Here is a 110646-nt window from a genome sequence, read left to right on the forward strand (position 1 = left end):
AGATCACGGTGCGGGGGGCCAGGCCATCGGCGAGGCCGTTCTTGATGCGCAGGTACTGGGCGATCACCTGCAGGGCATTGAGGTGCTGGCGCTTGTACTCGTGGATGCGCTTCACCTGCACGTCGAACATGGAGGCCGGATCCACCAGCACGCCCGTGTGGCGGTGGATGTAGTTGGTGAGGTGGCGCTTCACCGACAATTTGGTGGCCCCCCAGTTCTCCAGGAAGCCGCTGTCGTCGACATAGCGCTCCAACTGGCACAGCTCATCGAGGTTGCGCACCCAGCCATTACCGATCGAAGCGTCGAGCAGGGCCGAGAGCTGGGGATTGGCCAGAGCCACCCAGCGTCTGGGGGTGACGCCGTTGGTGACGTTGGTGAACTTCTCGGGCCAGAGGGCGGCGAATTCGGGGAACAGGTCCTGCTTGACCAGGGCGCTGTGCAGGGCGGCGACGCCGTTGACGTGGTGGGAGGCGACGGTGGCGAGGTGGGCCATGCGCACGGCCTTGTCGCCGCCTTCATCGATGATCGAGAGGCGCCGCAGCACGGCGTCATTGCCGGGGTACTTGAGGCGCACCTGCTGGAGGAAGCGGCGGTTGATCTCGAAGATCAGCTCCAGGTGGCGAGGCAGCAGCGACCCGAAGAGATCAAGGCCCCACTTCTCGAGGGCCTCGGGAAGCAGGGTGTGGTTGGTGTACGAGAGGCAGGCGGTGGTGATGGCCCAGGCGGCGTCCCACTCGAGGTGCTTGTCGTCGAGCAGCAGCCGCATCATCTCGGCGACGGCGATCGAGGGGTGGGTGTCGTTGAGCTGGATGGCCCAGTGGGCCGGGAAGTCCTCAATGGCAATGCCACGGGCATCAAGGCTGCGGATCATGTCCTGCAGCGAGCAGCTGACGAAGAAGTGCTGCTGCTTGAGGCGCAACTGGCGGCCTTTGGCGGTGCCATCGTTGGGATAGAGCACCTTGCAGAGGGTCTCGGAGCCCACCTTCTCTTCCACGGCGCCGTAGTAGTCGCCGCTGTTGAAGGCGTAGAAGTCGAAGGATTCGGTGGCGTCGGCTCGCCAGAGCCGCAACCGGTCGCAGGTGTTGACCCGGTAGCCCAGCACCGGCACGTCGTGGGGGACGCCGATGGCGTGTTCCGACGGGATCCAACGCACCCGATAGGCGCCGTTGCGGTCGCGGTAGCTCTCGGTGTGGCCGCCGAAGCCCACGAAACAGGCCTGGTCAGGGTGGGGGATCTCCCAGGGCCAGCCGGCCTTGAGCCACTTGTCGGTGATCTCCACCTGCCAGCCGTCGCGGATGAGCTGGTCGAAGATGCCGAACTCGTAGCGGATGCCATAGCCAGTGGCGGGGATCTCGAGGGAGGCGAGGGATTCGAGGAAGCAGGCAGCCAGGCGGCCCAGGCCGCCATTCCCCAGACCCGGCTCCTCTTCCACGTCGAGGATCTCCTCGATGTCGTTGATGCCGAACTGCTTGAGGGCCTCGGCGGCCTCCTGCTGGATGCCGAGCATCAGCAGGTTGTTGCCCAGCTGGGGCCCGATCAGGAATTCGGCCGACAGGTAGGCCACGATCCGCTTGGGGTTGGCGGCAATCGCTTCGATGCCCGCCAGGTAGCGGGTCATCAGCCGGTCGCGCACGGCGTAGCTGAGCGCCATGTAGAGGTCGTGGCGGCTGGCACTGGGGGCGAGCTTGCCGAGCGTATAGAAGAGGTGTTCGGTCATGCCGTCGAACACATCGGTCGCTGTCAGTCCGCTGCGATCGGGGTCCGCGAAGCAGCCAGGCGTGGGCAGGCTCAGGTTGCGGGGTTGTTGGTCGGTCATGGCGGTCGGCGCGCGGTGATCCCTCAGGCACAGGTCTTGCCGTGCATCTCCAGACCGTAGCGGTGGTTGCCATTCCCCTCGCCCGGCCTGTTGGGAGATCAGCAACGGCACACCTGAGCAACGTCAACGCCCCTAGCGTCCGACCGGCACTGATTGCGTTCATGTTCGCGCCCAGCCTTCTGCTTGAAGTCGGCAGCACCCAGATCGAGACGGTGGAAACACTGTTGGAAGTGGGCCGCTACCTGGTCATCTTCCTGGCGGCCCGTGCGCTGGCGGAGCTGATGGTCCGCCTCAAGCTGCCCACGATCCTCGGCGAACTGGTGGCGGGCGTGCTGATCGGCGTCACCGGGCTGCACCTGATCCTTCCGCCGGCCGTTCACGCCGAGCTCAACCAGGGGATGCTCGCCCTGATCGGCACCTGCGCCGGGGTCAGCCCTGAGACGGTGGCCGAGATCTACACCGAGAGCTTTCCGTCCCTGGAGGCCACCTCCAAGCTCGGCCTCTATGCCCTGTTGTTTCTCACCGGTCTGGAAAGCGAACTCGACGAGCTGATGGCCGTGGGCCAGCAGGCCACAACCGTGGCGATCACCGGCGTGCTGCTGCCCTTTTCCCTGGGCACGGCTGGTTTGTATTACCTCTTCCATGTGCCGCTGTTTCCCGCCGTGTTCGCCGGCGCTTCGATGACCGCCACCAGCATCGGCATCACGGCCAGCGTGTTCGGCGAGCTGAAGTTTCTCAAGACCCGGGAAGGCCAGACCGTGATCGGCGCCGCCGTCCTCGACGACATCTTCGGCATCGTGATCCTGGCGGTGGTGGTGGCCCTGGCTGCTGACGGGGAGCTCACCGCCGGTCCGATCCTGCAGCTGGTGCTGGCGGCGACGGTGTTTGTGGCGCTGGCCCTGTTCCTGAGCCGCACCGCAGCGCCGGCCTTCGACTGGCTGCTTGATCGCCTCAAAGCGCCCGGGGAAGTGGTGGTGGCGGGGTTTGTGGTGCTTGGCCTGTGCTGCTTCGCCGCGGAAGCGATCGGCCTGGAGGCGGCCCTGGGGGCCTTCGCGGCCGGGCTGATCCTCAGCGCCTCCAAGCACACCAAGGCGATCCAGCAGTCGGTGAAGCCCCTGGTGGCCCTGTTCGCCACCGTGTTCTTTGTGCTCATCGGCAGCTCCCTTGATCTGTCGGTGATGAACCCCTTCAACCCCGACAACCGCGAAGGGCTGATCGTGGCCCTGTTCCTGTTGGCCGTCGCCATTGCCGGCAAGGTGGCCGCCGGCTGGAGCTACCTCAGCGTGGAGAAGACCAACCGTCTGGTGGTGGGCCTGGGGATGATGCCCCGCGGCGAAGTGGGCCTGATCTTCCTGGGTCTGGGCAGCCAGGCCGGCATCCTCTCGGCGCCCCTGGAGGCGGCCATCCTGCTGATGGTGATCGGCACCACCTTCCTGGCGCCGCTGTTGCTGCGGCTGGCGCTGAGCGGTGTCGAGGTCCCCCCGGAGGTCCCCACCGACGGGTCCGCCGAGCAGGCCGCCTGATCGACTGCGTCGGTTTGGTCCGGTTCAGCGCTCTCGGTCGTCGTCCCTGCCGGCGGCCAGGCTGAGCGAGAGGCCCCCCAGCACGGCGATCAAACCCAGGCTTCCGGCCCATCCCGGGCCGAGGGCCCAGCTGAGCAGCAGTTCCACCACCAGGCCCACCGCCAGGGCCAGCAGCAGGCTGCCGCCCACCAGCACCAGTTGCTGCAACCCTTGATCCAGGGAGCCCTCGGCCAGGGCCTGCTCCAGCCGGCCCAGCGGGACGCTCAGGGGCAGGTAGAGGGCCAGGGCCCACAACGCCACCCCTGGCAGCAGCGGGCTCAGGTCGGCGAGGGTGAAGGCGTCGGGCATGACCGCAGGCGCAGGGGGCAGGGCCGCACGCTGGCCGGGCTTCCTAGCATCGTCCTCCACCGCATCGCCGCTGCGTCCATGGCTTCGTCACCCGAAACCCCCTGGCAGTTCCTGGGCCATCGGGTGCATGCCGTGCGCTCGGCTCCGGAGCAGCCCACCGGACCGGCGGTCCTGCTGGTGCATGGCTTCGGGGCCTCCACCGACCACTGGCGCTTCAACATTCCGGTGCTGGCCCAGACCCATGAGGTCCACGCCATCGATCTGCTCGGCTTCGGCCGCAGCGACAAACCCGCCGGCCTCACCTATGGCGGCGCGCTCTGGCGTGACCAGCTCTGCGCCTACGTGGACGAGCGGATCGGCCGGCCCACGGTGCTGGTGGGCAACTCCCTCGGCGGCTTCGCCGCCCTGGCCGCCGGTGCCGCCCTGGGGGAGCGGGCCGCGGGCGTGGCGCTGCTGAACGCCGCTGGCCCTTTCAGCGACGAGCAGCAGCCACCCCAGGGGTGGGGGGCCATCGCCCGCCAGACCATCGGTTCGGCCCTGCTGCGCAGCCCTGTGCTGCAGCGCCTCCTGTTCGAGAACATGCGCCGCCCCGCCACGGTCCGTCGCACCCTCAATCAGGTTTATATCGACCGCACCAACGTCGACGACGAGCTGGTCGAGGCGATCCTGCGCCCCTCGCGCGATCCGGGGGCCTTCGGGGTGTTCCGCACCGTCTTCGACATCCCCCGCGGTCAGCCCCTCGACGAACTCTTCGAAGGGCTCACGGCGCCGTTGCTGCTGCTCTGGGGCATCCGCGACCCCTGGATCAATGCCGCCGGCCGACGGGCCAGTTTCCAGCGGCACGCGCCGGCCCGTACCACCGAAGTGGTGCTCGAGGCCGGTCATTGCCCCCACGACGAGGTGCCCGATCAGGTGAACCGGGCCCTGTTGGACTGGCTCGCGGGTCTGGTGGAAAGCCCGGTTGCCGCGCTGACCGCCCGCTGAACCCAGAGGCGGCTGCCGGTCGGTACATTTCCCTGCACACAAGGGGATGGGTTGATCGCAGCTGTCACGGGCACTGAAGCCGCGCCAGTGGCTATCCGGCAGGCGGACGGAGTGACCGGGAAGGCGGCCGGCTTTGCCTACCGTCCGGACATCGATGCGCTGCGTGGTGCGGCGATGCTGGCGGTGCTGGTGTTCCACCTGAACAAGGGGTGGTTGCCGGGCGGGTTCACGGGCGTCGACGTTTTCTTTGTGATTTCCGGCTATGTGGTGATGGGCTCGTTGCTGAGCCAGGCCAGCAAGCCGCTGTGGCCGCGGTTGGGGACGTTCTATTTGCGGCGCGTGCGGCGCTTGCTGCCGAACCTGCTGGCGTGCCTGTTGGTGGCAAGCCTGGCGGTGGCGATGCTGATCCCGCCCTTTGAGGCCGGCCCCTATTTCAACGCGGCCTTGAAGGCGCTGTTCGGGTGGTCGAACAACTTCCTGATGGGGCAGATCGATTACTTCGCCCGCGATGCGGATCTGAATCCGTTTCTGCACACCTGGTCGCTGGGTGTGGAGCAGCAGTTCTATTTGGTGTTTCCGCTGCTGATGCTGGGCATCGGCTATGGGGTGCGCCGCAGCGTGCCGCTGCTGACAGCACTGGTCGTGCTGTCGCTGGGGGCGAGCTGGTGGTGGACGCAGAACGCGCCGATGGCGGCATTTTTCCTGATGCCGAGCCGGTTGTGGGAACTGACGATCGGCTCGCTGCTGCTGGTGGCGCAACGGCGTGGGCTGCTGGGGGCGGGCTGGCTGAAGGGCCGTTGGCTGCGTCTGGCGGGCGGAGCGCTGCTGTTGTGGGCTGTTGTGGCGACATCGGAGCGTGAGGGCTTTCCGTTGCCTGGGGTGCTGCCGGCGGTGCTGGGAACGCTGCTGGTGCTGCAGGCGGGACCAGGAGAGGGGGGGAGATTTCTGCCGGGTCGATGGCTGGAGCGGGCGCTGCTGACGGCCGGATTGCTGTCGTACTCGCTGTACCTGTGGCACTGGCCAGTGATCGTGCTGATGCGCTGGACGTGGGGGATGGAGACGTGGTGGCAGTACGGGTTGGCGGTGGTGGGGAGTGTGGTTCTGGCGGTGGCGGCCTACGGGCTGGTGGAGCAGCCGGTACGCCGGTATCCACTGCAATGGTGGTGGGAACTGGGACTGGCGCTGCTGGCGGTGGTGGGCCTGTGGCTGGGGATCGATGCGCTGCACCACCAGTTTCGGGGCAAGTTGTTCGTCGGCAGTGACCCCACGCCGGTCCCCCGTCACGAACGTGTGCAGGATTGGGATCCCACCATTCCGGGAACCCTGATCGATAAGGCATGCACACTCGATTACTGGACGCCCTATGGCCCGGAATCACGGCCCAATTACGATCGCTGCCAGAAGCCAGGTAGGCCAGGTGCTGGAGAGATCTTTCTGCTGGGTGATTCCCATGCCCAACATCTGCTGCCGATGCTCGATCTGGTGACCCGTCGCACCGGTCAGAGAATCACTTTCTCGAACAAGCCTTCCTGCTTCCTTGATCCGGCGCTTACCCTACAGCTCAACCAAAAGCCCTATCAGCCCTGTACTGATTTTGCCGTCGGTGAAATGGAGAGAGCCATTCAACGGCTCCAGCCAGGGGATATCGTCATGATTTCAAGCAACCTTCACAACTATCTCGGCAGCGTCCATGGCAGCGGCTCCGAGATTGAGACGCCAGCACAGCTGGACGGCAAGCCACTCAATATTTCTGAGTTGCGTCGTACTCACCTGGCTTCGATGCAAGCTTATGCGCTAATTCTCAGCAAGCGAGGGATTCAGCTGGTGCTGGTGGTCGATACGCCACCTCTGTCTCAGGACATAGTCTTCTGCCCGAAGGGTTCCCAGCGCAGTTGTGCTTTTGATGCCGAAATCACTTCGGCCAGGCAGGAATTGATTGCCTCCATCCTCAATGAGGTGGCTGTAGGCTTCAAGAACGTTCATGTTTTTGATCCCACCAAGGCTCTTCTTGATTCTTCTGCAAAAGTACGCTATCGCGATGAAAAGGGAAATGTGATCTACTCTGATTCCCACCATCTCAGTGTGACGGGTAGTCGCTCCCTGGCGGAGCCGTTTGAGCGCTTCCTGGTGGAGTCCGGTCTGATCCCGGCGCCGGCCCGCTGATGGTGGCCGCGATCGCCAGCAGCAACCCCGTCGCCTCCCCAGGCAAGGGCTCGGCCTCAGGGCGCTTTGCCTACCGACCGGACATCGATGCGCTGCGAGGGGCGGCGATGCTGGCGGTGCTGGTGTTCCACCTGAACAAGAGGTGGTTGCCGGGCGGGTTCACGGGCGTCGACGTTTTCTTTGTGATCTCGGGCTATGTGGTGATGGGCTCGTTGCTGAGCCAGGCCAGCAAGCCGCTGTGGCCGCGTCTGGGGACGTTCTACCTGCGGCGTGTGCGGCGCTTGCTGCCGAACCTGCTGGCGTGCCTGCTGGTGACGAGCCTGGCGGTGGCGATGCTGATCCCGCCTTTTGAGGCCGGCCCTTACTTCAATGTGGCCCTGAAGGCGCTGTTCGGATGGTCGAACAACTACCTGATGGGTCAGATCGATTATTTCAACCCGGATGCGGATCTGAACCCGTTTCTGCACACCTGGTCGCTGGGTGTGGAGCAGCAGTTCTACCTGGTGTTTCCGGTGCTGATGCTGGGGATCGGCTATGGGGTGCGCCGCAGCGTGCCGCTGCTGACGGCGCTGATCGTGCTGTCGTTTGGGGCGAGCTGGTGGTGGACGCAGAACGCGCCGATGGCGGCATTTTTCCTGATGCCGAGCCGGTTGTGGGAACTGACAATCGGCTCGCTGCTGCTGGTGGGGCAACGGCGTGGGCTGCTGGGGGCGGGCTGGCTGAAGGGCCGCTGGCTGCGTCTGGCGGGTGGAGCACTGCTGCTGTGGGCGGTGGTGATGACCTCAGAGCGGGAGGGCTTTCCGTTGCCTGGGGTGCTGCCGGCGGTGCTGGGGACGCTGCTGGTGCTGCAGGCGGGCCCCGGAGAGGGGGGGAGATTTCTGCCGGGTCGTTGGCTGGAGCGTGGTCTGCTGACGGCGGGATTGCTGTCGTATTCGCTGTACCTGTGGCACTGGCCGGTGATCGTGCTGATGCGCTGGACGTGGGGGATGGAGACGTGGTGGCAGTACGGGTTGGCGGTGGTGGGGAGTGTGGTTCTGGCGGTGGCGGCCTACGGGCTGGTGGAGCAGCCGGTGCGGCGTTATCCGCTGCAATGGTGGTGGGAGAGCGGCCTGGCGCTGCTGGCGGTGCTGGGCCTGTGGCTGGGGATCGATGCGCTGCACCACCCGTTCCGGGGCAAGTTGTTTGTTGGCGCTGATCCAGATCCTGTGCCTCTCCATGAGCGGATCAACAACTTCAACCCCATGATTCCCGGCACCGGAATCACTCCTTTGTGCACCGTGCCGGTTGGCAAGCCCTACGACGTGACGACGCGACCGAATTATGACCTGTGCCAGAAACCAGGCAGACCTGGTGCTGGAGAGATCTTTCTGCTGGGTGATTCCCATGCCCAGCATCTGCTGCCGATGCTCGATCTGGTGACAAGCCGCAGCGGCCAAAGACTCACCTTTGCCGCCATGGGTGGCTGCTTTCCTGATCCGCTGGTGCAGATCAATTGGGGGATGCAGGAGTATGGTCCCTGCCAGGAGTTTGTCAGCGGCGAGATGGAGCGATCCGCGCAACGCCTCAAGCCTGGGGATATCGTGATGTTGTCCAGTTGGCTGAACTATTACATCGCCGACATTGATCCCAGGGGGCAACCCAACGGGGCGCTGATGGAGTCGGGTGGTCGTCGTCTTTCCCCAGTCCAGGTGCGTGAGATGCATGTGGCCAGTCTTCGCCGCTTCGCCAAACAGCTGGCCACGCGGAATATCCAACTACTGCTTTTCGTTGACACGCCCGTTCTGGCCAGGGAAATGATGTTCTGCCCCCGAGACTTCAGCAGGACCTGCTCCCCAGATGCTGAGAAAACCTTCCGCATGCAGCAGACCATTCGCGAAACTTTGAATGCTGCAGCTTCTGGATTGCCCAATGTGCACGTCTTCGACCCCACTCCCACCTTCCTTGATTCGATGGGTCGGGTCATCTATCGAAAAGCGGACGGAACGCCCCTGTTCGCTGACTCCAACCACCTCAGTGTGACGGGTAGTCGCTCCCTGGCGGAGCCGTTTGAGCGCTTCCTGGTGGAGTCCGGTCTGATCCCGGCGTCAGCCCGCTGATGGTGGCCGCGATCGCCAGCAGCAACCCCGTCGCCTCCCCAGACAAAGGCTCAGCCTCAGGGCGCTTTGCCTACCGGCCGGACATTGATGCGCTGCGAGGGGCGGCGATGCTGGCGGTGCTGGTGTTCCACCTGAACAAGAGGTGGTTGCCGGGCGGGTTCACGGGAGTGGACGTTTTTTTTGTGATTTCCGGCTATGTGGTGATGGGCTCGTTGCTGAGCCAGGCCAGCAAGCCGCTGTGGCCGCGGTTGGGGACGTTCTATTTGCGGCGCGTGCGGCGCTTGCTGCCGAACCTGCTGGCGTGCCTGTTGGTGACAAGCCTGGCGGTGGCGATGCTGATCCCGCCGCTGGAGAGCGGTCCCTATTTCAACGCGGCCTTGAAGGCACTGTTCGGGTGGTCGAACAACTACCTGATGGGTCAGATCGATTATTTCAACCCGGATGCGGATCTGAACCCGTTTCTGCACACCTGGTCGCTGGGCGTGGAGCAGCAGTTCTACCTGGTGTTTCCGCTGCTGATGCTGGGCATCGGCTATGGGGTGCGCCGCAGCGTGCCGCTGCTGACGGCGCTGATCGTGCTGTCGCTGGGGGCGAGCTGGTGGTGGACGCAGAACGCGCCGATGGCGGCATTTTTCCTGATGCCGAGCCGGTTGTGGGAACTGACGATCGGCTCGCTGCTGCTGGTGGCGCAACGGCGTGGGCTGCTGGGGGCGGGCTGGCTGAAGGGCCGCTGGCTGCGTCTGGCGGGCGGAGCGCTGCTGTTGTGGGCTGTTGTGGCGACATCGGAGCGTGAGGGCTTTCCGGTGCCTGGTGTGCTGCCGGCGGTGCTGGGAACGCTGCTGGTGCTGCAGGCGGGACCAGGAGAGGGGGGGAGATTTCTGCCGGGTCGATGGCTGGAGCGGGCGCTGCTGACGGCCGGATTGCTGTCGTACTCGCTGTACCTGTGGCACTGGCCAGTGATCGTGCTGATGCGCTGGACGTGGGGGATGGAGACGTGGTGGCAGTACGGGTTGGCGGTGGTGGGGAGTGTGGTTCTGGCGGTGGCGGCCTACGGGCTGGTGGAGCAGCCGGTACGCCGGTATCCACTGCAATGGTGGTGGGAACTGGGACTGGCGCTGCTGGCGGTGGTGGGCCTGTGGCTGGGGATCGATGCGTTGCACCATCCGATGAAGGGCAAGTTGTTCGTCGGTCCCGATCCAGATCCGGTGCCATTTCGAGAACGCATTCATACCTACAATCCCTACATCTTGAACAGCGGTATCAGTGAGAAGAATTGCACCGTTCCCGTCGGTAAGCCCTATGGCCTGACGACGCGACCGAACTATGACCTGTGCCAGAAGCCTGGCAAGCCTGGGGCGCGAGAGATCTTTCTGCTGGGCGACTCCCATGCGTTGCACTTGGTGCCGATGCTCGACGCGGTAACGAACAGCACGGGGAAAAGGATGACATTTGCTTTCCAGATGGCCTGTTTCCTGGATACCTCCATGGTGGCGACTCTCGGCGGTGTCGAGTTTCCCGTCTGTCAGGATCTCGCGCGAGGCGAGATGGATCGAGCTCTTGAGCGTTTGAAGCCCGGGGATATTGTAATGATCTCAAGTTGGCTTAATTCCTATCTTTCGGGATTGTCCTCCAGTGGCAAGCCTTCGCCCATGGTGGTGGAGAAGGATGGCAGGCGGATCGGCCCCCCAGAGGCCAGGGCGATCCACGTCGCCAACCTTCGCAGCTTTGCCAAGCAGTTGGCGGCCAGGAATCTTCATTTGGTGCTCACGGTTGATACACCCATGCTGTTGGTCAAGCCCATGGAATGCAGGCCCAAGCCTGGCCAATGGGAGCAATGTGCACCAGAGGCGCAGATCACCGCTCGCATGCAGCAGACCATCAGGGAGACTCTCACGGAGGCAGCGGCTGGATTATCGAATGTGCATCTGTTTGATCCCAGTCCTTTCTTCCTGGACGCCGAGGGTCGCGTTACCCCCATGCGGCCAGACGGAACACTGCTCTTTTCCGATGACCACCACCTGAGCGTGTCGGGGAGCCTCTCGCTGGCAACCCCGTTCGAGCGTTTCCTGCAACAGCAGGGACTCACCAGCCCCCGGCCCACCGCCTCCCCCTCCCCATGACCCTGACTCCTCCCGCCGGGGCCTCCCCCCACTGGCGTTTCACCGATCCGGCCAGCGGCGATTCCCTCACGGTCGTCCCCGAGCGCGGCGGATTGGTCACCGGCTGGCGGTGCGGCGGAGATGAGATCCTCTACTTCGATGTGGAGCGTTTCGCCGACCCCGCCAAGTCGGTGCGGGGGGGGATCCCCGTGCTCTTCCCGATCTGCGGCAACCTGCCTGGCGATGAGCTCGTGTTGCCCCAGGGGAGCTTCCCGCTGGCGCAGCATGGCTTTGCCCGCGATCTGCCCTGGTCCATGGCCCCACTGGCGGACGGGGATGGGGTGGTCCTGCGCCTCGAGGACGGACCCGAGAGCCGCCCCCATTTCCCCTTCGCCTTCGCCCTGGAACTGGAGCTGCGGCTGCAGCCCTCGGCCCTGGCGATCACGGCACGGATCAGTCACCTGGGCGCGGCCGGCACGGCCCCCCTTCCCTTCAGCCTGGGTCTGCACCCCTACGTCGCCGTCGCCGATCTTGCCCACGTGCGGCTCGAAGGCTTGCCGGAGAGCTGTTTCGACCATCTCACCATGGCTCCAGCCGCCACAGCGGAGCAGCTGTCCCGGCTGGAGCGGGGCGTGGACTTCCTCTGCACCGGCCAAGGTCCGGTGCGCTTGGTGGATCGAGCGGGGGGCCGGGTGGTGACCCTGCACCCTTCGGCGCCGATGGATCTGGTGGTGGTGTGGAGCGACCCTCCCCGGCCGATGCTCTGCCTGGAGCCCTGGAGCGGTCCGCGGGGAGCCCTGAGCACGGGGGAGCGGCGTCTGCTGGTTCCTGCTGGGAAGTCCCTTGAGCTGGGTTGCCGCTACAGCGTCGAAACGCTCTGAGCAACGCCGGGCAGCCGGCCGGGCGCCAGCTGCCCGGCCGGATCGAAGCGGCGCTTGATGGCCTCGATCAGCGGCCGGGAGGGGGCATCCAGCCAGGCCGGCAGGGAGGCCCCCGGGGGCTGGCGCAGCACGGTGAGATGGCCCCCCAGCTCAGCGCAGAGACTGCGCAACGTGCTCACCTGGCCTGATGTCAGAGCCGCCTGGGGCCCCGCCGGGGCCGACCAGGCCAGGCCGAGGCCGCTGCCGGCCGCCATGTCCACGGCCAGTCCGCCCAGGGCAGGAGCCTGCATCAGGGTCTCGAGTCGGTCGGGACTGGCGCCGAGGCGCAGCAGCCAGGCAGGAGCCTTGGCGGTGGCGGTGGCGGTTCCCCCCCGGGCCCGGGCCAGCCAGGCCTGGGTGGTGGTGGCATCCAGCACGCGTGCCGGCAAGGTGCTGCGCTCCTGCAGGCAGCGCACCTGCTCCTCGAGGGTGGCGGCATCGACGCTGGCCAGGCCGATCAGCAGCAGGGGCTGCGGCGCCAGGCCAGCGCTGCCGGCGAGCTGGTCGTTCCACCAGTCGATCCGCTCCGGGCTGAGGCTGGAGTTCAGCAGCCAGCGGCTCAGCAGCGCCAGATCCCCGTTCTCGCCCTGGAAGCAGACACTGCGGCGCAAGGGCGGCTGGGGCAAGGTGCGCAGGGTCAGTTCGGTGATCAGGCCCAGGGAGCCCCAGCTGCCGCTGAACAACCGCATCAGGTCGTAGCCGGCCACGTTCTTCACCACCTTGCCGCCGGCCCTGGCTGTCACCCCATCGGCCCGCATCACCTCAAGGCCGATCAGCTGGTCCCGCACCCCCAGATAGCGCTGGCGGTAGCCGCCCGCCAGGCCCCGGGCCACCAGGCCGCCAATGCTGCCGGCGGCGGCGCCATCGCCGTCCCCCCAGGGGGCATCCACGGACAACCACTGGCCATGGTGTTCAAGGGCCTCCTGCACCTCCACCAGTGGTGTGCCGGCGGCCACCGTGATGGTGAAATCGCCGGGGTTGAAGTCCCGCACGCCCTTCAGTGCGGCACAGCTGAGCACCGTGCAGGGCCCCACGAGGGGAGGACCCCAGTCGAGGCGGCTGCCCAGGCCGGCCGGCAGCCAGGCCGAACCCTGCCGGTGCAGGTCCCGCACCAGCTCCTGCAGCTCGCTGGGCTCAGGTCGCATCACGGCACGATGGTGCCATGGCGCAGGCGACCATCGACACCGGGCCCGATCTCAAGATCGTCGTCATCGATGACGACCCCACCGGCTCCCAGACCGTGCACGGCTGCCCCCTGCTGTTGCGCTGGGACGCCGAGACCCTGGCCGCCGGCCTGGCCCATCCGTCGCCGCTGCTGTTCGTGCTGGCCAATACCCGGGCTCTGGCGCCGGCGGCGGCGGCCAAGCGGGTGCGTGAGATCTGCCGCGCCATGCGGCCCGCCCTCGGCCAGGCGATGGTCGCCGGCCGCATCGGCGGCTGGCTGGTGGTGAGTCGGGGCGATTCCACCCTGCGGGGCCACTTTCCGCTGGAGGTGGAGGTGATCAACGAGGAGCTCGGCCCCTTCGACGCCACCTTGCTGGTGCCGGCCTTCCTGGAAGGGGGGCGCACCACCGTGGACGGGGTGCACCGGCTCCACGGCCGTCCGGTGCACGAGAGCCCCTTCGCGCGGGACGGCCTGTTCGCCTACGCCACCAGCCATCTGCCGGACTGGGTGGAGGAGAAGAGCGCAGGCCGCCTCCCCGCCACTGCGGTGGACGGCATCGGCTGGCGGGAGCTGGAGCAGGGCGGATCGCCCCTGCTGCGCCACCTGGCGCGCCTGCAGGGCAACGTCTGCGTGGCGGTGGATGGAGCTTCCGTCCAGCAGCTGGCGGCCCTGGCCGCTGCGGTGCGCACGCTGATGGTCACCGGTGGGACGCCGCTGGAGGCAAGGCCCCGCCGCTTCCTGTTCCAGAGCGCCGCCAGCTTGATCCAGGCCCTGGCGGGGTTGCCCCCCCAACCACTCACGCCGGAGGGCCTGGCGGGTCTTCGCCGCCGCCGCGGCGACGATCCTTTGCCAGGACTGGTGCTGGTGGGCTCCCATGTGCCCCTGGCCGACCGCCAGCTGGAGCGGTTGCTGGCCGAACCCACCTGCGTCGGAGTGGAACTGGACGTGGCCAAGGTCCAGCGACTGCTGGAGGGCCCGGAACCCGCTTTGTTGCTGGCCTCCCTGGAGCAGGCCTGGCGGCGGCGTCTGGCGGACGTGCTGGCCGGAGGCCACACGCCGGTGCTGTTCACCAGCCGCGGTGAGGCGCGCTGCCGGCATGCCGAGGAGCGCCGGGCGCTGGGTCTGGCCCTGGCGGAGCTGATGGCGCGCCTGGCGGCGGCCCTTGCCCCTGGGCTGGGTTACCTGATCAGTAAGGGGGGCATCACCACCCACGCCCTGCTGGCCGATGGGCTCGAGCTGGATCTGGTGGAACTGCAGGGTCAGCTGCTGCCAGGCCTCTCACTGGTGCTGGCCGCCCCAGAGACCCATGAGGGGCCCCTGCCGGTGCTCACCTTCCCGGGCAACCTGGGCGATGACGGCACCTTGCGAGAGGCCTGGCGATGGATGGATACTCAGGTTGGGCCGCCATAGCTGCGATCCAGCAGTTCGATCGGATGGAGCACCGGCAGCGGCCGCCCCTGCCCCTCCATGGCCTGGCGGATCTGGAGCGTGCAGCCGATGTTGGCGCTCACCGCCAGCTCGGCGCCGGTGCCGCTGAGATCGGCGGCCTTGAGGCGCCCCAGCTCGGCGGCTTCCTCCGGCTGGACGAGGTTGTAGATGCCGGCGCTGCCGCAGCAGACGCCGGCTTCGGTGGCTTCGCGGATCCGCACATGGGGGATCCGGCCCAGCAGGCGACGGGGCTGGGCCGCCAGGCCCTGGCCGTGCAGCTGGTGGCAGGCATCGTGGTAGGCCAGCTCCAGGGGGCGCTCCGCACTGGCGGGGGCGCCGTCGTCGTGGGGGAGTGGTTGCAACGCGGCCTGGAAGCTGTCGCTGAGCCCGACCGCGTCGAGGAACTCCTGGATGTCGGCCACCGTTCCCAGGAGCGGATGGAGCGTGCCGAGGATCTCCCCATAGGACTTCAGGGTGTGGCCGCAGCCCGAGGCGGCCACCAGCAGGGCATCAAGGGGTTCGGGGCCCGCCGCCCTCCCTGGGCCGATCACCGCCTCGAAGCTGGACACCAGGGCGGTCGCCAGCTCCCGGGTCTGGGCCAGTTCCCCCTGGTGGTGGGTCATGGCGCCGCAGCAGCCCTGGGCGGGGGGGATCACCACCTCGATGCCGTTAGCGGCCAGCACCCGGATGGCGGCGGCGTTCACTCCCGGCTCAAACACCCGCTGGACGCAGCCGAGCACCAGCCCGACCCGTCGCCGTCGGGGCCCATGGGCCGGTACCAGAACGGGCCAGTCGTCGCGGAAGGCCTGCTCCGGCAGCGGCGGCAGGAGCTTCTCCATCGCCGCGACCTGGGGCCCGAACAAGCGGGTGAGGCCGCTGCGGCGCGCCAGCGCTTGCAAGGGCGTGCCGGCGTAGGCCCGCAGGGGCGCCAGCAGGGCACGCAGCCGCTGGGGGTAGGGGAGCAGGGCGAAGACCAGCCGCCGGAAAGCTCGCTGCGCGGGGCTGCGCAGCTCTGGCGCGTTCAGCCGCGGCCGCATGGTCTCGATCAGCTGGTCGTAGCGCACGCCGGCCGGGCAGGCGGTGACGCAGGCGAAGCAGCCCAGGCAGCTGTCGAAGTGCTTCGCCACCGTGGCATCCAGCGCCAGCTCCCCGGCGTCGATCGCCTTGAGGGCATGGATCCGTCCCCGGGGGGAGTCCATTTCGGTCGCCAGTACCCGGTAGCTGGCGCAGGTGGGCAGGCAGAAGCCGCAGTGGACGCAGGGGTCGGCGGCGATGAACGGAAGGCTCATGCGATCCATTGTGGGCGCTCGTCCCGGCCCCATGGCCCCGTCTTCACCCCCCGAAGTGCCGCACCACCGCTTCGGCAAATCCTGAGCAGCTCACGGCCTCGGCGCGGGGTTCCATCAGCCGGGCCAGATCGTAGGTGACCTCCTTGTTGGCGATCGCAGCGCTGATCCCCTGGGTGATCAGGTCAGCCGCTTCCTGCCAGCCCATGTACTCCAGCATCATCACGCCGGAGAGGATCACCGATCCCGGGTTGATTCGGTCGAGGCCGGCGTGCTTGGGGGCGGTGCCGTGGGTGGCCTCGAAGATCGCCGCGTTGTCGCCGATGTTGGCCCCCGGCGCCATGCCCAGGCCGCCCACCACCGCCGCCGCCGCATCGGAGATGTAATCGCCGTTGAGGTTGAGAGTGCAGAGCACGGAATACTCCTGGGGCCGGGTCTGAATCTGCTGGAAGATGCTGTCGGCGATGCGGTCATCGACCATCACCATCTGCTTCCATTGGCCACTGCCATGGCTGGTGCCGATGGCGTCGAGAACCGATGCCACCTCCGCGTCCACCGCCGCCTTCTTCTCGGGGGTGAGGCTGTCGTAGCCGGGCTCGATCAGGCGGGCGTTGTCCTCGATGCTCAGCCCCGGCTTCTCCTCCAGGTTCCCCAGGATCCAGCTCTCCCGCTCGGTGATGCACTGGTCACGGAATTCGGTGGTGGCCAGCTCGTAGCCCCAGTCGCGGAAGGCCCCTTCGGTGAACTTCATGATGTTGCCCTTGTGCACCAGGGTCACGTGGCGCTTGGCGCCCTCCAGGCCGAGGGCGTGGCGGATGGCCTTGCGCACGTGGCGCTGGGTGCCGGCTTTGCTCACCGGCTTGATGCCGATGCCGGCACCTTCGGGGATGCGGCGGTTTCCCAGCTTGCCGTTGGCGGGAATCACCGTGTCGTTGAGGTGGGCGATCAGTTCGATGCAGACAGGATCGCTGGCCTCCCATTCGATCCCCATGTAAATGTCCTCGGTGTTCTCCCGGTAGACCACCACGTCCAGGTCCTGGGGCCGCTTGTGGGGGCTGGGGGTGCCGGCGTAATAGCGGCAGGGCCGCACACAGCAGTACAGATCGAAGATCTGGCGCAGGGCCACGTTGAGGGAGCGGATGCCGCCGCCGATCGGGGTGGTGAGCGGGCCCTTGATGGCCACGCCGAACTCCTCGATCGCCGTCAGGGTGTCCTGGGGGAGGTACTGGTAGGTGCCGTAGAGCTCGCAGGCCTCATCGCCGGCGTACACCTTGAACCACTCGATGCGGCGCTCGCCGCCGTAGGCCTTGGCCACGGCCGCATCCAGCACCCGCTGGGTGGCGGGCCAGATGTCGACGCCGGTGCCATCGCCGCGGATGAAGGGAATGATCGGGTCGTTGGGAACGATCGGCTGGCCGCCCTCGAACCGGATCGCCGTGCCGCTGGCTGGGACGGTGAGCTTCTCGTATGTGGCCATGGAGTCGGCACGGAACGCGCCGATGAGCCTAGGTTTCGGACACATTGGCTTTCTGCTCAGGGGAAACGGCATGAATGCGGCCGACCAGGCCCGATCGGTGGAACTGGCTGCCGCCATCGCCGCGGTGGTGGGTCACTTCCGGCTGCATTTCCCCGCCGCCCGCGCCAACCTCACCCCCTGGCGGGACGATCCCCTCACCCGTGCCTTCGATGAGCGGGAAACCCTGGATCTCTCCTTCCACTTCCCCGGCTGGAGTCCCCGCCTGCAGTCCCGCTCGCTGCTGGTGCAGTTGCGGCTGGAGCGGGCCCCGGCCGGATCCTGTGAACGCCCCCGGCTGCTGGGGGTGCTGATCCGGGGTCTCACCTACGAATCGGAACGCTGGCGTCTGGCCACGGTGGGGGACTGGCAGCCTTCGGGCTCCCATCTCCCTTCGGAGGAGGTTGTGTCCTCGCTCCAGCAGGTCTGCCGTGAGTTGTTTGATCTCTTCGGCGATGTGGCGGCCCGTGGGACGCGGGCCGCGTAATCCTTCGCAACCTTGCCGCCTCCTCCTGAAGGCCCCACCTACGTTGGATCCTCTGCCCGCGCAGCCGTTCGATCCCATGCCCGTCCCCCTTGCTTCCCAACTCCGTGAGGGAACGAAGAAAGCCCACACGATGGCCGAGAACACCGGTTTCGTGAGCTGTTTCCTCAAGGGAGTCGTCGACAAGGCCAGCTACCGCACCCTGGTGGCCGACCTGTGGTTCGTCTACAGCGCCATGGAAGAGGAGATCGGCAAGCTGACGGACCACCCCGTCGTCGGTCCGGTCGCCTCACCGGCCCTGAATCGCCGCGAGTCCCTTGAGCAGGATCTGGTCTTCTACTTCGGTGGTGACTGGCGGCAGCAGATCCGCGCCACCCCCGGTGCCCAGGAGTATGTGGCCCGCCTGCACCAGGTCGCACGGGAGTGCCCGGAGTTGCTCGTCGGTCACCACTACACCCGCTACATCGGCGACCTGTCCGGTGGCCAGATCCTCAAGAACATCGCCCAGAAAGCGATGAACCTGGGTGAGCACGATGGCCTGCGCTTCTACGAATTCGACGCCATCGACGACGAGAAGGCCTTCAAGGCCACCTACCGGCTCACCCTCGACAGCCTGCCCATCGATCAGGCCATGGCCGACCGGATCGTGGCCGAGGCCAACGAAGCCTTCCACTGCAACATGAAGATGTTCCAGGAACTGGAAGGCAACCTGGTGGCCGCGATCGGCAAGGTGCTGTTCGGCTTCCTCACCCGCCGCACCCGCAGCGGCAGCACCGAGGCCGTGCCCGCCTAGGTTTCCCAGGCCTTCGGCGGCCGCCGCCACCCCGATCCGCGTGCGTCCGATCCGTTTCCTGCTCCCCGGCACCACCGGCCGCTTCCGTTGCGGTGGGTTGCTGGTGGAGCTGCAGACGGCCCGGCTGATCGCCCAGCTGGCGCCCGCTGAGGTGGTCACCTACCGGAAGCGCGAGGCCGACCACCCATTCCTCGATGACCTGCTGGCCAGGGAGCCGGCACCGGGGAAGGCCCTCTGGATCGTGAGCTGGGGCTTCGATGTGCCCGGCCAGTTGCGCCGCTTGCGGGGGCGCCCGGTGGCGTATCACGCCCATAGCAGCGGCTATGGGTTTGGTTTGCCCCCCGGGGTGCCGGTGCTGGCCGTCAGCCGCAACACCCTCGGCTACTGGGGCGACCGGGCTCCCCGCAACCCCCTGTTCCTGGTGCCCAATGCGTTGCAGCCCAAGTGGCTGGAACGGGGCAACCGGGCGGCACCCCTCGGCTGCGGCCGGCCCATCGACGTGCTGGTCCAGCAGCGCAAGAGCAGTCGCTATGTCCTGCAGCATCTGGTGCCGGCCCTGCGCCGTCGAGGGCTGCGGGTCGAGGTGCAAAGCGGCTGGGTGGACGATCTGACCGATCTGTTCAACAGCGCGGCCGTGGTGTTGTACGACTCCGCCGACTACTGGCGCGGCCGAGGGGTGAGCGAGGGGTTTGGCTTGCCGCCGCTGGAGGCCCTGGCCTGCGGCTGCGTGGTGTTCAGCAGCCTCAACCATGCCTTGGCCGACAGCCTTGACCCGGGGGTGGTGGGCCACCAGATCGGCTGCGGCAGCCTGGAGAACGATCTGGAGCGGATTCAGGCGGCGGTGGCTGATCCGGCGGCGTGGCTGCCGCCGCCGGCGCGGCTCTCCAGCCTCTTGGAGGCCTGCAGCGAGCCGGTGCTGCAGGAGCGCTGGCACACAGCCCTGGAGGCCATGGATGCCCACTGGACCCACCTGCTGCTGGAGGGGGCGTCGCCGCTGCGTTCGCCCCCCTTGCTGGCCCTGCGCTTCGACCAGTGGCGGCGACGTTTTGAGACCATGTGGCGATCACTGAATTGACTGGCTGCCGCCGGGACGGCCCTTCTGAGTGCACGGGTACGATTCCCGCAAAAGTCTGACCAGATGTTTCGTAAAAGCCAAACCTTCAGGAGTTTGGCGCGACTTCTGGCTCAATTGCCGCGGCGCCGCAAGCGCGCGTTGATTCGGCTGATCCCCCTGGCGATTCTTGCCGGTATCGCCGATCTGGTGGTGGTGGCCCTGGTGGCCCGGCTGTTCACGGTGGTCGTTGGCGGTGAGAATCGCCCCTCCATCCCCTGGGAAGGTCTGGTCCCTGAAGATCCACGCGTCAAGGTGGTGGTGCTGGTGGTCGCGTTTGTAGCGGCGGCCTGGTTTTCTTCACTTTCGAAACTTCTGCTGCGCGCCTTTCAGCTGCGGCTCAAGGCTTCGATCTGGCGTGATCTTTCTGACATGGCGCAGCGCAAGTTGATTGCCCAGCCTTATGTCTATTTTCTGGGTGAGTCGAAATCAGATATCTCCGCCAAGGTGCTGATCAATGTGTCGCGTGTTGCGGACATTGTCGTGCTGCCACTGCTGCAGCTGGCCAGTGGCGTGTTCGTGATTGCCCTGCTTTCTGCCGGCATGCTTTTCGTCGGCAAGTTGCTGGCCGTGGGGTTGATCCTTGGGCTTCTCGCCGGTTATTTACTGATCTCCACCGCCATCACCCCCTTCCTGCGCTTTGCGGCACGGCAGAGGATCCTGCTTGAGATGCGAACCAATTCGATTCTTTCGGAATCGATGCGAACGATCTTGGATGTTCAGCTCACCGGCTCGGAGCCCTACTTTGAGCGCCATTATCAGCAGGCAGGTCGGGAGACCATTCCCTTCATCTGGAAGGCTGATGTCTTGCCGGAGACTCCACGGGCGTTGATCGAACCCCTCGGGATCACGATGATCTTCGCGGCAGGGATGTTACCACTCCTGGCCAATCCGGATCCGGGCGCGCTGCTGAAGATCATTCCATTCCTGGCCACGGTGGCGGTGACCTCCTTGAAGCTCACACCCCCCCTGCAGGACAGTTTCCGGGCCATCACCTCCCTGCGGGCAGGACTGCCTGATCTGGAGGAAACGCTGAAGCTGATCGAACTGCCCGAAGGTCGTCTCACCATCCGCTCCGAAGGGGTGCCCTCTCCCGATGGGGTGATGCCGAAGCGAGCGATCCGCCTCAGCAACGTCAGTTATCGGTATCCCGGTTCCGATGTGAATGTCCTCCATGACATCTCGATGTCCATTCCGGTCGGCTCCCGTGTGGCCTTCGTTGGCGCCACCGGCAGTGGCAAGACAACCACGGCCAACCAACTGCTCTGCCTGCTGCGGCCCTCCTCTGGCACCCTCAAGCTGGATGGCATCGAGGTGGTGGATGCCGACGTGCCGGCCTGGCAGGCGAACTGCGCCTACGTGCCCCAGGCGATCAATCTGTTGAACGGCAACATCATCGAGAACATCGCCTTTGCCGAAGAGGTGGATGAGGTCGATCAGATGCGGGTCTGGGAGGCCCTCCAGGCCGCCCAACTGGCCGATATCGTCGCCGATCTTCCCCTGGGCCTGTTCACGCCGATCGGCGACAATGGCATCCGGCTTTCAGGAGGCCAAAGGCAGCGGCTGGCCCTGGCGCGCGCTTTCTACAGAAACTCCAAGTTCCTGGTGCTGGATGAGGCCACCAGCGCACTCGACAACCGCACCGAATCCGAGGTGATGGATGCCATCGAAGTGATCGGACGCCGCTGCACGTTGGTGGTGATCGCCCATCGCCTCTCCACCGTGATGCGCTCCGATTGCATCTTTGAGTTCGAGGCCGGTCGCATCAAGGCCTTCGGCACCTTCGAGCAACTGCGTCAGCGCTCTGATACATTCAACGACTTGGCTTCCTTCGAGCGGCGACTTTCCAGTCCTCTTGGTTGATTGAGTGGTTTGGTTGATTGATCGGATCGTTCTTTGTTGAGGCTTTCTCCGTCATCTGACGGAGTTAATTGGTCTCACTTTGTCTATGCAATGGTCGAGGATCTGATCCGACCAACACGTTCAATGGAACAGGGCTGCTAACGTCAAAAATGAAACTTCTCCGCCGGAGCCTGTGAGTTTTCTGGCCGGTCTGAACGAAGCCCAGCGACGGGCGGTCGATCACCACACCGGTCCGCTGCTGGTGGTGGCTGGGGCCGGCAGCGGCAAGACCCGGGCCCTCACCCACCGCATCGCCCACCTGATCGGCCACCACGGGGTGGATCCGGCCCAGGTACTGGCCGTCACCTTCACCAACAAGGCCGCCCGGGAGATGAAGGAGCGTCTGGAGCTGCTGCTGGCCCAGCGCCTGGCCCAGAGCCAGTTCGGTCAGCCCTGGAGCACCCTGCCGGCCCGGGAGCAGAAGCAATTGCGCAGCCGCATCTACCGGGAGGTGATCAAGGATCTCTGGATCGGCACCTTCCACGCCCTGTTCGCTCGTCTGCTGCGCTTCGACATCGACAAGTTCCGCGATCCCGAGGGGCTCACCTGGACGCGCCAGTTCTCCATCTACGACGAGAGCGATGCCCAGAGCCTGGTCAAGGAGATCGTCACCCAGGAGATGCAGCTCGATCCGAAGCGCTTCGAGCCCAAAAAAGTGCGCTGGGCGATCAGCAGCGCCAAGAACCAGGGCTGGCTGCCGGAGCGTCTTGAGGAGGAGCATGCCGGCCCCCGCGGCAAGCACGAGGCCGAGGCCTACCGCCGCTACCGCCGTGCTCTGGCGGCCAACAACGCCCTCGACTTCGACGACCTGCTGTTGATGCCGGTGCAGTTGCTGCAGCAGAACGAGCAGATCCGCCACTACTGGCACCGCCGCTTCCGCCATGTGCTGGTGGATGAATACCAGGACACCAACCGAACCCAGTACGACCTGATCAAGCTGCTGGTCGCCAACGGCCAGGCCCCCGAGAGCTTCGACGACTGGGAGGGGCGCTCGGTGTTCGTGGTGGGCGACGCCGACCAGAGCATTTACAGCTTCCGGGCCGCCGATTTCACGATCCTGATGGGTTTTCAGAAGGAGTTCGGCGACGGCTCCATCGATGCAGACACCGGCACGATGGTGAAGCTGGAGGAGAACTACCGCTCCACGGCCACGATCCTGGAGGCGGCCAACGCCCTGATCGCCCACAACAGCGAGCGCATCGACAAGGTGCTGCGCCCCACCCGCGGCGAAGGCGAGCCCATCAGCCTCACCCGCTGCGACGACGAGATCGCCGAGGCCGAGGCCGTGGTGCACCGCATGCGGATGCTGGAGGCGGCCCACCCCGACCTGCGCTGGGGGGACATGGCCGTGCTGTATCGGACCAACGCCCAGTCCCGCGCCATGGAGGAGTCATTGGTGCGCTGGGGCCTTCCCTACATCGTCGTAGGGGGCCTGCGCTTCTATGACCGCCGCGAGATCAAGGATGTGCTCGCCTATCTGCGCCTGCTGGTCAATCCGGCCGACACCGTCAGCCTGCTGCGGGTGCTGAACGTGCCGCGGCGGGGCATCGGCAAGACCACCATCGAGCGGCTCACCGATGCGGCCAACCAGCTGGGATTGCCCCTGTGGGAGGTGGTGAGCGATCCAGAGGCGGTGCGCTCCCTTGCCGGACGTTCCGCCCGGGGGGTGCTGCAGTTCCAGGAGTTGATCGCCGACCTGAGCCGCCGTCTGCAGGACGCTCCCCCCTCCGAGCTGGTGCAGCGGGTGATGGAGCAGAGCGGCTATCTGGCCGAGCTGCTGGCCGAAGCCACCGATGAATCGGAGGAACGGCGGCGCAACCTGCAGGAACTGGTCAATGCGGCCCTCCAGTACCAGGAGGAGAACGAGGAGGGCTCCCTGGAGGGGTTCCTGGCCTCGGCCGCCCTGGCCAGTGATGCCGACAGCAAGGACACCGAGGCCGATCGGGTCACGCTGATGACCCTGCATGCCAGCAAGGGGCTGGAGTTTCCGGTGGTCTTCCTGGTGGGGCTGGAGCAGGGCCTCTTCCCCAGCTACCGCTCCCTTGAAGACCCTGCCGCCCTCGAGGAGGAGCGCCGCCTCTGTTACGTGGGCATCACCCGGGCCAAGGAACGGCTGTTCCTCTCCCATGCCAGCGAACGGCGGCTCTGGGGCGGCATGCGGGAGCCGGCAGTGCCCTCGGTGTTCCTTTCCGAGCTGCCCGAGGCGCTGCTGCAGGGCGACATTCCCCGCAGTGGCGGTGCGGCCCTGCGGCGGGAGCAGCGGCTGGAGCGGCTCACCCGGGTGGATCGCGACGACAGTCAACGGGTGGCGGCCGGGGGGGCGGCCGGCGATCCAGCCAATGCCGTGCGGCGCCGCAGCGCGGCTCGAACCTGGGCCGTGGGGGATCGGGTGCGGCACAGCAGCTTCGGCGAGGGGCATGTCACCCATCTGTTCGGCAGCGGTGAGAAAATCTCGATCGCGGTCAAGTTCGAGGGCATGGGGCCGAAGATCCTTGATCCACGCCTGGCCCCGATCGAACCGGCATGAGCTTGCCGTTGGTCACCGCCGTGGTGCCCACCCGTAACCGCCGCGAACTCAGCCTGCGCTTCCTGGCGCGCATGGCCGCCCAGACCTACTCGGCCCTGAGGATCGTGGTGGTCGATGCCAACTCCAGTGACGGCACCGTGGCGGCGATCCGCCAGCAGCATCCGCACGTGACCGTGCTGAAGGCCGGGGATCGGGATTTCTGGGCTGGTGCCACCAACCGGGGCGTACGGCAGGCCCTGGCGGCCGGAACCGACTATGTGCTCACCATCAACGACGACGCTGTCGTTCCGGCTGATTACGTGGCCCGGATGGTGGCCCTGGCTCAGCTGCACAGCTGCGCCATCCTGGGCAGCCGCATCGACCTGCTGGCCGAACCTGGGCGGATCTGGGCGCTGGGTACCAGCACCGACTGGGGCACGGAACGCTTCCTGCGCCTGGCCCACCACGACGACCTGGCCAGCCAGCTGGAGCCGGCGGTAGCGCAGGCCGAGGTGATGGAGGCCGAGGCAATGCCGGGCAACGGGGTGTTGATCGGCCAGGACGTCTTTCGCCGCGTCGGGCTCTATGACGCCGTCTGGTTGCCCCACTATCACGCCGATTCCGAGTGGGTGATGCGGGCGGTCCGCCGGGGCTTCGCGGCCAAAGTGACCCCGGCCATCGTGGTTCTCAACGACTTTGGCGAGGTGCAGAAACGCCTGCCCCTGGGCAGCCTGCGGGGCCTTCTGTTTACCTTCTTCCACCCGAAGTCCCATCTCTATCTTCCAGCGGTGGCGGCGATTCTCTGGCGCTACTGCCCCCCTGCCCAGCGCTGGCCCACCCTGATGGCCCTCGGCGGCCGCTTTCTCAGGATGAAATCGTGAAGGAGGTGCGGGGATGGAGGAGGCCGGGGCGGCGCAGCAGTTGTCGCCAGTTCCAGCGCAGGTAATCCCCCAGTCCCCACCAGCGGCCCCGGGCCCGGGCCGGATCGGAGAGGCAGAAACTCAGGGGCCTGAGCGCGTAGTACAGAAGGTTGAGCAGCAGGGCCAGGGGTGTGGCGTGGCGATGCAGGAAGTACAGCTTGCTGAACGTGGCGTGCTGGTACTTGGCCCGTGGGGCGCGCTGGGTGATCGCCGAGACCTGATGCTCCACGAGCACGGCCTGGGTGACCCTCAGGCGATAGCCCAGCCGGTGGTGGCGTTCGGAAATGTCGGCATCCTCGTAATCGAGAAAGTACTGGGGGTCGAATTCGGGGCAGTCCCGGAAGACTCGGAGCTGGAAGAGCATGCTGCAGCCGGAGACCCAGCGGGTGGGCGAGGTGCGGACGGGGGTGGGGCTGCAGTCATCGTTGGGAAAGCGATGACCCAGCTGGCCGGTCCAGCGGTTGAAGCTGCCGTGGCTGAACCAGACCTCTCCGCGGGGATCCCGGATGCGGGTGCCGAGCATGGCGATCTGGGGGTCGTCACGCAGGCACTGCCTGACGTAGGCGATGGCGCCGGCATCCAGGCGGGCATCTGGATTAATCAGCCAGGCCAGAGCCTGTCTGTCGGTCTGCCACACATGGCGGAGCCCCAGATTGCAGCCGCTGCCGAAGCCGAGGTTGGCGCCTGCCTCAAGCAGCTGCACCGGCAGTGGGAGGGAGGCGGCCTCAATCCATTGGCGCAGGCTTTGGTCGGAGGGGGAGTTGTTAATGATGATGAACCTGAAGGAGTCGCAGTCCTCCCCGCTGGCCAAGGTAGTCTCAATCAAGCCGCGAATGAAATCCCCACAGTGATAATTCACTGTTATGAAGTAGATGACGGTGGCCCTATCCAGTGAGCTCGCCATCAGCCGATCTTCATGGCCCCACAATCTAAACAGAATTCATTCATAGGTGGAGGGATAAACGAAGGTGCCTGTGATCCCCTTGATAGCGGCTTCCCACGGGCGGTTGTCATAGCTGAGAGGTATGCCACGGCTGTACATGAGATCCTTGAACTCGTCAACCAGGCTCTCGATCTGTGCACTCTCCCCGGCTCCCAAGGATTGACGAGACGCCTCTCGGAACAGGCTGATGGCCTGAGCCATGGTGTAGCTCCCAGCGGTGCAGAGATCATGTTTTATGAATGGACAGAGAAGGTAGAACGGGTAGAGAAAGGCGGCAATGTGGCTGGGGTTCCCATTCTCGATCAGGTCAGCAACGCTGTAAAGCTGAGCTCCTGTAAGTTTTTCGTGGTGCTCGCTCTGCTGCATCAGCTGCTGCAGGGAATAGCCGATCTTGCGCCGCTGGGAGGTGCGAGCTGGAGATGGCATGAGCCTGAGGACTTCCTCGGCGGGGACTCCACCTTCTGCGCTGAAATGGTTCTCTAGTGCTTCCTGGAGTTTGTCGCTCGTATAAAGCGTATCGACGGCTGGAAAGCGCCTGTAAACCATTTGAGAGAGAGCAATTTCTCCGTTGTAAATGCAATGGCCACGGTGGGAGAGCGGCCGGTAATCTTTCCAGAACTGCAGAAATGGTTTTGAGCGGAATATCTCTGGTTTGAGAACCTGAAAATAGGATTGGTAGTGTGTCTGGATTTGATGGCTGATATGGCTGAATAGCGCCTGTTTCTGGGAGTCTGCGAAGGCTTTCAGGCTAGAAATGAGCGCCTTTGCATTGCGGCCAGGGATGAACTGCATCGAATCATTGGCGATGCAGAGCAGTTGGCAGCGATCGAGATGTCCTTCCCCGTGGAGCAGCAGCACCCCATCCCGAAAGCCACCGAAATCCCGGCCGATGTTGTGGCGATCGAAGACACGCCAACACAGCTCGGCAAGGGCAGCGGCAGCCTCTGGAGTGGTGCGCTCGTTGTTGATATAAACAACAGCAAAGTCTGCTTTTTTGAGGGTCTCAATGTACGCCCTGTTCGAGTGGGTCAGACTTTTGGCATAGGCAATGAACAGGGCGATCCTTTCCGGTGTGCCGGCGGTCGCCATGGAGTTGCTGGTGGGACTGGCTCGCTCACTGTCGGCTTGTGGAGCGATCGGCTGGAGGCGTTTTTCCGGCGTGCCGCGAAGGCCATACGGGCCGAACAGGTAGTCGATCTGAGCCTGAAAATAGTTGCTGAGGATGAAGATTTTGATCTTGATCTTCTTCCACAGGCCGAAGGGGGCCTTGAGGATCTTCTTGAAGCTGTCAGTCATTCCATGCGACCCTTGCGGCTTGGGCCTGATTCGGCCGGCTCCGGATCAGGAGGTGGGCATCAATCATTGAGCATCAAGACCGAAACGTCACCATGATTCCCCTATCGCCACCAGACACGATGTCGATCGGCCGAGTGTACCGTGCGCCTTCTGGACGCCGCTCCATGGGCCTGCCGCGATGACGGTCTCCGTGATCGACCCCCGGGATCTCTGCTTGCCTCCCCGGCTGCTGGCCGCGTTCCAGCAGTCGAGCGACTGTGCGGTGCTGGCTGTCGTGGGCGGCGCGGTGCGGGACCTGCTGCTGCATCGGGTGCACCTCGATCCCCTCCGGGGCCTGCCCGACCTCGATCTGGTGGTGGAGCTCGACCCGCAGGCCGATCCGGCCGATCCCAGGCCGGCGGCCCATCGCCTGGCCGAGACGCTGCTGCGAGAGGCTCCGGCCGCGGCGGTGGGCTTCTGCCAGTTCCATCGCAGCTTCGGCACAGTGGAGCTGGAAGTCGATGGGATCCTGCTGGATCTCGCCTCAGCCCGCAGCGAGACCTACCCGGCCCCCGGGGAGAACCCCATCGTTTCCTACGGCTCCCTGGAGGACGATCTCGCCCGCAGGGACTTCAGTATCAACGCGATGGCCCTGGTGTTTGACCTCCCCGGGTCAGGCCTGCGCCTGCTGGATCCCCACGGTGGAGGCGTCGATCTGGCCCACCGCCAGTTGCGCCTGCTGCATGACAGGAGTCTGGAAGACGACCCCACCCGGATCGTGCGGGCCGCCCGCTACGCCGCCCGTCTTGGGTTCAGCCTGGCTCCCGCCAGCCTGGAGCAACTGCACACCACCCTGGCCCGCTGGCCCTGGGGGGAGCGCAGCGGCATCGGCGGCGCAGGCCGGGTGCCCCCCGCCCTCGGTACACGGCTGCGGATGGAACTGGAGCTGTTGCTCGAGCGGGAACCATGGCCGGAGGCCATGGCCTCCCTGCAGGCCTGGGGCGCCTTGGTGCTGGTGGATCCAGCCCTGCAGGCTGATGTCAGCTGGCGTCTGCGCCTGCGCTGGGCCCGGCGCAGCGGCTTGCCGTCCCTGGCGGCTCTGCTGGCTGTCAGCGAGGTGGCCACAACGGTGGCGACGCGGCTGCAGCTGCCCCACGGGCAGCTGCGGCTGCTGGCCCAGCTGGCCCTGCTGCGCCAGGCCTGGCGAACCTGTGGGGCGGTGCCCCGCACGGCCCTGGCCTGGAGCACCTTTCTGGAGCAGCCGGGTTGGTCCCCCGAGGCGGTGGCCCTGGCGCTGGTGAGCGGGGCGCTGCCCCGACGGCCCCTGCTGCGCTGGTGGTGCCGCTGGCGTCACCTGAGTTCCCCGGTTCCGGCGGCCGACCTGATCGCTTCGGGACTGCGGCCAGGACCGGCCCTGGGAGAGCGGCTGCGTCAGCTCCGGGGCGAGCGGCTCCAGCTGGAGCGGACCTGAACCGTTGCGGCGGGTGGGCCAAGGTCCCTAATCCCTTAGGGTCTCGAGCCAGCGGCTTGCCTTGCGCCGGATGCCTGCGCTGACCGACCCCTTGGCCCCGTTGCTGCTGGCCATCGCGGCGCCGCTGCTGTGGGGCTGGCGTTGGCGGCGACCCACCTGGCAGGTGCTGGTGCTTGGCGTTGGCTCCTGGGCCGCTGTCAGCTGGCTGACCCTGCTACCGGCGGGGCCAAGCCTGCGTCAGTCCTACGGGCTGCTGGTGGTTCTGGATTTGCTTGTGGTGGCGGCAGCCCTGGTCGTCCGGCCGCGCCGCTGGCGCCAGCGGCTGGCGGACCGTGCCCTGGGTCGGCCGTTGCTGGCGGTTGTAGCTCCCGCGCTTCTGTGCGCGGTCGCCCTGGGGTGGCGCGGAGTGATTATGGAATTTCCCTCCGATGGGTTCGTCTATTACGCGACTTATTTCGGCAGCGATCTACTGGAGACGGTGCGCCTCGATCCCTTGCGCTACAGCGCACCGGCTAACTGGTTTTTTACCGCGGCCAGCTACCTGTTCGGATTCCCGGAAGCACTTGAGCCGGAGCGGGCCAGCCTGCTGGCGGCACTGAACACTTTCCTGGTGATGCTGGCCAGCTGCCAGCTCAGCCTGCGCCTCACCAGCAAGGTGGCCCTCTGCTGGCTCACGGCCCTGCTGTTCCTGCTGGGAATGGGGCACCAGAACTTTTCCTTCTTCCATCAGATTGCCCTCAACGGCACCCTCCCCGGGCTCGCTCTGGTGCTGGCCGCGGCTACGCCGGTTCTGGGGCTGCTGCAGCGACCCGGGTGGCCCGGGGGTCACCAGTTGGGCCAGGCGACAGCCGTGCTGGTGGTGGGCGGGTACTTCGCCTATCACGCCCATGGGGTCACGGCCTTTCTCACCGGCAATCTGCTGATCGCGGCCGCCGCCGCCAGCCTGGTGCTCTGGCCCTCACGGCAGCGTCTGTTGGTCAGCGCCGCTGGGGCCGGCCTGATCCTGCTGGCCCTCAACCGGTTGCCCTGGCACCCAAGGCTCGAGTCGTTCTATGCCTGGCCGGAGACCATGCGCTTCGTTCACGACTACAGGGTTCTGGGCCACCGCTTCTTCTACTTCTGGCCCAGCCTGCCGGTGGCCACCTGGGAGCCGGTCTTTCTGGTCGCGCTGGCGTTCTCGGGGGTGTGTCTCTGGCTCTGGCGGAGCTGGCGGCAACCCCCCGGCGCGGTGCTGGCCCTGGCCCTGCTGGCGCCGCTGGTGCTGCTGGAGTGGTGGGCGCCCTTCGCCAATGATCTGGTCTTCAAGCTGATTGAGCCTGACAGTGCGTACCGGCTGGTCTGGACCAGTCTGTTCTGGATCAGCATCCCTGCGATGGCCTGGGCGCTGGACCAGAGGTGGCGGCTGAACAGCCAGGGGCGGCCGTCCCGCGCGCGCGGGGTGTTGATGGCCACCATGGCCGGCCTGATCGCTGTGCTGGCGTTCCCACTGGAGATTCGGGGCCGGCCCAATGCGTTCGTCTCCAAGGTGCCCCATCTGCTGACCCCCCTGGAGGAGGTGCGCCAGGCGGACGGGGTCACGATCGAACCGATCCTGGGGCCTTTGCGCGAGTTGTGTGAACGTGAACCGCTGCTGAAGGGCCGAACGCTGCTGAGTGATCCCTACGTCGGCGCCGTCGTGGGCACGCGCCAGTGCCTGGCTCCTGTGGCGGCCAGGGACATCACCAAACTGGCCGCGTCCAGTGTGGAGTCGGGGCAGTACCCCGGCCTGCGGCGCGCCCTGGGGTCGCCTGCCGCGCTGCGAACCTGGCTGGATGGGAATCGGGTTGATCTGGTGGTGCTGCGCGAGGCCTACACGCCATACGTGAGCCGGATCGCCCAGGCCAGCAACCATTGGCAGCCGGACCTGGTCGCCAGCTACGCTGACCTCTCGCTCAACAGCCTCACAACGGCCCAGCTAGAGCGCGTCGGTTTCCGGCTTGTGCGGCGCGAGCAAGGGATGAGGATCTACCTCAAGACGCGTGCTGGGCCCCGATGAGCTTTCCGCTGGGCGGCCACTCCATGCTTCGGTAGCCCTGGGGATTGGCGCTCTGCCAGGCCCAGCCATCGCGGCAGATGTCCGTCAGGGAGCGCTGGGTCCGCCAGCCCATGCGCCGCTCCGCTTCGCGGGGATCGGCAACACTGACGGCGGAATCTCCTGGCCGGCGTTCCACCACGGCGTAGGGCAATGTCAGTTTGTTAGCGGCCTCGAAGGTCCTCACCAGGTCGAGCACGGAATGGCCCTGGCCGCTGCCCAGGTTGAGGGTGAGCAGCTGGGGAGGCTCTGCCTGGAGCACATCGAGGGCCCGACCATGGCCTTCGGCCAGATCCATGACGTGCAGGTAGTCGCGGACACCGGTGCCGTCGGGCGTAGGCCAGTTGCCACCAAAAATTTCAAGGCGCTGGCGGCGGCCGCCAGCCACCTGACACAGGAAGGGAAAGAGATTGTTGGGGAGGCCGTTGGGGTCCTCACCGATCTGTCCACTGGGGTGGGCTCCGACTGGATTGAAGTAGCGCAGCAGGGCGATGCGCCAACCCGGGGCGCTGGTGGCCACGTCGGTGAGCATCCTCTCGACGGCGGCCTTGGTGTAGCCGTAGGGATTGATGGGTTGGAGGGGGGCCGTCTCGGGGATCGGTACTTGGTCGGTGGTGCCATAGAGGGTGGCGCTGCTGCTGAAGACGAGCGTCTGGCAGCCGTGGCGGCCCATGGCTTCCAGCAGCCGGACCGTGCCGGTGACGTTCACGTCCCAGTAACGCAGTGGCTCGGCCATCGATTCGCCCACAGCCTTGAGACCGGCGAAGTGGAGCACGGCGCTGATGCCGCCGGCCCCGTCCTGGAAGGCACGATCGAGATCCTGCGGGGAGCGCACATCCCCCCGGATCAGGGTGAGACCGCCAGCCCCGGGCGCCGCTGTCGCCCAGTGATCCGCAGCGACCTGCCTCCAGGTCTCCAGACCCGCCAGCTCGGCCACACGGCGCAGGGCCTCGGCACTGCCGTTGCTGAAATCGTCGACCACGACCACCTGATGGCCGGTTTCCAACAGGGCCAGGCAGGTGTGGCTGCCGATGAATCCGGCTCCTCCCGTGAGCAGGACCTTGGTCAAGAAACGGCCCCCCGTCAGGCGGTCGATCTCAACTTACTTGTCCTTAACCTCCCCCACCGCCAAGCTTCTCCCCGTGCTCCACACCCGCTGCCGGCCAAAGCCAGCCGATGGCGGTAATGTCCCCGAAGCACTGCCATCCCCCATGGATCCGGCCCCCTCGCCGATTCGCTCCATCTGTTGCATCGGTGCGGGTTATGTGGGGGGGCCGACGATGGCGGTGATCGCGGACCGTTGCCCCGGGATTCAGGTCACGGTGGTGGACCTCAACGCTGAGAGGATCGCCGCCTGGAACGATCCGGATCTGGCGCGTCTGCCGGTCTACGAACCGGGACTGGATGCGGTGGTGGGCAGGGCCAGGGGGCGCAACCTCCACTTCAGCACCGAGGTGGATGCGGCCATTGCCGCCGCCGACATGGTGTTCCTCTCGGTGAACACCCCCACCAAGACCAAGGGCGTGGGGGCCGGCCAGGCCAGTGACCTGCGCTGGATCGAGGTATCGGCCCGCCAGGTGGCCGCCTCCGCCCGGGGCCACACGATCGTGGTGGAAAAGAGCACCCTGCCGGTGCGCACCGCCGAGACGGTGAAGGCGATCCTGGGGGCCGCCCAGCAGAACCGCCCGGAGGGCGATCGCAGGCAAGCCAAGACCTTCGCCGTGCTCTCCAATCCCGAGTTCCTGGCCGAGGGCACGGCGATCGCCGACCTCGAGGCCCCCGACCGCGTGCTGATCGGCGGCGAGGACCCTGCGGCGATCGAATCCCTGGCCGGGATCTACGCCACCTGGGTGCCCCAGGAGCGGATCCTGCGCACCAACCTCTGGAGCAGCGAGCTCTCCAAGCTGACGGCCAATGCCTTTCTGGCCCAGAGGATTTCCTCGATCAACAGCATCGCCGCCCTGTGCGAAGCCACCGGTGCCGATGTGCGGGAGGTGGGCCGGGCGATCGGGACCGATTCCAGGATCGGTGCGAAGTTCCTGCAGGCCGGACCGGGATTCGGCGGCAGCTGCTTCCAGAAGGACATCCTCAATCTGGTCTATCTCTGCCGCCATTACGGCCTCGAGGAGGTGGCGGCCTACTGGGAGCAGGTGGTGACGCTGAACACCTGGCAGCAGGACCGCATCGCCCGGATGGTGGTCCAGCGGCTGTTCGGCACCGTCACCGGCAAGCGGATGGCGGTGCTGGGCTTCGCCTTCAAGGCCGACACCAATGACACCCGGGAAGCCCCCGCCATCCGCATCTGTCAGAACCTGATCGAGGAGGGGGCCCGCCTGGTGATCGTGGACCCCAAGGTGTCGCCCGCCCAGATCGGCGCCGACCTGGGCCAGCCCGCTTCGGCGGCCGACGGCGGTTGGCAGACTGCGGCTTCCCCCGAGGAGGCAGCCAGCGGCGCCGACGCCGTGCTGATCCTCACCGAATGGCGTGATTACGCCCAGCTCAACTGGAAAGCGATTGCGGCGGTGATGCGCCGCCCGGCCTGGCTGTTCGACGCCCGCGCCATCGCTGATGCCGCCGCCGCTCGCGCAGCGGGTCTTAACGTCTGGCGGGTGGGTGAGGGCTGAGTGACACTGCGCAATCTGATCACCGGTGGGGCCGGTTTCCTTGGCTCCCATCTCGTCGACCGGCTGATGCAGGCTGGTGAGGAGGTGATCTGCCTCGACAACTTCTACACCGGCCGCAAGGACAACATCCGCCACTGGCTGGGCCACCCCGACTTCGAACTCATCCGCCACGACGTCACCGAGCCGATTCGGCTCGAGGTGGATCGGATCTGGCATCTCGCCTGCCCGGCCTCGCCGGTCCACTACCAGTCGAATCCGATCAAGACGGCCAAGACCAGCTTCCTCGGCACCTACAACATGCTGGGCCTGGCGCGTCGCGTCGGGGCCCGGCTGCTGCTGGCCAGCACCAGCGAGGTGTATGGCGATCCTGAGGTGCATCCCCAGCCCGAGAGTTACAGGGGCTGCGTCAACACCATCGGCATCCGTTCCTGCTACGACGAAGGCAAGCGGATCGCCGAGACGCTCTGTTTCGACTACCAGCGCATGCACGGCACCGAAATCCGGGTCATGCGCATCTTCAATACCTACGGCCCCCGCATGCTCCCCGATGACGGCCGGGTGGTCAGCAACTTCATCGTCCAGGCCCTGCAGGGCCAGTCGCTCACCCTCTACGGCGACGGCAGCCAGACCCGCTCCTTCTGCTACGTGGATGACCTGATCGAGGGCATGATCCGCCTGATGAATGGCGAGCACCCCGGCCCGATCAACATCGGCAATCCCGGTGAGTTCACCATCCGCCAGCTGGCCGAACGGGTGCGGGACCGCATTCAGCCCGGCCTGGAGCTCACCACCCAGCCCCTGCCCCAGGACGATCCGCTGCAGCGCCAGCCCGTCATCGACCTGGCTCGGGAGCTGCTCGGCTGGGAGCCGACGGTGAGCCTGGACGAGGGGCTGGAGCCCACGATCGCCTACTTCCGGGAACGGGTGCGGGAAGGACGTTGACGCCGCAGGCACCGATCCTCGTCACCGGGGTTGCCGGCTTCATCGGAGCGGCCGTGGCCGAGAGGCTGCTGGCGCGGGGAGATCAGGTGATCGGCCTCGATAATCTCAATGCCTACTACGACCCTGCTCTGAAGCGGGCCCGGCTGGAGCGGTTGGAGGCCATGGCCCAGCCAGGGGCTTTCCGCTTCCATCCGCTCGATCTGGTCGACGCCGAAGCGATGACGGCACTGTTTGCCGCCGAGCGGCCCGTCCGGGTGCTGCATCTGGCCGCCCAGGCGGGGGTGCGCCACTCGATCGACAATCCCTCGCTCTACATCCAGAGCAACCTGGTGGGCTTCGCCACGATCCTCGAGGCCTGCCGCCATGGCGCCGTGGAGCATCTGGTGTACGCGTCGAGCAGCTCGATCTACGGCGGCAACCGCCACATGCCTTTCTGTGAGCAGGATCCAGTGAATCATCCGGTGAGCCTCTACGCGGCCACCAAGAAGGCCAATGAACTGATGGCCCACACCTACAGCCATCTCTATGGCCTGCCGGCCACCGGCCTACGCTTCTTCACTGTCTACGGCCCCTGGGGGCGACCCGACATGGCCCCGATGCTGTTTGCCAAGGCCATCCTGGCGGGTGAGCCGATCCGGGTGTTCAACCACGGCCGCATGGAGCGGGATTTCACCTACATCGATGACATCGTTGAAGGGGTGATCCGCTGCCTCGACAAGCCCGCGACGGCGGATCCTGGCTTCGATCCGCTCCGTCCCGATCCGGCCACGGCGGCCGCCCCCCACCGGATCTTCAACATCGGCAATGCGCAGCCGGTACCGCTGCTGCAGTTCATCGCGCTGCTGGAGCAGGCCCTCGGACGCCCCGCGGTCATGGATCTGCAGCCGATGCAGCCCGGCGATGTGCCGGCCACCGCCGCCGACACCATGGCCCTGGCGGCCTGGGTGGGGTTCCGCCCCTCCACCCCGATTGCGGCGGGGATCGAGCGCTTTGCGGCTTGGTACAAGGAGTTCCTCGGTGGCTGAGCCGACCCCTTCGGGCACAATGAATCTCCGCTGATCTGCACCGTCTTGAAACCGCTCCAGAGCCTGCGGGGCATGGTCGACCTGCTGCCCGGTCAGACCCCCTTCTGGCAGCGGATCGAAGCCACCGCCCGGGACCATTTCCGTCGGGCCGCCGTCGAGGAGATCCGCACGCCCCTGCTGGAGGTGACTGAGCTGTTCGCCCGGGGCATCGGCGAGGCCACCGACGTGGTGGGCAAGGAGATGTACAGCTTCGAGGATCGGGGCGAGCGTCATTGCACCCTGCGGCCGGAGGGCACCGCCTCGGTGGTACGGGCCGCCATCCAGCATGGGCTGGTGGCCCAGGGGCCCCAGCGGCTCTGGTACGGCGGCCCGATGTTCCGCTACGAGCGGCCCCAGGCCGGCCGGCAACGGCAGTTCCACCAGATCGGCCTGGAGTTCCTCGGCCACGCTGATCCCCGCAGCGACGTGGAGGCCATCGCCATCGCCTGGGATCTGCTGATGGATCTTGGGCTGGGCGGCCTGTCCCTTGAGCTCAACTCCCTGGGTAGTACCGACGACCGCCTGCGCTACCGCAGCGATCTGGTGGCCTGGCTGGAGGCCCATCGTGACGACCTGGATTCCGACTCCCAGCAGCGCATCGCCACCAACCCCCTGCGGGTGCTTGATTCCAAGAATTCCCAGACCCAGGTCCTGCTGGCCGGGGCCCCCACCCTGGCCGACGCCCTCAGTGGCGAGAGCCGCGAGCGCTTTCTGCGGGTGCGGCAGGGCCTTGAGGCCCTCGCCATTCCCTTCAGGCTCAATCCCCGTCTGGTGCGCGGCCTCGATTACTACGGCCACACCGCCTTCGAGATCACCAGCAGCCAGCTTGGGGCCCAGGCCACCGTCTGTGGCGGTGGGCGTTACGACGGCCTGGTGGAGCAGCTGGGCGGTCCGCCCACGCCGGCGGTCGGCTGGGCCCTGGGCATGGAGCGGCTGGTGTTGCTCCTCAGCCAGTCGCAGCAGGGCGAGGGCGCAGAGCAACGGCCAGCCGCGGCGCCCGACCTCTACGTGGTGAGCCGGGGGGTGGCGGGCGAGGCCTACGCCATGCGGCTGGCCCGTCAGTGCCGCCATCGGCCCGCTGAACCCCTGGCCGTTCAGCTGGATCTGACGGGATCAGGCTTCGACAAGCAACTGAAGCGAGCTCGCAGAAGCGGTGCCCGCTGGGCACTGCTGCTGGGGGATGAGGAGGCCGCCAATGGCAGCGTGCGGCTGATGTCCCTTTCGGCGGGCGGTGGGGGGCAGCCAGCCGAGGGGGGTGCGGGGCAGGGCGATCGCCTCCTGAGCGAGACGGAGTTCCTGGCGCTCAGCCTCGATCAGCTCAATGCCTGAGGGGAGCCCGGCGCGAAAAAAGGGGCCCCATAAAAATGGACGCTCCCGTTAATTGGAGCGTCCAACAATCTGATGATTCTCGACTCTGGGCTGAATCAGGCGGAACCGACGCCCACGTAGGCGCCGTAGAAGAACAGGCCGACCACGAAGATGACGGCCATGCCGCCGGCGGTGGCGACCATCCAGAGGGGCAGAACCCCCTCGGTCCAGCGGCTTTTCCAGGCCACGGCCGGACGGCCATCGGGGAGACGGTCGGGAATACGACCGTCAGGAAGTGAGGATTTCTTGCCGCTCATGGATGGGGTGCCTCCCGATCAGTTGAAGAAGTAGCTGGAGAAGAGAATGCCGATGACGAAGACGAACAGCAGGCCCAAGTAAAGGCTGGTGCGGTTCAGTTCGACCGGCAGGTTGTTGGGGTTGGAATTGCGCTGCATGGATGTCTCAGCGACGGACGAACTGCATGGCGGCCAGGGCACCCAGGAAAAAGACCGTGGGAATGCCGAGGGCGTGGACGGAGAGCCAGCGCACCGTGAAGATCGGGTAATTGCGTGGCGTGGTGGGGGCGGTGGACTGGGTCATGGTTCCTGGAGACGCAGATCAAGGCTGCTCTTGCCCTCGTAACGCTGACTCACAACGGGAGCCTTGGTTTCCTGGGCCTGGAAGTAGGCATCCGGACGGGGCGTGCCGAAGGCGTCGTAGGCCAGGCCGGTGGACACGAACATGAAGCCCGCCAGGAAGATGGCTGGCAGGGTCACCGCATGGATGACCCAGTAGCGGATGCTTGTGATGATCTCGAAGAACGGGCGTTCCCCTGTGGAGCCGGCAGCCATAGCAACAAGCGTTCAGCCATAAGATCCTAGGGGTCGACAGGTAACCACCGCCGGCGCGGCGGGGGGTTGGTTACAGAGGGACGCAGTTCAGCCCACCCAGCGAAGCAGCACGCCCCGCTCACCCAGGACGAAGCCCTTGTCGCCGGGGGCAAAGACGATCCGGGAGAAGTTGGTGGGCTGCTCACTGCCCACCGGATCCCGTTGCCAGCTGGCGCCGGCATCGTTGCTCACCAGCAGGGTGCCGTTGCCGCCGCCGGTCCAGATAGCGCCGCGGGGATCCCAGGCCATGTCGAGGTAGCCGTAGCCGTTGGTGATCGGGATCACGGGCTTGCTCCAGTCGCCGCTCTCGGTGGTCTCGGCGGTGCTCGGGTCACCGTCAAAGCGCAGCTGGGCCCCTCGGGCCACCATCCAGAGATGGCCATCGGGCTGGAAGCCCATCGACTGCAGCCGCTGGCTGCTGACCCGCTGGTGCACCTGCCAGGCGGGCAGGCCCGGTTCCCAGGTGGCGAAGAAGTTGCCCAGGCTGCTGACGCTCACGTAGTCGCCCTCGGGACTGCGGCGCAGGTCGCGGATGGCACCGGCCGCGTCACCCACCAGGGCCTGCCAGCTGGAGCCGGCGTTGTCGGTGCGGTACACGGCGCCCACGTTGGTGGCCAGCTCGGCACTCTTCGGCCCCTGGGCCGTGACCAGGTACGGCTCACCCGGGAGCTTGGTGTCAAGCAGCAGTCGGCTCCAGCTCTTGCCGGCATCGTCGCTGTGCAGCAGCAGGCCCGGCTGGCCCACGATCCAGCCCTCATTGCCTCTGAAATCGATGCTGATCAGACGGAAGTTCTCTTCCTCGGGCAGATCAAGCGCCCGCTCCTGCCAGCTGGCGCCGCCGTCGTCGGTTTCCATGATCAGCCGGTTGCTGCCCACCAGGAACCCGTGGTCGGCGCTGGTGAAGGCCACGTCGAGGGGGTTGGAGCGGGTGTCCAGGGGAACCGACTGCCAGGGGCTGGCGGCCGCCATGGGCAGTCCGGTGGTGACGCAGCCCGTGAGACCGAAGGCGAGCACCAGCGACAGCGTCAGGCTGAGCAGGGGGCGCAGCGGGCGCAGGACGGCCGGCAGAGCAGGAAGGGGCGCAGACATCAACGCAGGGAGTAGAGGGAGAGGAAGAAGGCGAACGCCAGGGCGAAGCCGCCGAAGATCAGCACGTTCTTCTGGCCGGGGGTGAGGCGGTTCACCCCCAGGCCGAAGTTGAGGTTCTCCTCGAAGCCGCTGGGCTTGTTGCGGGGGCCGATGTCCTTGAAGGCGCCCACCCGGCTGCGGCAGACGGGGCAGCGGAACCCCACCGGGTCGAGGTCAAGGAAGGAAGTGCCGGCGGGAATCGCCAGCTTCCTGACGCCCTCGGCCGGGTCGTAGACGAAGCCGCAGCTGCGGCACTCGAAGCGGTGGCTGGCGGGGTCGTCAACGACGGCTTCGGGCGCTTCGCTGGGCGCCTGGATGGGCGTCTCTGCGGGCGTCTCTGCGGGCGGTTCCGTGCTCATCCCGTGCCTGGCCATACCTGACGACTCTATCGACGGCTACCCCCGCTCCTGGAGGCAGGTGGCAGAATGCGCGCCAGGTTGGGTCTGCCGATGTTTGTGCTTTCCGGCTACGACGCCTTTCTGGGCTTCCTGCTGATTTCGGCGGCGGTTCCGGTGCTGGCGCTGGTGGCCAACAAGCTGCTGGCTCCCAAGAGTCGCCAGGGGGAGCGCCAGCTCACCTATGAGTCGGGGATGGAGCCGATCGGCGGTGCCTGGATCCAGTTCAACATCCGCTACTACATGTTTGCCCTGGTCTTCGTCATCTTCGATGTCGAGACCGTTTTCCTCTACCCCTGGGCGGTGGCCTTTCACCGGCTCGGGCTGCTGGCCTTCATCGAGGCCCTGATCTTCATCTCCATCCTTGTGCTGGCCCTGGCCTACGCCTGGCGCAAGGGTGCCCTCGAGTGGAGCTGATCACCCCCCCCACCATGACCCTCACCCCCCCTGCCGGCTCCCTGTCCGTCGATGCGCTCCGCGATCTGCGCGAAGCCACCTGCGGCCCCGTGGGAGCCCCCGGTGTCACCGCCGACCTGTCCGAGAACATCATTCTCACCAGCCTCGACGACCTGCACAACTGGGCCCGGCTCAGCAGCCTCTGGCCGCTGCTGTATGGAACGGCCTGCTGCTTCATCGAGTTCGCGGCCCTGATCGGCTCCCGCTTCGACTTCGACCGTTTCGGCCTGGTGCCCCGCTCCAGCCCGCGCCAGGCCGACCTGCTGATCGTGGCCGGCACGGTCACGATGAAGATGGGTCCTGCACTGGTGCGGCTCTACGAGCAGATGCCGGAGCCCAAGTACGTCATCGCCATGGGCGCCTGCACGATCACCGGCGGCATGTTCTCCGCCGACTCCACAACGGCGGTGCGCGGTGTCGACAAGCTGATTCCTGTCGATCTCTACCTGCCGGGCTGTCCGCCAAGGCCTGAAGCGATCTTTGATGCGGTGATCAAGCTGCGCAAGAAGGTGGGCAACGAAACCTTCGCCGAGCGCGGCAACCTGCGCCCCACCCACCGCTACTGCACGATCCCCCACCAGATGAGGCGGATCGATCCGATCGTCACCGGTGCCTACCTGCGGGCCGAAACCCAGCAGGCGGCCCTTGCCGCCGCTGCGGGCCTGCCGATGGCCGCCACTGTCTCCGCCACCACCAACGCCCCCACCACCGATGCCTGAGGAGTCCTCGCTCACGCCCCCTGCTCCCGGACCGGTGGGCGCCTGGCTGGGCGGCCAGGGTTTTGATGCCGCGGCGTTGGGTCCCGACCACGACGGGGTGGAGATGCTGGGGGTCGAGCCCGCGGCTCTGCCACTGGTGGCGACGGCCCTGAAAGCCGCCGGTTTCGATTATCTGCAGTGCCAGGGCGGCTACGACGAGGGGCCGGGCGGCCGCCTGGTGAGCTTCTATCACCTGGTGAAGATGACCGTGCTGCTGGATCAGCTGACGGCCCTGGCCGGCGGTAGCGGCCCTCTGCCGGCCGATGTGCGTCCGGAGGAAGTGCGCCTGAAGGTGTTCCTGGCCCGCGACGGCGCCCTGACGATCCCCAGCCTCTACGGCCTGTTCCGCGGCGCCGATTGGCAGGAGCGCGAAACCTTCGACATGTTCGGCATCAGCTACGAGGGCCATCCCCACCCCAAGCGGCTCCTGATGCCTGAGGACTGGAAGGGGTATCCGCTGAGAAAGGATTACGTGCAGCCTGATTTTTATGAGATGCAGGATGCGTATTGAGTTCTGCCTCCCAGGTCTATTCTGTATGATTGAGATACGTTAACCTTCTTTTTCGACAAGCAGGTACAACAGTAGATCCAGCATTAATTTCCCTATTCCTAGTTTGGCTCAGACGGTGGTGCCGATGGATTGCCCCAGCGAAGCATGGGAAGCAGAATGAGGGCTCGATCCGCTACTTAGGGTCTCCTGAGAATGACAAGCGGCTCCTCAGCTGATAACACAGGTGAATCCCCTCCAGCTTGCCGATGGATCCTCAGGCGGTAGCAGGCTGATCATTCAACACCGCCACATGGGAATTGCAAGCTGCTCTATGGGCCAGAAGCAGCTTTAGCCAGCAGGCCAAAAGGACAAAAAGAAGCCCTAGGAGCTTGTCGAAGTTCATGACGAGAACAGTCAACGCCATTGCGGAACGCTGGGTCGTGGCAAGCTTCACGCGGATCAGACCCAATCCATACCGTCGCTTCCCCTGGCCGATCTTGCCCCAACTGCATTGCGTTGTCGCTGGTCATCAAGAAACTGCTTCTTCTTCTCCTCCGCCAGCAACTATTGATCGCTCTTGGGGCGACCGAGGCGCGGACCCCCTCACGCGAATGCCATGACGCTGGAAAATGGCTCGGTTGGCTTGCGTTCGATAAATCTGATCAGCACAGATCACCTTTGGATCGTGGCCATATCGGCGTCGATAGGCTCTTGCCTGTCCCTTCAGGTCTTCTCCTTCGTTGTAAGGGTTATAACTTAGGCGATCAAGGAAGGTGAACCCCCTTCACCTGATGCGCTGAATCGCAGCTTTTACCATCGACCTTGCCCGTTTGACGCGATCACGAATGCGGAGCCGTACCTTGAGTCGGTGACCGAATGGCAACTTCGGCTGATAAAGAGACTGATACCTATTGATGAGAGGTGTTAATCGCTTGAAGAATTGATACTTGTTATCTTCGTGCTCATGCTGCACCCAAAGAACAGGGATTTTTTCTCTGAGCAGGCGTCGGGTGTCTTGAATGGCTTTTCTTGAGGTCGAGATCTGTCTTGATGGTTGCGTTCTCTTTTTTGGCTTCCAACCTCTTCTCCATACCTCAACGTATAGCCGGTACGGCAAGTCCTCAATCCTATGCCGTATGTTCGCAGCCTGTGAGTTGTGAGCCATTTCCACGGATGCCGAGTCAAGTGCTAGCTCGCCCCTGGCAAGGCCTCCTACGATCAGCTCATGAATGACCTGATTTCTTGCTATGAAGATATTTGTTCCATTGCTATCTGAAGTGTATTCCGGAAGCCATGCGTCACCGATCGATACATCGGCGACCTCTGCAGATATGTCGTCACAGAAGTCACAGGCCTTGTACTTGAAAATGCCCATTCCCCAGTCTCGCCCAATGACCTCGGCCATGGGCTTGGTGATAGTTCTTATTCCGTCGGAAACTGTATATCCATAGTCTCCCGCATCTCTTCCTTGAATCTTCGTCCGAAAATCGATGCTGGTCATGGCCTTCCTAGTGAAACCTGCTTGATAGGCAAGTAGTTCTGCGAATCGAGTCGACTTCAAGTGTCCGCAGAAGAGGCCAATCAAGAATGCTATTCGTTCTTTGAAGACAGGCTCTACTTCCATCAATGAGCGAAGCGACTTCGCGAAACATGGCAGGGCCACCACTGCATAACGCCCTGGGGTATGGCGTATGTGAGCCAGGACTTCTGACATCTCTACTGGAAAGTAGTGTGACTTGGCACCCAAGCTTATTTCAGTTGAAGATCGCGATACTTGATAGCTGAACAAGAGGTCTCTGCTGGCTCCCTGGGAGACAGGCCTTACGTGTACGACCGCATCAACTAAGTCGTAGGAAAGCAGTGTGTTTAGCAGCCAGGACGTAATGCCACCAGAGCTGCCTTGGGCTCGGTAGGGAGGAGATTTGACATGACCTGTCCATAGGCTGAGAAAATATCCAATCTTTGGGTCGTATCTGAGCTCATCTTCTCGTCCCTGAAGAGAGACTAGATCATCTTCGTTGAGGGAATTATTGCTAAATGGGCAGATCCTGTCTTGCTTGCTTTGGTCATCTTCTTGGGACAGGCCTGAAGTTGCCTTGTATCTCCCAAATCTATCAAGTCCGATGTTTTGATAGATTCCTAGGCTGCAGGAGCCGCAGCCGATGCAGAGGCCGTTGTCAACTACATTATCGATTTCACGTGTCATCAGAAGTGTGAGGTGGGTGCCTTTTGCTGGACAGTTCGGTCCCCTGTCATCGTTAACCCTGGACGGGAGGAACAGGGTTCAATTTCACTGTAGACCTCATTGGGTGTTTTGCCTCTCAGGGAGCTGTGCGGCCTTACATGGCAGTACCCCCTGCGTCAGGAAAGAAGTCCGCTCGGTCTGACCAGGCGTGAGATCGGCAAGACGTGGATCCTTGACAGTGGAGAGAACCTGTTGGCGCTCTTCCTCACTGAAACGATGCATGACATGCCTGGACGCCCCCTTGCGTTGATCGCGGCTGAATCCCTGGGCCCGAATCATCAAGCCCCATCGCCTTAGCGTGCGTGTCGCAAGCCCGATAATATCTGCAATGGCCTTGGACGAAACGCCACGACTGATGCCTTCCTCCAGCAGCTCGACGATCGCTCCACGATCCTCAGAGGGGATCAATGCTCCTCGTCCGGCTGAAAGATCTGGTTGAACTTCTTTGAGAGCAACCGCTTCGCGGAAGCGTTCCGCTACAACAACGTTGCTGCTTTTGTGAGTGCCTTATCCTTCTTGTCCAGTTCACGCTGCAGGCGGCGGATCTCACGCGCTTGCTCCTGATTTTTCCGCTGCAGTTCCCGCTGATCAGCCATGCTCGGAGCGCTGGGGCCATTGGCATCCTCAGAGGTCTGGCGCCAACGGGCAACCTGCTTGGGGTACAGCCCCCGCTCCCTGCTGAACGTACCGAGCTCGGTTCCGCTCAGTCCTGCGGCCTGGATCACGGCCGCCAGCTTGTCGGCAGCGCTCCACTGCTCTGGGGGCTTGGTCGAGGCAGGCACCAGCTGGCCCTGCTTCTGCCACTGGCTACGCCAGTTGTAGATGGTCTGCGCCGTGATCCCCGTGTCCCGGGCGATCTCAGCCATGCTCTCGCGGTTCGGTGGGCTCATCCGGATCCGGATGGCTTCCCGCAGAGCGGCGTCGAAGGGCGGTTGCATGGTCGTCGGTTGGGCCCCCTGGTTGACGGGTCAGACCGAGCGGACTTCTTTGCTGATAGTGGGGGACTCAGCTCCATGTGTCAGGCGACAGCGAAAAATGGTCCGGGAACAAAAGCGGATGTCGCTTGACACCATGAGGACAGCCACCGCTATCGGGGCAGTGGCGCCTGCGCGATGGCAACGCTGCGAACCGCAGCGATGAACCTGCTGAGGCTGGCCTGATGTCGGCCGATTCGGGCCGGGATGCAGGCGGTGATGCACGACATCACAGCCTTGCTGGCGATGGCCCCGCGCCAACCATCCCCGAGCCCATGGTGATACCTTTCAACCCTGGGCGGTACCCCACCTCACAGGTTAACGATGGGCCCTGTCCAGAAAACCCAGACCACCTCAATCTGCTCAGAACCACTGCAGTTCACGCGATCTTGCCTTCTTAAGGACGCCCAATGTACGAGCGTACCCTAAATAAAAGGAAATACTTCATTCTAAGCAAGTAACTTGCTAAGCTCTTTGGGGCAGCCTCGGGAGGGGTACGAAGTAATCTGATTTGTCGCCAAGCCAGCTCTTCAACCTTTGGCCTAGAGGCCTTCAACTTGCTTCGAATTTGGGAATAATCTGAGACGGCAGCCTCGAAATGGGGTAAGATCTTCCCACTTTCATGTGCAGAAACCACATAATCCGAGAGATCCCAGTGTTCAAAAGTTCCTATCGCCTTGATGCCATTGTAGGCAATGGCTATGCATGGAACACCAGCAGATAGGGATAGAATTGCCAAATGCATTCTTCCGGTTATCACAAAGAACAATCTTGAAAGGACTGACTTTTCGTATCCCGAATCCAGCTCTTTTGTTATGAAGATATCTCCGTCTGTGCCTTCTGCGAGGCTGGCCAGCAACCTGTAGTCATCTTTTCGCGAATCGTGCGGGATGAATAGAAACCGGTAGGCATTTGAATGCTGCCTTATGAAAGTGCTCATGGCTTCGTAGACCGCCTTATTGCCGTCCTTGAAGTCTCCGTGAAGATTTACCCCCACCACTTTTTTGTCTGATGAATCTAACCACTCTTCCATCCTTGGACTTGATCCTAGGGGAGTGGCTTTGCGCAGATGCGCTAGGTCAGACACAAGGATTGGCTGATTTGTAAAGGAAAAGTTTCGGTTTAGAATTCTTTGAGAGTACGCATCTCTGGCGAAAATAAACAGCTTTCGATACTTTGAGACTTTAGACACGAAATCATTATTTATGGCATCTTCGCCATAGCTTGTATTAATTAAATATATAGGCTTGTCAGCCGATATGAATCTGAGAATAGAGTTCTTGCTTATGTCGTAATATGCAATGCAGTCATTTCCAAAATATACCAAAGCATCGTAGCCCTCTATCTGAGCTTTCTGAAAGTCTTCTTGTTCAGGTATCTCGTAGGAGATTCCGGCTTCCATCAGATGCGTTTCGAGTGTGGTTAGCAATGCCTCATCGCCGACATTGCCTGGAGACCAGGATGGCCTTCGTACTAGAAAATGCATTGCTTGACCTTTGTGAAGAAAGCTCTACTAGGAAGTGCGCCCATCAATTTCAGTGTAAAGAGGTTAGGCTAACGGCCCTCAATCCCTCCGGTGCTTCCGGTAGTACCGAATCACTTCCTTGGCCACACTGCGCGGCTCGTGCCTCAGGGTGGCACTGGGCCGGGCTCCCTGCAGCGGCGCCAGGATCACTTCATAGCCCAGCGCCTTGAGGATTGAGGCTTCGCAGGTGACAGGTTCGGCGCCGTGCAGCTTGTAGAGGTCGACCAAGCTGGAATCGGCCAGGTGCTCCTGGGCCAGCACGGCGCTGAACAGGCGTTGCTCCACCCCCAGGCTGGCGAGTTGGGCCTCGATCGCCCGCAGGTGGCCGCCCACGTCCAGGCCGTCGGTCTCGCCGGGCTGGGTCATGAGGTTGCAGATGTACAGCCGCGGCGCCTTGCTGGCGCTGATGGCGCTGACCAGCTCTGGCACCAGCAAATTCGGCAGTAGGGAGGTGTAAAGGCTGCCAGGCCCCAGCACGATCAGGTCGGCATGGGCGATGGCCTCCAGGGCCCGCGGCAGGGCCGGCGGCCGCTCCGGGGTGCAGCCGAGGCGCACGATCGGGCAGGGGGCATGGCCGATCTGGGATTCCCCCTCAATGCGCTCCCCGTTCTCCAGCTCCGCCCAGAGGCGCACGTCGGCATTGGTGGCCGGCACCACCTGGCCCTGCACCGCCAGCACGCGGCTGCTGGCGATGATCGCCGATTCCAGGCTGCCGGTGATGGCGGTCAGGGCGCTGAGGAACAGGTTGCCGAAGCTGTGGCCCTCCAGGCCGCTGCCCGCCTTGAACCGGTACTGGAACAGCCTGGTGAGCAGGGGCTCCTCCCGGGCCAGGGCCGCCAGGCAATTGCGGATGTCCCCGGGGGGCTGCACGCCCAACTCTCGCCGCAGCACGCCGCTGCTGCCCCCGTCATCGGCCACAGTGACGATGGCGGTGAGGTTGCTGGAATACCGCTTCAGGCCGCTCAGAAGGGTGGCCAGACCCGTGCCGCCGCCGATCGCCACGATGTTGGGGCCCCGGTTCAGCCGTCGCTGGGCCAGCAGGGCGTCCACCAGCAGGGTGTCCTTCTCCGGCGCCAAGGCCTGCTGGATGGCGCCGAAGCTGCGGCTCTGGCCCAGCCAGACCATGGCAGCGCCGATCAGCAGCACCAGCGGGCCGGTGATCCCCCGGGGCATCACCTGGGTCAGGCGATTCAGGCCCCAGCGGATCGTCTCGAGGGTCCAGTAGATCGGCTGCAGGTCGGCCCACACCGCCGCCCCCAGCAAGGCGATCACCAGCCCGAAGCCGGAGGTGATCATCCAGCGCTTCACCACCAGACCTGGCTGCAGCCAGCGCGCCGCCCGCCGCGAGCGACTCATCAGATCCTGCTGGCGCATGTCGCCGCGGCCCACCCAGCGGGGGCGTCCGGGGCGGGAGCCGCCTCGGCGCCGCCTGGCGTTCGCAGCGGGGCCTCGAAGCGTCAAGGGCAGGGCGTGGCAACGCGGCACAGACCAACGGAACTGTACGGATGAAAAGCCCCTCCGGAACCGGCAGGATGGGAGCCGGGCCTCCGGGGTCCCCTTGCCGTGGTTCCTTGGCCCTCAGTCAACTGGCGTTGAAAGTTCCGCCGTCCTCTCCACCGGCGGCCCAGATGGAGAACCTCAGCATGCGCTGGGGCCAGACCATGGTCCTGGATCGGGTTGACCTCAGCCTCACGCCGGGTGAACGCCTTGTGGTGGTGGGGCCCTCGGGCGCGGGCAAGTCGACCCTGCTGCGGCTGCTGGCGGGGCTGCAGCTGCCCACCGACGGGCGGATGCTCATCCATGGTGAACCTCAGACCTACCTGCGTCTGGATCAGCGCCATCCCCCGGACGTGCGCCTGGTGTTCCAGAACCCTGCCCTGCTGGCCTCGCTCTCCGTGCGGGAGAACGTCGGCTTTTTGCTTTATCGCTTCAGCCGCCTGGGTGAGCAGGAGATCGCCGAGCGGGTCGACCAGGCCCTGCAGGCCGTGGGGCTGGCGGGCACTGCTGACCGCATGCCCGGTGAGCTCAGCGGCGGCATGCAGAAGCGGGTGAGCTTTGCCCGCGCCCTGATCGACGACCCCACCCTGGCGTCGGCCCGCACCCCCCTGCTGCTCTTCGACGAGCCCACGGCCGGCCTCGACCCGGTGGCCTGCACCCGCATTGAAGACCTGATCGTGCGCACCTCCCGCATCGTCCACGCCTCCACGCTCGTGGTGAGCCACGTGATGAGCACGATCGACCGCTGCGCCGAACGGGTGGCCCTCCTCTATGACGGCCGCTTCCGCTGGATCGGTGCGGTCGAGGACTTCCGCGTCAGCACCAATCCCTATGTGGTCCAGTTTCGGAGCGGTAGTCTGCATGGACCGATGCAGCCGGCCGAGAACTGAGCCCATGCGCCGGAGTGTTCGTGAAGCCCTGGTTGGATTTTCACTGCTGGCGGCGGTGGCCAGTGGCCTGGGACTGTGGTTCTGGCTGCGTGGTGTCTCCCTGAGCGGGAACACCTGGACAATTCGGGCCAGCTTTGCCGATGCCGCCGGCCTGGCCGTGCGTTCGCCGGTCACCTACCGGGGGGTGCTGGTGGGGAACGTGCGCAAGGTCACGGTCACCGATGAGGCCGTGTTGGCCGATCTGGAGATCACAAACCCGCGCCTGCGGCTGGCCCGGCCTTTGATCGCCCGTGTCGCCTCCGCCTCCCTGCTCGGGGGGGATGCCCAGGTGTCCCTGCTGGCCGGCGGCAGCCCCTTGCCGGCCAGCCTGCCGGGGCCGCGGGACCGGGGCTGCAACAACACCCGGATGGTGTGCAACGGCGGCAAGGTGAGCGGCATCGCCGCGGCCAGCCTGGACACCGTCACCGAAACGGTGCAGGGTCTGCTTGAGCAGGCCGAGAAGGAGCAGCTTGTGAACCAGATGGTCGCGGCCACCGCCGCTTTCTCCAAGACCGCCAAGGAGACTGAGCTGCTCACCAAGAGCGGCCAGGTGTTCCTGCGGGATGCCCAGGTCCTGGTCACCCAGCTGAACCGCTCGGCGGGCAAGGTGGATCCCATCCTGAGCAACCTCAACCTCGCCAGTGCCGATGCCGCCAGGGCTACCAAGCACGTCGGCAACCTGGCGGCGGCGCTCGACAACCCCAAGACCGTGGCCGACCTCCAGGCCACCCTCACCAACGCCAAGCAGCTCACCGACCGCTGGTCGGCCGTCGGTGGCGACATGAGCAAGCTCACCGGCGATCCGAAGTTCCTCGACGGCATCCGCAGCGTCTCAATCGGCCTGGGCAGGTTCTTCGAGGAGCTCTACCCCGCCGAGGTGGACGCGGCCCGCGACCGTAAGGACCGCCAGGACGCCCGCGAGCAAGCGGCCAAAGCAGCGCGGCAGGCCGCCCAGGACCGGCTCGCCCCCACCGTCAGAAACCGTTGATCGCCTCCATGGCGATGGCGGCGATGGCCTGGTCGCTCGCCTTGGGCAGCTGCACGTAGCGGCCGCCGGCCGCCTCGGCCAGCTCCTTGCCCATGCCGCTGCCGATGAACTTGCGCTCGGTGTCGATCACCAGCAGCCGCAGACCCAGGCTGCGGTAGCGGCCGGCCAACTGCCGCAGCTCCTCCTTGAGATCCACCGGCTCCTCCCCCTCCAGCGCCGGTTGGCCCAGGGAGCGACTCAGGGGCACGTTGCCCCGCCCGTCGGTGATGGCCACCACCACCACCTGGCCCAGGTCGCCGGTGGCCAGGGCGTTCGCCCCCACCCGGGCCGCCCTGGCCAGGCCATGGGCCAGGGGGGATCCGCCGCCGCAGGGCATCGACTCCAGCCGCCGGCGGGCGGCGGTGATCGAGCGGGTGGGCGGCAGCAGCACATCGGCCTGCTCGCCACGGAAGGTGATCAGGGCCACCTCGTCGCGGTTCTCGTAGGCCTCGGTGAGCAGGCGGATCACGGCCCCCTTGGCGCTCTGCATGCGGTTGAGGGCCATCGAACCGCTGGCATCCACCAGGAAGATCACCAGGGCGCCGGCCTTGCGCTGCAGTTGCTTGGCCCGCAGGTCCCCCTCCTCCACGATCACCTTGCGGTGGGGTTCCCGGGCGCGGCGGGCCTTCTGGTACGGCGCGGCGGCCCGCAGGGTGGCGTCGATGGCGATGCGACGCACGGGGCCCCGGGGCAACATCGGCTTGACGTAGCGGCCGCGGCTGTCGCTGAACACCACGGCCCGGCTGCCGCTGCCGCCGCTCTTGGCCTTCGCCGAGGCGAACACCAGCAGGTCGGGGTCGATGGCGGTGGCCTCAGGATCCAGCAGAAACTCCTCGGGGATCTGGGGCGGGGCCTGGTCCTCCGGGTTGTCGTCCTGATCGTCGTCGTCCTGATCCTCAGGCTCGTCGTTCTCGGGCTCTTCCTGGGGCGGCTCCGGCTCCTCGGGGGGCTGCTCCCCCTGGGGCGGCGGTGGCGGCGGCGGGGGCTCCATGGGCTGGTCGGGATCCGGGGGCGGCAGCTGCAGGGCCCGCGGGGCGATCACCAGCCGCACGGCCACCTGCAGATCGTCCGCCTCCACCCGGTCGCGGCCGGAGAGGGCCGCATGGGCCCGGGCCACCCGCACCGCGTAGAGCTCGGCCCGGTGCCCCTCGACGCCGCCGCGGATGGCTTCGGTGACCAGGTAGCGGATCTGCTCGCGGTCGATGGCCACATCCGGCAGCCACTGGCGGGCCAGCAGCAGCTGGGTGGCCAGGGCCTCGGTCTCCTCCTGCCAGCGGGCGCCGAAGGCGCTGCTGGAGGCGCCGTGGTCGAGGGCCGAGCGGGTGATCGCCACCCGCTGGTCGGTGTCGAGCAGCTGGTTGGCCGACAGGGCGATGGCAAAGCGATCCAGCAGGTGGTCGCGCACCGCCCCCTCCTCCGGGTTGTAGGTGGCGATCAGCAGGCAGCGGCAGGGGTGCGACAGGCTCAGCCCTTCCCGTTCGATACGGTTCTCGCCGGAGCCCACCGCCGCCAGCAGCAAATTGGTGATGCCGTCGTCGAGCAGGTTGAGTTCGTCGACATAAAGAACGCCTCGGTGGGCTTCGGCCAGCAGGCCGGGCTGGAACACCGGCGCCCCCGCGTTCAGGGAGGCGGCCACGTCCACCGAGCCGATCAGCCGATCTTCGGTGACGCCCAGGGGCACCTGGATGAAGGGCGCCGGCATCACCCGGGTGGGCTGCAAAGCAGCCGGGTCAGCGCCGCTGGCATCCCCGCCCAGTTCGGTGATGCGGCGCCGGGTGGCCCCGTCCCATTCGTCGGGTCGGGTGGGATCGGCCTGCAGCAGCCCCGGACCATCCGCCAGGTCGATCACGTCGATCGGCGGCAGCAGGGCATGCAGGCCCCTGGCCAGCACCGACTTGCCGGTGCCGCGTCCGCCGGCGATCACCACGCCGCCCAGGCCAGGATCCACCGCCGCCAGCAGCAGGGCCAGCTTCAGGGTGCCGTGGCCGGTGATGGCGGCCAGAGGGAAGCTGCCGGTGGGGGCGGCACCGGCGGGGGCGGCAGGGGACCCGCTGACGACCATGGGGCGGTGGTTGGGTAGGGGTGAGGGCAGTCTGGCGGAAGGGCGGCAGCGATACCCTGCCCGCCAGGCCCTGGCCGGACCCGATGACCCGCCGCCCCATCTCCAGCCTGGCCATCGCCCTGGGGGCCAATCTGGGTGATCCGGCCGCCAGCTTCGCGGCCGTGCGGCCCCTGCTGGCGACGGCGCTGGAGGCCTGGGCCGGTGCACCACTGCAGCTGCGCTGGTCGCCGCGCTTCCGCACGGCGCCGGTGGGGGGACCGCCGGGGCAGCCGCCTTACCTCAATGCCGTCCTGGTGGTGAGGTCAGGAGCCAGTGTGGCGCTGGAAGCCTCCTGGCCCGATCCGGCGGGGCTGCTGGGGCGTCTGCAGCAACTCGAAGCCCAGTTCGGCCGTGAACGCCGCGAGCACTGGGGGCCCCGCCGCCTGGATCTCGACCTGCTCTGGTGCGGCACCATCATCTGCCGTAGGCCGGAGCTGGTGTTGCCCCATCCGCGGCTGCGGGAACGGGCCTTCGTGCTGGCCCCGCTGGCGTCAATTGATCCGGATCTGCCCCTGCCGCCGGCAGCCACCGGCCTCACGGTTTCAGCCGCCGATGGACTGGCGGCCCTGCCGCTGCGGCCTGGGGAGCCACCGCCCCTGGCCCTGGCCGGTGGGCCGGGCTGGCCCGAGGGCCCCTGATCCGCGCCATCAACCGCGCTCTGTCCCGCGACCCTTGGCCCCTGCCCGTCACACTGGGGGCCCCAACGGCCTGCCCCATGGCTCCCCTGCCGCCCCCCGAGCCCTGCACGCACCTGGAAACCACCGCCGCCCTGCAGGCCCGCAAGGTGCGTTTCGAGCTCAACCGGGTGGTGCTGCCGATCGGCATCGAGGGCACCTACGGCGTGATCCGCCATCCGGGCGCCTCCCTGGCGGTGCCGGTGCTCGAGGACGGCCGGGTGGTGATCCTGCGCCAGTACCGCTTCGCCGTGGCCGGCCGCTTGCTGGAGTTTCCGGCCGGAACCCTGGAGGAGGGGGAGGAGCCCCTGGGGTCGATGCGACGGGAGCTGGAGGAGGAGACCGGCTACAGCGCCAGCCGCTGGGATGCCCTGGGGGCCATGCACCCCTGCCCTGGCTACTCCGACGAGGTGATCCACCTCTTCCTGGCCCGCGACCTCACCCTGCTGCAGGACCGCCCCCCCGGCGACGACGACGAGGACATGGAGGTGCTGCTGCTGGAGCCGGCCCAGCTGGATGCGCTCCTGGCCGGCGGTGATGAGGCTCTGGACGGCAAAACCGTGACCGCCTGGTACCGCGCCCGTCAGCTGCTGGGACTCTGATGGCCCCGGAGCGCTGGCTGTTCTGGCATCGCCGCGACCTGCGCCTGGCCGACAACCTGGGTCTGGCGGCGGCTGCGGCGGCCACACCGGCGGTCACGGGCGTGTTCGTGCTCGATCCGGCGGGTCTTGCCGGCCCGCTGATGGCGCCGGCCCGGGTCTGGTTTCTGTGCGAGAGCCTGCGGGAACTGGCGGATCGCTGGCAGGCGGCCGGCAGCCGCCTGTTGATCCTGAAGGGCAGGCCGGCCGACCTGATCCCTTTGGCCGCCAGGGCCGTGGACGCCAGCGTGGTGACCTGGAACCGCGAGGTGGAGCCCTACGGCCGGGAGCGCGACCGGCAGGTGGCGGCCGCCTTGCAGGGCCAGGGCACCCGGGTGCTGGTGGACTGGGACCAGTTGCTGGTGGCCCCGGAGGCGATCAGCACCGGAGCCGGCGAGCCCTACCGGGTCTATGGGCCGTTCCTGCGCAACTGGCGTGGCCAGGTGCAGGGGCGAGCCGAAAGCCTGGAGCCGGTGGCCGCTCCTGCCGGCTTACTGGATCTCGATCCCGCGGCCTTGCCGGCGGAACGGGCCGCTCTTTGGGCCGCCCTGCCCAGGCTGGAGGCGCCGCCCACGGCCGAAGCGCTGGGGTACAGCTTCGCTGGCGTCGATCTCTGCCCCTGCCGCCCTGGCGAAGCGGCCGCCCTGGCCCAGCTTCAGGCCTTTGCCGATGGCGGGGTGAACGGCGGCCCCATGGCCGCCTACGAGCCGGGTCGCAACAGGCCGGGTGAGGCCGGCACCTCCGGGTTGTCCGCCGCCCTCAGTTTCGGCAGCCTCAGCCCCCGCCAGGCCTGGGCCGCCGCCCAGGGGGCCCGGGCCCTCGCCCGCAGCGAAGAGGCCCTGACGTCCATCGGCGTCTGGGAACAGGAGCTGGCCTGGCGCGAGTTCTACCAGCAGGCCCTGTTCCATTTCCCTGAGCTGGCCGACGGCCCCTACAGGCCGCAGTGGCGCCACTTCCCCTGGGAGAACGATCCGGCGCGCTTCCAGGCCTGGTGCCAAGGGCTGACCGGGCTGCCGATCATTGATGCCGCCATGCGCCAGTTGAACGAGAGCGGCTGGATGCACAACCGCTGCCGCATGGTGGTGGCGTCCTTCCTGGTCAAGGATCTGATCGTGGATTGGCGCTGGGGCGAGCGCGCCTTCATGGAACGGCTGGTGGATGGCGACCTGGCGGCCAACAACGGCGGCTGGCAGTGGAGCGCCAGCAGCGGCATGGATCCCAAGCCCCTGCGCATCTTCAACCCCTTCACGCAGGCGAGCAAGTTCGATCCCGAGGCCACCTACATCCGCCGCTGGCTGCCTGAATTGGCCCATGTCGCCACCGCCGACCTGCTCAGCGGCGAGATCGCGCCGTTGGAACGGCGTGGGTATCCCGCGCCGATTGTCAGCCATAAGGTGCAGCAGGCCCGCTTCAAAGCCCTGCACGCCGCCCTGCCCAGGGGCTAGGGGGGCCTGGGTCAGGCTTCAGGCGACCACCGCCGTGGCCCCCACCAGGCGGCGCACCGCGGCGATGACGCTGTCCTGTTGCTCGACACTGAGTTCGGGGAAGATCGGCAGGCTGAGCACTTCAGCGCAGAGTCGTTCGGTGATCGGCAGGCTGCCGGGGGCGTAGCCGAGGGAGGCGTAGGCCGGCTGCCGGTGAATGGGAATCGGGTAGTAGATGATCGTCGTGACGCCCGCCTCCTGCAGCTGCTGCTTGAGCCAGTCGCGGCAGCAGGCCTCTGGCAGGCCGTAGCTGGCGCTGTCGGCGGCGGGGGTGCAACGTCCGCCGCAGGCGATGGTGGCCGCCGGGCAGTGGGGCACCCGCACCACGAACTGGTTCCAGCTGTGGCCGTCCGGGCCGGGGGCCGCGGGCAGCAGGCCCGGCAGTCCGGCCAGTTCCCGCTGGTAGCGCTCGGCGATGGCCCGCCGCCGTTCCACCCAACTGGCCAGGTGCGGCAGCTTCACCATCAGGACGGCGGCCTGCATGGCATCGAGGCGGCTGTTGTAACCGAGGTCGGTGTGCAGGTAGCGGCGGGGCATGCCGTGCACCGCCAGCTCCCGGATCCGCTGGGCCAGCGCCGGGTCGCGGCAGACCACCATGCCGCCGTCGCCGGCCGCCCCGAGGTTCTTGGTGGGGAAGAAACTGAAGCAGCCGGCGTCGCCCCAGCTGCCCACCGGCCGCCCGGCCCAGCTGGCGCCGCTGGCCTGGGCGCAGTCCTCGATCACCCGCAGATCATGGGCGGCAGCGATGGCCATGATCCGCTCCATGTCCACCGGCCGGCCGAACAGGTGCACCGGCATCAGGGCGCGGGTGGCGGGGGTGATGGCGGCCCCGATCGCGTCCGGATCGATCAGGTAGGTGTCCGGATCCACGTCCACGAACACCGGCGTGGCGCCCACGGCGCTGATCGCTTCGGCGGTGGCGAAGAAGCTGAACGAACTGGTGATCACCTCGTCACCGGGCCCGAGGCCCAGGGCCCGCAGGGCCAGCACGAGGGCATCGGTGCCGCTGTTGCAGCCGATGGCGTGCGGGACGTCGCAGGCGTCGGCGAAGGCGGCCTCGAAGCCGCTGATGGTGGTCCCCCCGATGTACTGGCCGCTGCGCAAGACCTGGAGGACGGCGTGATCGAGCGCGTCTCCGAGCTGGTGCAGTTGCGCGCTGAGACTGAAGGGGGGCACTTGCATGGCGGCAACATTAAGCCTGCGGATCCGACCGATGCTTCCTGTCCGAGCCTGGTTCCGCTGCCGTGCCCAGGGGCAGCAGGGTGGAGGTGGTGAGGACCATGGATCTGCCGTCCTTGCTGCAGAGCGGATGGGGAGGCCGGGCAAGGATCATCGCCGTGATCGCGTTGTCTCCCCTGTGCCGCCCCTCTGCCCGCTGGCCCGCGGTCCGTTGGGAAGCCCCCTGCTGGGGTTGCCTCTGATGGTGATCCTGCTGGCCGGCTGCGTGCCGGCCGAGCAGCGCCCGAGTGGCCGGGTGTACCCGCTGCCGCGACACCAGCCCCACGACGGGCTGGCCGTGGTGACGCGGCCCGGCGGCAAGGGCCTGCACATCTGGATCGAAACCGACACCAGCCGTCCCGGCGTCTGCCGGCCACGCTGGCTTCCCGATGCCGCCCGGCTCCAGGGCGGCAACGGGCCGGAGCCCACCAGCTTCGGGCTGGCCCCGCGGGAGGAGTTCTTCCTGGCCCAGGAGCGGGGGCCGGTGCGGCTGGCCCTGCGGCGCCAGGCGGAGGGCCTCTGCCGCCAGCGGGCCCCCGACAGTGTCTTTGTCTGGGAGCCGCCGCCCCGCACTGCGGCGGAGCACCGGCCGCCGGTGCTGCCCCTGCTGGAGGAGCCCGAGCTGCTCAGTGACCCGCGGGCGATCCGGCGGGCCGAAAAGCGGCTGCTGGGCCAGCCCCTCACCCCCGACGACCTGGAGGAACCGGAGGAGTCCCAGCCCGGAGGCTCCTGACGCTTCAGGCCAGGGCTGCGCCGCCGACATACCCCTCCGGCAGCACCAAGGGCCAGTGGTCCGGATCCGGATCCTCCCTGGCTCCAGAGCCCGATGTGGCACCGCCGAACAGACCCAGCCCCCTGGCCTTGAGGCCCGCCTCAAGCCGGCACCAGGCCGTCAGGAAGGCGTCACTGCGCCGCTCCATGGGCAGAGCCCGGATCCGTTCCGATTCCTCCGGTGACAAAAAGCGGCCGGCGATGCCCTCCCACTCCGGCAGCGGCCGTCGCTGCTCCACATCGACCCCTACCGGCCGCTCGGGGTGAAACCCCAGCAGGATCAGATCCCCCGAATGGGAGACGTTGAACTGAGGGCGGATCCCCCCGCTCCCCGGTCCTGCGGCCTCCCGTAGGAGAAGCTCCGGTTTGCCATGGGGCCCCACCCCCAGCACCAGGCCGGCGGGATCGCACCCCAGCCAGCCTCCCAGGATCAGCCGCAGCGCCCCCCGACCGAGCAGGAACCGCTCGCCATCTTCCTGGCGCCGCAGCCGGCGCAGGCGTTGCCGTTCGCCCGGATCCAGCAGATCCCCCAGGGGCGCCATCAGTGCCTGCACCTGCGGCTGGCGTCGATCCAGCAGCAGCAGCAGGGGAGGATCGTCCGGCTCGGGCCACGGCCAGGGCGGCAGCACCAGGTCGCCGCCGGGGGCAGGCCAGGCCAGGGGAGGGATCGCCGCGCGTACGGGAGAATCGCCGGACTGCACCCTTTCGCCCTCCGGCGCCCTGTCCCCCATGCTCCTTGATCTGCGCGGCAAGAAGGCCCTCGTCACCGGCATCGCCAACAACCGCTCGATTGCCTGGGGCATCGCCCAGCAGCTGGCGGCGGCCGGTTGCGAGCTGGGCATCACCTACCTGCCTGATGATCGGGGCCGCTTCGAAGGCAAGGTGCGGGAGCTCACCGCCCCCCTCAACCCCACGCTGTTCGAGCCTCTCGACGTGCAGAACCCGGCCCAGATTGAGGCCCTGTTTCAGCGCGTCTCCCAGCAGTGGGGCTCGCTGGATGTGCTGATCCATTGCCTGGCCTTCGCCGGCAAGGAGGAGCTGGTGGGCGATTTCAGCGCCATCAGCCAGGAGGGCTTCGCCCGGGCGCTGGAGGTGAGCGCCTATTCCCTGGCGCCGTTGTGCCGGCACGCCAAGCCCCTGTTCAGCCCAGGGGCCAGCGTGATCACGCTGAGCTACCTGGGGGCGGAGCGGGCCATCCCCAATTACAACGTCATGGGCGTGGCAAAGGCGGCCCTGGAGGCTTCGGTGCGCTATCTGGCGGCTGAGCTGGGCCCCGAGCAGCAGGTGCGGGTGAATGCCATCAGCGCCGGCCCGATCCGCACCCTGGCCAGCTCGGCGATCGGCGGCATCCTCGACATGATCCACAACGTTGAAGCCAAGGCCCCCCTGCGCCGCACCGTCACCCAGGACGAGGTGGGGGCCACCGCCGCCTTCCTGGCCAGCCCCCTGGCCAGCGGCATCACCGGCCAGGTGATCTATGTGGATGCGGGGTATTGCATCACGGGGATGTGACCCCTCCACTTCTGAAGACGAAGAGCAAACATCTGTTGTTTCGGTCCATTCCGCTCACCCCTGCCGCATCGGCATCACCGCGCCCATCCACTCGATGCTGGTGGTGTGCAGGTTGTAGTACGCCGCCTCCACCTGCAGGCGGCCGGACCTCAGCCTGTCAGTCAGCATGACGCTGGAATCGACAAGATTGCGGGCTGCATTGAGGGTGTGGTGGCGGCAGGCTTCCTCCAGGTTGTGTTCGCCGCCGAGGCTGAACAGCTCCATACGCAGCTGGCCCACCACCTGGGCCAGGCTCGGCGTCAGGCTGAGCTCCCGGTCGAAGGCCGCGGCCACCGCGCCGCAGGCGGCATGGCCGAGGACCACGATCACCGGCACCTCCAGATAGCTCACGGCGTATTCGAGCGAGGCGATCGCGGCCACGGTGCTCATGGTGCCGGCGTTGCGTACCACGAACAGATCGCCGAAGCCCGTGTCGAACAGCAGCTCCACCGGCACCCGCGAATCGGCGCAGCCCAGCACGGCCGCCACGGGGTTCTGGCCAGTCTCCACCTCCAGCATCCGCAGGCGATCGCTGTGGGGGTGGAGCGCGTGACCATCAAGAAAGCGCTGGTGCCCGGCGCGCAGCTGGTCGAGGATGGCACCCGGACATGTCGGCATACGGCACACCCCACCATCCCCGGCGGTCCCGTGCCGTAGCGCCGCACACCATGTGCGTTTCCGGCCGTCAGGGCGTGGCAGCGGCAGGTTTGGCATGATTCAGATCTGGCCTGTTGTCTTCGCCCGCGTGACCATCAGCTCTTCGCGAACCGACCCTGCGCGCATCGGCGAGATCCATCGCGTCACCGGCGAGACGGATGTGCACGTGGCCCTCAATCTCGATGGCACCGGCCGCTGCCAGGTGGCCACCGGCGTCCCCTTCCTCGACCACATGCTCCACCAGCTCGCCAGCCATGGCCTGCTGGATCTGGAGATCACCGCCAGGGGCGACACCCACATCGACGACCACCACACCAATGAGGACGTGGGCATCGCCGTGGGGCAGGCCATGGCCCAGGCCCTGGCGGACCGGCGCGGCATCCGGCGTTTCGGCCATTTCCTGGCGCCCTTGGATGAGGCCCTGGTGCAGGTGGCCCTGGACTGCTCCGGCAGGCCCCACCTCAGCTACGACCTGGCCATCCCCGCCCAGCGCATCGGCACCTACGACACCGAACTGGTGCGGGAGTTCTTCGTGGCGGTGGTCAATAACGCCGGCCTCACCCTCCACATCCGCCAGCTGGCGGGGGTGAATTCCCACCACATCGTTGAGGCCTGCTTCAAGGCGTTCTCTCGGGCCCTCGATCAGGCGGTGGAGATCGACCCCCGCCGCAGCGGTGCCGTGCCCAGCAGCAAGGGGGTGCTGGAGCGCGCCGGGCAGGCTTGGAGCAACCTGGGCGGCTGATGGCCCCCCGTGTGCGGTTCCCCAGCCTCGCCCGCCCACGGCTTCACACTCCGTTACCTGATAATGGAAGACGCGCCTGGCGCTGTACCTCCCGTGGGCTGTTCCGATGACCGTTGCTTCTCCTGCTGCCGCGGCCTCGCCTGCCTACGAGCGCTCCGACTGGGCCAGCTCCTTCCGCAATGTCAGCGAGGAGCTCACTGATGTCTCTCTGGTGGCCACCCGGGGCGAGATCCCTGCCGATCTGAACGGCACCCTCTACCGCAATGGACCCGGCCGTCTCGAGCGCGGCGGCCACTGGGTTCATCATCCTTTCGACGGCGACGGGATGATCACCGCCCTGCGGTTCGACGCCGGCGGCGCCCAGCTCAGCAACCGCTTCGTGCGCACTGAGGCCTGGCTGGAGGAGGAGAAGGCCGGCGCCTACCTGTACCGCGGCGTGTTCGGCACACCCAAGCCGGGTGGGGCCCTCGCCAATGCCTTTGACCTGCGGCTCAAGAACATCGCCAACACCCATGTGGTGCGGCTTGGCGACCAGCTCCTCGCCCTCTGGGAAGCCAGCTCCCCCCATGCCCTGGATCCGCTCAGCCTCGAAACGCGGGGATTGAGCCTGCTGGATGGAGTCCTCAAGCCAGGTGAGGCCTTCAGCGCCCATCCCCGCTTCGATCCCGGCCACCATGGAGCGTCCCGGATGGTCACCTTCGGGGTGAAGGCCGGTCCCCGCAGCACGGTGCGGCTGATGGAGTTTGCCGCCGAGGGTTCTGAGGCGGGCACCCTTCTGGCCGACTCCAGCCACAGCTTCCCTGGATTTGCGTTTCTGCACGATTTCGCCATCACCCCCAACTGGGCGGTGTTCCTGCAGAACGCGATTGATTTCAATCCACTCCCCTTCGTGCTCGGCCGCAAAGGAGCCGCCCAGTGCCTCAAATCCCGCCCCGGCGCCCGGGGCCAGTTCTGGTTGATTCCTCGCCAGGACGGGGCTTTCGCTGGCCAGGAGCCGCGGCTGCTGGAAGCCCCAGAGGGTTTCGTGTTTCATCACCTCAACGCCTGGGAAGACGGCGATGCCGTAGTGATCGACAGCATCTATTACGCCGATTTCCCGTCCATTGGTCCCGATCAGGACTACAAGGAAGTGGATTTCGATCGCATTCCGGCCGGCCTGCTGGAGCGCTGCCGTCTCGATCTGGCCAGCGGCACGGTCACAGCCACCCGGCTGAGCGAGCGCACCTGCGAATTTGCCATGGTGCCCCCGGCCCGGGTGGGGCTCGAGAGCCGCTACGCCTGGATGGCAGTAGCCGAGCGGGAACAGGGCAACGATCCGCTCCAGGCCCTGATGAAGCTGGATCTCCACAGTGGCGAAACGCAGGTCTGGAGCGCCGCGCCGCGGGGATTCGTCAGTGAGCCGATCATGGTGCCGCGTCCCGGCGCGACGGCTGAGGATGACGGTTGGGTTCTCGGCCTGTTCTGGAACGGGGCCCGCAGCGCCAGCGATCTGGTGGTGCTGGATGCCGCCTCCATGGAGGAGCAGGCGTTGGTGGAGTTGCCCCTGTCGATTCCCCACGGCCTGCACGGCAGTTGGGTGGCGGCCCTGAGTGGCTGCTGAACAACCCTTCCAGCCGCGAGAGCAAGGCCCAACGGAATTGAGAGGATGCGCTGTCTGCACCAGAGGAGCGGCCCCCTGTTCTCATCCAGCTCCACCTCAAACCGGGCTGAGCGGGGTGATCAACGGAGATCTGGCTCCGGGACGCCGGCACTGACATCAGGAAGCACCGCTCGCGTTGGTCAACATGCCTGTCGATGGCGCTGTCCATGGCGAGCCCAGACCAATACTGCGTTGCGGGACCAGGATCGTCCGTTATGTCAGCAGCCTTTTGGCGGATTCATGTGGGTCAGGTCAAGGGACGGGCTATGAAGTTGGTCGCACTGGCTGACAGAAACCTCTCAAGGCTTAGCGGATTTGAGGCGGTGTGAGGATCCAGGGGTAGATTGTGGATGCCCATGAATGAATTCGTGAGCAGGCTGAAAATATCTGCTCTCTTGGTATCTTTGTGCGATTCGAATATAATCCATGGCTTGCGCTCTACGAGCATTCTCTGCATGCCACGCAACACGCATATCTCGTGTCCCTCGGTGTCAATCTTTATCAGAATCTTGCCTTGCCTCATTGTCTGGATCCAGTCATCCAGCTGTATTTGGTCTACATCCTCCGACACTAGTTGTTCGCCAGAGCCGAGTTTGATTCTTTGATCAGGGTTGGTCACTCCCAGCCAGGGCTGCGTCGGAGGGTAGGTGAGTGTGATCGGTTCATCCCGATCGCCCACCGCTACGGGGATAAGATTGGGCTTGAGACTATTGCGCTTACAGACATCCAGAAAATACCGGTGACAGCTGCGGTTGGGCTCAAAGGTAAACGTATCTTTGACGCCAAGCGCTAGCATCAATAGCGAGTGAGTTCCATAGTTCGCTCCGACATCAAGGAAGATATCTGGTTTGCAGTCATCCGACTTCAGCAGATTAAAGTAGGTGTCCTTGACTTCGATGTCATGGCCAAGGAAGGCTAGATTCAAATCCCAGTGGAGCCAGTAGCTTCCTTTTTCTAGAGGAAGGACGAGTTGAGAATCCTCAATATCTAGACGCCAGCTCCCGTCGGTCTGAAAGGATCGCCCAGTTCGGAATACCTTGGCGAAATGCTCATATAAACTGACTTTTTGATTCCGACTAAGGTGATTGTAGATTTGGTTCAATAGGCTTCTTGGCCAGCGGTTGCTGGCCATTGCCTTTATGCTTCTGCGCGCGACCGGCCATAGGGTTTGGGCCTTGATTTGGCGTAGACGATTTTGAAGTTTCGCTTCCACAGACGTGATAAGGATGGTGGCAGTCAGATTGTAAGCTGATCCTAAGGTGGTTGCTTGATCTGGATTGTCGCTGACGTTAGGCTGCAATCACTTAAGCTGAGAGAGATTGAGTCATTGGTTGAGATATTTGGCTCAACGCTCTCTTCTCGCTGAGTGTAATTTGCGTTGATGTGAAAAAGAGCTTGCAGGTGATTTTCCTGCATCATCTGGTATTCATCAGCTGACGCAGAGACCCGATGAATTGCCGTGCCAGCTTCCGCAACCACGCGAGAGGGAAGAACAGCAAAGACTGGGGAAACTCCGGCATGACCAGTGGAGTTTGGGATCTTCGATAATCACGGTAGAGTGTACGGTGTGCGTTGGGATTCTCGGTTTTCTCGAAGATGCTGTAACCCAATCCCAAATCGGCAATGTTGCTAATCAATCGATGGGAATGAAGTTCCTTGATGGGATGGATGGCTAGCGTGTAGGCAACGGGACCAGTTGTGCGGACGACTGCATCCCATGGATGTAGGAAAGAAAAGGGATTGAAGGAATCGATGTTCTTGATCACGTTGGCGATCACCGCAGCCAGATATGGATGTCCTCGTGACGCGATGATGTACCACTGCTGGTATTCACCTCCGGCAATGCCTTTGAGTCGCCAGTGGGTTCCCCAGCCGGCATACTGACTGCCTGGAGAATGATCCCATTGGCTCAGCAGGAAGGCATCATCGTCACGCAAGATGCTGGATAGAGGCAATGTCAGCCTGGTCTTGATATCTAGATAAACGCCACCGTAGTGATAGAGGCAAAGATAGCGAAACAGATCGGCTCGGGCGGCGCCGAAACTGGGATCAATGCGGTTATACCTGGCGAGGATCGCTTTCCCGTATATCTCCGCAATGAAGTCTTCGCAATCGCTGTCTTCGTAGAAGCGATAGGCAAAGTCAGGATTGAGTGCTTCTATGGCGCAGCAGTTATCCGCCAGGACGATCGGCAGACGGCTTCTGGCGCTGAACGTCTGGTGGATGATTCTGGGAATGCCCAGGGAGGCCGGTGGATGGGATTGGAGGGACGACGTTGCCAGCAGCCATTCACTGGCCTGATTCATCCCAGTCCGCATCTGCATCGTTCAACGTCCCCGGCACATCAGGAACACCTGGAAACCCTAAGGGGTTTGCCCCTGATCGGCAGGCCGCAAGCTGGCTTCAGCCGCGGGAAAAGCGGGTGAAGGTGGCGGGGGAGAAAAGGTGCCCCTCGGCCAGGGCAATGGCCACCACGGCATCGGCATCAGCCGCCGCGTCCACCCGGGCCTTGAGAGCGGGATCGGCGGCCACCTTGGTGAGGAAGGCGTTGAGTTGGGATTTCGACATGGGACCATTGGCTAACGGATGACTCTGTCCTACTCCCTTGCAGGGCCCCTCCACTGGTCACGCCTCGTATCATGAGCGCACCATGGCCTGGTTCATCAAAACCGAATCCTTTCTCCTCCCCCATGACCAGGTGATTCCTCACTTGCGGGCGCATCGGTGCTGGGTGGACAAGCTCCGCCTGGGAGGACAGCGCATCAGCAGTGGCTACCTGGTGGATGGCGATGGCAAACCAGGCGGTGGCGGCCTGCTGCTGCTTGAGGCGCCCGACCATGCGGCGGCTCAAGCACTGGTGCTCCAGGATCCGATGATCGTCAGTGGCTGTGTGGAGTGGACGTTGCAGGGGTGGGTTGCGACCGTTGGGGATCTGGGGGTGGGCTGAGGATGGATCGACGTCTCCTGGTAATCTCAAGGATTGGCGTCGGCCCTCCATACGCCGGCAACCGAAGCCGTATGGCGGCGTTGCTCGAAGATTTCCATTCTCTGGGTTGTGAGATCCATTTTGCAGGCGTTGATCTTTCTGCAGAAGAGAAACGGGAGACGCAGAAGGTGGTCGATCGGTGGATCCACGACTTCGTCTGGCCTGAGGATGACCGACGCCCTTTGGCGTCTCGGATCAGACGTCGATTGATCTTGCTGTGGCGCCAGATCCGTACCAATTGTTGTCAAGACCAAAAGATTGCAATCACAACTTTCAATAGTCCTCTGGATGACTGGTTTCATCCGTCATGGCTGTCTGAAGTACGTCGACTCCAGAGGGTCGGCGGGTATAGGCGGGTACTTGTGTCCTATGTCATTCATTCAGCTTTCTTTGCTGCCTTTGACTCAGAATGCCTCAAGATTCTTGACTGCCATGACGTGTTCACGAATCGGAATAACATGCTCCGTGAAGCTCAGGTCCAGCCAGATGATTTCTGGATTTCGCTGAGTCAGGATGATGAGCGAAGAGGACTAAGGCGATCAGACATTATACTTGGCATCCAGGAGAGTGAAGCCAGGTATTTTGAGCGACTTACCTATGGACGTCGTGTTGTGAGGACAGTTGGACATATCCTTCCATCAGATCCTCTGCCATTCGCTCCCTGCGACGTTCCGTGCGTCGGCTACTTGGCTTCATCAAACCCATTGAATCGGGTTGGTCTTCAGTGGTTTCTTGAGGAAGTGTGGCCGCTCGTCAAGGACAGGGGTGGCGTTGGCAAGTTGGTGGTCGCCGGTGGGATTTGCGATGCGATGTCGTTCCCTCCGGACGTTCAGCTCTTGGGAACTCTCCCGTCACCTCGGGTGATTTATCAGTTGTCACTGTTCATGATCAATCCGATGCCCTCCGGAACCGGATTGAAAATCAAGACGGCGGAAGCCATGGCCTATGGCAGGGCGATTGTCAGCACTCCAGCTGGTGTGGATGGGATGGCTCTTACTCCCGGCGTGTCCGTGGCAGAAACTGCCGAAGACTTTGTGGCGGCTATAATCACTTATCTTCACTATCCTGAAGAGGCTCAGAAAGCCGGTGCAGCGGCAGCCGAGCACCTTTCAAAACTGCGTAATCAGTCGCGTAACACTTTAATGGAAACACTTAATATGGTATCCAGTTAATGCTCTGATCGGCCCCTTTGGTAGGCCATGGCGATGGTTTCGGCCATGCTCTTCCAGGTTAATGATTGTCCAAGTTTCGCGTTGCATGCCTGCATCAAGGAGAGATCACGCTTCTCCACACGCGCAAGTGCTTCGGGGAGTTGGCCTGGAGCGAAGTATTCAGCACCGGCTTCGCCTGGCAAGTCATAGATCCTGGCGGCCTCCGGAAGTACCATGGGAATACCGAAGGTGAGCCCTAGGGAGACCACCCCCGATGACAAAGTGGCGATGTAGGGTGCGACTAGAACATCCGAGACAGTAAATAGAGCGGCGACATCTAGGTCGCAAACGTAGCCGATGCGCAAACGAATGCGAGGATCTTTTCCTGAGGCGTCTTTTAGCCAGTCAACGGAGGAGCCTGGAAATGGAGCACCTGCGACCAGTAGCCTATAATGAGATCCTGATAGTTGACTGAAGGCAGCAACAAGATCCTCAAGACCTTTGTATCGGCGTAAGTTTCCAAAAAAGAGAAAAGTGAAATTATTGGGCTTGATACCAGCCTCTACGGCCAGTGATTCTGATCGAGACTCATCTCGTGGGTAATCATCATGATAGCTGGCGTGGGCGGCAACAATAGCTTTTCTTTGAAGCCGGATGGAATAGGCTTGCTCAGCTCGTAGGACAGCGGAATGGCTGTGGAAATGAATTCCCTCTGCATAACTGGCAATCAGTCGCCGCATCTTCTTCTCTCTTGAAGGGTTTGGACATTCATGACTGATTAGATTATGAACCGTCCAGAAAAGTCTGCCTCCCCGCAGTCTGAAGATATAAAGGTCTATCGCAACGAGTGCGTGCCAAGTTTTGAATCTGAGCCCTGAGTGAGCATAAACGGCTCTGCCAATCAAGCCATCGAGCCAGTGAAGGTGGATAATGACGGCGCTTGAGTATATATTTTGCTGCCGAAAAAACAATCCGAAAAGGGGAGGATAATTCTTGATGGCGACTGCAATTCCCTGTTTCATTAATGCCTCTGCAAGCCTTGCCTGGTAAGGGTTGGACTTTCGCATGTCTGGCATAAAAACAACCGCTGCTTCATTCGCATCGGCTGCAGCCGCTGAATCCTTCATGGCTAGCGACTCAGGAAAGTTCTATTTTTGTATGCATGACTTGGCGAGGGTAGTCCGAGGGATTGGAGGGTGGAACTTGGCTCGGTCAATGATATCAGGTCAGTCGAGAGTTTGTTCGCCGTTACAAGGCTCCCCAGCGTCATACTCTTGCAAGCCAGAGTGTCTACTTCCCGGTGGAAGCAAGCTTGTGCCCATGTCCATGGTGTAGAAGGGGCTCTCATGCCCAATCACGTCCAGGTGGGACAGCTGCAGCCAAATGATCAAATCTTGTGGTGACAAAAAGAATCGGTGACCAAGGGTGTGAAGGGCGCTCGGCGGAGGGCCTTGGCCACATCCTTGAATTTCAGCCCCTGAAAAGGGCTTATATTCAACATCGTAGCATCTACTGTTTCTGAATCTTCCTGGGTTGTCGGGATGCGTGGGATGTTGACTCCAACTCTTGAGCTCTCTAGCACCTCTATTCATATTCGTATGGAGCTAAGGATACCAGCATTCAGCAGATCCTGTCGGGGCTTACTTCAAGCCACTTCTGGGTCTGACGTGTCACCTATTAACCTGGTGCAACTACCGGCCTTGAGCTTGACGAGTTCTACCCTTGGGATTCCAGCCTTTGTGGACCGGCAAGCATGGGTTCTTGTCGAAATGGCCATGTGGCACAGGGAGCTCAGCAGGAAGGAACTCTTATCGGTTAATATCTTGCTAGTGCCTTCAATGTTAAACTATTTACTGATGTGTCTGATGAGGGGGGTATCCATGTTGGCCATGTCAGGGCCATTCATGGCGGCCGGTGTCTTTAGGCATGTCTTAATCGGCTGAATGGCGTTTCATCATGGCTGATTCTATTGAGCCGAAGACTTCGCTCCGTCGTGTCTTCGTTGTTGGCCTGGTTGGGCCTTCACGCTTTGCCCGTTTCGAAGCTCTGGGGGCGTTCTGCGAGGTCAACCTCATCTCCCCTGTGCTCAGCCTGGCGGGGTGGCTGCCGTTTGCACTTCCTTGGCGCAGCGGGCGATGTGAGCTGCCTCGCGGTGCTTTTTCCCACCGCCGCTGGCTTGTGCGGCTACTAGCGCCTTTTGTGGAGCGACGCCTTGAGGCGTTTTATGGACGCGCCGACGCGATCATCATCACGGATCCGGCTTGCTGGCCTTTCGCTATTCACTATCAGCGTCTAGCAGCTATCGTCGCTTATCACGTCTTTGACGATTACGCGGCTTATCCCTATGTGCGCCTCGATCAGGAAGTTCTCGTGGCGACGCAAGCGGACCTGGTGTTTTCCGTTTCCCAGCGCCTTGCCGATGTCCTGCAACGGCGCTGCAGAGCTCCACTTCCGCCTGTACATATCGTTCCCAATGGCCTGCCAGGCCCATGGCTCCCGCCCTCCTTGCCACCGGAGCGGGGATCACTGCCGGATCCATTGCCGGACGACTTTCACCCCCTGATCGGCATCATCGGTGTGATCAGTTTCCGCGTTGATCTATTGCCGATCGTGGCGGCCCACGATGCCCTTCCCGCGTTGCGCTGGCTGTTCATCGGGCCGGCGTACAAGCAGGTGCCTGGTCTTGCCTATCTGCAGAGCAGTCCCCGCTGCCGCTTCCTCGGCGCCAAGCCGTACGAGGAACTGCAGCCCTTCTTCGCCGCGCTGGATGCGGCTGTGCTGCCCCTCACCAATGACGACATCAACCCCTGCAGCAGCCCCGTGCGTTTTTTTTCCCAGCTGCCCACCGGCCAGCCGATCCTCTATACCGGCACCTGTGATCAGCTGGGCGAAACGCCCGAGCTGGCCCAGCACTGCGCCGATGCCGAGGCCATGATCGCCTCCTTGGCCCAGCTGGCCGCCAGCGATTTCCGCGACGGTCGCGCTGAGCAGCGACACCGGTACGCGGCAGGGTGCACCTGGGACCGGCGCGCTGCCGCCATGGCTTCGGCTCTCACGCAGGTGTTGCGCGCCAGAAGCGCTTAGCGGCTGGGCTCGGAGGTGGTCAGCAGTTGCCTCAAGCCGGGCTCCAGCTTGGCAAAAGCCCTGCCCCGGTGACCGAGTCGGCCCTTGAGGCCCTTGTCCATCTCCGCGTAGCTCAGTCCTGCCGGAGGCACGAAGAACACCGGGTCGTAACCGAAGCCGTCGCTGCCCCGTGGGGACTCCAGGATCACCCCGTCGCAGCGCCCCTCCACCTCCAGGCGGATCGCTCCGGTGGGATCGGCCACCGCCAGGGCGGCCACGAAGGCCGCCCCGCGATCGGACGGCAGGCCCTGCTGCTGGCGCTGCCGGTTGGCCTCGCCCAGTTCCTGCAGCAACCGGGTGATCCTGGCCGTGTCGCTGTGGGCATAGCGGGCCGAATGCACCCCGGGGGCGCCGCCCAGGGCCGCCACCGCCAGCCCTGAGTCGTCGGCCAGGGCCCACTGGCCGGTGGCGCGGGCCACCGCCTCGGCCTTCAGCCGGGCATTGGCGGCGAAGCTGGTGCCCGTTTCCTCCACCTCCAGGCCATCAGGCTGGGGCCGCACCGCCAGAGGCAGAGAGGCCAGCAGATGGGCGAACTCCCTGATCTTGCCGGCGTTGCCACTGGCGATCACCAGCACGGTGGGTGTGGCCAGGGGTTCGAGTGGGTCGGCCATCAGATGGCCTCCGCCAGCTGCCGTGCCCAGGCGAGCACCGCCTGCACCCGGTCGGCGTCGGGGGCTTCGCAGTAGAGGCGCAGCAGGGGCTCGGTGCCGGAGAAGCGCAGCATGAGCCAGTGGCTGGGACCCATGCGCAGCTTGACCCCATCGGTGCGGTTCACCTCCAGCACCGCTGCACCGGCCACCTCCTGGGGTGGATCCTGGGCCAGCAGCGCCTCCAGCCGACTGCGGCTGGCCATGTCCGGCAGGCGCAGGTCGAGGCGGTCGTAGACGCTGGCGCCACCGCAACGCTCCTGCAGGGCTTCCAGCCGGGCACCGAGGGGCAGCCCCCCTTCCACCAGGGCCTCGATCAGCAGCAGGGCCGCGAACAGGGCGTCCCGTTCCGGCAGATGGATGCCGAAGCCCACCCCGCCCGATTCCTCTCCTCCCACCAGCACCTCGCCGCACAGCATCTCGGCGGCGATGTACTTGAAGCCGACGGGCATCTCGATCACCTCCCGGCCCAGGTCTGCGGCCACCAGGGCCATCAGGTCGGAGCCGCTCACGGTCTTGACCACGCGGCCACCCAGCCCCCGCGCCCTGGCCAGGTGGTCGATCAGCAGGGGCATCAGCAGCTGGGTGCTGCAGAACCGGCCCTGTTCGTCCACCGCGGCGATGCGGTCGCCATCGCCATCGAAGACGATGCCCACCGCCGGACGGCCGGACGCCGTGGCCAGGCGCACTTCGGCGATCAGCTGCTCCAGGTAGGGCGCCAGTGGTTCGGGCGGGTGGCCGCCGAACAGGGGATCCCGCTCACCGCGGATCTCCCGGATCACGCCGGCGGCGGCCCCCGCCTCCCCCAGCAGGGCCGGCAGCCCGCCGGCGGCCGAGCCATGCATCGGATCCACAATCACCTGCAGGCCGGTGGCGGCAAGCCCCGCCACCAGGGCCGCGGTGTCGACCTTGGCGGCGAGCCCACCCAGGTAGGTGCCCATGGCATCGAAGCGCTCGGTGGCGCCGGCGATCGGCACGCTGAGGCCCCCGGCCGCCAGGCGCCGCTCCACCCGGGCGGTGAAGTCCCCCTCCACCGAGCCTCCGAAGGGGCCCTTGATCTTGAGTCCCAGCCATTCCGGCGGGTTGTGGCTGGCGGTGATCACCAGCGCTCCCAGGGCGCCCCGCTCCACCACGGCCCAGCTGCAGGCTGGGGTGGGCACGGGGCTGGCCGCCAGCAGCGGCACCAGATCGGCTCCCCGCACGGCGGCGGCGATGGCTTCGGCCAGTTCCGGCGCCAGGAAGCGGCGGTCGTAGCCGATCACCACCTCCCGGCTGTCCAGCCCTTCCGGGGCGCTGGCAGCGAGCTCCCGGGCGGCGGCGGCGGCCACCGGCAGCAGGCGCTCCATGGTGATGTCCACGCCGAGGATGCCCCGCCAACCATCGGTGCCGAAGTGGATCGGTCCGGCCTCAAGGGGCAGGGGGGCGGAGGCCATGGCGCGGCGCGGACGCGGGGTAGGGGCACGCCGGTCGTAGCAGGCTGGCCCCACCGGATGGCCGCAGCAGGTGCCGGCCTGATGGCAGGCCACCGGCCCCCCTAGCCTGCAGCCCATGCCCCAGTCCCCGGACGCACCCGTCCTCACCGACCGCCTGCTGCGCAGCTGGGTGCGCTGCCGGCGGCGGGCCTGGCTGGACCTCCACGCTCCGGCCCAGGAGCGCTCTTGGAGTGCGCATCGCGCCCTGGCCCTCGACGACCAGCTGCGCAGTTTCCAGAGCCTGTTGCCCCAGCGCCCCGGCCACGGGGAGGCGGCCTGCCGGGCCGGGGCGCCCGGGGTGGTGGGTCTGCGGCTGGTGGGAACCGGTCCCCGCGGCCTGCGGCTGGAAGCCCACCCGAGCCTGCTGGAGCGGGTCGAGGAGCCCAGCCGCTGGGGCACCCACAGCTACCGGCCGGTGCTGGCCCGCCAGGGCCGGCGCCTCACCCGCGAACACCGGGTGCTGCTGGCCCTCTGGGGGCGGTTGCTGGCGGAGCACCAACGGGCCCCCGTTCCCCATGGCCTGGTGGTGGCCGGGGCTGATCGGGGGTTGGAGCGCGAGCGGCTGGCCCTCGGGGGCTCCCTGCAGCGTCAGCTCGACGACAGCCTGGAGCGGCTGGCCCTTGAGCTGGCCCGCAACGAGCCGCCCCCCCTGGTCAGCGATCGCAAGAAATGCACCCTCTGCAGCTGGCGCGGAGCCTGTGATCGGGTGGCGGCTGCCGAGGGGCACCTCAGCGAGGTGAGCGGCATCGGCGGCAAGCGCCGCCAACTTCTGTTGGAGCTGGGCATCGCCAGCCTCGACCAGCTGGCGGCGGCCGATCCGGATCGGCTGGCCGAGGACATGGCCGCCCACAGCGAACAGCACCGGGAGGTGGCCCCCAAGCTTGTGGCCCAGGCCAGGGTGCAGCAGGAGGGCGCGCCTCAGCGCAGCGGCGAGGGGGCCGGCCCTGCTCTGCCCGAGCTGGCGGTAGCCCCCGGCGTGCTGCTCTACGACATCGAATCCGATCCCGATGCCCGCGATGACTTCCTGCATGGCCTGGTGCGGCTGGAGCGCGGTACGGACGGACGCTGGCCTGCGGCCCCGGGCCCGGGGGAGATCCTGGGCCGCTACCAGCCCCTGATGGCCCTGCACGAGCATGGCGAGGCCCGCCTCTGGGGGCGCCTGAGCACCCTGCTGGCCCGCTATCCCGACTGGCCCGTCCTCCACTACGGCGAGACCGAATCAGTCTCTTTGCTGCGCCTCGCCGAGCGCCAGGGGGCCAGCGAGGCGGAGCGGCAGCGGCTGCGGGCCCGGCTGGTGGACGTGCATCAGCGGCTGCGGCGCCACTGGCTGCTGCCGGTCAACAGCTATGGGCTGAAGGCCGTGGCGGGCTGGCTGGGCTTCTCCTGGAGCCAGAAGGGGGTCGACGGCGCCCGCTGTCTGCTCTGGTGGCGCCAGTGGCGTGAAGGCTCCGGCGGCCCGCGGCGTCCGAGCCGGGCGGCCCTGGGCCGCAAGCTGCAACGGATCTTCCGCTACAACCAGGACGACAGCCTGGCCACCTGGGCGGTGGTGCGCTGGCTGCTGGATCAGGACGCCCCGGCGCCCCCGGAACCCCCCCCAGCACCGACTGGCGGCGTCTGAAAGGCGGCCGGAATCGAGAGTTGCAGCCGGACCCCGGGGTCAGCACCTGTCTGCAACTCGGGCTCCTGCAGCCAGGCCCGTCTCACCAGGGCCAGGCCGATCCACCCCTGGCCTCCGGGGAGTTGCAGGCTGGAGCTGATCAGCCCGGCGCGGCCGCCTGCCGCATCGTGCAGCGGCGTGCCGGCGGCGACGGCCTCGGGAAGGACAGCCTCGTCGGGGAAAGACGTGGCCTGCCAGCGTCGCAGCTGCTGCTTGACGCCGACGTAGGTGGCGAGCTTGGCGAGGGTCTCCTGGCCCACGTAGCAGCCCTTGGTCAGGCTCACCCGCGCCGCCAGCCCCAGCTCAAACGGGTTGGTGTCTTCGTTGATCTCCCCCGGCGCCGCCGGCAGGCCCTCCTGGAGCCGCCAGCGTTCCGCCTCCTGCGGCTCCAGGGGGCGACGCTCAGCCAGCCACGGGGGGCACGGGGCCTCGTCTGGCAGCAGCAGGGCGTCCCCCAGTCGCCAGCCCGGCGAGCCCTCGAGCGCCTCCCAGGTGCCGGCAGGCGCGGCGTCCGGCCCCGCCGATCCCAGGGGCTGATGCAGTGTGGCCGGTGTCACCGGCCCCAGCCGCACCTTGTCGGCGGGAAACAGCACCCGGTCGAGGCCAAGGCGCACGGCCTCGGGATCGCCGTTGACGATCACCAGCCAGGCCCCGTCGGCGTCCACCAGCACCTCCGCCACGGCTCGCAGGCGGGCCGTGGGCCCAATGCAGCAGGTGCCGAGCCACTGGCCGGGTCGGGCCGCTTCGAGCGCCTGGCTGGTCTGGCCGTGCAGCACCCGCAGGGTGTCGGGACCGTCAAGCCGCAGCAGCCCCACCGGACGGGACCAGCGGCTCAGGGCCGGTGGCGTCCAGTCCCAGGGATCGGCCGCGGCGGACGTCGGCAGGGAAGGGGATGTCATGGCGTCGCTTGCGGCGGGATTCAGCCTGCCGCGCCGTCCAGCCCGGCGGCCGTGGCGGCCACCTCCTCGAGCAGGAACAGGCTGCGCAGGTCGAGGCCGGCGGCCTGCATCGCCTCGGCCCCACCCTCCTGGCGATCAACGATGGCCACGACCCGGTTCACCGCATATCCCGCTTCCTGCAGCTGGGTAACGGCCTTCAGGGCCGAGCCGCCGGTCGTCACCACGTCCTCCAGGACGGTGATCCGGCTGCCGGTCGGTGGCAGGGGGCCTTCGAGCCAGGCGCCGGTGCCATGGCCCTTGGCCTCCTTGCGCACGATCAGGGCATTGAGGTCGCGGCCGGCGAGGGCGGCCTGCAGGGCCACGGCGCTCACCAGGGGATCGGCCCCCAGGGTGAGCCCCGCCACCGCGGCGGCTTGTCCCTCCACGTGCTCCAGCATCAGGCGGCCCAGCAGGGCCAGGCCCAGGCCGCTCAGGCTCACCGGCTTGCAGTTGACGTAGTGCGGGCTGCGGCGGCCCGAGGCCAGCGTGAAGTCACCCAGCCGGTAGGCCCGCTCCGCCAGCAGGGCGAGCAGGGTGGAGCGCTGTTGGCTGGGGTTGGTGGGCAGGAAGACCATCGGTGCTGGCGGATCGTGGTGACGACGTGGTGTGGCGAACAGGAAGCTGGGGCAGGGAATGGATGGTGTACAGCGTCAGAGGTCGCTAACCTGCAAGCAAATTGCCCCGGAGCTGGGGCCGCACGACCCCATGACAGCACCGATCCTGGCAGTGCCCGCCTCCCTCGCCGCACCCCTGTCGGCCCTGGCGTCGTTCGCTGCGTTGTCCCTCCTGGCTCCAGCCATCGCCGGTCCGGTGCTCTGCACCACCACCCTCGAAGCACCCACGCCCGCCTCGGCCGGCACCGGTCCGGTGGAAGTCACCCGCTGTGGCGTGACCCGCTCGGCCCCCGAGCTGATGGAACAGCGCTTCTACAGTTTTTCGGCGCCTTTCGCCCAGGGTGTCAACCTTTTGCATCAGATCACCGATATTCTCGGCCTCTCGATCCCGGGCCGCGATGGGAGCAAGGTCGTGGCCTTCGGTTTCCCTGATCAGAACATCATCTGGGATGGCACCGCCGTCCAGAACACCGCGGCGGTGATGCTGAGCGAGCAAAGCAGTCTGATGCCCCTGCGCACCTCCGACATCACCAACGGCTTCAGCACCAGCCTCGGTGCTGGGCCCACCTACGTGCGGCCGCCCGCCAGCACCACCTGGACCGCCCCCATCCGGGGTCTCTGGTAAGCGGCCTCGGGGGGTCTAGCAATCTGGTGAATGCAGCGAACTCATAATTCGCCTTAGCCGGGTTCGATCCCCGGGACCCCCATTCCTGACACAAGCTGGCCCATGACCCGGCGTGTGAAGGCGGCGAAGGCTGTGCCGGACGGCGGGGCCTAACCTTCTGCCAACTCACCCCACCGATGCGCTTCCTGGTCCTGGCGATCCTGTTGGCTCTGCTGGCCTTCTTCGCTGCCGGGGAGCTTGCGTTGATTCGCTTGCGGCCCAGCCGGGTCCAGCAGCTTGAAGAGGCCGAGGAGCCCGGGGCTCGTTCCGTGGCCCGATTGCAGCACCGGATGCGCAGTGTTCTGGTGGCCACCCAGCTGGGCTTGGTGTTGGCCTTGCTGGCCATGGGCTGGCTGGCGCGGGGCCTGGCGGAGCAGGTGGCTGGATGGATGGGCCGGAGCGAACAGGCCTGGATTGATGCCGGTGTCTTCCTGGCGCTGGCGCTGCTGGCCACCTTGCTGGGCGGTCTGGTGCCGAAGGCCTGGGTGCTCCACCGCCCGGAGGGCTCGGCCCTGCGGCTGGCGCCGCTGCTGGAATCGCTCACCCGCACCCTGGCGCCGTTGCTGCTCCTGATCGAGCGCTTCAGTGGGGGTTTGCTCCGGCTGCTGGGGTTGCCGCGCAACTGGGACGAGCTGGTGCCGGTGCTCTCGGCCGGCGAACTCGAGACGCTGATCGAAAGCGGCAGTGTCACCGGTCTGATGCCCGATGAACGCAGCATCCTGGAGGGGGTGTTCTCCCTGCGGGACACCTTGGTACGTGAGGTGATGATGCCGCGCTCGGGGATGGTCACGCTGCCGGTGGAGGTGACCTTCGCCGAGATGATGGAGTCGGTCCACGCCAGCCAGCACGCCCGCTTTCCGGTCATCGGCAGTTCCCTCGATGACGTGCGCGGCATGCTCGACCTCAGGCGCCTGGCCGAGCCCATCGCCCGGGGGCTGCTGCGCCCTGAGACGCCGCTGGCTCCCTGGATCCTGCCGGTGGCCCAGGTGCAGGAAAGTGCCTCGCTGGCCGACCTTCTGCCCCTGATCCGCAGCGGACAGCCCTTGCTGGTCGTGGTCGACGAGCACGGCGGCACGGAGGGGCTGGTCACCGTGTCTGACCTCACCGGTGAGATCGTGGGTGAGGACGACAACCCCCTGGAGACGGCCCAGGATCTGCTGCAACTCGCCGACGGCACCTGGTCGGCGGCGGGCGATCTGGAGATCGTCGAACTCAACCGCCAGCTGGGCCTGCAGCTGCCCGAGGCGGAGGGCCACCACACCCTGGCCGGGTTTGTGCTCGAGCGATTGCAGCACATCCCCGCCCCTGGGGAAGGCCTGAGCTGGCATGGCGTCCGCATTGACGTGCTCACCATGGATGGACCCCGCATCGAGCGGGTGCAGATCACCCTCGCCAGCATGGAAGGAACCTGATCATCGATAATGCGCCCATCTGCTCTGCCCCTGCCATGAACCCAGTGCGCGTGGGTGTCATCGGCATCGGCAACATGGGCTGGCACCACGCCCGGGTGCTGAGCCTGTTGCGGGATGCCGAACTGGTGGGCGTCGCCGATCCCAACGAGGCCCGCGGCCGCCTGGCGGTCGAGCAGTTCGACTGCCGCTGGTTCCCCACCTACGAGGACCTGCTGGGCGAGGTGGAGGCTGTCTGCATTGCCGTTCCCACCCTGTTGCACCACCGGGTCGGCATGACCTGTCTGCAGGCGGGGGTGCACGTGCTGATCGAGAAGCCGATCGCGGCCACCCAGGAGGAGGCGGCCGATCTGATCCGCGCGGCCGAATCCGCCCGTCGCCTGCTGCAGGTGGGCCACATTGAGCGTTTCAACCCCGCCTTCCGGGAGCTGCTGCGGGTGGTGGCCAACGAAGAGGTGGTGGTGCTGGAAGCGCGGCGCCACAGCCCCAATGCCGACCGGGCCAACGATGTGTCGGTGGTGCTCGACCTGATGATCCACGACATCGATCTGGTGCTGGAACTGGCCGCCTCCCCCGTGGTGCGGCTGGCTGCGGCCGGTGGCCGCAGCTCCGATGGCCCGATTGACTACGTCAATGCCACCCTCGGCTTCGCCAACGGCGTGGTGGCCAGCCTCACGGCCAGCAAGATGGCCCACCGCAAGATCCGCAGCCTCAGCGCCCATTGCCGCAGCAGCCTGATGGAAACGGATTTCCTCAACCGCAATCTGCGCATCCACCGGCGATCCCACGAGTCGGTCAGTGCCGACCACGGCGAGCTGCTCTACCGCAACGATGGCTTCATCGAGGAGGTGAGCACCACCTCCATCGAGCCCCTCTATGCCGAGCTCGAACACTTCCTTCAGTGTGTGCGGGGCCGGGAAACCCCTGCGGTGGATGGCCTTCAGGCCTCACGGGCCTTGCAGCTGGCCGACCTGATCGAGCAGTGCGTCGAGCAGCCCAACCTCTGCATGGCCCTGAAGGCCCCCATCTAGACGGCCAGCCGCCGGTTCGTCCTCTCCAGGGGGGCCAGCTCCAGGTCGGTGAGTTCCTGAAGGGCCAGCAGTTGCCAGCGGCGGCAGTCGGCGGGGGAGGAGCGATAGAAGAGGTCCCAGGCTTCCGCCTTGTGGGGGCCGTAATCGGCGATCGGCACCTCGGGATGGCACTGCTGCCAGCCCACCCGGACGGCGTGACCGATCACCACGTCAAGGGCGAGGTCGTCGTCGAACTGCACCTGGGGGTTGGCGGCCATGAAGGCCATCAGGGTGAGCAGGGTTTCGATGCACAGCCGGCGGTACTCCGGGGCTTCGATCTTGCTCAGGAGGTGCTCCACCAACATGGCGAAGTTCTTTTCCCCTGGCGTCTTCTCCCGCAGCAGGGGGGCACTCTCCAGGCGGTTGCGCCGCTCCAGCTTGTCGCCGATCACCAGGCCTCGGCAGTGGTGCAGCAGGTCCCAGATGCCTGGGTAGAACTCTTTCGGCACCCTCTGCAGCGCCCCCAGCCGCATGCGGTGCTGCAGCCAGCTGCCGTCCTTCGGCAGTTCGGCCAGGGGATCGGGAACCTCCCAGCGCACCCGTCCGCGCAGGTGCAGCTGTTCCTTGCGCTGCAGGGAGGCCCGCGCATGTTCCACGTCGGCCAGCACGGCCTGGAGCCGGCGGCGAATGGCATGGGGGGGCAGGCTGCAGAGGCTTTCGAAGGCCTCACTGGGGCTGAGGTTGGCCTCGGCCGCCAACTCGCCGGTGAGCAACAGCAGGAACTGGCCCAGCTGCAGGGTGAGGCTGCCGCTGAGCAGATTCACGTTGGAGCGGGCCAGGGCGTCGATGGCCAGCAGCAGCTCCTGCTGGAGCATCCATTCGCGACCGTCCTCGCCACTGAAGCGGCGCACCATGGCGGCGATGGCCAGGCTGCCCTCCGGTTGGCTGAGCAGGGAGTCGTGGGTGTAGTTGCGGCCCACCACCACCTGCTTCTGGCGCAGGAGCAGATCGGTGAGGGCATCCTCCAGCTGAGGGTGCACCAGGCCCATGGCACCGGCGGCGCGGCGCACCACACTCCAGTCGGCATCGGCCAGGCCGCGGCGGTAGACCTCCTCCAGCAGCACCATCAGCCGCACCCCCGGACCGCTGCGGGGTCCCTGCAAGCGGGCATTGGGGCCGAGTCGGCGGCACAGCAGTTCCAGCACCTCCGCCTGCTCCTCCAGCAGGCGGCTGCTCCAGAGCCGATCGACCAGATGGGCCAGCGGGACGTCCTCCAGCTCCTGTTCCTGGCGGGCGGTGAGCGGCTGGTGGCTGGCACTGGCCGGCAGGAGGGTGTGGCCGTCGGGCACCAGATCACAGGCGGCCAGGGCCTGGGGTGGCAGGTCCACCAGGCTGGCCAGCGGCACCAGCTCTTCCAGGGACACCAGGCGCACGGGCACGGAGCCCAGCTGGCCCCGCTGCAGTTCACGGCCCAGGCCCAGGAACGCCTCGGGGTCCCTCCAAAAGGGGCCGGCATGGACCGGCACGAGCAGCAGGGGGGCTCCGGCGCCCCGCCAATGGCGCAGCAGCACCCGCACCTCGGTGGCCACGGTGTCCACCAGCACCTGGGCATCGTCGGCCAGGTAGAAGGTGTCCTCCTCCAGCACCGCCGGCAGGAAGCCGATCAGCTCGCCGTTGTGGCGGTAGAGCCTGGCGGTCGCCTGGGTCTCCATGCGCACGGGTGGATGGCCGGAGAGCCCCAGACGCCCATTGGCGCCCACCGTCGCCAGGCGACGGGCCAGCTCACGGGAACTGGCCACCCGCAGGGGGAGCGTCTCGCCCGCCGGCAGAGGCTGCACCGGCAGGCCGGCCTCCGCCAGGGCCGCAGCGACGCTGGCATCGGCCGGAGCCAGGGCCACCAGCACCTCCTCGGCCCCCGGGGGGCTGGGGTGGCGGCGGCCGGAGGGATCGAGATCGTCGGCGGTGATCAAGCCGTGCAGCAGCAGATCTGACAGCCAGGTGAGGCTCTGGGTCCAGAGCAGGGGCACGTTCTCGTTGGGAACCCTGGTCTGGCTGCCGGGTTGGCGCCGCTCCGCCTCGATCAGCCGCTCTGGTACGAGGTAGAGCTCGGGCAGCAGGGCTTCCCCATCGACCGGCACGCTCAGCTCCTCCAGCTGCTGGCGCCACTGGCGGGCCTCGATCCAGCGGCCTTCGCAGCAGGCGGTGATCAGCTCGTAGGCCAGGAACAGGGGCCACTCGCATTCGATGTGCTCGAACTGGGCCAGCTCCTCCCGCTCGTAGTGGAGCCGGCTCACGTCCTCCAGCACGGTCTGGTGGCCGTCGCGGAGGAAGCGCTTGTAGCCGTAGGAGCCCGCCAGCTCGCTGCGGATCTTCTCCCGGGTGCGCTCCACGAGCGCCGGATCTTCGACGGCCCAGGCGGGGTAGCCGATCACCGAGAGGCAGGCGCTGTCGGCCTCCTTGCTGGCTGACTCCCTCGGCAGCAGGCCCCGCAGGGCGCGCCGCAGCCGCACGATGGCGTCGTGGGGAATGGTCAGGCAACTGCTGCCGTCGCCATGGGGCCCATAGAGATCGAGCCCGATGAGGGTCTCGAGGGCGGCCTTCACCATGCCGATCGAACTGGCGTTGCGCTCCGGCTGACCGTGGTTGCCTTTGTCGCCCCGTTCCCAGATGCCGTAGTCGGCCACCCGGTAGGCGCGTGCCACGTAGTAGACGAGGTTCTGGAGGAAATCGCGCTCGTGGCTGGTCTGAACGATCACCAGCCCCGAGCGGGTGAGCTGGGCCAGCTGCAGCAGGAACAGGGCCGTGGCATCGAGCTGCAGATGGCCCCAGCCGTCGTCAGGCACCACCGGATCTCCCGTGGCCGTGTCGAACTTGGCGTGGATGGCGTCGAGCCGCTCGAGGCTGGTCTTGAAGCGCTCCACCTTCGGCGACTGGCGCATCATCGAGCGCATCAGCCCCCGCATCAGCTGCAGGACCCGCTGTTCCAGTTCGAAGCTGCGGCGGCAGGGTCCCTGCAGGCGGCGGTGGGCCAGGGCCAGCCCCCAGACGCACTGGATCGAGTAGACGCAGTCCCGCACCCAGGCATCGCCGTAGTTGCCGTGCACGGTGCTGGCGGTGCTGGCGGGCAGCAGGCCGGTGATCGGATGCTGCCGGCGCAGGACGACGTGCTCGATCTGGCGGTCCAGCCGCTCAAGAAGGTGGCGGGCCTCCGCCACCCCCCGATCGCCGTTGCACTCCGTGGTGCTCATGGTGGCGTCAGAACGGGGCGAGCCGGAGGCGGCTGCCGAGGAACCAGGCCATAGATTCTCCCCGCCCTCGCCCCATCCCATGGCAGCCCTCGCGACCACGCCGGTTCGTGCCCGCGTTCTGGGCATTCCTGTGAATGTAAGCAACGACGTCTTCGGCGATGCCGTAGCCCTTCACCGGGCGGGAGGCGGCCAGATCGTCACCCTCAATGCGGAGATGACCATGGCGGCCCGGGAGGATCCCGCCCTGGGGGCGGCGATCGAGGCGGCCAGGATGGTCATCCCCGATGGCGCCGGTGTGGTGTGGGCCCTGGGCCTTCAGTCCCATCGCGTTCGCCGCAGCCCCGGCATCGAGCTGGCCCGCCGTCTGTTGGAGCACGGGGCTGCGGTGGGCTGGCGGGTGGCCCTGGTGGGGGCGAGCCCGGCGGTGATGGAGCAGCTGCGGGAGCGCCTGGCCCACGAATTGCCGAACCTGGACCTGGTCTTCGCCGTCCACGGCTACCAGAGCGCCGAGGCCTGGCCTGGCCTCCAGCAGCAGTTGCTGCAGTGCCGTCCCGATCTGGTGCTGGTGGCCCTGGGGGTGCCCCGCCAGGAAACCTGGATTCAGGAGCTGCACGAACCCCGGACCGGCCTCTGGATGGGGGTGGGGGGGAGTTTTGATGTCTGGGCCGGCGTCAAGAACCGAGCCCCGCGGTGGATGGGAGCCCTGCAGATCGAGTGGCTCTATCGCCTGATCAAGGAACCCAGCCGCTGGCGGCGCATGCTCTCACTGCCGGCCTTTGCCTGGGCGGTGCTGTGCGAGCGACGCTGAGCGGGGCGTGCCGTGGGCTGGTCGTTCAGCGGAAGCCGACCGAGGCCTGCCAGACGAAGGCCAGCAGCAGGAAGAACAGGGGGATGATCGGCAGGATGTCCACCAGGGGGCCGAAGGCCTGGTAGGCCTCGGGCAGCTGGGCGAGGGTGTGGGGCGCGGAGCCGGCCAGCAGGGAGAGAGCCATGCCTGGAGGAAAACCATTGCAATGGCCGGAACCTACCACGTGTGGGTGGCCGGGGAGTCGGGCTCCCAGGGAGCGAAATCCTCTGCAAAACAACCCTCGCGGATCGCCTGCGCCATGGCGGTCGTGAAGCGCAGCAGGGTGGTGAGATTGTGCAGGCTCAGCAGGGTGCGGCCCAGCAGCTCGTCGCTGCGGAACAGGTGGTGCAGATAGCTGCGGCTGTGGTGACGGCAGGCCAGGCAGCCACAGCTGGGATCGAGGGGGCCGTGGTCGTGGCGGAAGCGTGCGTTGCGCAGATTCCAGCGCTCCCCCGCCACCAGGGCGGTGCCATGGCGGCCCAGCCGGGTCGGCAGCACGCAGTCGAACAGGTCGAAGCCGTTGGCAACCGCGATCGCCATCTCCCGCAGGCTGCCCACCCCCATCAGATAGTGGGGCCGCTGCTCCGGCAGCAGGGGACCCACCTGCCGGACCACCCGGTGCATCTCTTCGACGGGTTCCCCCACGCTCACGCCGCCCACGGCGATGCCGGGCAGGTCCATCGCTGCCACCACCAGGGCCGAGGCTTCGCGCAGATGGGGGAAGCAGCCCCCCTGCACGATGCCGAACAGGGCCTGGGTGCCCCCGCCGTGGCTGGCGACGCAGCGCTCCAGCCAGCGATGGGTGCGTCGGCAGGCTTCGGCCACGGCCGCTTCGCTGGCGGGATAGGGCGGACACTGGTCGAAGGCCATGGCCACGTCGGCGCCCAGGGCCCGCTGGATGGCCATGGAACGTTCGGGGGTCAGGTCGATCCGCGAGCCGTCCCGGGGGGAGCTGAACACCACCCCGGTGTCGTCGATGCGGTTGATGGCATCAAGGCTGAACACCTGGAAGCCGCCCGAGTCGGTCAACAAGGGTCCGTTCCAGCCCATGAAGCGATGCAGCCCGCCGGCGTCCTCCACCACCGACTCCCCCGGCTGCAGATGCAGGTGGAAGGTGTTGGCCAGCACCATCTGCGCCCCGGTCTCCTGCAGCTGGGGCGTGCTGACGCCCTTGACCGTGGCGGCCGTGCCCACGGGCATGAACCGAGGCGTCTGGACGGCACCGTGGGGGGTGGTGAAGCAGCCGCAGCGGGCCCGGGTCCGCGGGCAGCGGGCGGTGATCGTGAAGTCGAAGTCGAAGGCGATGGCGCCGAACCTGCTCAGCCGTGACGCTAAGCGGGTCTGCTGCGACGCTACGCGGGGTTTCTGCCGCCAGCTCCACCTGCACCGCCGCCTCCTGCCCCCTCCCCCATGCCCCGCCTGAGCGCTCCACCGTGGCTGCGGGATCTGGCCGGAGCCTGGATCTTCTATTCGGTGCTGCCGGCCTGGCCGGCGCCGGCGCCGCGCTTCGAGCGCATCGCCCGCTTCGCGCCCTGGGTCGGTGCCGTTCTCGGCGCCCTGCAGGCCCTGCTCTGGTGGGGGCTGCAGGGACGGGTGCCCCTGGTGGCTCAGGTGGCCCTGGTGCTGGCGCTGGGCCTGTGGCTGAGCGGTGGCTTGCACATGGATGGCGTGATGGACAGCGCCGATGGCCTGGCCGCCGGCGATCGCTGCCTGGAGGCGATGGCGGATAGCCGGGTGGGGGCCAGCGGGGTGCAGGCCCTGGTGCTGGTGCTGCTGCTGCGGACCGCGGCCCTCACCATGCTGGGGACGGCGGCGCCGATGGCCCTGGTCTGGGCGGCCGTCTGCGGGCGGGTGGCGCCCCTGCCCGCCATGGCCTGGTTCCCCTACCTGCGGCCCGGCGGCAGCGCCGCGTTCCACCGGGCCCATGGGGCCCCCCTGGCGATGGAACTGTTGCCCACCCTGCTGCTGCTGCCAGGGCTGATGCTGCTGCTGCCCTGGCAGGGCCTGGTGGCCCTGGTGCCGGCCTTGCTCGTTCCGGTGGCCCTGGGCCGCCGCCTGGGCGGCCACAGCGGCGACACCTACGGGGCCTGCGTGGAGTGGACCGAATCGGTGGGTCTGCTGCTCATCGCCGCGACGTTGAGGCTGGCGGCCGCGGCAGGCTGAGCCGGAAGGCGTTGCCCAGCGCGGGCAGCTCCTCAGCCAGCGCCTGGGGCGGTACCACCAGCTCCAGCTCGCCGCCCAGGCTGCGGGCCAGATCCCGGCCGAGCGCCAGCCCCAGCCCGGTGCCGGGCAGGTCCTGTCCCCGCGTTCCCCGCACGCCCCGCCCGAAAATCGCCTGCCGCTCCTCCATCGCGATGGCCGGCCCGCCATCCCACACCGTCAGGTGGAGCAGCTGGTCGTCGCTGGCCGTGTGCAGGCCCACGCTGGCGCCGTGGGGGCTGTAGCGGAAGGCGTTCTCCAGCAGGTTGGCCAGGATCTCCGCCACCGCGCCGCTGTCGCCGCTCCAGTCGGGCAGGGCCCCGGGGCCCTGCCACCCCCTGCCCTGCAGGGTGGCGGTGGCGGCCGCCCGTTGCAGCAGCGGTTCGAGCAGCCCGGCCAGGGGCTGGCCCTCCGGCCCGCTCAGCAGCGGTGGCAGCAACAGGGGCTGGGGGGCGGTGGAGCCGGCGAGCAATCCTTCGGGGTGGACCAGCTCGCTGATGGCATCGACATAGCGGTTGATCTGGCGCTCCTCGGCCAGCAGGCCCTGCACCAGGGAGCGGTCGTTGTGGTCGGGCCCGAGGCGCCGCAGCAGCAGCTGGCCGAAGGTGCGCAGGGCCGTGAGGGGGTTGCGCAGCTGGTGGAGCAGCAGCCCCAGCTGCTCCTCGCGCTCCGTGAGCTGCTGGCGCAGCTCTCCCCCCTCCAGATCCAGCCGCAGGGCTTCGGTAAGCGCCAGGGCTACGGCCTGTAGCCGCTGGGCGAGGGGGTCCGGCCAGGGGTTGCAGGAGGCCTCCACCTGCAGGGCACCGAGCAGGCGCTGGCCATCGCGCAGGGGCAGCCAGCGCCGCTGTTCGGCGGGCACCCGCAGACGGCTGACCGTGTCGACGGGAGGCAGGGCCCGCTCGTCCGGGGGCCAGTGGCCGACCGGTAGCAGGCTGGGCTGGCCCGTTTCGCCCTGCTGGGTGACGTAGACCACCAGCGACCGGACCTCTGGGCAGTCGATGAACTGACCAAGCTGGAAACCCACCAGGGCCAGAAACCGCTCTGAGACAGGCATCACGACCTGCGGACGGCGTCCGTTCGGGAAATTTCGAAAGGAGGCGTGTCGAAACGCAAAAATAGTTTTAAGCTGTCGGTAACGACCACTACTTCGCAGTCCTCGGACGGGCGGAAAGTTGCAGTCGTAACAGCCAGTGTTGCGCTTCGCTCGCATCCGAGGCTACAGCAGAGGCAGCTGCGTACCGCCTCTGTCCCGGCCACCACCCCTCCAGGGGTTCAGGCCGGCGTTACCGACAGTGATCCTTTCCGACCCTCTTCAGGTCGACAGTCGTGTGGACGTGGACCCGCCATCTCTCCAGGGTGGCGGGCCCGCCATGGCGCTCGTCGTCGGCTTCCGCCGACCCTCGCTCGTCTGCAGCCCCCCCCATTCCACCTTTCGGTCTCCCTTCACAGGGATCCATGCCATGTCCAAGAAGCGCAAGCGGATCAGTCGCCGTCGTCTGGCGGGTCAGCGGGTTCTCGCCCATGTCCCGACCTTCAACCTTGAAACCGGTGCCCATAAACCGGTCACGGCCGCGCGCCGCTACATCGCCGAAACGGAGCTGATGGCTCCGGCGATCCTCAACGTGCGCCGTAACGAGCACACCACCGACCGCTTCTTCTGGGGGGAGAAAGGTCTGTTCAGCGCCCAGTACGCCGAAGAGAACCACTTTCTCTTCCCGTCCCTGCGCCTGATCGTCGACAGCATTGGCGAGGAGGTCCTGTTCGAAGGCCTCGAAGCTCTCGCTTCCGACGACTGGGAGGAGATGGAGGAGTACGAGTACGCCTTCGTCTGATTCCGACGGCTGGCGCCGGGATCAGCTTCCCCGCCAGCCACTCTCGAGAAAGTCCCGCATGGTGACGATCTGGTCGGGATCGATGCAATGGCCGCCTGGAAAGGCAATCCTGCGCACCGATCCCCCGGCCTCGACCAGGGAGCGCTCCAGCGCCTGACTCGCCGCAAAGGGCACCACCGGATCCTGCTCGCCGTGGGTGAGCAGGATTTTTGTACGGGGAGCCCCGGGCTGCCAGTCCGGGTGGGGATAACCGCTGCAGGCGATCAGCCCCGCCAGGGCCAGGGGGGCGCAGGCGTCGGAGCCACAGCCGGTGGCCACGTCGATGGCCATGGCGGCCCCCTGGGAGAAGCCCAGCAGGCTGGTGCGCTCCAGCGGCACCGTGGTGCCCAGGGCCAGCAGCCGCTGCCGCAGGTCCCGGCGGGCCTGGGGCAACTGGGGCCACTCGGGTTGCTGCAGGTCGTACCACTGGCGGCCAAAGCCGGCCGGATGGGGCAGGGGCGCCCGCAGGGCCACCAGGCTCAGGTTGAGGCTGGCGAGATCGGCACCGAGGAGTTCTGTGCCCAGATCGAGCAGGTCATCGGCGTCGGCGCCCCAGCCGTGCAGCAGCACCAGGCGGTGCTCGGCCTGACGGGGACCCGCCCAGAGGGCGGTGCCGTCGTCTTCGCTCAGCTGGGCTTGGGCGGAGGGATCCGTGGGCACGGTGGCGTTCGGCTGTTGCTGCGTAGGTTGGCTCCTCCACTGCCCCTGCCGCCGTCATGGCTCCCACGGCCCTTCTGAGCGTGTCCGACAAGCGGGGCCTGGTGCCGCTGGCGGAGGGGTTGCTGGCCCAGGGCTTTGCGCTGCTCTCCAGCGGCGGCACCGCGGCGGCCCTCGCGGCCGCCGGCCTGCCGGTCACCAAGGTGGCGGAGCACACCGGAGCCCCGGAAATCCTGGGCGGACGGGTCAAGACCCTCCATCCCCGCATCCACGGCGGCATCCTGGCCCGCCGCGATGACCCCGCCCACCAGGCCGACCTGGAGGCCCAGGGGATCGTCCCGATCGATGTGGTGGTGGTCAACCTCTACCCCTTCCGCACCACCGTGGCGGACCCCGGCGTCAGCTGGGAGACCGCCATCGAGAACATCGACATCGGCGGACCGGCCATGGTCCGCGCCGCCGCCAAGAATCACGCCGATGTGGTGGTGCTCACCGACCCCGACCAGTACCCGGCCTTCCTGGACGCCCTGGCGGCCGGCCGGGTCGATGGGTCCCTGCGGCGCCGGCTGGCCCTGGCCGCCTTTGCCCACACCGCCAGCTACGACACTGCGATCGCGTCCTGGATCGAGGGCCGCCTGGCTGATGAGGCCGGCTCTGCCGAGGCCAGTGAAGAGGCTGCCACCGGGGGGGGCGAGCCGCCCCTGCGGCTGGAGTTGCCCTTGCGGCAGGTCCTCCGCTACGGCGAGAACCCCCACCAGAGTGCCCGCTGGTGCGGGGAGGCCAACGTGGGCTGGGGGGCGGCCCGCCAGCTTCAGGGCAAGGAGCTCAGCTACAACAACCTGATCGACCTGGAAGCGGCCCTGAGCACGGTGGCGGCCTTCGGGTACGGCCCCGGCGCCGAGCCGGCGGCGGTGGTGATCAAACACACCAACCCCTGCGGCGTCGCCCTCGGTGACGACGCCGCTGACGCCCTGCTGCGGGCCCTGGATGCGGATCGGGTCTCGGCCTTCGGGGGCATCGTCGCCCTCAACGGGGTCGTGGATCGGGCGGCCGCCGATCACCTGGCGGGGCTGTTCCTGGAATGCGTCGTGGCGCCGTCCTTCTCGGAGGAAGCCCGCCAGCGGCTGGCGGCCAAGGCCAACCTGCGCCTGCTGGAGCTCGACCCCGGGGCCGTGGCAGCGGCCGCCGGGCGCCTGCAGCTGCGCAGTGTGCTGGGGGGTGTGCTGGCCCAGCAGGCGGATGACGGCCCCGCCGATCCAGAGGCTTGGCAGGTGGTGAGCGATCGCCAGCCCAGCGCGCAGGAGTGGCGGGATCTGCGCTTCGCCTGGCAGGTGGTGCGCCACGTGCGCTCCAACGCCATCCTGGTGGCCCAGGGCGGCCGCACCCTGGGGGTCGGGGCCGGCCAGATGAACCGGGTGGGCTCGGCCCGGTTGGCCCTGGAGGCCGCCGGCGACGCCGCCCGGGGAGCGGTCCTGGCCAGCGATGGCTTCTTTCCGTTCGATGACACCGTGCTGCTGGCGGCACGGCATGGCATCACGGCGGTGATTCAGCCCGGCGGCAGCAAGCGTGACCCGGATTCGATCGCCGCCTGCAAGGCCAACGACATGGTGATGGTGATCACCGGTCGTCGTCATTTTCTGCACTGAGGCCGCTGGCAGTTGTAACTTCGTTGGACTCACAGCCGGCCCTGGCCCGGTGGAGTTCCCGCGCGTCATGGTTGCTGCCCTTCCCAGTTCCCTTGCCTTCGGCCTCAACTTCGTGCATCCGCTGTTGATGTGGCTGCTGCTGGGCTTGGCGGGCTATGCGATGTTTCTGGGCATCAAGGCCAAGAAGACCCGCACGGCCACTGCCGAGGACCGCAAGGAGCTGATCAAGGGGCAGTTCGCTAAACGCCACTTCCTTTTTGGCAGCCTGGTCCTGGCCGTGCTGGTGCTCGGTTGCATCGGTGGCATGGCCGTCACCTACATCAACAACGGCAAGCTGTTCGTCGGTCCGCACCTGCTGGTGGGACTGGCCATGGCCTCCCTGATCGCCATGGCGGCGGCCCTGTCCCCCCTGATGCAGGCGGGCAACCTGATCGCCCGCAAAGTGCATGTGGGCCTCAACATGACCGTGATGACGCTGTTCCTCTGGCAGGCCGTCAGCGGCATGCAGATCGTCAACAAGATCCTCACCGCCCCGGCGGCCTGAGACGTCTGAGCCCAGGCCGTCGCCGGAAGGCCCAGGCCCTCAGAACTGCGCCCGGCGCCGCGGTGGGCAAGGGATGCCGTGGCTGGCGTGGAAATCCTCCTGCACTTTCCAGGTGAGCCGCCGGGAGATCTGCCGCACGATCTGGCGCAGCAGATGGTCACCGCTGCTCTGGACCAGGTGGTCAGGGAGGATCGAGAGCATGCCGGGCAGACGCAGCCACACGGCCAGGTCCAGCTGCCAGCGCACCAGGGTGTGCAACATGACCCCATCCACCTCCTCGGTGGACACCTCGGCACCGCTGGCCTCATCGAGGCGCAGCGAGGCGGCGAATTCGACGTCGTAGAGCCCGCGCAGGGACTCGTCCACCTCGGGCAGGGGCACGGTGAGGATGCGGTAGACCCCGGCGGCCTGGGGAAGCAGCTCAAGCCCGATCGTCGGTTCGACCTCGAAGCCGAAGTTGCCGAATCGGCCGAGGGTGAGCACGTAGCCCTGGCTGCCGATCGGCTCGACCGTCATCGGGGCGGCACAGCGGCGGAACCAGCCTTCATGACGGTCGAGGTAGGCACCCACCACGGTGGCCGGGGCCCGCATCTCCATCAGATCGGCGAAGGCACTGGCGTAGCGACGCACGGACGGATCCGACCTCTCCCGCAGGGGTTCGCTCTTGGGGGCCCCTGGATCGTCGGGAGCCTGGTGCAGGGAAGAACCTGCCGCCATCGAGATCTGGGGCGTGCGGTGGGTCAGAGGGGAGCTACTGGAAAGGACCGAGGTTGCGCTCTCCCCGGCGGCCCTGGGGGGGAGAAAAAGCTTTCACGAATGTAAAGCCACCGGCTCGGCCCCGGCTCTGGGCAGGGTCATCCGGGCTGGTGGCTCACTCCTCGCTGAGGCCCACCATGCGCTCGATCACGTCCTCCACCACCCGGTCAGGGGTGGAGGCTCCGGAGGTGATGCCCACCCGGACAGGGCCGGCCGGCAGGAAGGGCTCCAGGGTCTCCAGGGCACCTCCCAGGGGCTTGTGCTCGATGCGGTTGCCAGGCCCGATCCGCTCGGGGGTGTCGATGTGGAAGGAGCGGATGCCCCGGCTGACGGCGATCTCCTGCAGATGGGTGGTGTTGGAGGAGTTGTAGCCACCGATGACCACCATCAGGTCGAGGGGTTCGTCCACCAGGGCGAACATGGCGTCCTGGCGCTCCTGGGTGGCATCGCAGATGGTGTTGAAAGCAAGGAAGTGCTCGTCCAGTTCGGCGGGGCCGAAGCGCTCCAGCATGGTGCGCTCGAACAGCCGCCCGATCTCCTCGGTTTCGCTCTTGAGCATGGTGGTCTGGTTGGCGACGCCCACCCGCGCCAGATCCCTCTCCGGGTCGAAGCCAGGGGAACAGGCATTGGCGAAATGGGCCATGAAGGCCTGCCGATCGAAGGCCCCCTGGCCCCGTTCGAGGATGAAATCACTGACCATGCGGGCCTCGGGCAGGTCGAGCACCACCAGGTAGGTGCCGGCAAAGGAGCTGGTGGCGAGCGTCTCCTCATGCTTCACCTTGCCGTGGATGATCGAGGTGAAGGCGTGCTTCTTGTGCTTCTCCACCGTGTTCCACACCTTCGACACCCAGGGGCAGGTGGTGTCGACGATGTGGCAGCCGCGTTCGTTGAGCAGCTGCATCTCCTGGACGGTGGCGCCGAAGGCGGGCAGGATCACCACATCACCGGTGCCCACCTCGGAAAAGTCCTTGACGTCGTCGTCGACGGGGATGAAACGGACGTCCATCTGGCGCAGATGGGCGTTGACCGAAGGGTTGTGGATGATCTCGTTGGTGATCCAGATCCGCTCGCTGGGGTAGTGGCGGCGGGTTTCGTAGGCCATGGCCACGGCCCGCTCCACGCCCCAGCAGAAGCCAAAGGCCTCGGCCAGGCGGATCTTGAGACGACCGCGCTGCAGCACGTGGCCGTTCTCCCGCAGGCTGGCGATCAGATTGCTCTGATAGGCCTGCTCGAGGCTGCCCGCGACCTCCTCACCCAGGCCGAAGCCGCGGCGGTTGTAGCGATCCGAATGGTGAAGGGAACGCTTGAAGGCACGGGTGTCCACTGGCTATGTCCGGTTGTGCCGACTCTATGGGGGTCGGCGGGGGGGCGGGCGAAAAAAAACCGCGGCCGAAACCGCGGTTGTAAAAAGGCAATGCAGTCAGCGGATCAGTTGGAGGACGACACGAAGTCGGGATAGGCCTCCATGCCGTGCTCGCTGATGTCGAGGCCGACCATCTCCTCCTTCTCATGCACCCGGATGCCGCCGGAGAGGGCGCCAAGGATGCTCCAGAGGAGCCAGGCCGTGACGATGGTGAACACCGCGTAGGCGAAGACACCCAGGAACTGCAGGCCGAGCTGACCGAAGCCCTTGCCAAACAGCAGGCCGGCGTCCTTGTTGAACAGACCCACGGCCAGGGTGCCCCAGATACCACCAACGCCGTGGACGGAAAAGGCGCCGACGGGGTCGTCGATGCCGATCGAGTCGACGAAGCTGACGGCATAGACGACGACGGTGCCGCCGAGGAAGCCCACCACCCAGGCGGCCCACATCGGGAAGCCGTCGCAGCCAGCTGTGACGCTCACCAGGCCGGCCAGGATGCCGTTGATGGTCATCGTGAGGTCAGGCTTGCCGGAGTGGAACTGGGAGATCAGGGTGCCGGCGATGCCGCCGCCGGCGGCGCCCAGGGTGGTGGTGACGGCGATGTAAGGAACGGTTTCGTTCATCGCCAGGACGGAACCCGGGTTGAAGCCGTACCAGCCGAGCCAGAGGATCAGGGCGCCCAGGGTGGCCAGGGCAAGGCTGTGGCCTGGCATGGCCTGGGGCTTGGACTCGACGTACTTGCCGATGCGGGGACCGAGGATCATGGCGCCGATCACGCCCGCCCAGGCGCCAACGGAGTGGACCAGGGTGGAGCCGGCGAAGTCGATGAAGCCGAGCTGGTTGAGCCAGCCATTGGCGTTCCACTTCCAGCTGCCCGCGATCGGGTAGATGATGCCGACCAGGATCAGGGAGAAGATCACGAACTCCTTGAACTTGATCCGCTCGGCCACCAGGCCGGAGACGATCGTGGCGGCGGTGCCGGCGAAGGCGGCCTGGAACAGGAAGTCGACGCTCGGGGTGAGCTTGCCTTCGGTCACCATTTCAGCGGTGACGGTGGGATCAAAGAACAGACCCTTGAAGTGCAGCCAGCCACCGGCGATCGAATCCCCGTACATCAGGGAATAGCCGATGAACCAGTAGGCCGTCACCGCCAGGGCGAAGACGATCAGGTTCTTGGCCAGGATGTTGACGGCGTTCTTCTGACGGCAGAGACCGGCCTCCACCATCGCGAAGCCGGCGTTCATGAAGATCACCAGGAAGGCCGCGATGGCCAACCAGAGGTTGTTGATCAGGAAAGCGGGGGTGAGCTCGGGCAGCTCGGCGGCGTGGGCGGAGAGGTTGAACACGCCCAGGCCGAACAGAGCCAGAGGCACGCAGGCGAGCCAGGTGAGCCCCTCTTGTGAGGAAAGACCACGAACCTTGCGCATTAACAGTGTGGGCGCCTCAAGGAGACTGACCTCTTTGAGGCTTCTCGGTGGTCGAACCCTGGGCTGGTGACTTGAAGCGATCATGGGAACGTGGTGAAGAGAACGTTCGACTTCTGACGCCGAAGTAGGCATCAACAACGACCGACTATCCATGAGGGAGACCCGTTCTAATGTCTGAACTGATACAAAACGTGGCCGAGGGTCCGGGCTGGCTGCGACGCCCGCTGCTCCCAGCTCCTTAAAGATTGCAAAGAGTTCGCATAAATGTTCAGCGTGAACAGTGGAAAGGCGCTAGAAATGCATCAGGCAGGTCCATGTCCCCCCTTTCCGCGCACTGCGCGCCCAGAGCGGGCCCCAGCTCCAGCCTCTCCGTCTCCGCTCCTGTTTCCATGGCCCATTCCGCCCTCTGCTACCGCGGTCTTCCCTACGACCACTCCCACGACGAGCGCCCCTCAGCGGCGCCGATGGAGCACGTCTACCGCGGCCACCACTACGCCTCGCCCCTGCTGCATCAGCCTTCCCACGCCGATGAGGGGCTCGACCTCATCTACCGCGGCACCCATTACCACCCTCACCACGCCTGATCGGCAAGACCGAGAAACGCCACGTCGTTCTGCGTGAAGCCGTAGCGGCAGGGGAGCACCTCCACCCCGGCCGCCACCGCCGTGCGGAACAGCTCCCCGTAGCGGGGGTCGGCGCTGTCTCCGGGCGCGAAGCGGCTGACGTCGCTGCGGCTCAGGCAGGGCACCAGCACCGCCCGGGCCCCTGGCAGCAGGGCCGTGAGCTCCACCAGATGTTTCTGCCCCCGTTCAGTGACCGTGTCGGGAAACAGGGCCAGATCGCCGTCGCTCCAGGTGGTGTTCTTCACCTCCACATAGATGGGGCGCGCATCGGCGGCCCCCGCTGCCGGCGTCAGCAGCAGGTCGATGCGGCTGCGGCGTCCTTCGCCGTAGGGCACCTCGGCCCGAAGGCTGCCGATCGGGCCCAGCCAGGGTTCCAGGCACCCCGCCTCGATCGTGGCCCGTACCAGTCGGTTGGGCAGCGCCGTGTTGACCCCCACCCACACACTGCCGCCGCCATGGGCCTGCACCTCAGCCTGCTCCCAGGTCCAGGCCAGCTTGCGACTGGGTGAGGGGTCGTGGCGCAGGCGCACCCGGCCGCCCGGCCACAGCACCCCGGTCATCGGTCCGGTGTTGGGGCAGTGGGCCGTCACCGTCCGGCCATCGTCCAGCGCCACGTCGGCCAGGAAGCGCTTGTAGCGCTTCAGCAGCACCCCCTCCACCAGCGGGCCGGTGGGCAGCAGGGGCACGGCAACGGTGGCAGGGGCCATGGGGGTCGGGTGCCCGGGGGAGGAGGGCCATACTGCCGTGCGTCCCGATGGGCCTTGCCCAGCCGCCATGGCCCGATCCCTGCGCCGGATAGCCCTGATCGTGGGGGCGGCCACCGCCCTCAGCAAGGTGGCCGGTCTGGTGCGTCAGCAGGTGATCGCCGCCGCCTTCGGCGTGGGTGCGGCCTACGACGCCTACAACTACGCCTACGTGCTGCCGGGCTTCCTGCTGATCCTGCTCGGCGGCATCAATGGGCCCTTCCATAGCGCCATGGTGAGCGTGCTGGCCCGGCGACCGCGCCACGAGGGCGCCCACGTGCTGGCCAGCATCAACACCCTGGTGGGGGCGGGCCTGATCGTCGTCACCTTGCTGCTGCTGGTGGCCGCCGATCCGCTCATCGAACTGGTGGGTCCCGGCCTCGACCCGGAACGCCACGCCCTGGCGGTGCTCCAGCTGCGCTGGATGGCGCCGATGGCCCTGTTCGCCGGTCTGATCGGCCTCGGATTCGGTGCCCTCAACGCCGCCGACGTGTTCTGGCTGCCCTCGGTGAGTCCGCTCCTGTCCAGCGTTGCCGTCATCGGCGGCATCGGCCTGCTCTGGTGGCAGCTGGGCAGCAGCATCACCCTGCCCGCCACGGCGGTGATCGGCGGCGTGGTGCTGGCCGCCAGCACCACGGTGGGGGCGGTCCTGCAGTGGCTGATCCAGCTGCCGGCCCTGGCGAAGGAGGGTCTCAGCCGGCTGCAGCTTGTCTGGGACTGGCGCGATCCCGGCGTGCGGGAAGTGCTGCAGGTGATGGCTCCGGCCACCCTCTCCTCCGGCATGCTCCAGATCAATGTGTTCGTGTCGCTGTTCTTCGCCTCGGGCATGCCGGCGGCGGCGGCCGGCCTGGGGTACGCCAACCTGCTGGTGCAGACGCCCCTGGGCCTGCTCTCCAATGTGCTGCTGGTGCCGCTGCTGCCGGTGTACGCCAGGCTCACGGCACCGGAGGACCGTCCTGAGCTGATCGGCCGCATCCGCCAGGGCCTGATGCTCTCCAACGCCACGATGCTGCCGTTGGGGGCGCTGATGGTGGCGCTGGCGGTGCCGATCGTGGCGCTCATCTATCAGCGCGGCGCCTTCGACCGCGGCGCCGCCGACCTGGTGGGCCAGCTGCTGATGGCCTACGGGGTCGGCATGCCGGCCTACCTGGGCCGGGACGTGCTGGTGCGCGTGTTCTACGCCCTTGGTGACGGCAACACCCCGTTCCGCTGGTCCCTGGCCGGGATCGGCCTCAACGCCCTGTTCTGCTGGGCGTTCACCGGCGGCCCCACCCCTGCCTGGGGGAACCAGCTGCCGATGCTGAACGCCGGCGCCGCCGGCCTGGTGCTGGCCACCGTGGCGGTGAATCTGATCACCTGCACCGGGCTGCTGCTGGCCCTGAGCCAGCGGCTGGGGGGCCTGCCCCTGCGGCTCTGGGCCGCCGACAGCGGCAAGCTGCTGCTGGCCGCGGTGGCTGGAGGAGCGGCCTGCTGGTGGCTCTCCGTGCAGGTGGCCTGGCCCCCGGGCCTGGGGGGGCTGTTCCTGCAGAACGTGCTCTGCGGCGGCCTGGCCGTGGGCCTTTACGGACTGCTGACGACCCTCGCAGGCGTGCCGGAGGCCCGCCAGTTGCTGCAGCTGGTGCGCCGCCGCTCCTGAGGGGCCCTACGTGAGCTTCACCTGGCGGTCCTCGCGGACCTGGACGGGAATCTCCAGATGGGAGCGGCCGATCATCTTCGGGCCGTCGATCGAGACGATCCTGGCTTCGATGCCGAAATCCCGGAAAGCCGTCTCCAGTTCCTGGATCAGGGCCTTCTCCACCTGGGCCTCCGCATCGACCACCTTGCCGATCAGACGCCCGCCGAGCCTGCCGATGCGCTGCCGCACCACGTCGCGGGCATTGGTGACTTCGATGACCAGCACGACCCGCCTGCGTGGGGCGTCACCTTATCGGCAGACAGGCCTTCCAGCAGTGGATGTCAGCAAAAGGGTTGCAGCACGTCTTCGAGATCCCTCAACTGGCCGGCGGGCACCAGTCGCGCCAGGGGCAGGCGCGTTGCCCCGCCGCCGATCGGCACCTGTACCGCCTCGAGGGCCTGGCGGGCACAGACCTCGGCGCCCTGGTCGAGCCGGGCGGCACATTCGATCGCCAGGGTCTGGGCCAGGCCCGCATCGCCCAGATACAGATGCCAGCCGGCCACCTGCACGTACAGCCGATCGGCGATCGCCCGGCTGAGTTCCTCGAGGTCGGCGGCGGCAATCGTCATGGCTGGGGTTGGGGGCGTTGCAGCACCACCACGCTGCCATGGAGCAACAGCAGCCCGGCCCAGCCGACCGTGAGCCATCCCAGGTGGGACCAGGGGTGGCGCATCCCCTGGACGAACCAGAGGCCGCTGTTCACGGCGGCGAACAGGGCGGCGTGGAGCGTGAGATTCACGATCCGCGCGAAATGTCGATAAGTGGGATCGTCGGGATCAGCAGGCCCGTACCAGCGAATCGGCATGGTGGGAAAGTCCGCCGCAGGCGGTGGTGGCGCTCTGGAGCGGACCCTATCGGGGCGGGGGTGGCAGGGGCGTTGTTGACGGATCGGCACCCCATGGGGTGAGAATGACCTGGCAGGCGCTTGTAGCTCAGCGGATTAGAGCATCTGACTACGGATCAGAGGGTCGGGAGTTCGAATCTCTCCAGGCGCGTTCCCTTTCACACCGCCCTCCGGGGCGGTTTTTTTTGGCCACGGGCCGGGGGCCCGCGCCCGGGGCCCGGTCAGCCCAGCGCCTTTTGCCTACGATCAGTCCCAGACTCAGTAGCCCCATGGCGGACCGAATGGATCACGGCATTGCCCCTGCGCCCATTGACAGCCCCCTGGCCAGCGGCGATCCGGCGATCGCCGCCCTCATCGAGAAGGAGCTGCGGCGCCAGCAGACCCATCTGGAGCTGATCGCCAGCGAGAACTTCGCTTCCCGGGCCGTGATGGAGGCCCAGGGCTCCGTGCTCACCAACAAGTACGCCGAAGGCCTGCCCCACAAGCGCTACTACGGCGGCTGCGAGCACGTCGACATCATCGAGGAGCTGGCGATCGCGCGGGCCAAGCAGCTGTTCGGTGCCGCCTGGGCCAACGTCCAGCCCCACAGCGGCGCCCAGGCCAACTTCGCTGTCTTCCTGGCCCTGCTCGAGCCCGGCGACACGATCCTGGGCATGGATCTCTCCCACGGCGGCCACCTCACCCACGGTTCCCCAGTGAACGTTTCGGGCAAGTGGTTCAAGGCCGTCCACTACGGCGTCGACCCCGAAACCCATCAGCTCAACTTCGACACCATCCGCCAGCTGGCCCTGGAGCACCGGCCGAAGCTGATCATCTGCGGCTATTCCGCCTACCCCCGCACGATCGATTTCGCCGCCTTCCGCGCCATCGCCGACGAGGTGGGCGCCTACCTGCTGGCCGACATGGCCCACATCGCCGGCCTGGTGGCCTCCGGGGTGCACCCCAGCCCCCTGCCCCACTGCCATGTGGTCACCACCACCACCCACAAGACCCTGCGGGGCCCCCGGGGTGGCCTGATTCTCTGCAACGACGCCGACTTCGGCCGCCAGTTCGACAAGGCTGTCTTCCCCGGCTCCCAGGGTGGCCCCCTGGAGCACGTGATCGCTGCCAAGGCCGTGGCCTTCGGGGAAGCGCTGCAGCCGAGCTTCCGCAGCTACAGCCAGCAGGTGGTGCGCAACGCCCAGGCCCTGGCCGAGCGGATCCAGGAGCGGGGCATCGCCGTGGTCTCCGGCGGCACCGACAACCATCTGGTGCTGCTCGACCTGCGCTCCATCGGCCTCACCGGCAAGCTGGCCGACCGCCTGGTGAGCGATGTCAACATCACCGCCAACAAGAACACGGTGCCCTTCGATCCGGAGTCCCCCTTCGTGACCAGTGGCCTGCGCCTGGGCAGCGCCGCGCTCACCACCCGCAGCTTCGATGCCGAGGCCTTCCGTGAGGTGGCCGATGTCATCGCCGATCGCTTGCTGCATCAGGACGATGCTGCCGTCGAGCTCCGCTGCCGGGAACGGGTGGCTTCCCTTTGCGGGCGCTTCCCCCTCTACGGGCGCCAACGTGAGCTCCAGCACGCCTGACGGACCCGTTCGCCCGTAACGTGGCGCCTACAGGTCCGCTGCTTTCCGGCCCGCCGTTGTGACCCTCGCCTACAGCCCCAACGCGGCGGCCTTGATCACGGCCACGGCGGCGGCCCTGCTCACGGCGCTGATCGTGCCGGTGGTGAGGGGGCTCGGCCTGCGCTGGGGGCTGGTCGATCCGCCCGATGAACGCAAACAGCACACCCTGCCCATGGTGCGGCTCGGTGGCATGGGCATCGTGGCCGGCTTCAGTCTTTCGCTGGCCTGCACCTGGGCCTTCGGCGGCTTCGCCGAGCTGCCGCCGGACAAGGACCAGCTCATCTGGACCACCCTGGCGGGGGCCCTCTGCTACTTCGTCATCGGCCTGGCCGATGACCTGTTCGCCCTGCCCCCCCTGCCCCGCCTGGCCGGCCAGGTGCTGGTGGCTGCGGCGGTGTGGAACCAGGGCGTGCGCATCGGCAGCATCGACCTGCCGTTTGGCCTGGGGGACTCCATCTCCTCGCTGCCCTTGCCGGAGGGGCTGAGCCTGCTGGCGACGGTGGTCTGGCTGGTGGGGATCACCAACGCGATCAACTGGCTCGATGGCCTGGATGGGCTGGCGGCCGGGGTGAGCGGCATTGCGGCCGTGGGGTTGCTCTCGGTGAGCTTCAGCCTCAGCCAGCCCGCCGCCGGCCTGCTGGCGGCGGCCCTGGCCGGCAGCTGTCTGGGGTTCCTGCGCCACAACTTCAACCCCGCCCGCATCTTCATGGGGGATGGCGGCTCCTACTTCCTCGGCTTCGCCCTGGCGGCGATCAGCATCGTCGGGCCGGCCAAGCGGCTCACAAGCGTCAGCCTGTTGCTGCCCCTGTTGATCCTGTCCCTGCCCCTGGCCGACATGTCAGCGGTGATCATGGGCCGCCTCAAGGCCGGTCGCTCGCCCTTCTATCCCGATCGCCGTCACCTGCACCACCGGCTGCTGCGGGCCGGCTTCAGCCATCGCCGCACCGTGGTGGTCATCTATGCCTTCACCCAGTGGCTGGCGTCCATCGCCCTGGTGCTGGCCAATGCCGAGATGCGTTTCCTCTGGCTGGCCCTGGCCACGGCGGTGCTGATCGCGGTGCTCGTGGTCTGCCGCCGGCAGATGCAGCAGGAGGCCAAGTGAACGGGTCCCCCGGCAACCCCGGGGTGGAGGTGCTCTGCATCGGCACTGAGCTTCTCCTGGGCAACATTGTCAACGGCAATGCCCGCTGGCTCGCCGAACAGCTGGCGGCCCTCGGGGTGGTGCACCACCGCCAGCAGGTGGTGGGCGACAACCGGGAACGGCTGATCGAAGCGGTGCGCCAGGCCTCGGGCCGCTGCCGGGTGCTGATCACCACCGGCGGCCTGGGCCCCACCCCCGACGACCTCACCACCGAAGCGATCGCGGCGGCCTTCGGCGCCGATTTGGTGGAGCACGGCGAGATCTGGGCGGCGATCCAGGCCCGGATCACGGCCCGGGGCCGCAGCGTCGCCGCCAGCAACCGCAAGCAGGCCCTGTTGCCGCGCGGTGCCGCTGTGCTTCCCAACCCCACCGGCACCGCGCCCGGGATGATCTGGACGCCGGTGCCGGGGTTCACCGTGCTCACCTTCCCCGGGGTGCCCAGCGAACTGCGGGCCATGTGGGAGGCCACGGCGGCGCCCTGGCTGCAACAGGCGGGCCTGGCGGGCGGGGTGTTCGCCAGCCGCATGCTGCGCTTCTGGGGCGTGGCCGAATCCGACCTGGCGGAGCGGGTGCAGGACCTGCTGGCGCTGGAGAACCCCACCGTGGCGCCCTATGCCGGCGCGGGGGAGGTGAAGCTGCGCGTCACGGCCAGGGCCGCCGATGGGGCCGCTGCCGCCGCGTTGCTGGCCCCGGTGGAGGCGGAACTGCGCCGCCGCGCCGGGGCCAGCTGTTTCGGCGCCGACGGCGACAGCCTCGCCTCGGTGGTGTTGGCGGAGTTGCGGCGCCGCGGCCAGACCCTGGCGGTGGCGGAGTCGTGCACCGGAGGCGGCCTCGGTGCGGCCCTGGTGGCGGTGCCGGGGGCCTCAGAGGTGTTTCTCGGTGGGGTGATCGCCTACGCCAACGCCGTGAAGCAGGACCTGCTGGGGGTGCCGGCCGCGCTGCTTGACGCGCATGGAGCCGTGAGCGACCCGGTGGCCGAGGCCATGGCGGCAGGGGCACGGCGCCTGACGGGGGCGACATGGGCCGTCGCTGTAACGGGCATCGCCGGGCCCGGGGGGGGCACCGAAGAGAAGCCCCTGGGGCTGGTGCACATCGCCATCGCCGGCCCCGATGGCTGCCGCAGCGAGGCAGTGCGCTTCGGCCGTGGCCGCGAGCGGACCTGGATCCAGACGCTCACGGTGGGGGAAAGTCTGAACCGCTTGCGGTTACGGCTGAACATTGCGGCCATCTGATCGGGCGCCATCGGAACATCTGCTGCCCCGGCCGCCAACGATCACGAATCCTGTGGCATGGACTTTTCCCCCCTGCCTGCCACTTTTCCCCCGAAAGGCGGGGGGTTTTCCACAGGCCGCAGGAGCCTGGTGGTAGCTGCCGGAGGGGTCCTCGCGGCTTGTTGCGGGAAAGGGCTTCCCCCCTTGACCGGACGCATCCCCGCAGGCAGTTCCGATCGCCGGCTCCGACCGGTGGCCGGGAAACCGCCCCCCGCCGTGATTCTCAGCGGCGGTCCCTTGGGACCGGTCCGGTGGGGCCCGCTTTGACGCCGGGGTGAGCCCCATGGCCTGATGGGGGGGACCGATGACCAGCGCCGCATGAGCCAGATTCCCGACCACGCTCCCAGGACCGTGAGCATCGAGAACCAGATGCCGGAGGACCTCTTCGAGGCCATGCGGGAGTTCATCCGGGTTCACCCCCAGTGGGACCAGTACCGGCTGATGCAGGCGGCCCTGGCCGGCTTTCTGTTCCAGCACGCCAGTCATGACCGGGCCGTGGCCCGCCATTACCTCGACGGTCTGTTCCGGCGGGAGCCTGCCCCGGCGGAGCAGACGCCTTCTAGGCTGATTTCAGACTGTCTCGATCCTTCCTCTTGAGCGCCGGCACCCTCTACGACAAGGTCTGGGAGTTGCACCGGGTCGCCGACCTGCCGAGTGGAGCCACCCAGCTGTTCATCGGGCTGCACCTGATCCATGAGGTCACCAGCCCCCAGGCCTTCGCCGCCCTCGACGATCTGGGCCTGTCGGTGCGCCACCCCGAGCGCACGGTGGCCACGGTGGACCACATCGTCCCCACCACCTCCCAGGCCCGCCCCTTCGATAACCCCCTGGCCGAGGCGATGCTCGCCACCCTGGAGGGCAACTGTGCCCGCCACGGCATCACCCTGCATGGCCTCGGCAGTGGCCGCCAGGGGATCGTGCACGTGATCGCTCCGGAGCTGGGGCTCACCCAGCCCGGCATGACCGTGGCCTGCGGCGATTCCCACACCTCCACCCACGGCGCCTTCGGGGCCATCGCCTTCGGCATCGGCACCAGCCAGGTGCGCGACGTGCTGGCCAGCCAGAGCCTGGCGATGGGCAAGCTCAAGGTGCGACGGATCCGGGTGGAGGGCGCCCTGCAACCCGGCGTCTACGCCAAGGATCTGGTGCTGCACGTGATCCGGACCCTGGGGGTGAAGGGCGGCGTCGGCTATGCCTACGAGTTCGCCGGACCGGCGATCGAGGCCCTCTCGATGGAGGAGCGGATGACGCTCTGCAACATGGCCATCGAGGGCGGGGCCCGCTGCGGCTACGTCAACCCCGATGCCGTCACCTTCGCCTACCTCAAGGGCCGGCCCCACGCCCCCGCCGGCGAGGCCTGGGAGCGGGCCGTGGCCTGGTGGAGCTCCCTGGCCTCGGGTCCTGAGGCCACGTTTGATGACGAGGTGGTGTTTGAGGCGGCCACGATCGCGCCCACCATCACCTGGGGCATCACACCAGGCCAGGCCATCGGCGTCGATGAAACCGTTCCCACCCTCGAGCAGACCGAGAGCGATGAACGGCCGATCGCCGAGGAGGCCTATCGCTACATGGATCTGAGGCCCGGTGCGCCGATCGAAGGCTTGCCGGTGGATGTCTGCTTCATCGGCAGCTGCACCAATGGCCGCCTCAGCGATCTGCGGGCCGCCGCTGCCATCGCCCGTGGCCGCCAGGTGGCCGCCGGCATCAAGGCCTTTGTGGTGCCGGGCAGTGAGCAGGTGGCGGCGGCGGCCGAGGCCGAAGGGCTGGATGCGGTGTTCCGCGCCGCCGGCTTCGAATGGCGAGAACCGGGCTGCTCGATGTGCCTGGCCATGAACCCCGATCGGCTCGAGGGGCGCCAGATCAGCGCCAGTTCCAGCAACCGCAACTTCAAGGGGCGCCAGGGGTCGGCCACTGGCCGCACGCTGCTGATGAGCCCCGCCATGGTGGCGGCGGCGGCGGTGAGCGGCCATGTGGCCGATGTGCGCCGCCTTGTCGCCGCCCCGACGACCCCAGATCTCGAGCCCGCCAGCACCCGAGCATGAGCGCCACCCCTTTCCCGGCCGGACCGATCCAGCGCTGCGCGGGCCGCGCGGTGGTCGTACCCGGCGACGACATCGACACCGACCGGATCATCCCGGCCCGCTACCTCAAGTGCGTCAGCTTCGACGGGCTGGCGGAGGGCGTCTTCGCCGATGACCGCAGCGAGCGGGCCGGCGATCACCCCTTCGACCGGGCCGAGAACCAGGGTGCCACGATCCTGGTGGTGAACCGCAACTTCGGCTGTGGTTCCAGCCGCGAACACGCGCCGCAGGCGCTGATGCGCTGGGGCCTGCGGGCGGTGATCGGCGAAAGCTTCGCGGAGATCTTCTTCGGCAACTGCCTGGCCCTGGGGATCCCCTGCCTCAGCGCCGACCACGACGCCGTGCTGGCCCTGCAGGCCGCCATTGCCGCCCATCCCGGCGCCATTCTCCAGCTCGATCTCGAGCCACCCCGGGTGACACTTGAGGCCGGCGGTGACGTTCAGGAGTGGTCGCTGAGCCTGCCTGCCGGCCCCCGCCGCATGCTGGTGAGCGGCGAATGGAATGGCACCGCCCAGCTGGTGGCCCATGACGGCGAGCTGAGGGCCACCGCCAGCCGGCTTCCCTACCTCAACGGTTTCGCAGCGGCCTAGAAGGGCCGCTGCAGGGCCCCCTGGGTGGGGTGGTGGGGGATGAAGGGGGTGCCGGGACCCTTGAAGTTGAAGTCGTTGAGGCGCACCCGGATCCCGCCCAGGCCGTCGTAGGGGCTGTAGTAGACGCCGATTTCATAGGAGCGCCGCTGCCAGCGCAGCTCCAGGTAGGAGCCGGTGACATCGCCATAGAAGCCCGAATTGGGATCCACGTTGAAGCCGATGCCGCCGCTGAAGACCAGCGGCCCCACCAGCTGCTGGGACAGGCCGATACCGATGGTGCCCAGGTCGACGGCGCGGTCGAAGTTGAGCGGGCTCTGGCCCTGGCGCAGGGTGATGCCGCCGGTGACGGTCAGTTGGGTGTAGTCGAGGAAGGGCTTCTCGAAGCGTCCCAGGGTGAGGGTGGGGCCACCGGAGAGGCCGATCGTGTTCTGGTTGGTGCCGTCACTGAAATAGGCGGCCACGCCGAGCAGGTTGGCGTTGAAGCGCAGGCCTGGAACGATCGGCACCGGTGAATTGGCCAGGGAGATCACCGGTGGGCTGGTCGTGGGCTTGCCGGTCCAGATCGGGTAGGAGACGTTGAAGGAGCCGATCGCGTTGCCTCGCCAGACATCGAGCAGATCGGTGGTGTTGAACTGGATCGCCTGGAAGTTACCCACCCCCATCCGCCAGTAGTAGCTGCGGGACAGCTGGCCCCAGCTGGGCAGGTTCCCCTGCTGCTCGAGCGAAACGCCATAGGCGGAGTAGACGTCCTGCTCGCCCAGGGAGCCGTTCCAGGTGCGGAAGCGATAGGCGCCGAAGAGGCGGAAGGTGCTGGTGCCCAGCAGGGGCACATTCAGCACCCGGGCCAGGTCGCCGAAGCTGCGGGTGCCGTTGGCGATGTTGTCGGGATTGAGGGTGGAGAGACTGAGGCGGGCATCGGCGTTGAAGCCCAGCAGGGGCCCGGTGAGCCGCGCGTCGAGGCCGAAGTAGTCACCGCCCGCGGCCGGCTGCTCCACGGTGTTGGTGGAGCCCGGCGGCGATCCGGGCAGGGGGTAGGCGTCGGTGTTGCCGGTGTAGAGGCGCTGGACCATGACCTGCGGTTGCAGGTTGAGGAGTCCCTTCTCACCGATCTTGACCGGGATGTTGTAGCCGAGGAAGAAGCCGTCCCGGTCTTGACGGTCGTTACCGATCACCAGGGGATTGCTCACCTCCTCTTCTTTCTGGATGCGGCGTTGGCGGGTGACCCGGATCGGCAGGCGATCCTCCAGCCGCAGCGTGTTGCGGCGGGCCTTGACCAGGGTGTCGCCGTTGGGCAGCAGGGTGATGACGACCTTCTCCGAATCCATCCACGACTGGGCGGGGGTGAACGGGTCGTTGGTGAAGCCCACCCGGTCGCCCGAGAGGGTGTTGGGGGTGAATTTCAGGCGACGGGCCTGGATGCGCCAGCGGCTCACGGTGCCCTTGATCAGTTCCTGGTTGCCCGTGGTGGTCTGGTCCTTGAGCTGCTCGGGCCGGGTGGTGCCGAAATCGTTGGCCGTGTCCGGCGTGGTGAACTCCCGCGGGAAGCCGAAACGCCGCTCGGCCTTGAGACTACGTTCGAAGGTCACGTTCTCGACCCGCTGGGGAATCCTGGCGATGGCCTCGCGGCGCCGCCGTTCCTGCTCCCGCGCGTTGCGCCACACGCCACCCTGGGCCGGGGGCGCGGCCTGGGGCGGCGGCGGGGCCGGCTGGCCGCTGGTGCCGGTCCAGCCGCCGCCCATCGTCACCTGCTCGAGCTGCTGCGCCAGCCCATCGGGCGGCTCGCTGGCCAGCGGTGGGGCCCCCGGGCAGCCCTGGGCGGGCGGCACCGGCAGCGGCTGGCTGGCGATTTTGTCGGTGCCGAAGCGGTAGCGCAGACCCAGCAGGTAGGCGTTGCTGCCCTCGCTGACCCCGCTGAACGTACCGTAGGCCCCGGAGCGGTGGTGGATCCGGCCCACCGCCGACCAACGGGGCGTGACCAGAGCCTCCACCTCAAAGGCCAGATAATTGAGCAGGCGCGCCGAGTTCTCTCGGAAGGTCTGCTCGTAGTTGCTCTTGGCCGTGGTGACGCTCAGGCCCTCCACGAAGAAGACGTTGAGCCAGGGCCGCAGCCAGAGTCGCAGGCCGATCCCACCGGTGAATTCGCCGAAGCTCTGGGCGGGGGTGTCGGAGAAGGGGACCAGCTGGTTGAAGCCGCCCCCCGGCTGGGCATTGGCCTTGTGCCCCAGCAGGTTGGCATCGAACTCCAACGACAGCGGGCCTGCCTGGAACAGGCGGCGCTGCATCCCGATCCCCCCCATGTATTCGGGCCGGAAGCGGCCGCTGAAGGTGAAGGTGTCGCCGAATTCACCGGCATACATCTGGCCGGCCCAGGTGGTGACGGCCCAGGGGTACGGCTGCCACTGGGGTACGGCCGGATAGGAGGGCGTGCAGCTGATCGGCTCCGGCGGTGGCAGGGGCGTGGAGGCGGCCTGCTCGAGGTCGAAGTCCTCCTGGGTGGTGTCCAGATCGATGACGCCATAGACGTCGTCGATTTCCCCTACCCCCTCCAGAAGGGCATAGCGGAGGCGGCTGCCCTGCAGGTACTGCTGGCCGCGCTGAAAGCGCACATTGCCCACGGCCAGGAGGGTGCGGGTGCTGGCCTCAAACTCCAGCCGGTCGGCCAGCAGCCGGCCACCGGCGAGGCGGGCCATGACGCTGCCGGTGGCCACGAAGCGCTGCAGCTGGCTGTCGTAGCCCTGCTGGTTGGCGGTCAGCTCCAGCTCAAGGGGCACCGCGTCGCCCGTCGGTGCGGGGTCAACGCCTGGCGCCGGTGCCGTCGCGGCCGCAGGCAGAGGCTGAACGGGGCCGGCTGGTTCCGGTGGGGGCTCGGCCCCGGCTTGCGGTCCAGGCTGCGACTGGACGTGCGGCTCGGCCTGGGGCTTGTCGTCGAAGGGATTGGCGGTTGTCGGGGCGGCCGGCACGGGGGCGAGCTGTGCCTGGGCGGCCTGGAGCCTGGAGGGGAGTTCCGGTCGTGCGCGGGCCGGGGATGCCGTCAGCGCCAGCACGCCGCACAGCCCCAACCACAGGCCCAGCCCAGGGGTCAGACCTTCAGGGGCCTGGCGACGTCCCGAGCGGGGATGGAGCACCACAGGTGGCGGAGGAGTGGCGAGGACGCGGCCGATCCTGCCATGGGAGTCAGGGGGCTTCCCCCGCTGCGGTCCGGTTGTCGGGACGGGTGGCGGGTGGTGACGCCACAGAGAGGATTCAGTCCTCCAGGTCCTTGCGGCTGGGGGAGCGGGTGGGATCGCTGGCCAGGAAGCCGAAGACGAAGATCCCGATGAAGAAGAAGACGACGGAGTAAACCGAGATCTTGAGAGCGAGCATGGTCTGTCCGGCGGGTGACAGGGAGTGACAGGCGCCGGTACGGGTCTCAATGACCCCTCGGCAGCCGCATCATCTTATGGGTGGTGGTTGGCCATCCAGGCTGTCCAATGCCGTTTGGCAGGGGCAACCGGCTCCGATTGAAACGTTTCGGTCACGTTCCCCATGCTTCGGCCCCTGGATCTCCAACCCCTCTGGCAGGGCGTGCAGCCCGGGGGCGGAAGCGGTCCGGCCCTGGGGGAGGCGTGGGGACGCACCCATCGCCCCGACTGGGCCGCCCGGGGCCTGATCATCTGGCCGCGAGGTGGTCAGTGGCGCCATCTGCAGCTGCGCTGCCCCTGCCCGGAGTCGTGGCGGCCCCTGGCGACCGGCGCCCGGGCCCGGCTGGTGTTGCGCTGGTGGGCCGACCGGGCCGAGCTGTGGGTCGATGGGCAGCGGGTCCACAGCGGCGATCTGTTCGACACCGCCTGCCGCTGGCCCCTGCCCGAGCGCTGGTGGCAGGGGGAGGCCCTGGATCTGGAGCTGCGGCTGCGCAGCCCGGTTCACGACGACGGCGCCCTGATGACCAGCCGGATCGAGCTCGAGCCGCTGGACCCGGCCGATCCCCTCGGCCTGCTGGCTGCCACCGCCGCCGAGCTGCGCGAGCTGCGCCGCGCCCATGGCCGCGCCGAGGCCCCGGGGGAGGGGCTGGTGCAGGTGCTGGGCCACGCCCACCTCGACCTGGCCTGGCTGTGGCCCGTGGCCGACACCTGGCAGGCGGCGGAGCGCACCTTCGCCTCCGCCCTCGACCTGATGGAGCGCTTCGGCTCGCTCCACTTCGGCCACTCCACCCCGGCCCTCTACGCCTGGCTGGAGCGCCACCGGCCGGCCCTGTTCGCCCGGGTCCGACGCGCCATGGCGGCGGGCCGCTTCGAACCCCTCAACGGTCCGTGGGTGGAGAGCGACTGCGTGCTGCTCTCCACTGCCTCGCTGTTGCGCCAGTTCCAGGAGGGCCAGCACTACAGCCAGCGCACCTTCCCGGAGTGGAGCCACCGGCTGGCCTGGTTGCCGGACAGCTTCGGCTTCGCCGCCGGGCTGCCGGCGGTGGCGGCCGCCACCGGCGTGCGCTGGTTCTGCACCCACAAACTGGCCTGGAACGCCACCAACCCCTTCCCCCACCGGTTGTTCCGCTGGCGCAGCCGCTGCGGCGCCGAGGTGCTGGCCCTGATGACGGCGCCGATCGGCAGCGATGGCGACCCGGTAGCGATGGAGCGCTACCGGCTGCAGTGGCAGCAGGCCAGCGGCTGCGCCGACGCCCTCTGGCTGCCGGGGGTGGGGGACCACGGCGGCGGACCCACCGCCGAGATGCTGGAGCAGCTGGAGCTCTGGCAGGGGCAGCCGGTGGCGGCCGGCCAGCGGCACGGCACCCTGCGGGCCTACCTCGATCCCCTGGAGTCCCTGGCGGGCCAACTGCCGGTGTGGCGCGACGAGCTTTACCTGGAGCTGCACCGGGGCTGCGCCACCAGCCGCCCGGACCAGAAGCGCCACAACCGCAGCCTGGAGCGTCTGCTGCGGGAGGCGGATCTGGCCGCGGCGCTGTTCGCTCAGCCGGCCGAGGCCGCCGACGACGACTGGCGCAGCCTGCTGTTCCAGCAGTTCCACGACATCCTGCCGGGCACCTCGATCCCGGAGGTGTTCGAGCAGGCCGAACCCCAGTGGCGGAGCGCCCGCCGCCGGGCCGCCCGCCGCCGCGACCGGGCCCTGGGGCGGGGCCTGGCTGGTGGGGCGCCAGCCGGGGCTGTGGACGCCTGGTGCGCGTTGCAGCTGCAGCCGCTGCCGGCCCAGCCGCGCAGCCTGCGTCTGCCGGCGGGCGACTGGTGGCTGGCAGGGACGGGCGGCGAACGGCGCCTGAGCGGGCAGCCGGCCCCCGGGGGCGGCCAGTGGCTGCAGATCCCCGGCATCGAGGGGGTGGGGGTGCAACGCCTGCGGCGCCAGGGCACCGGCGACGGAGCCACCTGGCCCGTGGAGGGGGCGGTGCGGCTGGAGCGGGTCGCCGGCGAGGGGCCGGAGCGCTGGCAGCTGGGCAATGGCCTGGTGTCGGCGCTGATCGGCCCTGCGGGGGTGGAGCAGCTGTTTGATGCGGCCGGCACGCCGCAGCTGGCAGGGCCGCTGGCCTGGTGCCGCTGGCGCGACCGGGGCGAGTTCTGGGATGCCTGGGACCTGGCTGCCGACTACCGCCAGCACCCGCTGGCGTGGAGCTGGCAGGGGGCGCCGCACTGGCTGGAGACGGGGCCGCTGTGTGGCCGCTTCGTGTGGCGCGGCTGCTGCGGCGAGAGTCCGGTGCGTCTGGATGCCCGCCTGCTGGCGGGCAGCCCCTGGCTGGAGCTGGTGCTGAGCACCCAGTGGCAGCAGCGCCATGAGCTGCTGCGGCTGGAGATTCCCCTGGCCGCCCCGGCCTGCCGCTGGGCGGCCGACACCTCCGGCGGGGTGATCGAGCGGCCGGCCACGGCCCGCACCGCCCGGGAGCGGGTCCGCTGGGAGGTGAGTGCCATCAGCTGGCTGGCCTCGGTGGGTCCGGGCCGCGGCGATGGCCTGGCGGTGCTGCTGGACGGCCCCCAGGGGGTGTCGGCGACGGCCGAATCACTCGGAGTTTCGCTGCTGCGCGGGCCCACCTGGCCCGATCCCGGCGCCGATAACGGCTGGCAGCGCCAGCGGCTGGCCCTGCTGCCCTGTCCCGGCGGCTGGCGGGCGGCCGCCGCGCCCCAGCAGGCCACCCGGCTGCGGGAACCGCTCTGGTGCCGGCCGGTGGCGGCGGCGGCCTCAGGCGAGCCAGCCGGACTCGGCGCAACGTTCTTCCCCGCGCTTGGGGACGATCTGCAACTGGTGGCCCTGCGGCCGCTGCCGGCGGAAGGCATCCAGGCGGGCATGGGGGAAGTGCTGCTCAGCGTGCAGAACCTGGGCCCCTGCCGGCGCCACCTCAGCACCGGGCCCAACTGGGATGTGCTGGAGCGCTGCGACGGCCTGGGCCAGGGGCTGGCGGACGACGGCAGCGGGGATCACCTGCTGCTGGGCCCCTGGCAACTGGGGCATTGGAAGCTGAGGCGCGGCCGGACGTAGAAGGCCGCGGCGGCTCAGTCCTCGTGATCGTCGAAGGGATCGGTGAGGCCCTTGGACGGGGGGCCGAAGGCGGTGTACACGCCGAAACCGGTGAGAGCCAGCAGCACGGCGAGCACCGTGAGGGCCACGGAGAGGGCGGGGGACGTGCTGGCGGCGGGATCCATGGGTGTTCTCAGGCGGGGGAGGGGACGCGGGGTTTGCGTCACAACTCTCGACAGCCCATCTCGGTGCGGCCGGCAAGACCCTTACAGTAAGCACCGCGATCCCGTGCCCGAGAGGTCCGAGCTGCCATGGCCCAACGCACCCGTCTGGGAAACCTGCTGCGCCCCCTGAATTCCGAGTACGGAAAGGTGGTGCCCGGCTGGGGGACCACCCCTGTGATGGGCGTGTTCATGCTGCTCTTCCTGGTGTTCCTGCTGGTGATCCTGCAGCTGTACAACAAGTCCCTCCTGCTCGAGGGCATCAACGTCAACTGGAACGGCGTCGGCTGATTCCTCTCGCCCCCTGTCCATGAACATCTTCGGCATCGGTCTGCCTGAGATGGCGGTCATCGCCGCCATCGGACTGCTGGTCTTCGGACCCAAGCGGCTGCCCGAGCTCGGCAAGACCCTGGGACGCACCCTGCGGGGTTTCCAGTCGGCCTCTCAGGAGTTCGAGAAGGAGTTCCGTACGGCGGTGGGCACCGACCAGTCCATCGACATCTCCGGCCCCCCCGCCGCCATCCCGCCAGCCGCCGAGACGGCCGTCGTCGCTGCGGCTGAAACCACCCCCGCGGTGGTGGTTGAGGAGAGCGCCGGCCCCTCCAGCTGAGGGCGATCGGCCGTTGGATCTGCAACTGCTGGTGGGCCTGGGCAATCCCGGCGCCCGCTATGCCGACACCCGCCACAACGTCGGCTTCATGGTGCTGGAGCGCCTGGCCCGTGCCGGTGGCGCCAGCTTCCGCAACCAGGGACGCCTGCACGGGCTGCTGGCCGAGACCGGCCAGGGGGACAAGCGCCTGCGGCTGCTGATGCCCCAGACCTTCATGAACGACAGCGGCCGCTCGATTCGCGCCGCCCTCGACTGGTTCCGGCTTGAGCCCGCCCAGATGCTCGTGCTGGTGGACGACATGGACCTGCCCCTGGGGCGGTTGCGGGTGCGGGCCTCAGGCGGGGCCGGCGGCCACAACGGCCTGCGCAGCACGATCGCCCACCTGGGCAGCGAGTCCTTTGCGCGGCTGCGCATCGGCATCGGTGCGCCGGGCGAGACCCCCGAGGAGCGCCGGGCCCGCACGGTGTCGCACGTGCTGGGCAAGTTCTCCGCCACCGATCGGCCCGTGCTGGAGACGGTGCTCGATGAGGTGGAGGCGGGCATCGACCTGATCCGCCGGGTGGGGCTGGAGAAGGCCGCCAACCGACTGAACAGTTTTCGCCCCGATCCGCCGCCATCCTGAGAGCATCGACAACGTCCCGTGAGCCGCCTTCCCGCCACCACCGCGCAGCTGCGGGTGCTGCGCCAGAGCTTCAGCCCCTGCCTGCTGGAGGGGGAGATCAGCGCCGGCAGCTTCCAGTGGCGCTTCCGCTGGGCCTTCGATCGGGGTGAACTGCAGGTGGAGCCCTCCCTGGGGCGCGCCCTGATCCAGGACGCCCTGCTGCGCTTCCTGCTCAAGGCCGACTACCAGCTCGAACCCGGCGGCGACTACGTCTTCACGGTGCGGGCGTCGTTCTGAGCAGAGGTCTCCCCAGCCGGCGCTCCAGCAGCAGCTGGGCCACCACGTCGTCCCAGTCGCGGGGGGGCTGGCGCAGGCCGAGCGGCAGCAGCTGGCGCCAGCCCCGGGCGGGGAACAGCTCCCAGTAGCGCCGCCGTGCCGCCAGGGTGCTGCCGCGCTCATCCACCACTTCCACCGGCAACAGGGGCTCCAGGCGCTGACGCCAGGGGCCGCTGCCGGTGCCATCACCGATCACCACGGCCGCCAGGGCCTGGTGGCGGTGCCAGTCCTGCAGGCGCTGCCAGGCCGCTTCGGGGGGCAGCACCAGGGCCTGGCGGATCTCCAGGCGCTCGGGATCGGTGAGCACCAGGCCACATTTGCTGCGGCCGGGATCGAGGCCGGCCAGGGGGCCAGGTGCCGCCAGCGTCATGGCCGCAGGGGTCCGGTGGGGGCGTCCTTGCGGAGCCAGCGCAGCTCCACGCTGATCGGGTCGGGGGTGTCGGCGTTCTGGCTGGCCACCGCTTCGAGGTTGGCGGTGACACCGGCGGGCCGCTCAGTGAGCTCGCGGGCGAGGGTGTTGAGGCTGGCTGTATCGAACTGGAGGCCGTTGGCCAGGGTGCCCTGGCGCTGGACCTTGGCGAAAGCGGCGGCCAGCAGCAGGTTGAGGCGGCTGCGCACGGCATCGAGGTCGCGCACGTCGGGCTCGAGGGCGGTGCGGGAGAGCACCTCCCCCTGCTGCACCACCTGGCGATTGGGGCGCAGGTCGGGAAAGGCGAGCACCTGGGCCTCGCCCCGCAGCACGTTGGCGGCCGAGCGGATGCTGACCACCCAGGTGCCGGGGGTGGCGAGCAGCGTTTCGAGCCGGGTGATGTCGCTGCGGGGCACCAGCAGGATCTGGCGGTTGGGGGCCTGGCCGGGCAGCAGCAGCTGGAAGGCCGCCCGGTTCGACTCCTGCAGCAGGGCATCGATCACCTGCCTGGCCTGGTCGGGGCGCTGCAGCTGCACCTTGGCGGTGGCCAGGGGCTGGCCGCTGGCGATCACCACATCACCGCGGCGCAGGGCGATGACATTGGTTTCGAGGTCCTTGAGTTCCTTGGCGCCGGCGGCGATGCGGCGGCGCACGCTGGCCAGTTCGGCTTCGGTGCGGCG

General features: G+C 67.0%; 104 protein-coding genes, 2 tRNA genes and 1 pseudogene (1 of these 107 only partly in view). 59 read left to right on the forward strand and 48 right to left on the reverse strand.

Annotation, left to right across the window (positions count from 1 at the left end; genetic code table 11):
• Positions 1 to 1816: glycogen/starch/alpha-glucan family phosphorylase (glgP, locus tag KBY95_RS06825; RefSeq protein WP_254964218.1), on the reverse strand; the 1816-nt coding region annotated here is incomplete at its 3' end.
• A gap of 161 nt (positions 1817 to 1977) precedes the next feature.
• On the opposite strand from glgP, the gene KBY95_RS06830 reads away from it, so the two are divergent.
• Positions 1978 to 3339, forward strand: coding sequence for a cation:proton antiporter (locus KBY95_RS06830; RefSeq protein ID WP_254964219.1), 1362 nt, complete (start codon positions 1978 to 1980; stop codon positions 3337 to 3339).
• 24 nt (positions 3340 to 3363) lie between these two features.
• On the opposite strand, the gene KBY95_RS06835 is transcribed toward KBY95_RS06830, so the two are convergent.
• A complete protein-coding gene (locus KBY95_RS06835) occupies positions 3364 to 3687 on the reverse strand; it encodes a hypothetical protein (protein WP_254964220.1) in 324 nt (107 codons plus the stop codon).
• A 78-nt stretch (positions 3688 to 3765) separates the two neighbouring features.
• On the opposite strand from KBY95_RS06835, the gene KBY95_RS06840 reads away from it, so the two are divergent.
• Genes KBY95_RS06840 through KBY95_RS06860 form a run of 5 tightly spaced genes read left to right on the forward strand, consistent with a single transcriptional unit; the run spans position 3766 to position 11910 of the window.
• The gene (locus KBY95_RS06840) at positions 3766 to 4671 is read left to right on the forward strand and encodes an alpha/beta fold hydrolase (protein ID WP_254964221.1); all 906 of its coding nucleotides are present in this window, start codon (positions 3766 to 3768) and stop codon (positions 4669 to 4671) included.
• A gap of 51 nt (positions 4672 to 4722) precedes the next feature.
• A complete protein-coding gene (locus KBY95_RS06845) occupies positions 4723 to 6834 on the forward strand; it encodes an acyltransferase family protein (protein WP_254964222.1) in 2112 nt (703 codons plus the stop codon).
• On the forward strand, positions 6834 to 8930 hold the full coding sequence (locus tag KBY95_RS06850; protein ID WP_254964223.1) for an acyltransferase family protein: 2097 nt from the start codon (positions 6834 to 6836) through the stop codon (positions 8928 to 8930). Before KBY95_RS06845 ends, KBY95_RS06850 begins: the two co-directional genes overlap by 1 nt.
• Positions 8930 to 11050 (forward strand): acyltransferase family protein, encoded by a 2121-nt coding sequence (locus KBY95_RS06855; protein ID WP_254964224.1) that lies wholly within the window; start codon positions 8930 to 8932, stop codon positions 11048 to 11050. Before KBY95_RS06850 ends, KBY95_RS06855 begins: the two co-directional genes overlap by 1 nt.
• Positions 11047 to 11910 (forward strand): galactose mutarotase, encoded by an 864-nt coding sequence (locus tag KBY95_RS06860; protein WP_254964225.1) that lies wholly within the window; start codon positions 11047 to 11049, stop codon positions 11908 to 11910. The genes KBY95_RS06855 and KBY95_RS06860 overlap by 4 nt, the downstream gene beginning before the upstream one ends.
• On the opposite strand, the gene KBY95_RS06865 is transcribed toward KBY95_RS06860, so the two are convergent.
• The gene (locus KBY95_RS06865) at positions 11889 to 13094 is read right to left on the reverse strand and encodes an FAD-binding oxidoreductase (RefSeq protein ID WP_254964226.1); all 1206 of its coding nucleotides are present in this window, start codon (positions 13092 to 13094) and stop codon (positions 11889 to 11891) included. The two genes, KBY95_RS06860 and KBY95_RS06865, sit on opposite strands and share 22 nt — an antisense overlap.
• A 17-nt stretch (positions 13095 to 13111) precedes the next feature.
• On the opposite strand from KBY95_RS06865, the gene KBY95_RS06870 reads away from it, so the two are divergent.
• The gene (locus KBY95_RS06870) at positions 13112 to 14524 is read left to right on the forward strand and encodes a four-carbon acid sugar kinase family protein (RefSeq protein WP_254964227.1); all 1413 of its coding nucleotides are present in this window, start codon (positions 13112 to 13114) and stop codon (positions 14522 to 14524) included.
• Here the strand turns inward: KBY95_RS06870 and KBY95_RS06875 are convergent.
• Both KBY95_RS06875 and KBY95_RS06880 read right to left on the reverse strand, forming a co-directional pair.
• Complete coding sequence (locus tag KBY95_RS06875; protein WP_254964228.1) at positions 14506 to 15831, reverse strand: (Fe-S)-binding protein; 1326 nt, start codon at positions 15829 to 15831, stop codon at positions 14506 to 14508. The genes KBY95_RS06870 and KBY95_RS06875 overlap by 19 nt on opposite strands.
• Before the next feature lie 43 nt (positions 15832 to 15874).
• Positions 15875 to 17305, reverse strand: a complete 1431-nt coding sequence (locus tag KBY95_RS06880) for an NADP-dependent isocitrate dehydrogenase (protein WP_254964229.1) — start codon at positions 17303 to 17305, stop codon at positions 15875 to 15877.
• Positions 17306 to 17375: 70 nt separating this feature from the next.
• On the opposite strand from KBY95_RS06880, the gene KBY95_RS06885 reads away from it, so the two are divergent.
• From KBY95_RS06885 to KBY95_RS06910, 6 genes are all read left to right on the forward strand, one after another.
• Entirely contained in the window at positions 17376 to 17828 is a 453-nt protein-coding gene (locus tag KBY95_RS06885) for a hypothetical protein (protein WP_254964230.1), read from the forward strand.
• Positions 17829 to 17904: 76 nt separating this feature from the next.
• A complete protein-coding gene (locus tag KBY95_RS06890; RefSeq protein ID WP_254964231.1) occupies positions 17905 to 18618 on the forward strand; it encodes a heme oxygenase (biliverdin-producing) in 714 nt (237 codons plus the stop codon).
• A 40-nt stretch (positions 18619 to 18658) separates the two neighbouring features.
• Positions 18659 to 19693, forward strand: a complete 1035-nt coding sequence (locus KBY95_RS06895; protein ID WP_254964232.1) for a glycosyltransferase — start codon at positions 18659 to 18661, stop codon at positions 19691 to 19693.
• A gap of 93 nt (positions 19694 to 19786) precedes the next feature.
• A complete protein-coding gene (locus KBY95_RS06900; RefSeq protein WP_315858896.1) occupies positions 19787 to 21592 on the forward strand; it encodes an ABC transporter ATP-binding protein in 1806 nt (601 codons plus the stop codon).
• A gap of 172 nt (positions 21593 to 21764) precedes the next feature.
• Positions 21765 to 24158, forward strand: coding sequence for a UvrD-helicase domain-containing protein (locus KBY95_RS06905; protein ID WP_254964234.1), 2394 nt, complete (start codon positions 21765 to 21767; stop codon positions 24156 to 24158).
• Positions 24155 to 25018 carry a glycosyltransferase family 2 protein gene (locus KBY95_RS06910; protein ID WP_254964235.1) on the forward strand — a complete coding sequence of 288 codons (864 nt, stop codon included), beginning with the start codon at positions 24155 to 24157 and terminating at the stop codon, positions 25016 to 25018. Before KBY95_RS06905 ends, KBY95_RS06910 begins: the two co-directional genes overlap by 4 nt.
• Here the strand turns inward: KBY95_RS06910 and KBY95_RS06915 are convergent.
• A complete protein-coding gene (locus KBY95_RS06915; protein ID WP_254964236.1) occupies positions 25002 to 25961 on the reverse strand; it encodes a glycosyltransferase in 960 nt (319 codons plus the stop codon). The two genes, KBY95_RS06910 and KBY95_RS06915, sit on opposite strands and share 17 nt — an antisense overlap.
• A 36-nt stretch (positions 25962 to 25997) precedes the next feature.
• Positions 25998 to 27296 carry a rhamnan synthesis F family protein gene (locus tag KBY95_RS06920; RefSeq protein WP_254964237.1) on the reverse strand — a complete coding sequence of 433 codons (1299 nt, stop codon included), beginning with the start codon at positions 27294 to 27296 and terminating at the stop codon, positions 25998 to 26000.
• 178 nt (positions 27297 to 27474) lie between these two features.
• Between KBY95_RS06920 and KBY95_RS06925 the strand changes: the two genes are divergently transcribed.
• Together KBY95_RS06925 and KBY95_RS06930 are read left to right on the forward strand one after the other, a co-directional pair.
• Complete coding sequence (locus KBY95_RS06925) at positions 27475 to 28746, forward strand: CCA tRNA nucleotidyltransferase (RefSeq protein ID WP_254964238.1); 1272 nt, start codon at positions 27475 to 27477, stop codon at positions 28744 to 28746.
• A 91-nt stretch (positions 28747 to 28837) separates the two neighbouring features.
• Entirely contained in the window at positions 28838 to 30781 is a 1944-nt protein-coding gene (locus KBY95_RS06930) for a hypothetical protein (protein WP_254964239.1), read from the forward strand.
• Here KBY95_RS06930 and galE read toward each other — a convergent pair.
• Complete coding sequence (gene galE / locus KBY95_RS06935) at positions 30756 to 31886, reverse strand: UDP-glucose 4-epimerase GalE (protein ID WP_254964240.1); 1131 nt, start codon at positions 31884 to 31886, stop codon at positions 30756 to 30758. The two genes, KBY95_RS06930 and galE, sit on opposite strands and share 26 nt — an antisense overlap.
• A gap of 142 nt (positions 31887 to 32028) precedes the next feature.
• Between galE and KBY95_RS06940 the strand changes: the two genes are divergently transcribed.
• Genes KBY95_RS06940 through hisS form a run of 4 tightly spaced genes read left to right on the forward strand, consistent with a single transcriptional unit; the run spans position 32029 to position 36776 of the window.
• Complete coding sequence (locus tag KBY95_RS06940) at positions 32029 to 33441, forward strand: nucleotide sugar dehydrogenase (RefSeq protein WP_254964241.1); 1413 nt, start codon at positions 32029 to 32031, stop codon at positions 33439 to 33441.
• On the forward strand, positions 33442 to 34383 hold the full coding sequence (locus tag KBY95_RS06945) for a UDP-glucuronic acid decarboxylase family protein (RefSeq protein ID WP_254964242.1): 942 nt from the start codon (positions 33442 to 33444) through the stop codon (positions 34381 to 34383).
• Positions 34380 to 35408: an NAD-dependent epimerase gene (locus tag KBY95_RS06950; protein WP_254964243.1), complete on the forward strand. Its 1029-nt coding sequence runs from the start codon at positions 34380 to 34382 to the stop codon at positions 35406 to 35408. The genes KBY95_RS06945 and KBY95_RS06950 overlap by 4 nt, the downstream gene beginning before the upstream one ends.
• A 45-nt stretch (positions 35409 to 35453) precedes the next feature.
• A complete protein-coding gene (gene hisS, locus KBY95_RS06955; protein ID WP_254964244.1) occupies positions 35454 to 36776 on the forward strand; it encodes a histidine--tRNA ligase in 1323 nt (440 codons plus the stop codon).
• A 95-nt stretch (positions 36777 to 36871) separates the two neighbouring features.
• Here hisS and KBY95_RS06960 read toward each other — a convergent pair whose 3' ends face one another.
• The 6 genes from KBY95_RS06960 to KBY95_RS06985 form a co-directional block, all read right to left on the reverse strand.
• Positions 36872 to 37072 (reverse strand): photosystem II reaction center protein J, encoded by a 201-nt coding sequence (locus KBY95_RS06960; protein ID WP_254954153.1) that lies wholly within the window; start codon positions 37070 to 37072, stop codon positions 36872 to 36874.
• An 18-nt stretch (positions 37073 to 37090) separates the two neighbouring features.
• The gene (locus tag KBY95_RS06965) at positions 37091 to 37210 is read right to left on the reverse strand and encodes a photosystem II reaction center protein L (protein ID WP_254954152.1); all 120 of its coding nucleotides are present in this window, start codon (positions 37208 to 37210) and stop codon (positions 37091 to 37093) included.
• A gap of 7 nt (positions 37211 to 37217) precedes the next feature.
• On the reverse strand, positions 37218 to 37355 hold the full coding sequence (gene psbF, locus KBY95_RS06970; RefSeq protein WP_015109701.1) for a cytochrome b559 subunit beta: 138 nt from the start codon (positions 37353 to 37355) through the stop codon (positions 37218 to 37220).
• Positions 37352 to 37606, reverse strand: coding sequence for a cytochrome b559 subunit alpha (gene psbE / locus KBY95_RS06975; RefSeq protein WP_216907496.1), 255 nt, complete (start codon positions 37604 to 37606; stop codon positions 37352 to 37354). The genes psbF and psbE overlap by 4 nt, the downstream gene beginning before the upstream one ends.
• Before the next feature lie 87 nt (positions 37607 to 37693).
• On the reverse strand, positions 37694 to 38734 hold the full coding sequence (locus KBY95_RS06980; protein WP_254964245.1) for a photosynthesis system II assembly factor Ycf48: 1041 nt from the start codon (positions 38732 to 38734) through the stop codon (positions 37694 to 37696).
• The gene (locus KBY95_RS06985; protein ID WP_254964246.1) at positions 38734 to 39132 is read right to left on the reverse strand and encodes a rubredoxin; all 399 of its coding nucleotides are present in this window, start codon (positions 39130 to 39132) and stop codon (positions 38734 to 38736) included. The genes KBY95_RS06980 and KBY95_RS06985 overlap by 1 nt, the downstream gene beginning before the upstream one ends.
• A gap of 90 nt (positions 39133 to 39222) precedes the next feature.
• Between KBY95_RS06985 and ndhC the strand changes: the two genes are divergently transcribed.
• The 3 genes from ndhC to KBY95_RS07000 are packed head-to-tail and all read left to right on the forward strand — an operon-like array spanning position 39223 to position 40893.
• Positions 39223 to 39585, forward strand: a complete 363-nt coding sequence (ndhC, locus tag KBY95_RS06990; protein WP_015109697.1) for a photosynthetic/respiratory NAD(P)H-quinone oxidoreductase subunit C — start codon at positions 39223 to 39225, stop codon at positions 39583 to 39585.
• Between the two features lie 14 nt (positions 39586 to 39599).
• Complete coding sequence (gene nuoB / locus KBY95_RS06995; protein ID WP_254964247.1) at positions 39600 to 40343, forward strand: NADH-quinone oxidoreductase subunit NuoB; 744 nt, start codon at positions 39600 to 39602, stop codon at positions 40341 to 40343.
• Positions 40303 to 40893, forward strand: a complete 591-nt coding sequence (locus KBY95_RS07000; protein WP_396094896.1) for an NAD(P)H-quinone oxidoreductase subunit J — start codon at positions 40303 to 40305, stop codon at positions 40891 to 40893. Before nuoB ends, KBY95_RS07000 begins: the two co-directional genes overlap by 41 nt.
• 316 nt (positions 40894 to 41209) lie before the next feature.
• Here the strand turns inward: KBY95_RS07000 and KBY95_RS07005 are convergent.
• The 5 genes and pseudogenes from KBY95_RS07005 to yvcK all read right to left on the reverse strand — a co-directional run.
• Positions 41210 to 41653: pseudogene (locus KBY95_RS07005) on the reverse strand (transposase); the annotation flags it as partial.
• A 3-nt stretch (positions 41654 to 41656) separates the two neighbouring features.
• Positions 41657 to 43078, reverse strand: coding sequence for a Coenzyme F420 hydrogenase/dehydrogenase, beta subunit C-terminal domain (locus KBY95_RS07010; RefSeq protein WP_254964249.1), 1422 nt, complete (start codon positions 43076 to 43078; stop codon positions 41657 to 41659).
• Between the two features lie 515 nt (positions 43079 to 43593).
• Positions 43594 to 44055 (reverse strand): helix-turn-helix domain-containing protein, encoded by a 462-nt coding sequence (locus KBY95_RS07015; RefSeq protein WP_254964250.1) that lies wholly within the window; start codon positions 44053 to 44055, stop codon positions 43594 to 43596.
• Positions 44056 to 44488: 433 nt separating this feature from the next.
• Positions 44489 to 45577: a polysaccharide pyruvyl transferase family protein gene (locus tag KBY95_RS07020; protein ID WP_254964251.1), complete on the reverse strand. Its 1089-nt coding sequence runs from the start codon at positions 45575 to 45577 to the stop codon at positions 44489 to 44491.
• 78 nt (positions 45578 to 45655) lie between these two features.
• On the reverse strand, positions 45656 to 46990 hold the full coding sequence (gene yvcK / locus KBY95_RS07025; RefSeq protein ID WP_254964401.1) for a gluconeogenesis factor YvcK family protein: 1335 nt from the start codon (positions 46988 to 46990) through the stop codon (positions 45656 to 45658).
• 254 nt (positions 46991 to 47244) lie between these two features.
• Between yvcK and KBY95_RS07030 the strand changes: the two genes are divergently transcribed.
• Both KBY95_RS07030 and KBY95_RS07035 read left to right on the forward strand, forming a co-directional pair.
• A complete protein-coding gene (locus KBY95_RS07030; protein ID WP_254964402.1) occupies positions 47245 to 48003 on the forward strand; it encodes an ABC transporter ATP-binding protein in 759 nt (252 codons plus the stop codon).
• Between the two features lie 4 nt (positions 48004 to 48007).
• Complete coding sequence (locus KBY95_RS07035) at positions 48008 to 49030, forward strand: MlaD family protein (RefSeq protein WP_254964252.1); 1023 nt, start codon at positions 48008 to 48010, stop codon at positions 49028 to 49030.
• On the opposite strand, the gene bchD is transcribed toward KBY95_RS07035, so the two are convergent.
• Positions 49017 to 51131, reverse strand: a complete 2115-nt coding sequence (gene bchD / locus KBY95_RS07040; protein ID WP_254964253.1) for a magnesium chelatase ATPase subunit D — start codon at positions 51129 to 51131, stop codon at positions 49017 to 49019. The two genes, KBY95_RS07035 and bchD, sit on opposite strands and share 14 nt — an antisense overlap.
• An 83-nt stretch (positions 51132 to 51214) precedes the next feature.
• Here bchD and folK point away from each other — a divergent pair, with 83 nt between their 5' ends.
• The 3 genes from folK (at position 51215) to KBY95_RS07055 (ending at position 53927) form a co-directional block, all read left to right on the forward strand.
• Positions 51215 to 51808: a 2-amino-4-hydroxy-6-hydroxymethyldihydropteridine diphosphokinase gene (folK, locus tag KBY95_RS07045; RefSeq protein ID WP_254964254.1), complete on the forward strand. Its 594-nt coding sequence runs from the start codon at positions 51215 to 51217 to the stop codon at positions 51806 to 51808.
• Between the two features lie 77 nt (positions 51809 to 51885).
• On the forward strand, positions 51886 to 52446 hold the full coding sequence (locus KBY95_RS07050; protein ID WP_254964255.1) for an NUDIX domain-containing protein: 561 nt from the start codon (positions 51886 to 51888) through the stop codon (positions 52444 to 52446).
• Positions 52446 to 53927: an FAD-binding domain-containing protein gene (locus KBY95_RS07055; RefSeq protein ID WP_254964256.1), complete on the forward strand. Its 1482-nt coding sequence runs from the start codon at positions 52446 to 52448 to the stop codon at positions 53925 to 53927. Before KBY95_RS07050 ends, KBY95_RS07055 begins: the two co-directional genes overlap by 1 nt.
• An 18-nt stretch (positions 53928 to 53945) precedes the next feature.
• Here KBY95_RS07055 and KBY95_RS07060 read toward each other — a convergent pair whose 3' ends face one another.
• A complete protein-coding gene (locus KBY95_RS07060; protein ID WP_254964257.1) occupies positions 53946 to 55148 on the reverse strand; it encodes a DegT/DnrJ/EryC1/StrS aminotransferase family protein in 1203 nt (400 codons plus the stop codon).
• A 175-nt stretch (positions 55149 to 55323) separates the two neighbouring features.
• Between KBY95_RS07060 and KBY95_RS07065 the strand changes: the two genes are divergently transcribed.
• Positions 55324 to 55917, forward strand: a complete 594-nt coding sequence (locus KBY95_RS07065) for a hypothetical protein (RefSeq protein ID WP_254964258.1) — start codon at positions 55324 to 55326, stop codon at positions 55915 to 55917.
• Positions 55918 to 55921: 4 nt separating this feature from the next.
• Here KBY95_RS07065 and KBY95_RS07070 read toward each other — a convergent pair whose 3' ends face one another.
• Entirely contained in the window at positions 55922 to 56656 is a 735-nt protein-coding gene (locus KBY95_RS07070) for a 4'-phosphopantetheinyl transferase superfamily protein (protein WP_254964259.1), read from the reverse strand.
• A gap of 28 nt (positions 56657 to 56684) precedes the next feature.
• On the opposite strand from KBY95_RS07070, the gene fabI reads away from it, so the two are divergent.
• Positions 56685 to 57467, forward strand: coding sequence for an enoyl-ACP reductase FabI (fabI, locus tag KBY95_RS07075; protein WP_254964260.1), 783 nt, complete (start codon positions 56685 to 56687; stop codon positions 57465 to 57467).
• Positions 57468 to 57521: 54 nt separating this feature from the next.
• On the opposite strand, the gene KBY95_RS07080 is transcribed toward fabI, so the two are convergent.
• Positions 57522 to 58124: a carbonic anhydrase gene (locus KBY95_RS07080; RefSeq protein WP_254964261.1), complete on the reverse strand. Its 603-nt coding sequence runs from the start codon at positions 58122 to 58124 to the stop codon at positions 57522 to 57524.
• 94 nt (positions 58125 to 58218) lie between these two features.
• Here KBY95_RS07080 and hisB point away from each other — a divergent pair, with 94 nt between their 5' ends.
• Entirely contained in the window at positions 58219 to 58905 is a 687-nt protein-coding gene (gene hisB, locus KBY95_RS07085; RefSeq protein WP_254964262.1) for an imidazoleglycerol-phosphate dehydratase HisB, read from the forward strand.
• A gap of 106 nt (positions 58906 to 59011) precedes the next feature.
• Positions 59012 to 60505 carry a carotenoid oxygenase family protein gene (locus KBY95_RS07090; protein ID WP_254964263.1) on the forward strand — a complete coding sequence of 498 codons (1494 nt, stop codon included), beginning with the start codon at positions 59012 to 59014 and terminating at the stop codon, positions 60503 to 60505.
• A 286-nt stretch (positions 60506 to 60791) separates the two neighbouring features.
• Here KBY95_RS07090 and KBY95_RS07095 read toward each other — a convergent pair whose 3' ends face one another.
• The 3 genes from KBY95_RS07095 to KBY95_RS07105 all read right to left on the reverse strand — a co-directional run bounded on the left by KBY95_RS07095 (position 60792) and on the right by KBY95_RS07105 (position 63112).
• A complete protein-coding gene (locus KBY95_RS07095; RefSeq protein WP_254964264.1) occupies positions 60792 to 61844 on the reverse strand; it encodes an FkbM family methyltransferase in 1053 nt (350 codons plus the stop codon).
• 115 nt (positions 61845 to 61959) lie between these two features.
• A complete protein-coding gene (locus KBY95_RS07100) occupies positions 61960 to 62850 on the reverse strand; it encodes a glycosyltransferase family 32 protein (protein WP_254964265.1) in 891 nt (296 codons plus the stop codon).
• A 97-nt stretch (positions 62851 to 62947) separates the two neighbouring features.
• Positions 62948 to 63112: a Nif11-like leader peptide family RiPP precursor gene (locus KBY95_RS07105; RefSeq protein WP_254964266.1), complete on the reverse strand. Its 165-nt coding sequence runs from the start codon at positions 63110 to 63112 to the stop codon at positions 62948 to 62950.
• A gap of 82 nt (positions 63113 to 63194) precedes the next feature.
• Between KBY95_RS07105 and KBY95_RS07110 the strand changes: the two genes are divergently transcribed.
• Together KBY95_RS07110 and KBY95_RS07115 are read left to right on the forward strand one after the other, a co-directional pair.
• Positions 63195 to 63491 (forward strand): YciI family protein, encoded by a 297-nt coding sequence (locus KBY95_RS07110; protein WP_254964267.1) that lies wholly within the window; start codon positions 63195 to 63197, stop codon positions 63489 to 63491.
• Positions 63492 to 63562: 71 nt separating this feature from the next.
• Complete coding sequence (locus tag KBY95_RS07115) at positions 63563 to 64702, forward strand: glycosyltransferase family 4 protein (protein WP_254964268.1); 1140 nt, start codon at positions 63563 to 63565, stop codon at positions 64700 to 64702.
• On the opposite strand, the gene KBY95_RS07120 is transcribed toward KBY95_RS07115, so the two are convergent.
• On the reverse strand, positions 64699 to 65808 hold the full coding sequence (locus KBY95_RS07120) for a glycosyltransferase (RefSeq protein ID WP_254964269.1): 1110 nt from the start codon (positions 65806 to 65808) through the stop codon (positions 64699 to 64701). The genes KBY95_RS07115 and KBY95_RS07120 overlap by 4 nt on opposite strands.
• Before the next feature lie 1378 nt (positions 65809 to 67186).
• Between KBY95_RS07120 and KBY95_RS07125 the strand changes: the two genes are divergently transcribed.
• On the forward strand, positions 67187 to 67765 hold the full coding sequence (locus KBY95_RS07125) for a hypothetical protein (RefSeq protein WP_254964270.1): 579 nt from the start codon (positions 67187 to 67189) through the stop codon (positions 67763 to 67765).
• Here KBY95_RS07125 and rdgB read toward each other — a convergent pair.
• Together rdgB and KBY95_RS07135 are read right to left on the reverse strand one after the other, a co-directional pair.
• Positions 67762 to 68415 (reverse strand): RdgB/HAM1 family non-canonical purine NTP pyrophosphatase, encoded by a 654-nt coding sequence (rdgB, locus tag KBY95_RS07130; protein ID WP_254964271.1) that lies wholly within the window; start codon positions 68413 to 68415, stop codon positions 67762 to 67764. The two genes, KBY95_RS07125 and rdgB, sit on opposite strands and share 4 nt — an antisense overlap.
• Positions 68415 to 69884, reverse strand: coding sequence for a phosphoglucomutase/phosphomannomutase family protein (locus KBY95_RS07135; protein WP_254964272.1), 1470 nt, complete (start codon positions 69882 to 69884; stop codon positions 68415 to 68417). Before KBY95_RS07135 ends, rdgB begins: the two co-directional genes overlap by 1 nt.
• A 115-nt stretch (positions 69885 to 69999) precedes the next feature.
• On the opposite strand from KBY95_RS07135, the gene KBY95_RS07140 reads away from it, so the two are divergent.
• Complete coding sequence (locus KBY95_RS07140; protein ID WP_254964273.1) at positions 70000 to 71541, forward strand: TM0106 family RecB-like putative nuclease; 1542 nt, start codon at positions 70000 to 70002, stop codon at positions 71539 to 71541.
• Here the strand turns inward: KBY95_RS07140 and KBY95_RS07145 are convergent.
• Entirely contained in the window at positions 71487 to 72479 is a 993-nt protein-coding gene (locus KBY95_RS07145) for a folate-binding protein YgfZ (protein ID WP_254964274.1), read from the reverse strand. The two genes, KBY95_RS07140 and KBY95_RS07145, sit on opposite strands and share 55 nt — an antisense overlap.
• A 20-nt stretch (positions 72480 to 72499) precedes the next feature.
• Positions 72500 to 73093, reverse strand: coding sequence for an orotate phosphoribosyltransferase (pyrE, locus tag KBY95_RS07150; protein WP_254964275.1), 594 nt, complete (start codon positions 73091 to 73093; stop codon positions 72500 to 72502).
• Positions 73094 to 73223: 130 nt separating this feature from the next.
• Between pyrE and KBY95_RS07155 the strand changes: the two genes are divergently transcribed.
• The 4 genes from KBY95_RS07155 to KBY95_RS07170 all read left to right on the forward strand — a co-directional run bounded on the left by KBY95_RS07155 (position 73224) and on the right by KBY95_RS07170 (position 76236).
• Positions 73224 to 73757, forward strand: coding sequence for an Occludin/ELL family protein (locus KBY95_RS07155; protein ID WP_254964276.1), 534 nt, complete (start codon positions 73224 to 73226; stop codon positions 73755 to 73757).
• Positions 73758 to 73766: 9 nt separating this feature from the next.
• Positions 73767 to 73839, forward strand: a tRNA-Ile gene (locus KBY95_RS07160).
• 94 nt (positions 73840 to 73933) lie between these two features.
• On the forward strand, positions 73934 to 75208 hold the full coding sequence (locus KBY95_RS07165) for a hemolysin family protein (protein ID WP_254964277.1): 1275 nt from the start codon (positions 73934 to 73936) through the stop codon (positions 75206 to 75208).
• Between the two features lie 35 nt (positions 75209 to 75243).
• The gene (locus KBY95_RS07170) at positions 75244 to 76236 is read left to right on the forward strand and encodes a Gfo/Idh/MocA family protein (protein WP_254964278.1); all 993 of its coding nucleotides are present in this window, start codon (positions 75244 to 75246) and stop codon (positions 76234 to 76236) included.
• On the opposite strand, the gene KBY95_RS07175 is transcribed toward KBY95_RS07170, so the two are convergent.
• On the reverse strand, positions 76233 to 79463 hold the full coding sequence (locus tag KBY95_RS07175) for a glycoside hydrolase family 15 protein (RefSeq protein ID WP_254964279.1): 3231 nt from the start codon (positions 79461 to 79463) through the stop codon (positions 76233 to 76235). The two genes, KBY95_RS07170 and KBY95_RS07175, sit on opposite strands and share 4 nt — an antisense overlap.
• A 79-nt stretch (positions 79464 to 79542) precedes the next feature.
• Between KBY95_RS07175 and KBY95_RS07180 the strand changes: the two genes are divergently transcribed.
• Positions 79543 to 80271, forward strand: a complete 729-nt coding sequence (locus tag KBY95_RS07180; RefSeq protein WP_254964280.1) for a WecB/TagA/CpsF family glycosyltransferase — start codon at positions 79543 to 79545, stop codon at positions 80269 to 80271.
• Between the two features lie 25 nt (positions 80272 to 80296).
• On the opposite strand, the gene KBY95_RS07185 is transcribed toward KBY95_RS07180, so the two are convergent.
• Positions 80297 to 80455: a photosystem II reaction center protein K gene (locus KBY95_RS07185; RefSeq protein WP_106220981.1), complete on the reverse strand. Its 159-nt coding sequence runs from the start codon at positions 80453 to 80455 to the stop codon at positions 80297 to 80299.
• Positions 80456 to 80487: 32 nt separating this feature from the next.
• Entirely contained in the window at positions 80488 to 81615 is a 1128-nt protein-coding gene (gene tgt / locus KBY95_RS07190; RefSeq protein WP_254964403.1) for a tRNA guanosine(34) transglycosylase Tgt, read from the reverse strand.
• Here tgt and KBY95_RS16390 point away from each other — a divergent pair.
• On the forward strand, positions 81509 to 81733 hold the full coding sequence (locus tag KBY95_RS16390) for a hypothetical protein (protein ID WP_254964410.1): 225 nt from the start codon (positions 81509 to 81511) through the stop codon (positions 81731 to 81733). The genes tgt and KBY95_RS16390 overlap by 107 nt on opposite strands.
• Positions 81721 to 82473, forward strand: a complete 753-nt coding sequence (locus KBY95_RS07200) for an adenosylcobinamide-GDP ribazoletransferase (RefSeq protein WP_254964281.1) — start codon at positions 81721 to 81723, stop codon at positions 82471 to 82473. The genes KBY95_RS16390 and KBY95_RS07200 overlap by 13 nt, the downstream gene beginning before the upstream one ends.
• Here the strand turns inward: KBY95_RS07200 and KBY95_RS07205 are convergent.
• Entirely contained in the window at positions 82433 to 83563 is a 1131-nt protein-coding gene (locus KBY95_RS07205) for a sensor histidine kinase KdpD (protein WP_254964282.1), read from the reverse strand. The two genes, KBY95_RS07200 and KBY95_RS07205, sit on opposite strands and share 41 nt — an antisense overlap.
• Positions 83564 to 83969: 406 nt before the next feature.
• Between KBY95_RS07205 and KBY95_RS07210 the strand changes: the two genes are divergently transcribed.
• Positions 83970 to 84341, forward strand: coding sequence for a DUF3155 domain-containing protein (locus tag KBY95_RS07210; RefSeq protein WP_216907583.1), 372 nt, complete (start codon positions 83970 to 83972; stop codon positions 84339 to 84341).
• 21 nt (positions 84342 to 84362) lie between these two features.
• On the opposite strand, the gene KBY95_RS07215 is transcribed toward KBY95_RS07210, so the two are convergent.
• On the reverse strand, positions 84363 to 85040 hold the full coding sequence (locus KBY95_RS07215; protein WP_254964283.1) for an alpha/beta hydrolase: 678 nt from the start codon (positions 85038 to 85040) through the stop codon (positions 84363 to 84365).
• 56 nt (positions 85041 to 85096) lie between these two features.
• On the opposite strand from KBY95_RS07215, the gene purH reads away from it, so the two are divergent.
• Positions 85097 to 86683, forward strand: coding sequence for a bifunctional phosphoribosylaminoimidazolecarboxamide formyltransferase/IMP cyclohydrolase (gene purH, locus KBY95_RS07220; RefSeq protein WP_254964284.1), 1587 nt, complete (start codon positions 85097 to 85099; stop codon positions 86681 to 86683).
• A gap of 67 nt (positions 86684 to 86750) precedes the next feature.
• Entirely contained in the window at positions 86751 to 87227 is a 477-nt protein-coding gene (locus KBY95_RS07225) for a DUF4079 domain-containing protein (RefSeq protein ID WP_254964285.1), read from the forward strand.
• Between the two features lie 39 nt (positions 87228 to 87266).
• Here the strand turns inward: KBY95_RS07225 and KBY95_RS07230 are convergent, their stop codons facing one another.
• The 3 genes from KBY95_RS07230 to KBY95_RS07240 all read right to left on the reverse strand — a co-directional run bounded on the left by KBY95_RS07230 (position 87267) and on the right by KBY95_RS07240 (position 90857).
• The gene (locus KBY95_RS07230) at positions 87267 to 87944 is read right to left on the reverse strand and encodes a DUF1997 domain-containing protein (protein WP_254964286.1); all 678 of its coding nucleotides are present in this window, start codon (positions 87942 to 87944) and stop codon (positions 87267 to 87269) included.
• A gap of 154 nt (positions 87945 to 88098) precedes the next feature.
• Entirely contained in the window at positions 88099 to 89307 is a 1209-nt protein-coding gene (locus tag KBY95_RS07235; protein ID WP_254964287.1) for a 4-hydroxy-3-methylbut-2-enyl diphosphate reductase, read from the reverse strand.
• A 104-nt stretch (positions 89308 to 89411) separates the two neighbouring features.
• A complete protein-coding gene (locus KBY95_RS07240; RefSeq protein WP_254964288.1) occupies positions 89412 to 90857 on the reverse strand; it encodes an ammonium transporter in 1446 nt (481 codons plus the stop codon).
• 305 nt (positions 90858 to 91162) lie between these two features.
• On the opposite strand from KBY95_RS07240, the gene KBY95_RS07245 reads away from it, so the two are divergent.
• Positions 91163 to 91357 (forward strand): DUF4278 domain-containing protein, encoded by a 195-nt coding sequence (locus KBY95_RS07245; RefSeq protein ID WP_254964289.1) that lies wholly within the window; start codon positions 91163 to 91165, stop codon positions 91355 to 91357.
• Here the strand turns inward: KBY95_RS07245 and sfsA are convergent.
• Positions 91345 to 92103 (reverse strand): DNA/RNA nuclease SfsA, encoded by a 759-nt coding sequence (gene sfsA, locus KBY95_RS07250; protein ID WP_254964290.1) that lies wholly within the window; start codon positions 92101 to 92103, stop codon positions 91345 to 91347. The two genes, KBY95_RS07245 and sfsA, sit on opposite strands and share 13 nt — an antisense overlap.
• Before the next feature lie 67 nt (positions 92104 to 92170).
• Between sfsA and murJ the strand changes: the two genes are divergently transcribed.
• Entirely contained in the window at positions 92171 to 93775 is a 1605-nt protein-coding gene (gene murJ / locus KBY95_RS07255) for a murein biosynthesis integral membrane protein MurJ (RefSeq protein ID WP_254964291.1), read from the forward strand.
• Positions 93776 to 93781: 6 nt separating this feature from the next.
• On the opposite strand, the gene KBY95_RS07260 is transcribed toward murJ, so the two are convergent.
• The 3 genes from KBY95_RS07260 to KBY95_RS07270 are packed head-to-tail and all read right to left on the reverse strand — an operon-like array spanning position 93782 to position 94619.
• Positions 93782 to 94039, reverse strand: coding sequence for a cytochrome-c oxidase (locus tag KBY95_RS07260; RefSeq protein ID WP_254964292.1), 258 nt, complete (start codon positions 94037 to 94039; stop codon positions 93782 to 93784).
• 56 nt (positions 94040 to 94095) lie between these two features.
• Positions 94096 to 94383 carry a DUF3181 family protein gene (locus KBY95_RS07265; RefSeq protein ID WP_254964293.1) on the reverse strand — a complete coding sequence of 96 codons (288 nt, stop codon included), beginning with the start codon at positions 94381 to 94383 and terminating at the stop codon, positions 94096 to 94098.
• The gene (locus tag KBY95_RS07270) at positions 94380 to 94619 is read right to left on the reverse strand and encodes a hypothetical protein (protein WP_254964294.1); all 240 of its coding nucleotides are present in this window, start codon (positions 94617 to 94619) and stop codon (positions 94380 to 94382) included. The genes KBY95_RS07265 and KBY95_RS07270 overlap by 4 nt, the downstream gene beginning before the upstream one ends.
• 116 nt (positions 94620 to 94735) lie before the next feature.
• Between KBY95_RS07270 and KBY95_RS07275 the strand changes: the two genes are divergently transcribed.
• The 7 genes from KBY95_RS07275 (at position 94736) to KBY95_RS07305 (ending at position 101354) form a co-directional block, all read left to right on the forward strand.
• Positions 94736 to 94809, forward strand: a tRNA-Arg gene (locus KBY95_RS07275).
• Positions 94810 to 94939: 130 nt separating this feature from the next.
• Positions 94940 to 96232 carry a serine hydroxymethyltransferase gene (gene glyA, locus KBY95_RS07280; protein ID WP_254964295.1) on the forward strand — a complete coding sequence of 431 codons (1293 nt, stop codon included), beginning with the start codon at positions 94940 to 94942 and terminating at the stop codon, positions 96230 to 96232.
• Positions 96233 to 96290: 58 nt separating this feature from the next.
• Positions 96291 to 97373 carry an MraY family glycosyltransferase gene (locus tag KBY95_RS07285; RefSeq protein WP_254964296.1) on the forward strand — a complete coding sequence of 361 codons (1083 nt, stop codon included), beginning with the start codon at positions 96291 to 96293 and terminating at the stop codon, positions 97371 to 97373.
• Complete coding sequence (locus KBY95_RS07290) at positions 97370 to 98644, forward strand: competence/damage-inducible protein A (protein WP_254964297.1); 1275 nt, start codon at positions 97370 to 97372, stop codon at positions 98642 to 98644. The genes KBY95_RS07285 and KBY95_RS07290 overlap by 4 nt, the downstream gene beginning before the upstream one ends.
• A 330-nt stretch (positions 98645 to 98974) precedes the next feature.
• Positions 98975 to 99280 carry a DUF2811 domain-containing protein gene (locus KBY95_RS07295; protein ID WP_396094889.1) on the forward strand — a complete coding sequence of 102 codons (306 nt, stop codon included), beginning with the start codon at positions 98975 to 98977 and terminating at the stop codon, positions 99278 to 99280.
• Positions 99277 to 100725, forward strand: a complete 1449-nt coding sequence (gene leuC, locus KBY95_RS07300) for a 3-isopropylmalate dehydratase large subunit (RefSeq protein ID WP_254964298.1) — start codon at positions 99277 to 99279, stop codon at positions 100723 to 100725. The genes KBY95_RS07295 and leuC overlap by 4 nt, the downstream gene beginning before the upstream one ends.
• Positions 100722 to 101354 carry a 3-isopropylmalate dehydratase small subunit 2 gene (locus tag KBY95_RS07305; protein ID WP_254964299.1) on the forward strand — a complete coding sequence of 211 codons (633 nt, stop codon included), beginning with the start codon at positions 100722 to 100724 and terminating at the stop codon, positions 101352 to 101354. Before leuC ends, KBY95_RS07305 begins: the two co-directional genes overlap by 4 nt.
• On the opposite strand, the gene KBY95_RS07310 is transcribed toward KBY95_RS07305, so the two are convergent.
• Together KBY95_RS07310 and KBY95_RS07315 are read right to left on the reverse strand one after the other, a co-directional pair.
• Positions 101351 to 104479, reverse strand: a complete 3129-nt coding sequence (locus KBY95_RS07310; RefSeq protein ID WP_254964300.1) for a DUF3769 domain-containing protein — start codon at positions 104477 to 104479, stop codon at positions 101351 to 101353. The two genes, KBY95_RS07305 and KBY95_RS07310, sit on opposite strands and share 4 nt — an antisense overlap.
• Before the next feature lie 118 nt (positions 104480 to 104597).
• Entirely contained in the window at positions 104598 to 104717 is a 120-nt protein-coding gene (locus tag KBY95_RS07315; protein WP_015109632.1) for a photosystem II reaction center protein I, read from the reverse strand.
• Positions 104718 to 104879: 162 nt separating this feature from the next.
• On the opposite strand from KBY95_RS07315, the gene KBY95_RS07320 reads away from it, so the two are divergent.
• Complete coding sequence (locus tag KBY95_RS07320) at positions 104880 to 107810, forward strand: alpha-mannosidase (RefSeq protein WP_254964301.1); 2931 nt, start codon at positions 104880 to 104882, stop codon at positions 107808 to 107810.
• Positions 107811 to 107824: 14 nt separating this feature from the next.
• Here KBY95_RS07320 and psbN read toward each other — a convergent pair whose 3' ends face one another.
• Positions 107825 to 107974, reverse strand: coding sequence for a photosystem II reaction center protein PsbN (gene psbN / locus KBY95_RS07325; protein ID WP_254956694.1), 150 nt, complete (start codon positions 107972 to 107974; stop codon positions 107825 to 107827).
• A gap of 126 nt (positions 107975 to 108100) precedes the next feature.
• Here psbN and psbH point away from each other — a divergent pair, with 126 nt between their 5' ends.
• The 4 genes from psbH to KBY95_RS07345 are packed head-to-tail and all read left to right on the forward strand — an operon-like array spanning position 108101 to position 109518.
• Positions 108101 to 108301, forward strand: a complete 201-nt coding sequence (psbH, locus tag KBY95_RS07330) for a photosystem II reaction center phosphoprotein PsbH (protein WP_015109629.1) — start codon at positions 108101 to 108103, stop codon at positions 108299 to 108301.
• A gap of 19 nt (positions 108302 to 108320) precedes the next feature.
• Positions 108321 to 108620 carry a TatA/E family twin arginine-targeting protein translocase gene (locus KBY95_RS07335; RefSeq protein WP_254964302.1) on the forward strand — a complete coding sequence of 100 codons (300 nt, stop codon included), beginning with the start codon at positions 108321 to 108323 and terminating at the stop codon, positions 108618 to 108620.
• A 13-nt stretch (positions 108621 to 108633) separates the two neighbouring features.
• Positions 108634 to 109242 (forward strand): aminoacyl-tRNA hydrolase, encoded by a 609-nt coding sequence (gene pth, locus KBY95_RS07340; RefSeq protein ID WP_254964303.1) that lies wholly within the window; start codon positions 108634 to 108636, stop codon positions 109240 to 109242.
• 18 nt (positions 109243 to 109260) lie between these two features.
• Complete coding sequence (locus tag KBY95_RS07345) at positions 109261 to 109518, forward strand: DUF3146 family protein (RefSeq protein WP_190611239.1); 258 nt, start codon at positions 109261 to 109263, stop codon at positions 109516 to 109518.
• On the opposite strand, the gene KBY95_RS07350 is transcribed toward KBY95_RS07345, so the two are convergent.
• Complete coding sequence (locus KBY95_RS07350) at positions 109496 to 109927, reverse strand: resolvase (protein ID WP_254964304.1); 432 nt, start codon at positions 109925 to 109927, stop codon at positions 109496 to 109498. The genes KBY95_RS07345 and KBY95_RS07350 overlap by 23 nt on opposite strands.
• Positions 109924 to 110646: the 3' portion of a DUF3084 domain-containing protein gene (locus tag KBY95_RS07355; RefSeq protein ID WP_254964405.1), read on the reverse strand. It continues 525 nt past the right edge of the window; the window shows 723 of its 1248 coding nt (coding positions 526–1248); its start codon lies off the right edge, out of view; its stop codon occupies positions 109924 to 109926. The genes KBY95_RS07350 and KBY95_RS07355 overlap by 4 nt, the downstream gene beginning before the upstream one ends.

The organism is Cyanobium sp. Aljojuca 7A6, assembly GCF_024346455.1.
Lineage (GTDB): Bacteria > Cyanobacteriota > Cyanobacteriia > PCC-6307 > Cyanobiaceae > Cyanobium.

Bases quoted from the DNA above. Each gene is read 5' to 3' on its own strand.
- KBY95_RS06830 (WP_254964219.1), top strand. From the start codon at position 1,978: ATGTTCGCGCCCAGCCTTCTGCTTGAAGTCGGCAGCACCCAGATCGAG.
- KBY95_RS06835 (WP_254964220.1), bottom strand. From the start codon at position 3,687: ATGCCCGACGCCTTCACCCTCGCCGACCTGAGCCCGCTGCTGCCAGGG.
- KBY95_RS06840 (WP_254964221.1), top strand. From the start codon at position 3,766: ATGGCTTCGTCACCCGAAACCCCCTGGCAGTTCCTGGGCCATCGGGTG.
- KBY95_RS06850 (WP_254964223.1), top strand. From the start codon at position 6,834: ATGGTGGCCGCGATCGCCAGCAGCAACCCCGTCGCCTCCCCAGGCAAG.
- KBY95_RS06855 (WP_254964224.1), top strand. From the start codon at position 8,930: ATGGTGGCCGCGATCGCCAGCAGCAACCCCGTCGCCTCCCCAGACAAA.
- KBY95_RS06860 (WP_254964225.1), top strand. From the start codon at position 11,047: ATGACCCTGACTCCTCCCGCCGGGGCCTCCCCCCACTGGCGTTTCACC.
- KBY95_RS06865 (WP_254964226.1), bottom strand. From the start codon at position 13,094: ATGCGACCTGAGCCCAGCGAGCTGCAGGAGCTGGTGCGGGACCTGCAC.
- KBY95_RS06870 (WP_254964227.1), top strand. From the start codon at position 13,112: ATGGCGCAGGCGACCATCGACACCGGGCCCGATCTCAAGATCGTCGTC.
- KBY95_RS06875 (WP_254964228.1), bottom strand. From the start codon at position 15,831: ATGAGCCTTCCGTTCATCGCCGCCGACCCCTGCGTCCACTGCGGCTTC.
- KBY95_RS06880 (WP_254964229.1), bottom strand. From the start codon at position 17,305: ATGGCCACATACGAGAAGCTCACCGTCCCAGCCAGCGGCACGGCGATC.
- KBY95_RS06885 (WP_254964230.1), top strand. From the start codon at position 17,376: ATGAATGCGGCCGACCAGGCCCGATCGGTGGAACTGGCTGCCGCCATC.
- KBY95_RS06890 (WP_254964231.1), top strand. From the start codon at position 17,905: ATGCCCGTCCCCCTTGCTTCCCAACTCCGTGAGGGAACGAAGAAAGCC.
- KBY95_RS06910 (WP_254964235.1), top strand. From the start codon at position 24,155: ATGAGCTTGCCGTTGGTCACCGCCGTGGTGCCCACCCGTAACCGCCGC.
- KBY95_RS06915 (WP_254964236.1), bottom strand. From the start codon at position 25,961: ATGGCGAGCTCACTGGATAGGGCCACCGTCATCTACTTCATAACAGTG.
- KBY95_RS06920 (WP_254964237.1), bottom strand. From the start codon at position 27,296: ATGACTGACAGCTTCAAGAAGATCCTCAAGGCCCCCTTCGGCCTGTGG.
- KBY95_RS06925 (WP_254964238.1), top strand. From the start codon at position 27,475: ATGACGGTCTCCGTGATCGACCCCCGGGATCTCTGCTTGCCTCCCCGG.
- KBY95_RS06940 (WP_254964241.1), top strand. From the start codon at position 32,029: ATGGATCCGGCCCCCTCGCCGATTCGCTCCATCTGTTGCATCGGTGCG.
- KBY95_RS06960 (WP_254954153.1), bottom strand. From the start codon at position 37,072: ATGAGCGGCAAGAAATCCTCACTTCCTGACGGTCGTATTCCCGACCGT.
- KBY95_RS06965 (WP_254954152.1), bottom strand. From the start codon at position 37,210: ATGCAGCGCAATTCCAACCCCAACAACCTGCCGGTCGAACTGAACCGC.
- psbF (WP_015109701.1), bottom strand. From the start codon at position 37,355: ATGACCCAGTCCACCGCCCCCACCACGCCACGCAATTACCCGATCTTC.
- psbE (WP_216907496.1), bottom strand. From the start codon at position 37,606: ATGGCTGCCGGCTCCACAGGGGAACGCCCGTTCTTCGAGATCATCACA.
- KBY95_RS06980 (WP_254964245.1), bottom strand. From the start codon at position 38,734: ATGTCTGCGCCCCTTCCTGCTCTGCCGGCCGTCCTGCGCCCGCTGCGC.
- KBY95_RS06985 (WP_254964246.1), bottom strand. From the start codon at position 39,132: ATGAGCACGGAACCGCCCGCAGAGACGCCCGCAGAGACGCCCATCCAG.
- ndhC (WP_015109697.1), top strand. From the start codon at position 39,223: ATGTTTGTGCTTTCCGGCTACGACGCCTTTCTGGGCTTCCTGCTGATT.
- nuoB (WP_254964247.1), top strand. From the start codon at position 39,600: ATGACCCTCACCCCCCCTGCCGGCTCCCTGTCCGTCGATGCGCTCCGC.
- KBY95_RS07010 (WP_254964249.1), bottom strand. From the start codon at position 43,078: ATGACACGTGAAATCGATAATGTAGTTGACAACGGCCTCTGCATCGGC.
- KBY95_RS07015 (WP_254964250.1), bottom strand. From the start codon at position 44,055: ATGCAACCGCCCTTCGACGCCGCTCTGCGGGAAGCCATCCGGATCCGG.
- KBY95_RS07020 (WP_254964251.1), bottom strand. From the start codon at position 45,577: ATGCATTTTCTAGTACGAAGGCCATCCTGGTCTCCAGGCAATGTCGGC.
- yvcK (WP_254964401.1), bottom strand. From the start codon at position 46,990: ATGCGCCAGCAGGATCTGATGAGTCGCTCGCGGCGGGCGGCGCGCTGG.
- KBY95_RS07030 (WP_254964402.1), top strand. From the start codon at position 47,245: ATGGAGAACCTCAGCATGCGCTGGGGCCAGACCATGGTCCTGGATCGG.
- KBY95_RS07035 (WP_254964252.1), top strand. From the start codon at position 48,008: ATGCGCCGGAGTGTTCGTGAAGCCCTGGTTGGATTTTCACTGCTGGCG.
- bchD (WP_254964253.1), bottom strand. From the start codon at position 51,131: ATGGTCGTCAGCGGGTCCCCTGCCGCCCCCGCCGGTGCCGCCCCCACC.
- folK (WP_254964254.1), top strand. From the start codon at position 51,215: ATGACCCGCCGCCCCATCTCCAGCCTGGCCATCGCCCTGGGGGCCAAT.
- KBY95_RS07050 (WP_254964255.1), top strand. From the start codon at position 51,886: ATGGCTCCCCTGCCGCCCCCCGAGCCCTGCACGCACCTGGAAACCACC.
- KBY95_RS07055 (WP_254964256.1), top strand. From the start codon at position 52,446: ATGGCCCCGGAGCGCTGGCTGTTCTGGCATCGCCGCGACCTGCGCCTG.
- KBY95_RS07060 (WP_254964257.1), bottom strand. From the start codon at position 55,148: ATGCAAGTGCCCCCCTTCAGTCTCAGCGCGCAACTGCACCAGCTCGGA.
- fabI (WP_254964260.1), top strand. From the start codon at position 56,685: ATGCTCCTTGATCTGCGCGGCAAGAAGGCCCTCGTCACCGGCATCGCC.
- KBY95_RS07080 (WP_254964261.1), bottom strand. From the start codon at position 58,124: ATGCCGACATGTCCGGGTGCCATCCTCGACCAGCTGCGCGCCGGGCAC.
- hisB (WP_254964262.1), top strand. From the start codon at position 58,219: ATGATTCAGATCTGGCCTGTTGTCTTCGCCCGCGTGACCATCAGCTCT.
- KBY95_RS07090 (WP_254964263.1), top strand. From the start codon at position 59,012: ATGACCGTTGCTTCTCCTGCTGCCGCGGCCTCGCCTGCCTACGAGCGC.
- KBY95_RS07100 (WP_254964265.1), bottom strand. From the start codon at position 62,850: ATGAATCAGGCCAGTGAATGGCTGCTGGCAACGTCGTCCCTCCAATCC.
- KBY95_RS07105 (WP_254964266.1), bottom strand. From the start codon at position 63,112: ATGTCGAAATCCCAACTCAACGCCTTCCTCACCAAGGTGGCCGCCGAT.
- KBY95_RS07110 (WP_254964267.1), top strand. From the start codon at position 63,195: ATGGCCTGGTTCATCAAAACCGAATCCTTTCTCCTCCCCCATGACCAG.
- KBY95_RS07115 (WP_254964268.1), top strand. From the start codon at position 63,563: ATGGCGGCGTTGCTCGAAGATTTCCATTCTCTGGGTTGTGAGATCCAT.
- KBY95_RS07120 (WP_254964269.1), bottom strand. From the start codon at position 65,808: ATGAAGGATTCAGCGGCTGCAGCCGATGCGAATGAAGCAGCGGTTGTT.
- rdgB (WP_254964271.1), bottom strand. From the start codon at position 68,415: ATGGCCGACCCACTCGAACCCCTGGCCACACCCACCGTGCTGGTGATC.
- KBY95_RS07135 (WP_254964272.1), bottom strand. From the start codon at position 69,884: ATGGCCTCCGCCCCCCTGCCCCTTGAGGCCGGACCGATCCACTTCGGC.
- KBY95_RS07140 (WP_254964273.1), top strand. From the start codon at position 70,000: ATGCCCCAGTCCCCGGACGCACCCGTCCTCACCGACCGCCTGCTGCGC.
- KBY95_RS07145 (WP_254964274.1), bottom strand. From the start codon at position 72,479: ATGACATCCCCTTCCCTGCCGACGTCCGCCGCGGCCGATCCCTGGGAC.
- pyrE (WP_254964275.1), bottom strand. From the start codon at position 73,093: ATGGTCTTCCTGCCCACCAACCCCAGCCAACAGCGCTCCACCCTGCTC.
- KBY95_RS07155 (WP_254964276.1), top strand. From the start codon at position 73,224: ATGACAGCACCGATCCTGGCAGTGCCCGCCTCCCTCGCCGCACCCCTG.
- KBY95_RS07165 (WP_254964277.1), top strand. From the start codon at position 73,934: ATGCGCTTCCTGGTCCTGGCGATCCTGTTGGCTCTGCTGGCCTTCTTC.
- KBY95_RS07170 (WP_254964278.1), top strand. From the start codon at position 75,244: ATGAACCCAGTGCGCGTGGGTGTCATCGGCATCGGCAACATGGGCTGG.
- KBY95_RS07175 (WP_254964279.1), bottom strand. From the start codon at position 79,463: ATGAGCACCACGGAGTGCAACGGCGATCGGGGGGTGGCGGAGGCCCGC.
- KBY95_RS07180 (WP_254964280.1), top strand. From the start codon at position 79,543: ATGGCAGCCCTCGCGACCACGCCGGTTCGTGCCCGCGTTCTGGGCATT.
- KBY95_RS07185 (WP_106220981.1), bottom strand. From the start codon at position 80,455: ATGGCTCTCTCCCTGCTGGCCGGCTCCGCGCCCCACACCCTCGCCCAG.
- KBY95_RS16390 (WP_254964410.1), top strand. From the start codon at position 81,509: ATGAACCGAGGCGTCTGGACGGCACCGTGGGGGGTGGTGAAGCAGCCG.
- KBY95_RS07200 (WP_254964281.1), top strand. From the start codon at position 81,721: ATGCCCCGCCTGAGCGCTCCACCGTGGCTGCGGGATCTGGCCGGAGCC.
- KBY95_RS07205 (WP_254964282.1), bottom strand. From the start codon at position 83,563: ATGCCTGTCTCAGAGCGGTTTCTGGCCCTGGTGGGTTTCCAGCTTGGT.
- KBY95_RS07210 (WP_216907583.1), top strand. From the start codon at position 83,970: ATGTCCAAGAAGCGCAAGCGGATCAGTCGCCGTCGTCTGGCGGGTCAG.
- purH (WP_254964284.1), top strand. From the start codon at position 85,097: ATGGCTCCCACGGCCCTTCTGAGCGTGTCCGACAAGCGGGGCCTGGTG.
- KBY95_RS07225 (WP_254964285.1), top strand. From the start codon at position 86,751: ATGGTTGCTGCCCTTCCCAGTTCCCTTGCCTTCGGCCTCAACTTCGTG.
- KBY95_RS07230 (WP_254964286.1), bottom strand. From the start codon at position 87,944: ATGGCGGCAGGTTCTTCCCTGCACCAGGCTCCCGACGATCCAGGGGCC.
- KBY95_RS07240 (WP_254964288.1), bottom strand. From the start codon at position 90,857: ATGATCGCTTCAAGTCACCAGCCCAGGGTTCGACCACCGAGAAGCCTC.
- KBY95_RS07245 (WP_254964289.1), top strand. From the start codon at position 91,163: ATGGCCCATTCCGCCCTCTGCTACCGCGGTCTTCCCTACGACCACTCC.
- sfsA (WP_254964290.1), bottom strand. From the start codon at position 92,103: ATGGCCCCTGCCACCGTTGCCGTGCCCCTGCTGCCCACCGGCCCGCTG.
- murJ (WP_254964291.1), top strand. From the start codon at position 92,171: ATGGCCCGATCCCTGCGCCGGATAGCCCTGATCGTGGGGGCGGCCACC.
- KBY95_RS07265 (WP_254964293.1), bottom strand. From the start codon at position 94,383: ATGACGATTGCCGCCGCCGACCTCGAGGAACTCAGCCGGGCGATCGCC.
- KBY95_RS07270 (WP_254964294.1), bottom strand. From the start codon at position 94,619: ATGCCGATTCGCTGGTACGGGCCTGCTGATCCCGACGATCCCACTTAT.
- glyA (WP_254964295.1), top strand. From the start codon at position 94,940: ATGGATCACGGCATTGCCCCTGCGCCCATTGACAGCCCCCTGGCCAGC.
- KBY95_RS07295 (WP_396094889.1), top strand. From the start codon at position 98,975: ATGGGGGGGACCGATGACCAGCGCCGCATGAGCCAGATTCCCGACCAC.
- KBY95_RS07305 (WP_254964299.1), top strand. From the start codon at position 100,722: ATGAGCGCCACCCCTTTCCCGGCCGGACCGATCCAGCGCTGCGCGGGC.
- KBY95_RS07315 (WP_015109632.1), bottom strand. From the start codon at position 104,717: ATGCTCGCTCTCAAGATCTCGGTTTACTCCGTCGTCTTCTTCTTCATC.
- KBY95_RS07320 (WP_254964301.1), top strand. From the start codon at position 104,880: ATGCTTCGGCCCCTGGATCTCCAACCCCTCTGGCAGGGCGTGCAGCCC.
- psbN (WP_254956694.1), bottom strand. From the start codon at position 107,974: ATGGATCCCGCCGCCAGCACGTCCCCCGCCCTCTCCGTGGCCCTCACG.
- psbH (WP_015109629.1), top strand. From the start codon at position 108,101: ATGGCCCAACGCACCCGTCTGGGAAACCTGCTGCGCCCCCTGAATTCC.
- KBY95_RS07335 (WP_254964302.1), top strand. From the start codon at position 108,321: ATGAACATCTTCGGCATCGGTCTGCCTGAGATGGCGGTCATCGCCGCC.
- KBY95_RS07350 (WP_254964304.1), bottom strand. From the start codon at position 109,927: ATGACGCTGGCGGCACCTGGCCCCCTGGCCGGCCTCGATCCCGGCCGC.